Annotated in this window: 86 protein-coding genes, 4 tRNA genes, 1 other RNA gene and 1 pseudogene; 51 read left to right on the plus strand and 41 right to left on the minus strand. The window is 65.4% G+C overall.

The genetic code is table 11. The features are described 5' to 3' along the window. Nucleotides 1-87 precede the first annotated feature (87 nt). Together ARC78_RS04235 and ARC78_RS04240 are read left to right on the plus strand one after the other, a co-directional pair. A complete protein-coding gene (locus tag ARC78_RS04235; RefSeq protein WP_054658701.1) occupies nucleotides 88-645 on the plus strand; it encodes an NADPH-dependent FMN reductase in 558 nt (185 codons plus the stop codon). 249 nt (nucleotides 646-894) lie between these two features. Then, nucleotides 895-2,319, plus strand: a complete 1,425-nt coding sequence (locus ARC78_RS04240; protein ID WP_054658703.1) for a replicative DNA helicase — start codon at nucleotides 895-897, stop codon at nucleotides 2,317-2,319. A 9-nt stretch (nucleotides 2,320-2,328) separates the two neighbouring features. On the opposite strand, the gene ARC78_RS04245 is transcribed toward ARC78_RS04240, so the two are convergent. Further along, the gene (locus ARC78_RS04245) at nucleotides 2,329-3,192 is read right to left on the minus strand and encodes a hypothetical protein (protein ID WP_054658705.1); all 864 of its coding nucleotides are present in this window, start codon (nucleotides 3,190-3,192) and stop codon (nucleotides 2,329-2,331) included. A 151-nt stretch (nucleotides 3,193-3,343) separates the two neighbouring features. Here ARC78_RS04245 and ARC78_RS04250 point away from each other — a divergent pair, with 151 nt between their 5' ends. After that, entirely contained in the window at nucleotides 3,344-4,753 is a 1,410-nt protein-coding gene (locus tag ARC78_RS04250; protein ID WP_057505805.1) for a cryptochrome/photolyase family protein, read from the plus strand. Nucleotides 4,754-4,889: 136 nt separating this feature from the next. Next, a complete protein-coding gene (locus tag ARC78_RS04255) occupies nucleotides 4,890-5,588 on the plus strand; it encodes a YiaD family glycine zipper/OmpA-like lipoprotein (protein WP_054658707.1) in 699 nt (232 codons plus the stop codon). 63 nt (nucleotides 5,589-5,651) lie between these two features. On the opposite strand, the gene ARC78_RS04260 is transcribed toward ARC78_RS04255, so the two are convergent. Continuing rightward, nucleotides 5,652-6,665: a GGDEF domain-containing protein gene (locus tag ARC78_RS04260; protein WP_083468453.1), complete on the minus strand. Its 1,014-nt coding sequence runs from the start codon at nucleotides 6,663-6,665 to the stop codon at nucleotides 5,652-5,654. A gap of 103 nt (nucleotides 6,666-6,768) precedes the next feature. Between ARC78_RS04260 and lexA the strand changes: the two genes are divergently transcribed. The 4 genes from lexA to ARC78_RS04280 are packed head-to-tail and all read left to right on the plus strand — an operon-like array spanning nucleotide 6,769 to nucleotide 12,496. Then, nucleotides 6,769-7,377 (plus strand): transcriptional repressor LexA, encoded by a 609-nt coding sequence (gene lexA, locus ARC78_RS04265; protein WP_199398893.1) that lies wholly within the window; start codon nucleotides 6,769-6,771, stop codon nucleotides 7,375-7,377. Next, nucleotides 7,377-7,997 (plus strand): translesion DNA synthesis-associated protein ImuA, encoded by a 621-nt coding sequence (imuA, locus tag ARC78_RS04270; protein WP_057505806.1) that lies wholly within the window; start codon nucleotides 7,377-7,379, stop codon nucleotides 7,995-7,997. Before lexA ends, imuA begins: the two co-directional genes overlap by 1 nt. A 6-nt stretch (nucleotides 7,998-8,003) precedes the next feature. Next, nucleotides 8,004-9,410, plus strand: coding sequence for a Y-family DNA polymerase (locus ARC78_RS04275; protein WP_057505807.1), 1,407 nt, complete (start codon nucleotides 8,004-8,006; stop codon nucleotides 9,408-9,410). Continuing rightward, on the plus strand, nucleotides 9,407-12,496 hold the full coding sequence (locus ARC78_RS04280) for an error-prone DNA polymerase (RefSeq protein ID WP_054656876.1): 3,090 nt from the start codon (nucleotides 9,407-9,409) through the stop codon (nucleotides 12,494-12,496). Before ARC78_RS04275 ends, ARC78_RS04280 begins: the two co-directional genes overlap by 4 nt. A gap of 215 nt (nucleotides 12,497-12,711) precedes the next feature. On the opposite strand, the gene ARC78_RS04285 is transcribed toward ARC78_RS04280, so the two are convergent. The 4 genes from ARC78_RS04285 to ARC78_RS04300 form a co-directional block, all read right to left on the minus strand. Then, a tRNA-Glu gene (locus ARC78_RS04285) sits at nucleotides 12,712-12,787 on the minus strand. A gap of 52 nt (nucleotides 12,788-12,839) precedes the next feature. Beyond that, nucleotides 12,840-12,915, minus strand: a tRNA-Ala gene (locus ARC78_RS04290). 140 nt (nucleotides 12,916-13,055) lie between these two features. Continuing rightward, nucleotides 13,056-13,131, minus strand: a tRNA-Glu gene (locus ARC78_RS04295). Nucleotides 13,132-13,183: 52 nt separating this feature from the next. Next, nucleotides 13,184-13,259: transfer RNA gene (locus ARC78_RS04300), tRNA-Ala, on the minus strand. Between the two features lie 883 nt (nucleotides 13,260-14,142). Here ARC78_RS04300 and ARC78_RS04305 point away from each other — a divergent pair. Continuing rightward, nucleotides 14,143-14,472, plus strand: a complete 330-nt coding sequence (locus ARC78_RS04305; protein WP_054656878.1) for a hypothetical protein — start codon at nucleotides 14,143-14,145, stop codon at nucleotides 14,470-14,472. Here ARC78_RS04305 and ARC78_RS04310 read toward each other — a convergent pair. After that, complete coding sequence (locus ARC78_RS04310; protein WP_054656924.1) at nucleotides 14,466-14,870, minus strand: hypothetical protein; 405 nt, start codon at nucleotides 14,868-14,870, stop codon at nucleotides 14,466-14,468. The genes ARC78_RS04305 and ARC78_RS04310 overlap by 7 nt on opposite strands. A 191-nt stretch (nucleotides 14,871-15,061) precedes the next feature. On the opposite strand from ARC78_RS04310, the gene moaA reads away from it, so the two are divergent. The 19 genes and pseudogenes from moaA (at nucleotide 15,062) to ARC78_RS04405 (ending at nucleotide 34,709) form a co-directional block, all read left to right on the plus strand. Beyond that, nucleotides 15,062-16,042, plus strand: coding sequence for a GTP 3',8-cyclase MoaA (gene moaA / locus ARC78_RS04315; protein WP_054656880.1), 981 nt, complete (start codon nucleotides 15,062-15,064; stop codon nucleotides 16,040-16,042). Between the two features lie 7 nt (nucleotides 16,043-16,049). Next, complete coding sequence (gene moaCB / locus ARC78_RS04320) at nucleotides 16,050-17,063, plus strand: bifunctional molybdenum cofactor biosynthesis protein MoaC/MoaB (RefSeq protein ID WP_054656882.1); 1,014 nt, start codon at nucleotides 16,050-16,052, stop codon at nucleotides 17,061-17,063. Continuing rightward, a complete protein-coding gene (locus tag ARC78_RS04325; protein WP_054656884.1) occupies nucleotides 17,060-18,316 on the plus strand; it encodes a molybdopterin molybdotransferase MoeA in 1,257 nt (418 codons plus the stop codon). Before moaCB ends, ARC78_RS04325 begins: the two co-directional genes overlap by 4 nt. Further along, nucleotides 18,313-18,573 (plus strand): MoaD/ThiS family protein, encoded by a 261-nt coding sequence (locus tag ARC78_RS04330; protein WP_054656886.1) that lies wholly within the window; start codon nucleotides 18,313-18,315, stop codon nucleotides 18,571-18,573. Before ARC78_RS04325 ends, ARC78_RS04330 begins: the two co-directional genes overlap by 4 nt. Before the next feature lie 3 nt (nucleotides 18,574-18,576). Then, entirely contained in the window at nucleotides 18,577-19,074 is a 498-nt protein-coding gene (locus ARC78_RS04335; RefSeq protein WP_054656889.1) for a molybdenum cofactor biosynthesis protein MoaE, read from the plus strand. Further along, nucleotides 19,058-19,621, plus strand: coding sequence for a molybdenum cofactor guanylyltransferase (gene mobA, locus ARC78_RS04340; RefSeq protein WP_054656891.1), 564 nt, complete (start codon nucleotides 19,058-19,060; stop codon nucleotides 19,619-19,621). Before ARC78_RS04335 ends, mobA begins: the two co-directional genes overlap by 17 nt. After that, the gene (locus ARC78_RS04345; protein WP_054656893.1) at nucleotides 19,618-19,989 is read left to right on the plus strand and encodes a DUF7009 family protein; all 372 of its coding nucleotides are present in this window, start codon (nucleotides 19,618-19,620) and stop codon (nucleotides 19,987-19,989) included. Before mobA ends, ARC78_RS04345 begins: the two co-directional genes overlap by 4 nt. A 152-nt stretch (nucleotides 19,990-20,141) precedes the next feature. Then, on the plus strand, nucleotides 20,142-21,560 hold the full coding sequence (locus tag ARC78_RS04350; RefSeq protein ID WP_054656895.1) for a NarK family nitrate/nitrite MFS transporter: 1,419 nt from the start codon (nucleotides 20,142-20,144) through the stop codon (nucleotides 21,558-21,560). Nucleotides 21,561-21,629: 69 nt separating this feature from the next. Next, on the plus strand, nucleotides 21,630-25,373 hold the full coding sequence (locus ARC78_RS04355) for a nitrate reductase subunit alpha (protein ID WP_057505808.1): 3,744 nt from the start codon (nucleotides 21,630-21,632) through the stop codon (nucleotides 25,371-25,373). Further along, the gene (gene narH, locus ARC78_RS04360) at nucleotides 25,373-26,917 is read left to right on the plus strand and encodes a nitrate reductase subunit beta (protein WP_054656897.1); all 1,545 of its coding nucleotides are present in this window, start codon (nucleotides 25,373-25,375) and stop codon (nucleotides 26,915-26,917) included. The genes ARC78_RS04355 and narH overlap by 1 nt, the downstream gene beginning before the upstream one ends. Further along, entirely contained in the window at nucleotides 26,914-27,594 is a 681-nt protein-coding gene (gene narJ, locus ARC78_RS04365; protein ID WP_057505809.1) for a nitrate reductase molybdenum cofactor assembly chaperone, read from the plus strand. The genes narH and narJ overlap by 4 nt, the downstream gene beginning before the upstream one ends. After that, nucleotides 27,591-28,298: a respiratory nitrate reductase subunit gamma gene (gene narI, locus ARC78_RS04370; protein WP_054656899.1), complete on the plus strand. Its 708-nt coding sequence runs from the start codon at nucleotides 27,591-27,593 to the stop codon at nucleotides 28,296-28,298. The genes narJ and narI overlap by 4 nt, the downstream gene beginning before the upstream one ends. A gap of 3 nt (nucleotides 28,299-28,301) precedes the next feature. Further along, on the plus strand, nucleotides 28,302-29,198 hold the full coding sequence (locus ARC78_RS04375; protein WP_057505810.1) for a peptidylprolyl isomerase: 897 nt from the start codon (nucleotides 28,302-28,304) through the stop codon (nucleotides 29,196-29,198). A 23-nt stretch (nucleotides 29,199-29,221) separates the two neighbouring features. After that, nucleotides 29,222-30,553 carry an MFS transporter gene (locus ARC78_RS04380; RefSeq protein WP_054656901.1) on the plus strand — a complete coding sequence of 444 codons (1,332 nt, stop codon included), beginning with the start codon at nucleotides 29,222-29,224 and terminating at the stop codon, nucleotides 30,551-30,553. 65 nt (nucleotides 30,554-30,618) lie between these two features. Then, on the plus strand, nucleotides 30,619-31,809 hold the full coding sequence (locus ARC78_RS04385; protein ID WP_054656903.1) for an oxygen-independent coproporphyrinogen III oxidase: 1,191 nt from the start codon (nucleotides 30,619-30,621) through the stop codon (nucleotides 31,807-31,809). Between the two features lie 7 nt (nucleotides 31,810-31,816). After that, nucleotides 31,817-32,603 (plus strand): annotated as a pseudogene (locus ARC78_RS04390) (helix-turn-helix domain-containing protein). A gap of 21 nt (nucleotides 32,604-32,624) precedes the next feature. Next, nucleotides 32,625-33,365, plus strand: a complete 741-nt coding sequence (gene modA, locus ARC78_RS04395; protein WP_054656905.1) for a molybdate ABC transporter substrate-binding protein — start codon at nucleotides 32,625-32,627, stop codon at nucleotides 33,363-33,365. After that, nucleotides 33,365-34,051 (plus strand): molybdate ABC transporter permease subunit, encoded by a 687-nt coding sequence (gene modB, locus ARC78_RS04400; protein ID WP_054656907.1) that lies wholly within the window; start codon nucleotides 33,365-33,367, stop codon nucleotides 34,049-34,051. The genes modA and modB overlap by 1 nt, the downstream gene beginning before the upstream one ends. Then, nucleotides 34,041-34,709 carry a sulfate/molybdate ABC transporter ATP-binding protein gene (locus ARC78_RS04405; protein ID WP_054656910.1) on the plus strand — a complete coding sequence of 223 codons (669 nt, stop codon included), beginning with the start codon at nucleotides 34,041-34,043 and terminating at the stop codon, nucleotides 34,707-34,709. Before modB ends, ARC78_RS04405 begins: the two co-directional genes overlap by 11 nt. Nucleotides 34,710-35,289: 580 nt before the next feature. Here ARC78_RS04405 and ssrA read toward each other — a convergent pair. After that, nucleotides 35,290-35,643: a transfer-messenger RNA gene (gene ssrA, locus ARC78_RS16255) on the minus strand. 404 nt (nucleotides 35,644-36,047) lie between these two features. Then, the gene (smpB, locus tag ARC78_RS04415) at nucleotides 36,048-36,551 is read right to left on the minus strand and encodes an SsrA-binding protein SmpB (RefSeq protein WP_054656914.1); all 504 of its coding nucleotides are present in this window, start codon (nucleotides 36,549-36,551) and stop codon (nucleotides 36,048-36,050) included. Nucleotides 36,552-36,601: 50 nt separating this feature from the next. Between smpB and ARC78_RS04420 the strand changes: the two genes are divergently transcribed. Both ARC78_RS04420 and ARC78_RS04425 read left to right on the plus strand, forming a co-directional pair. Further along, nucleotides 36,602-37,030, plus strand: coding sequence for a type II toxin-antitoxin system RatA family toxin (locus ARC78_RS04420; protein WP_054656916.1), 429 nt, complete (start codon nucleotides 36,602-36,604; stop codon nucleotides 37,028-37,030). Between the two features lie 3 nt (nucleotides 37,031-37,033). Beyond that, nucleotides 37,034-37,288, plus strand: coding sequence for an RnfH family protein (locus ARC78_RS04425; protein WP_054656918.1), 255 nt, complete (start codon nucleotides 37,034-37,036; stop codon nucleotides 37,286-37,288). A gap of 17 nt (nucleotides 37,289-37,305) precedes the next feature. Here ARC78_RS04425 and ARC78_RS04430 read toward each other — a convergent pair whose 3' ends face one another. Next, entirely contained in the window at nucleotides 37,306-37,698 is a 393-nt protein-coding gene (locus ARC78_RS04430) for an outer membrane protein assembly factor BamE (protein ID WP_054656920.1), read from the minus strand. 105 nt (nucleotides 37,699-37,803) lie between these two features. Between ARC78_RS04430 and fur the strand changes: the two genes are divergently transcribed. After that, complete coding sequence (fur, locus tag ARC78_RS04435; RefSeq protein WP_054656922.1) at nucleotides 37,804-38,211, plus strand: ferric iron uptake transcriptional regulator; 408 nt, start codon at nucleotides 37,804-37,806, stop codon at nucleotides 38,209-38,211. A 63-nt stretch (nucleotides 38,212-38,274) separates the two neighbouring features. Here the strand turns inward: fur and recN are convergent, their stop codons facing one another. Beyond that, the gene (gene recN, locus ARC78_RS04440; RefSeq protein WP_057505811.1) at nucleotides 38,275-39,939 is read right to left on the minus strand and encodes a DNA repair protein RecN; all 1,665 of its coding nucleotides are present in this window, start codon (nucleotides 39,937-39,939) and stop codon (nucleotides 38,275-38,277) included. Between the two features lie 185 nt (nucleotides 39,940-40,124). Here recN and grpE point away from each other — a divergent pair, with 185 nt between their 5' ends. From grpE to ARC78_RS04465, 5 genes are all read left to right on the plus strand, one after another. Then, nucleotides 40,125-40,646 (plus strand): nucleotide exchange factor GrpE, encoded by a 522-nt coding sequence (grpE, locus tag ARC78_RS04445; protein ID WP_054658282.1) that lies wholly within the window; start codon nucleotides 40,125-40,127, stop codon nucleotides 40,644-40,646. Between the two features lie 139 nt (nucleotides 40,647-40,785). Continuing rightward, entirely contained in the window at nucleotides 40,786-42,702 is a 1,917-nt protein-coding gene (gene dnaK, locus ARC78_RS04450) for a molecular chaperone DnaK (RefSeq protein WP_054658284.1), read from the plus strand. Nucleotides 42,703-42,870: 168 nt separating this feature from the next. Beyond that, entirely contained in the window at nucleotides 42,871-43,998 is a 1,128-nt protein-coding gene (dnaJ, locus tag ARC78_RS04455) for a molecular chaperone DnaJ (protein ID WP_054658286.1), read from the plus strand. A gap of 124 nt (nucleotides 43,999-44,122) precedes the next feature. Further along, the gene (gene pdxY / locus ARC78_RS04460; protein ID WP_057505812.1) at nucleotides 44,123-45,031 is read left to right on the plus strand and encodes a pyridoxal kinase; all 909 of its coding nucleotides are present in this window, start codon (nucleotides 44,123-44,125) and stop codon (nucleotides 45,029-45,031) included. After that, nucleotides 45,028-46,140: a prephenate dehydrogenase gene (locus tag ARC78_RS04465; RefSeq protein ID WP_054658288.1), complete on the plus strand. Its 1,113-nt coding sequence runs from the start codon at nucleotides 45,028-45,030 to the stop codon at nucleotides 46,138-46,140. The genes pdxY and ARC78_RS04465 overlap by 4 nt, the downstream gene beginning before the upstream one ends. A 222-nt stretch (nucleotides 46,141-46,362) precedes the next feature. Here the strand turns inward: ARC78_RS04465 and ARC78_RS04470 are convergent, their stop codons facing one another. The 5 genes from ARC78_RS04470 to ARC78_RS04490 form a co-directional block, all read right to left on the minus strand. Continuing rightward, nucleotides 46,363-46,578 (minus strand): hypothetical protein, encoded by a 216-nt coding sequence (locus tag ARC78_RS04470; RefSeq protein ID WP_054658290.1) that lies wholly within the window; start codon nucleotides 46,576-46,578, stop codon nucleotides 46,363-46,365. A gap of 84 nt (nucleotides 46,579-46,662) precedes the next feature. Beyond that, nucleotides 46,663-48,426 (minus strand): ABC transporter transmembrane domain-containing protein, encoded by a 1,764-nt coding sequence (locus ARC78_RS04475; protein WP_054658293.1) that lies wholly within the window; start codon nucleotides 48,424-48,426, stop codon nucleotides 46,663-46,665. Further along, a complete protein-coding gene (locus ARC78_RS04480; protein WP_054658295.1) occupies nucleotides 48,419-49,015 on the minus strand; it encodes an IMPACT family protein in 597 nt (198 codons plus the stop codon). The genes ARC78_RS04475 and ARC78_RS04480 overlap by 8 nt, the downstream gene beginning before the upstream one ends. A 45-nt stretch (nucleotides 49,016-49,060) precedes the next feature. Next, on the minus strand, nucleotides 49,061-50,002 hold the full coding sequence (locus ARC78_RS16260; RefSeq protein WP_096144900.1) for a hypothetical protein: 942 nt from the start codon (nucleotides 50,000-50,002) through the stop codon (nucleotides 49,061-49,063). After that, on the minus strand, nucleotides 49,999-50,517 hold the full coding sequence (locus ARC78_RS04490) for an RNA polymerase sigma factor (RefSeq protein ID WP_425478333.1): 519 nt from the start codon (nucleotides 50,515-50,517) through the stop codon (nucleotides 49,999-50,001). The genes ARC78_RS16260 and ARC78_RS04490 overlap by 4 nt, the downstream gene beginning before the upstream one ends. Before the next feature lie 204 nt (nucleotides 50,518-50,721). Here ARC78_RS04490 and ARC78_RS04495 point away from each other — a divergent pair, with 204 nt between their 5' ends. Further along, nucleotides 50,722-53,628, plus strand: a complete 2,907-nt coding sequence (locus ARC78_RS04495) for a bifunctional diguanylate cyclase/phosphodiesterase (RefSeq protein ID WP_057505814.1) — start codon at nucleotides 50,722-50,724, stop codon at nucleotides 53,626-53,628. Nucleotides 53,629-53,827: 199 nt separating this feature from the next. On the opposite strand, the gene ARC78_RS04500 is transcribed toward ARC78_RS04495, so the two are convergent. The 8 genes from ARC78_RS04500 to purB all read right to left on the minus strand — a co-directional run bounded on the left by ARC78_RS04500 (nucleotide 53,828) and on the right by purB (nucleotide 64,715). Beyond that, nucleotides 53,828-54,421: an LOG family protein gene (locus tag ARC78_RS04500; protein ID WP_057505815.1), complete on the minus strand. Its 594-nt coding sequence runs from the start codon at nucleotides 54,419-54,421 to the stop codon at nucleotides 53,828-53,830. Between the two features lie 123 nt (nucleotides 54,422-54,544). Next, on the minus strand, nucleotides 54,545-55,969 hold the full coding sequence (lpdA, locus tag ARC78_RS04505; RefSeq protein ID WP_054659053.1) for a dihydrolipoyl dehydrogenase: 1,425 nt from the start codon (nucleotides 55,967-55,969) through the stop codon (nucleotides 54,545-54,547). Nucleotides 55,970-56,095: 126 nt separating this feature from the next. Then, a complete protein-coding gene (gene sucB / locus ARC78_RS04510) occupies nucleotides 56,096-57,295 on the minus strand; it encodes a dihydrolipoyllysine-residue succinyltransferase (protein ID WP_057505816.1) in 1,200 nt (399 codons plus the stop codon). Nucleotides 57,296-57,337: 42 nt separating this feature from the next. After that, a complete protein-coding gene (locus ARC78_RS04515; RefSeq protein ID WP_057505817.1) occupies nucleotides 57,338-60,166 on the minus strand; it encodes a 2-oxoglutarate dehydrogenase E1 component in 2,829 nt (942 codons plus the stop codon). A 176-nt stretch (nucleotides 60,167-60,342) separates the two neighbouring features. Beyond that, nucleotides 60,343-61,251, minus strand: a complete 909-nt coding sequence (locus ARC78_RS04520; protein WP_057505818.1) for a GNAT family N-acetyltransferase — start codon at nucleotides 61,249-61,251, stop codon at nucleotides 60,343-60,345. Continuing rightward, entirely contained in the window at nucleotides 61,248-62,681 is a 1,434-nt protein-coding gene (locus tag ARC78_RS04525; RefSeq protein WP_054660586.1) for a ribosomal protein uL16 3-hydroxylase, read from the minus strand. The genes ARC78_RS04520 and ARC78_RS04525 overlap by 4 nt, the downstream gene beginning before the upstream one ends. 102 nt (nucleotides 62,682-62,783) lie before the next feature. Further along, nucleotides 62,784-63,095 (minus strand): VOC family protein, encoded by a 312-nt coding sequence (locus ARC78_RS04530; protein WP_241772660.1) that lies wholly within the window; start codon nucleotides 63,093-63,095, stop codon nucleotides 62,784-62,786. 237 nt (nucleotides 63,096-63,332) lie between these two features. Next, nucleotides 63,333-64,715 carry an adenylosuccinate lyase gene (purB, locus tag ARC78_RS04535; protein ID WP_057505819.1) on the minus strand — a complete coding sequence of 461 codons (1,383 nt, stop codon included), beginning with the start codon at nucleotides 64,713-64,715 and terminating at the stop codon, nucleotides 63,333-63,335. A gap of 169 nt (nucleotides 64,716-64,884) precedes the next feature. Between purB and ARC78_RS04540 the strand changes: the two genes are divergently transcribed. Continuing rightward, on the plus strand, nucleotides 64,885-66,276 hold the full coding sequence (locus ARC78_RS04540; protein WP_054660141.1) for a class II fumarate hydratase: 1,392 nt from the start codon (nucleotides 64,885-64,887) through the stop codon (nucleotides 66,274-66,276). 87 nt (nucleotides 66,277-66,363) lie between these two features. On the opposite strand, the gene ARC78_RS04545 is transcribed toward ARC78_RS04540, so the two are convergent. The 7 genes from ARC78_RS04545 to ARC78_RS04575 are packed head-to-tail and all read right to left on the minus strand — an operon-like array spanning nucleotide 66,364 to nucleotide 70,822. Beyond that, complete coding sequence (locus tag ARC78_RS04545) at nucleotides 66,364-66,798, minus strand: hypothetical protein (protein WP_054658857.1); 435 nt, start codon at nucleotides 66,796-66,798, stop codon at nucleotides 66,364-66,366. A gap of 57 nt (nucleotides 66,799-66,855) precedes the next feature. Further along, nucleotides 66,856-67,446, minus strand: a complete 591-nt coding sequence (locus tag ARC78_RS04550; protein WP_057505820.1) for a DUF2884 family protein — start codon at nucleotides 67,444-67,446, stop codon at nucleotides 66,856-66,858. Between the two features lie 28 nt (nucleotides 67,447-67,474). Beyond that, nucleotides 67,475-68,302 (minus strand): GIN domain-containing protein, encoded by an 828-nt coding sequence (locus ARC78_RS04555; RefSeq protein WP_057505821.1) that lies wholly within the window; start codon nucleotides 68,300-68,302, stop codon nucleotides 67,475-67,477. 29 nt (nucleotides 68,303-68,331) lie between these two features. Next, the gene (locus ARC78_RS04560) at nucleotides 68,332-69,345 is read right to left on the minus strand and encodes a hypothetical protein (protein ID WP_057505822.1); all 1,014 of its coding nucleotides are present in this window, start codon (nucleotides 69,343-69,345) and stop codon (nucleotides 68,332-68,334) included. Further along, complete coding sequence (locus ARC78_RS04565) at nucleotides 69,342-70,214, minus strand: ABC transporter ATP-binding protein (RefSeq protein WP_054658852.1); 873 nt, start codon at nucleotides 70,212-70,214, stop codon at nucleotides 69,342-69,344. Before ARC78_RS04565 ends, ARC78_RS04560 begins: the two co-directional genes overlap by 4 nt. Continuing rightward, complete coding sequence (locus tag ARC78_RS04570; protein ID WP_054658850.1) at nucleotides 70,211-70,573, minus strand: GntR family transcriptional regulator; 363 nt, start codon at nucleotides 70,571-70,573, stop codon at nucleotides 70,211-70,213. The genes ARC78_RS04565 and ARC78_RS04570 overlap by 4 nt, the downstream gene beginning before the upstream one ends. Nucleotides 70,574-70,576: 3 nt before the next feature. Then, nucleotides 70,577-70,822, minus strand: coding sequence for a hypothetical protein (locus ARC78_RS04575; protein ID WP_054658848.1), 246 nt, complete (start codon nucleotides 70,820-70,822; stop codon nucleotides 70,577-70,579). Nucleotides 70,823-70,979: 157 nt separating this feature from the next. On the opposite strand from ARC78_RS04575, the gene ARC78_RS04580 reads away from it, so the two are divergent. From ARC78_RS04580 to ARC78_RS04600, 5 genes are all read left to right on the plus strand, one after another. Beyond that, the gene (locus ARC78_RS04580; protein WP_054658859.1) at nucleotides 70,980-71,519 is read left to right on the plus strand and encodes a glutathione peroxidase; all 540 of its coding nucleotides are present in this window, start codon (nucleotides 70,980-70,982) and stop codon (nucleotides 71,517-71,519) included. A gap of 85 nt (nucleotides 71,520-71,604) precedes the next feature. Then, nucleotides 71,605-72,564 (plus strand): FKBP-type peptidyl-prolyl cis-trans isomerase N-terminal domain-containing protein, encoded by a 960-nt coding sequence (locus ARC78_RS04585; RefSeq protein WP_054658846.1) that lies wholly within the window; start codon nucleotides 71,605-71,607, stop codon nucleotides 72,562-72,564. A 24-nt stretch (nucleotides 72,565-72,588) separates the two neighbouring features. Beyond that, nucleotides 72,589-73,938 carry a UDP-glucose dehydrogenase family protein gene (locus tag ARC78_RS04590; protein ID WP_054658844.1) on the plus strand — a complete coding sequence of 450 codons (1,350 nt, stop codon included), beginning with the start codon at nucleotides 72,589-72,591 and terminating at the stop codon, nucleotides 73,936-73,938. Next, complete coding sequence (locus ARC78_RS04595) at nucleotides 73,931-74,170, plus strand: SlyX family protein (RefSeq protein WP_054658842.1); 240 nt, start codon at nucleotides 73,931-73,933, stop codon at nucleotides 74,168-74,170. Before ARC78_RS04590 ends, ARC78_RS04595 begins: the two co-directional genes overlap by 8 nt. 9 nt (nucleotides 74,171-74,179) lie before the next feature. Then, a complete protein-coding gene (locus ARC78_RS04600; protein WP_057505823.1) occupies nucleotides 74,180-74,809 on the plus strand; it encodes a DUF2058 domain-containing protein in 630 nt (209 codons plus the stop codon). Between the two features lie 206 nt (nucleotides 74,810-75,015). On the opposite strand, the gene ARC78_RS04605 is transcribed toward ARC78_RS04600, so the two are convergent. The 3 genes from ARC78_RS04605 to ARC78_RS04615 all read right to left on the minus strand — a co-directional run bounded on the left by ARC78_RS04605 (nucleotide 75,016) and on the right by ARC78_RS04615 (nucleotide 78,512). Continuing rightward, the gene (locus tag ARC78_RS04605) at nucleotides 75,016-76,203 is read right to left on the minus strand and encodes an MFS transporter (protein ID WP_054660624.1); all 1,188 of its coding nucleotides are present in this window, start codon (nucleotides 76,201-76,203) and stop codon (nucleotides 75,016-75,018) included. A gap of 131 nt (nucleotides 76,204-76,334) precedes the next feature. After that, nucleotides 76,335-77,789 carry an amidohydrolase family protein gene (locus tag ARC78_RS04610; protein ID WP_057505824.1) on the minus strand — a complete coding sequence of 485 codons (1,455 nt, stop codon included), beginning with the start codon at nucleotides 77,787-77,789 and terminating at the stop codon, nucleotides 76,335-76,337. Nucleotides 77,790-77,837: 48 nt separating this feature from the next. After that, nucleotides 77,838-78,512, minus strand: coding sequence for an ankyrin repeat domain-containing protein (locus ARC78_RS04615; RefSeq protein ID WP_054660237.1), 675 nt, complete (start codon nucleotides 78,510-78,512; stop codon nucleotides 77,838-77,840). A gap of 125 nt (nucleotides 78,513-78,637) precedes the next feature. On the opposite strand from ARC78_RS04615, the gene ARC78_RS04620 reads away from it, so the two are divergent. Continuing rightward, nucleotides 78,638-79,519 carry a LysR substrate-binding domain-containing protein gene (locus tag ARC78_RS04620; protein WP_057505825.1) on the plus strand — a complete coding sequence of 294 codons (882 nt, stop codon included), beginning with the start codon at nucleotides 78,638-78,640 and terminating at the stop codon, nucleotides 79,517-79,519. 80 nt (nucleotides 79,520-79,599) lie between these two features. Here ARC78_RS04620 and metH read toward each other — a convergent pair whose 3' ends face one another. From metH to ARC78_RS04635, 3 genes are read right to left on the minus strand one after another with little or no spacing between them, the layout of a single operon-like run. Beyond that, a complete protein-coding gene (gene metH / locus ARC78_RS04625; protein WP_054658486.1) occupies nucleotides 79,600-82,281 on the minus strand; it encodes a methionine synthase in 2,682 nt (893 codons plus the stop codon). After that, entirely contained in the window at nucleotides 82,278-83,357 is a 1,080-nt protein-coding gene (locus ARC78_RS04630) for a homocysteine S-methyltransferase family protein (RefSeq protein WP_057505826.1), read from the minus strand. The genes metH and ARC78_RS04630 overlap by 4 nt, the downstream gene beginning before the upstream one ends. 25 nt (nucleotides 83,358-83,382) lie before the next feature. Continuing rightward, entirely contained in the window at nucleotides 83,383-84,312 is a 930-nt protein-coding gene (locus ARC78_RS04635) for an ArsR/SmtB family transcription factor (RefSeq protein WP_057505827.1), read from the minus strand. Nucleotides 84,313-84,439: 127 nt separating this feature from the next. On the opposite strand from ARC78_RS04635, the gene ARC78_RS04640 reads away from it, so the two are divergent. Further along, nucleotides 84,440-85,588 (plus strand): acyl-CoA dehydrogenase family protein, encoded by a 1,149-nt coding sequence (locus tag ARC78_RS04640; RefSeq protein ID WP_057505828.1) that lies wholly within the window; start codon nucleotides 84,440-84,442, stop codon nucleotides 85,586-85,588. A gap of 117 nt (nucleotides 85,589-85,705) precedes the next feature. On the opposite strand, the gene ARC78_RS04645 is transcribed toward ARC78_RS04640, so the two are convergent. The 3 genes from ARC78_RS04645 to ARC78_RS04655 are packed head-to-tail and all read right to left on the minus strand — an operon-like array spanning nucleotide 85,706 to nucleotide 90,729. After that, a complete protein-coding gene (locus ARC78_RS04645; protein WP_054658488.1) occupies nucleotides 85,706-88,870 on the minus strand; it encodes a multidrug efflux RND transporter permease subunit in 3,165 nt (1,054 codons plus the stop codon). A gap of 12 nt (nucleotides 88,871-88,882) precedes the next feature. Continuing rightward, on the minus strand, nucleotides 88,883-90,067 hold the full coding sequence (locus ARC78_RS04650) for an efflux RND transporter periplasmic adaptor subunit (protein WP_057505829.1): 1,185 nt from the start codon (nucleotides 90,065-90,067) through the stop codon (nucleotides 88,883-88,885). Further along, nucleotides 90,064-90,729, minus strand: a complete 666-nt coding sequence (locus ARC78_RS04655) for a TetR/AcrR family transcriptional regulator C-terminal domain-containing protein (RefSeq protein ID WP_054658220.1) — start codon at nucleotides 90,727-90,729, stop codon at nucleotides 90,064-90,066. The genes ARC78_RS04650 and ARC78_RS04655 overlap by 4 nt, the downstream gene beginning before the upstream one ends. A gap of 264 nt (nucleotides 90,730-90,993) precedes the next feature. Here ARC78_RS04655 and ARC78_RS04660 point away from each other — a divergent pair, with 264 nt between their 5' ends. The 4 genes from ARC78_RS04660 (at nucleotide 90,994) to ARC78_RS04675 (ending at nucleotide 99,636) form a co-directional block, all read left to right on the plus strand. Further along, nucleotides 90,994-95,973: an NAD-glutamate dehydrogenase gene (locus tag ARC78_RS04660; protein ID WP_057505830.1), complete on the plus strand. Its 4,980-nt coding sequence runs from the start codon at nucleotides 90,994-90,996 to the stop codon at nucleotides 95,971-95,973. Between the two features lie 129 nt (nucleotides 95,974-96,102). After that, nucleotides 96,103-96,873 (plus strand): NAD kinase, encoded by a 771-nt coding sequence (locus ARC78_RS04665; RefSeq protein ID WP_054658218.1) that lies wholly within the window; start codon nucleotides 96,103-96,105, stop codon nucleotides 96,871-96,873. 82 nt (nucleotides 96,874-96,955) lie between these two features. Next, nucleotides 96,956-97,900, plus strand: a complete 945-nt coding sequence (locus ARC78_RS04670; RefSeq protein ID WP_057505831.1) for a 5'-nucleotidase — start codon at nucleotides 96,956-96,958, stop codon at nucleotides 97,898-97,900. Between the two features lie 365 nt (nucleotides 97,901-98,265). Next, a complete protein-coding gene (locus ARC78_RS04675) occupies nucleotides 98,266-99,636 on the plus strand; it encodes an NAD(P)-binding domain-containing protein (RefSeq protein ID WP_057505832.1) in 1,371 nt (456 codons plus the stop codon). An 18-nt stretch (nucleotides 99,637-99,654) separates the two neighbouring features. Here ARC78_RS04675 and ARC78_RS04680 read toward each other — a convergent pair whose 3' ends face one another. Beyond that, nucleotides 99,655-100,209, minus strand: coding sequence for a DUF2939 domain-containing protein (locus ARC78_RS04680; protein WP_054658216.1), 555 nt, complete (start codon nucleotides 100,207-100,209; stop codon nucleotides 99,655-99,657). A 208-nt stretch (nucleotides 100,210-100,417) separates the two neighbouring features. Between ARC78_RS04680 and sbcD the strand changes: the two genes are divergently transcribed. Both sbcD and ARC78_RS04690 read left to right on the plus strand, forming a co-directional pair. Further along, nucleotides 100,418-101,644 (plus strand): exonuclease subunit SbcD, encoded by a 1,227-nt coding sequence (gene sbcD / locus ARC78_RS04685; protein ID WP_057505833.1) that lies wholly within the window; start codon nucleotides 100,418-100,420, stop codon nucleotides 101,642-101,644. Beyond that, nucleotides 101,641-105,057, plus strand: a complete 3,417-nt coding sequence (locus tag ARC78_RS04690) for an AAA family ATPase (RefSeq protein ID WP_057505834.1) — start codon at nucleotides 101,641-101,643, stop codon at nucleotides 105,055-105,057. The genes sbcD and ARC78_RS04690 overlap by 4 nt, the downstream gene beginning before the upstream one ends. Nucleotides 105,058-105,578: the final 521 nt, after the last annotated feature.

A 105,578-nucleotide genomic window follows, 5' to 3' on the forward strand; every position in this document is an offset into this window, starting at 1 on the left:
GCCGGCTTCCTTTGATGGGCACGCTCCTTCATCCACCGCGAAGGCGTGCCCGGCTAGTGTCTATCCACTTTTCATGACGAGGTCGCCATGAGCCCCTACAAGATCGCGGTTTTCGTTGGCAGTCTGCGCAAGGAGTCCATCAACCGGCGTCTGGCCCATGCGTTGGAAAAGCTGGCTGGCGACCGGGCCAGCTTCGATTACATCCAGCTCGATGACATCCCGCTGTACAACCAGGATCACGACAGCCGGTTTCCGGCCCAGGGCACACGGCTGAAGAACCAGGTGCGCTCGGCCGATGCGGTACTGTTCATCACGCCCGAGTACAACCGCTCCATTCCCGGGGTGCTCAAAAACGCCATCGATACCGGTTCCAGGCCACAGGGGGACAATGCGTTCCAAGGCAAGCCGGCGGCGCTGATCGGCGCCTCCTTCGGCAGTGCCGGTACCGCCATGGCGCAGCAGCACCTGCGCAACGTGCTGGTGGCGGTGGGCCTGGCCGCAATGGCGCGGCCGGAGGCCTTCGTGCAGTTCAAGGAGGGGCTGATCGAGGCGGACGGCACCGTTGCCAGCGAAGGCACGCGCAAATTTCTGCAAGGCTTTCTGGATGCCTTCTTCGACTGGATCCAGACCCAGCAGCCCAGGTGACCGCCTGGCGCGGCCCCGGTAGCCCCATTCACGGTCGGTACGTGCCCGGGCGTCGGGTTTTGCGATAATCACGCCCCCGGCATTGCAATGGTGCCGGGGGCTTTTCTGTATGGCCACCCACGTCCGGTACGCCAGCGCCCCTGCGCGGGGTTGGTTTGTGGACAGGTTGTCCACAGAGTTGTCCGTACCCCGGTGGCCGATGCCCACCTAACATGGCCGCACGGCCTTACTGCAGGAAATACGCTTTTCATGTCCGCCCGCACTGGTTTCCGTTCCGACCGTAAAGACCGCGCTGATCGTGCCGATCGCAGCGAGCAGCGCATCGACGCCTTGCGTGTGCCCCCGCATTCGGTGGAAGCCGAGCAGGCTGTGCTCGGTGGCCTGATGCTGGCGCCGGAAGCCTATGATCGGGTCAACGAGGCGCTGACCGACAAGGATTTCTACCGGCGTGACCACCAGCTGATCTACCGGGCGATCTGCGAATTGTCCGAGCGCGATCGTCCGTTCGATGCGGTGACGCTGGGTGAGTGGTTCGAATCGCAGGGCAAGATGGAGCTGATTGGCGATGGCGCCTACCTGATCGAGCTGGCCAGCACTACGCCATCGGCCGCCAACATTTCGGCCTATGCCGAGATCGTGCGCGACAAGGCCGTGCTGCGACAGCTGATCCAGGTCGGCACCGACATCGTCAACGATGGCTTCCAGCCCGAAGGCCGCGACAGTTCCGAACTGCTCTCCAGCGCCGAGAAATCGGTGTTCGCCATCGCCGAACAGGGCGCGCGCGGGCGTACCGATTTCGTTGCGATGCCCGGTGCGCTGAAGGATGCGTTCGAGGAGCTGCGCAACCGCTTCGAGAACGGCGGCAACATTACCGGCCTGCCGACCGGCTATACCGATTTCGATGCGATGACCGCCGGCCTGCAGCCGACCGACCTGATCATCCTTGCCGCGCGCCCGGCCATGGGCAAGACCACGCTGGCGCTGAACATCGCCGAGTATGCCGCGATCAAGTCGAAGAAGGGCGTGGCGGTGTTCTCGATGGAAATGTCCGCCTCGCAGCTGGCGATGCGCCTGATCTCCTCCAACGGCCGCATCAACGCCCAGCGCCTGCGCACCGGCCAGCTCGAGGACGAGGACTGGAGCCGCGTCACCGGCGCGATCCGCATGCTCAAGGAAACCAAGATCTTCATCGATGACACCCCGGGCGTATCGCCGGAGATCCTGCGTTCCAAGTGCCGCCGCCTCAAACGCGAGCACGACCTTGGCCTGATCGTGATCGACTACCTGCAGCTGATGAGCGTGCCGGGCAACAGCGAGAACCGCGCCACGGAAATCTCCGAGATCTCGCGCTCGCTCAAGGGCCTTGCCAAGGAACTGAACGTACCGGTGATCGCGCTGTCGCAGCTCAACCGCTCGCTGGAAACGCGTACCGACAAGCGCCCGGTGATGGCCGATCTGCGCGAATCCGGTGCTATCGAGCAGGACGCGGACATGATCGTTTTCATTTACCGAGACGACTACTACAACAAGGAAAGTTCGCCGGACAAGGGCCTGGCCGAGATCATCATCGGCAAGCATCGTGGTGGTCCTACCGGTTCGTGCAAGCTGAAGTTCTTCGGCGAATACACCCGGTTCGACAACCTCTCGCACGATTCGGTCGGCTCGTTCGAGTAAGCCCTCTGCTCAGGGGCGCCCGTTGCGCTCCTGGGTCAACTTGCCCAGCACCTTCACCGCGAAGCCGCCACCGGGCACCACGGTCGACGCCATCTCCGCGCCCAGCTCGAACAGCATCTCGCGCGACATCACCGTGTCCAGCTTGTCGCGGAACCACTGGCCATCCTCCACCACCTCGCCGGTCAGGCCGTCGATTTCGATCACGCCGATCTTGCCGGCGCCGGTCCACAGGTATTCGAAGGCGAACACCGGGCGGAAGTACAGGTTGGCGCTGACGAATTCCAGCAGGTCGTTGTCGATGCGATGGGCGTCGATGGCTTCGGCGGCCAGCTGCGACTTGATCACCTGCACCACCGAGGCGAAGGGCATCTGCGGGGTGACCCCGCCGGGTAGATCCAGTTGCTGCTGCTCCACCGCGCGATAGCGTTCCACGTAGCCCTGCAGCTTGGCCTGGCGGATCGGCCGCTTCAGCCCGTCCTGGTAGAGCAGGGTGTCTATCTTGCGGTGGCACAGTTCGTTGACGGCCAGCTCCACCCGCGGCTTGTTGCCGTTGGCCAGCACTTCGATGGTCTGCCCGGCGATCTCCAGCTGGCGCGCGTAGGGATTGGCGATCTGCAGCGGATACACCGCCTCGTGCAGGTAATCGATCTCGCGCCGCGCGGCCACATACCAGAAAGGCTCATAGCGCAACTCCGACTTGGACAGGTTCACGGTCTCGGTCTTGGGCCTGTTCAGCGGATTGAGCCGGGCCAGCGTGCCAAAAGCGGACAGCTTGCTCTTCTCGGCTTGTTCCTCGGCCGCGCGCGCTGAGTACACTTCATCGAAAACCAGAATCCGGTAGACCGATGCGGCCGGATTGAGCTGCGTTTCCATCGAGTATTCCTCTCTCTGGCGGCGGTCGGTAAGGGCGTCGGGGCCGCGTGGCCGGGGTGTCCCGGAGATGATGGCACAGCATCCCGGGCGCTCTTTTCACGGCGCGACGACCTATCATGAGCGCCTTCAAATCGACTGGTTCTGACTGAAGATGTCCGTTGCGTTGGTATGGTTCAGGCGTGATCTGCGCCTGCAGGACAATCCGGCATTGCAGGCGGCGCTGGCTGCCGGGCACGACCCGGTGCCGGTGTACGTGCATGCGCCGGCTGAGGAGGAGACGTGGGCGCCCGGCGCGGCTTCCGATGCCTGGCTGCATCGCTCACTCGCCGCGCTGGATGCCGATCTGCGTGCGCGTGGTTCGCATCTGGTCATCCGCCGCGGCCCCAGTGCCGGGGCATTGCAGCAGTTGATCGCCGAAACCGGCGCCCAGGCGGTGTACTGGAACCGCAAGTACGAGCCTGTCACCCAGCCGCGTGATGCGGCGATCAAGCGCGATCTGCGCCAGCAGGGACTGCAGGTGGAAAGCCACAACGGCTATCTGCTGTTCGAACCCTGGGAGCTGACGACCCAGCAGGGCGGCCCCTACAAGGTATTCACGCCGTTCTGGCGCAATGCGCTGAGCCGCTGGCGTCTGGCGGAGCTTTGCGCTGCGCCGGATATGCTGGCCGCGCATGGGATCGATGGATTGCCCCTGGAGGCACTGGGCCTGTCGCCGCGATTGGCTTGGGATGCCGGTTTCTGGGAGCGCTGGCAGCCCGGCGAGGCCGGTGCGCAGCAAACGCTGGAGGTGTTCACCGACGGTGCGCTCAACGGTTACTGCGAACAGCGCGACCTGCCGGACCGTGTCGGTACCTCCCTGATCTCGCCCCACCTGCATTTTGGCGAGATTGCACCGTGGCGCATCGCCCATGTGCTGCAGGGAATTCGTAGTGCCGGGCGCAATGCCGATATCGACGGCTACCTGCGCCAGCTGGGCTGGCGCGAATTTTCCTGGCATCTGCTGCATCACTTCCCGCAGACCTCGGATGCCAACCTCAATCCGCGTTTTGATGGCTTTGCCTGGGCGCCGCCGCAGCAAGCATTGCTGGAGGCCTGGCGGCAAGGACGTACCGGCATCCCCATCATCGATGCCGGCATGCGCGAGCTGTGGGCAACGGGCTACATGCACAACCGGGTGCGGATGCTGGTGGGAAGCTTCCTGTGCAAGCACTTGCGCATCCACTGGCTGCAAGGCGCGCGCTGGTTCTGGGACACGCTGGTGGATGCCGATCTGGCCAACAACAGCATGGGCTGGCAATGGATCGCCGGCACCGGCGCCGATGCGGCGCCGTACTTCCGCGTATTCAATCCGGTCACGCAGGCGCAGAAGTTCGACCCGCAGGCGCGCTACATCACGCGCTGGGTGCCGGAGCTGGCGAAGTTGCCGGTGAAAGCGCGCTTTGCGCCGTGGCTGTCGCCCGGATTGCTGGCGGAAATGGCCCCGTCGTATCCGGCACAGCCGCTGGTGGATCTGGCAGAAGGCCGGGAGGCGGCGCTGGCGGCCTATCACCTCTGCCGTTAGCCGCTTTCGTTCCCGTGGCAGCTTTATGAATGGATGCCATGGGTAGGCGATTTTCATCATGTCCGGATTGCGCAGTGCTGTTTATGCTGCGCGGGCAAATCCCCGCTGGCCCGGCCGGCTCATGAAGGAGACTCAGATGATCCCACTTACCGTTGTTCGCAATCTTTCCATTGGTCTGGTGGCCGCTGCCGTCCTTTCGGCCTGTGCCACCGGTGGTTCGTACGTGCAGAGCGACCAGTACGGCAACCCTTCGCAGCAGCAGAACCGTACCGGCAAGGGCGCGCTGATCGGTACCGCCATCGGCGTAGCCGCCGGCCTGTTGAGCGGTGACAGCGCCACCGAGCGCCGTCAGCGCGCGATGGTGGGCGCCGGTATCGGTGCACTGGGAGGCGCCGCGGTAGGCAACTACCAGGACCGCCAGGAGCGCGCATTGCGTGAGCGCACCGCCAACACCGGTATCGATGTTCAGCGCCAAGGCGACAACATCACCCTGAGCCTGCCCGATGGCATCACCTTCGATTTCAACAAGACCTCGCTCAAACCGCAGTTCTACGGGGCGCTCAACGGCGTGGCCAGCACCCTGCGCGAATACAACCAGACCATGATCGAGGTGGTTGGGCATACCGACAGCATCGGCACCGATGCGGTGAACAACCGCATCTCCAAGGAGCGCGCCGATGCCGTGGCCGCCTATCTCACCGCCCAGGGCGTGCAGCGTGAACGCATCGAGACGCTGGGCGCCGGCAAGGCCTATCCGATTGCCGACAACAGCACCGAAGCCGGTCGCGCGCAGAACCGCCGCGTCGAGATCCGTGTGATCCCGCTGCGTTCGTGATCCATCGGTAGTTGATCCAGGTGAAGGGCCGCGCGAGCGGCCCTTTTCCCGTGAACAGCAGCGCTAGGGAAGATCGTCGGCGATGGCAAAGCTGTTGCGGCCTTCGCTCTTGGCCCGGTACAACGCCGCATCGGCACGCGAGAACCAGTCCTGCCAGTGCTGTTCGCCGCCATACATTGCCGCGCCCAGCGAGATGGTGATGCGTCCGTCAGGCCCGTTCAGCGCCTGGAAGACCGCATTGCGGATGCGTTCGCTGAAGCCGGCCAGCGCTTCGCGCGAGCCGGTTTCGGCCAGTATCACGAACTCCTCGCCACCGAAGCGGAATACCTTGTCGTTGTCGCGAAGCTCGGCGTGCAGGATGGCGGCAAGATCGGACAATGCCGCATCACCTGCAGCATGGCCATGACGGTCATTGACCTCTTTGAAATGGTCGATATCCAGCACCACCAAGGCCTGCCGGAAGCGGTTTTCGCGCGCACCGTTGATCTGTTGTTGCAGGGCTTTTTCCAGCGCGCGGCGATTGGGCAGGCCGGTCAGTGCGTCCAGCGAGGCCAGAAGCTCCAGCCGGGTGTGATCGCCCTGGAGGCGTCGTGAAAAGCGATAGCCGAAGCCGAAGATCAGGATGATGACCACCAGCGCCTGCAGATCCGGAGGCGGGCCGCGCAGCAGCGGGGGCATGGCGATCAGGCCGGCGACCAGCAGCAGGTTGGCGGGTGTTGCAATGCTCTGACGCACGAGGAAGAAATTGGCCATCAAGGCCAGGTACGACCAGGGCAGCGCGCTCCTGCCGAGCAGCCCTGCGGCGAGCAGGCAGCCGGTGATATGCGCGATGCACAGCAACAGACCCGCCGCGCCCATCTTTGGAGCGCGCCTGTAGATCAGAGTGCAGGCGATGACCGCAGGGGTCGCGACGGCTGCGCTGCACAGTGCCCATCCCCATTGGCGGTTGAGCGCCAGCCAGACACTGAAGAACAGCAGCAGCAGGCTGGTGGTCGGGGCAATGGTGCGCAATGGCACCCTGCGCAACTCGTGCGGCAGGTTGGGAGAAGAGGGGGAAGGACCGCTGGCGGGTTCCATGGTTCGCGAACGATAGCAGGCTGTGGGGCGATGTTGGATTTCGCCTGAATTGGACCCTTCAAGCGCTGGCAGGTTCCCTTGTGATGGAGTACAAATGTACTCCATGAGTGACCTTAGTCCCCGCCGTGCCGCGATCCTCGCCTTCATCCATGACCGTGTCGACGGGCAAGGACAGCCACCGACGCTGGCCGAAATCGCGCAGGCCTGCGGTCTGGCCTCGCGCGGGGCGGCCCGCAAGCATGTTTTGGCGCTCTCCGAAGCCGGATTGATCGATGTCACCGCTAGACAGGCCCGCGGTATCCGGCCGGCTGATTTCCGCGCTCGCGCCGACCGGTTGCAGGTTCCCATCCTGGGGCGGGTGGCGGCCGGCCTCCCTATCGGTGCCGATGCCGGACTGGTGGATACGTTGGAGCTGGATGCGCGGCTGTTTGCGGCCCGGCCGGATTATCTGCTGCGCGTGCAGGGCGATTCGATGATCGAAGACGGCATCCTGGATGGCGACCTGGTCGCCGTACGTCGCGCGGATGACGCGTACGACGGACAGACGGTGGTGGCACGGCTGGAGGGCGAGTTGACCATCAAGCGTCTGTCGCGCGGCGGCGCCCACGTGCGCCTGCTGCCACGGAATCCGGCCTATGCGCCGATAGAGATACAGCCGGATCAGGAGTTCGCCATCGAGGGCGTGTTCTGTGGGCTGGTGCGACGCGGCTGATGGGCGCGGTCGTTGCCCTCGACAGCCTGTTGCAGGAACGCCGTGTCTGGCGTGGACGGCCGGCTGCGCTGCCGGCCAGCCGGCAACCTACCGGGCATCCGCTGTTGGACGAAGTCTTGCCGAGCGGTGGCTGGCCGGAGGCGGCACTGAGCGAAATCCTGCTGCCTGCCGAGGGGGTGGGGGAGTTGCGCCTGCTGTGGCCCACGCTGACGCGGTTGACCCGTGCCGGAGAACGGGTGGTGCTGGTGGCGCCGCCGCATATTCCCTATGCGCCGGCCTGGCAGGCGGCGGGAGTGGATCTTCGCCAGGTGCAGGTGGTGCAGGCCGACGGGTTGCGCGACGCATTGTGGGCCAGTGAGCAGTGTCTGCGTTCGGGTAGTTGTGGAGCGGTGCTGTGCTGGCCCCAGTTGACCGAAGACAAGGCGCTGCGGCGCTTGCAGGTGGCGGCCGAATCCGGGCGGACACTGGGGTTTGCGTGCCGGCCGTTGCAGGCGGTGTGCAATCCGTCGCCCGCGGCGTTGCGTATCGCCATCGATGCGCAGCCGGCGCAGCTGCGGGTGCTCAAGTGCCGGGGGGGGATGCCTCCGTCCCGGCCGCTGCCGTTTGCACGGATGCAGTGAGGCACCATGCGCTGGGCCTGCATTCTGCTGCCACATCTGGCCATGGACGGCGTGCTGCGTGGTTGCGCCGAACCGGCGCTGCCGCGCGTGCTGGTCAGTGGTCCGGCCCAGCGGCGGGTGCTGCATTCGGTGAGCCCGGCCGCCGCAGCGCTGGGATTGAAGGCGGGTCAGTCGCTGGTGACCGCACAGGCATTGGTTGCCGGTTTCCAGGTGCAGCCCCATGCACCGCAGATGCAGACGCATTGGCAGGAATTTCTGGCGGCATGGGCCTACCGTTTCAGTTCGCAGGTAAGTCTGCAATACGCGCAGGCATTGATCATCGAGGTCGAGCACAGCCTGGGTCTGTTTGGTCCGTGGCCACAATTCGAGGCGCGCTTGCGACGTGAGCTGGACGCGCTGGGTTTCCGCCATCGCATCGCCCTGGCCCCCAATCCGGTGGCGGCGCGGGCGCTGGCCAATGCCGGCGACGGCCTGGTTGTGGATGAGGCCGGACTGGCCGCGCTGCTGGGCCAGTTGCCGGTGGCGCGGACAGGTTTCGGGGCTGCGGCCGCTGCGGCGTTGGCGCGCATGGGCGTGCGCAAGGTCCGGCAGTTGCAGGCGCTGCCGCGTGCCAGCATAAACCGCCGGTTTGCTCCGGAAGTACTGCAGCATCTGGATGCATTGCTCGGTGAGCGTGCTTTCGTATTGCAGCCTTATCAGCCGCCGGAGGTGTTCGAACTGCGCATCGAACTGGGCTATGAAGTGGAATCCTCGCAGGCGTTGCTGTTCCCGTTGCGGCGGCTGACCTCCGACCTGGCTGCGTTTCTGGCCGGGCGCGATGGCAGCGTTCAACGGTTTTCACTGTTGCTGGAGCATGAAGACCGGCCCTTGACCTGCATCGATATCGGCCTGCTTTCAGCCGAACGCGATGCCGGGTTGCTGTTCGATATCGCGCGCAGCCGCTTGGAGCAGGCGGAAATTCCCGCCCCGGTGCGCCAGTTCGGGCTGCGTGCTGACCAGCTGCCTGTATTTGTGCCGGAATATCGGGAGCTGTTTGATGCCCGGCCCCAGCAGAGCATGCCGTGGGAGCAGCTGCGCGAACGTCTGCGCGCACGCCTGGGCGACCAGGCGGTGCACGGGCTGCGTGTGCATGCCGACCATCGCCCGGAACAGGCGTGGCGGAGCGACATGGCAGGCCTGGCGGGTGATGTCCCGGCCCTGTTGCGCCCCGGTTGGCTGCTGCGCGAACCCCGGCCGTGGCCAGGGGCGGCGCCGGAGCTGCTGTCCGGGCCGGAGCGGATTGAAAGTGGCTGGTGGGAGGCGGATATACGGCGGGACTACTACCGGGTCGCTACTCGCTTCGGCCAGCAGGCCTGGGCCTGGCGCGACGTGGGCGGCGAAGGCGGGTTCATGCTGCATGGCTGGTTTGCATGAGTGAGGGATATGCCGAGCTGCATTGCCTGTCGGCCTTCAGTTTCCAGCGCGGCGCCTCGACTGCGGATGAGCTGTTTGCCCGCGCCAGGCACCACGCCTACAGCGCGCTGGCGATCACCGACGAATGCTCGCTGGCCGGCATCGTGCGCGCACTGCGGGCATCGGAAGCCAGTGGCGTGCCGTTGATTGTCGGCAGTGAAATACAGCTGGAGGCTGGCCCTCGGCTGGTGTTGCTGGTGGAGGATGACAACGGCTACCGCAGCCTGTGCTGGCTGATCACCCAGGCCCGGCGACGTGCCGACAAGGGCCAATACCGGCTGCTGGCCGAGGATCTCGAGCAGGTGGATCGCAGCGGTCTGCTGGCGCTGTGGCTGCCGCCGGCGGTGCCGGAGCCGGCGCACGGGTGTCGCCTGCGGGAATGGTTTGCCGATCGTTGCTGGATCGCGGTCGAGCTGCATCACGGGGCGGATGATCCAGGGCGCCTTCAGTTATTGCAGCGCTTGGGCGCGGAGCTGGGGATGCCGCTGGTGGCGTCCGGTGATGTGCACATGCACGCGCGGGGGCGGCGTGCCCTGCAGGACGTGATGACGGCTATCCGCCACCGCGTCACCGTGGCCGACGCCGGTCATCTGCTGTTTCCCAACGGCGAGCGGCATCTGCGGCCGCTGTCCGCCCTGCGGTCGATCTATCCGTCCGCGCTGCTGCGCGAAACGCTGCGGATAGCAGCGCGTTGTACCGGTTTCGACCTGAGAAAAGCCGTGGACTACCTGTATCCCAGTGAGTTGGTGCCTGCCGGCCATACGCCGCAAAGCTGGCTGGCTGAGCTGGTGAGGCAGGGCGCCTGCAGACGTTGGTCGCAAGGGACGAGCCCCCAGGCGCAGGCACTCATCGACAAGGAGCTGGCGTTGATTGCCCGCAAGCGTTATGCCTCCTATTTCCTCACTGTGCATGACCTGGTGGCCCACGCCCGCAGCCTCGGCATCCTCTGCCAGGGGCGCGGTTCGGCGGCCAACTCGGTGGTGTGCTTCGTATTGGGAATCACCGAGCTGGATCCTTCGCACAGCCACCTGCTGTTCGAGCGTTTCATTTCAGAAGATCGCGACGAACCGCCGGATATCGACGTCGATTTCGAGCACGAGCGGCGGGAGGAAGTCATCCAGTATGTGTTTGCACGTTACGGACGCGAGCGGGCCGCGTTGGCTGCGGTAGCCACCCAGTACGGCGGACGCGGGGCGATCCGCGATGTGGCGCGGGTGCTGGGGATGCCCGGTGACGCGATCAGCCGGCTGACCAGCTGTATCGGCCAGTGGTCGGACCGCCTGCCCGACGGGGAGCGATTGCGCGAGCACGGGTTCGACCCGGACAGCCCGCTGCTGCATCGCATCCTGGTGCTGGCTGGCGAACTGATCGACTTTCCGCACTACCTGTCGCAGCACCCCGGCGGGTTCGTCATTTCCGAGCGGCCATTGCACAGCATGGTGCCGGTGGAGAACGCCGCGATGGCCGCACGCACGGTGATCCAGTGGGACAAGGATGACCTGGAGTTCCTCGGCCTGATGAAGGTCGACGTGCTGGCGCTGGGCATGCTTACCGCAGTGCGGCGCTGCTTCGATCTGATACGGCACCATCGCGGGCGTCAGCTCACCCTGGCCACGATTCCGAAGGAGGACGCGGACACCTACGCCATGATCAGCCGTGCCGATACCGTGGGTGTATTCCAGATCGAATCACGCGCACAGATGGCGATGCTGCCGCGATTGCGGCCACAGACGTTCTACGACCTAGTGATTGAAGTGGCGATCGTGCGCCCGGGGCCGATCCAGGGGGACATGGTGCATCCCTATCTGCGGCGTCGAACCGGTGAGGAGCAGGTCAGCTATCCCTCACCGGCGTTGGAGCAGGTGCTGGAGCGCACCTTGGGAGTGCCGCTGTTCCAGGAGCAGGTGATGCAGATCGCGATGGTCGCGGCCGGTTACAACGCCAGCGAGGCCGATGCGCTGCGGCGCTCGATGGCGGCATGGAAACGCCATGGCGGCCTGGAGCATCATCGCGAGCGTCTGACTGCGGGGATGTTGGCGCGCGGCTATCCCTTGGAATTTGCAGAACGTATCTTCGAGCAGATCAAAGGCTTCGGCAGCTACGGTTTTCCGGAAAGCCATGCCGCCAGCTTCGCGCTGATCGCCTATGCCAGCAGCTGGCTCAAATGCCACTACCCGGCCGAGTTCGCCTGCGCCTTGCTCAACAGCCAGCCGATGGGCTTCTACAGCCCGGACCAGCTGCTGCAGGATGTGCGTCGACATGGCGTCGCAACGCGGCCGCTGGACGTGCGCTACAGCGGCTGGGACTGCTCCCTGGAACCCGAGCGCGATGGCCGGCGCCTGGCTATCCGTCTGGGGTTCTGCCTGGCGCGCGGCTTCAATCAGGCAGATGCGCTGCGTATCGAGCAGGCGAGGGCACAGCGGGCGTTCGCCGATGTCGCCGACCTGTGCCAGCGAGCGGCGCTGGATGGTCGCACCCGCGCGCTGCTGGCGGATTCCGGCGCTTTGCGCGGAATGGCGGGGCATCGCCACCGCGCGCGCTGGGTGGTCGCCGGCGTGGAAGCGATGCGGCCGTTGTTCCAGGGCCTGGCCGAGACCGACGAGGCGGCGGTGGCCTTGCCGATGCCAAGCGCGGGGGAGGATCTGGTGGCCGACTATGCACTGCTGGGCACCACCCTGTCCGCCCATCCCCTGTCACGCCTGCGGGCGCAGTTGCGGGCCCGGCGCTGCCGCAGCTCCAACGATCTGGCAACGATGCCGGCTGCAGGCCGCGTGGTGGTTGCCGGGCTGGTGCGTGGTCGCCAGCGCCCGCAGACCGCCAGTGGCGTTACCTTCCTGACGCTGGAGGATGAGTTTGGCCAGATCAACGTTGTGGTCTGGCGGCAGCTTGCCGAGCGCCAGCGCCAGGTCTTCCTTGAATCCCGCCTGATACAGGTCAGCGGACGCCTCGAAGTCGAAAACGACGTACGGCATCTTGTCGCCCGCCGCCTGGAGGATCTGACGCCGCTGCTGGGGGGGCTGGATGTGCAAAGCCGGGATTTTCATTGAATGACGCCGGCTCGGTGACTCGCCTGGGGAGCCCGGACGCCCCGGTTTCGAGCAGCGCAACAACCTGGAGGGCAATCCTCGCGCATTGCGAAGGGATTGCCTCAAAGAAACCCGCATGGGAGTGGCTTGTCTGGCGGAAGGACTCGCCGGATCGCGGTTGTAGTGGATCATTTCAGGCAAGAAAAAAGCCCCGATTTCTCGGGGCTTTTTAGAAATGGCGTCCCCACGGGGATTCGAACCCCGGTCGCCACCGTGAAAGGGTGATGTCCTAGGCCTCTAGACGATGGGGACGCGTATTCTGAAAATCTCAAGTTGTAAGTCCGAACGGCCTAAAGTCCGGATTTGGTGGAGCCAAGCGGGATCGAACCGCTGACCTCCTGCATGCCATGCAGGCGCTCTCCCAGCTGAGCTATGGCCCCACGTTGTTTTGCGAGCTCGCCATTATAGCGGGCTTTTGCTGGAATGGAAGAGGTGGGCTTCCTCTTTGGGACCGCTTGGGAGTGCGGTTCCTCCAACAAAAAAGACCCGGTTTCTTGGGTCTTCAGTTTTACTTGATGAATGGCGTCCCCACGGGGATTCGAACCCCGGTCGCCACCGTGAAAGGGTGATGTCCTAGGCCTCTAGACGATGGGGACGCGTAAACTTCATCAAATTTTTCGACAATCCAGACGGCCTAATGTCCGGATGTGGTGGAGCCAAGCGGGATCGAACCGCTGACCTCCTGCATGCCATGCAGGCGCTCTCCCAGCTGAGCTATGGCCCCGACGTTGCCGAGGAGGAAATAGTAACGGGGCTTTGTTTTTCCCGCAAGCAATTTGTTAAAAAATTTCACGACTGTTTATGCGGATGCGGGCTGCGTGCTCTGTCCCCCACACAGCAGGCATTTGCCTGACATCCGCCTACGGATGTTTCCGGCATCCACAGTTGGTCTGCCCGGGTAGCGTCGATGCTGTCGCTGGCCCTACGGAGGGGAGATGCCTATCTGGATGATGTCTTCGATTCTGGCGTTGCAGCTCGCCGGTGGGCAATCCGCATTGCACGTCTTCAAGTGCATGGATGCAGGAATCACGGCCTATCAATCTACACCGTGCACAAGCCGCCAAGTGACCTCCTGGGAGGTGGTTTCCGAACGCGTAGATCCCGAGATCGAGCGGAAGCTGGAGCAACTGCGCGTGGAGCTGCGCAGCCGGAATAGCGTAGCCGTCGCCCGTGGCGGGAGCCGATCACGCTTGCGCCGGCAGAGCGTCCCATCCCCCAGTGCCTGTGAGCGCGCCAGGTCGGGGAGAGAGGCCGCCTTCAAGAAGGCCGGCCACAAGCGGAGTTTTCACCTGTCAAGCCGCTGGGACAACGCAGTCCATGATGCATGTCGATGAGCGGATCTGCACTCTGGCAGAGCATGCGGTTCTTGAAGTTGGAACTCGCTGGCAGGTGCAGTGAAAAATGCGGCGGCCCCCGACCGGGTGGCAGCCAAGGATGCACGGTGTATCACTTCAGCAATCCCTGTATGGGTGTTTGACATGCTGCTCGACACCGCAGGTGCGTTGGCTCCCCAGATGGGGGGCGCAGATCGGGCTGCCTCGATTTGACCCGGTTGCCTAACCGGCGCAAGCTCAAGCCCTGCGTTGCACAACCCAGGACCGGAGATCATGACTGCTGTCACTTCGATGAGTGCCCCGGGCGACAAGCTGCCCTCTTCGCGCCTTTGGCGGGTGTTCTGGCTGCAGGGCGTGCTTCCCAGCAACCTTTTATGGGCAGGAGCGATGTGGGCTCTGGCGCAGGGCAAGTTGCCGCTGCTGCTGGGGCTGTTCGTGGTACTGCTGCTGTACACCGGCTGGATCATCCCGGCGGTATGGCGCGCTTCGGCCAATGCTCGAACGCCCGGGTATGGATTGGCCGCGCGTGGCTTGACCGTTGCATGGGGATTGAACACGGTGCTGGTGGTGTTCTTTCTGACCCTGCAACTGTTGGCTCAATAAAATTGAATGGGATCACCCTCCCGGTCGAAGGCCGCGAAACGGCTGATTTGTCCGTTGTTGATGGCATTGACCATAAGCCGTAGCGGTTGAGCGGCTTCATCACTGGAAGGAGGGATCCCGGCGCGACCTTCCATGGCGGCGACAAACACCAGATCCCAGGTCAGGCCTGTGTTGCCGGACTCGCTGGCCAGTGCGCGGAATGAGGCGATTTCCTGCGGTGCCTTGTCCACGCATAGCACTGGCGTCAGGGTGCCACCTTCTCCCTGGGCATGGCGCTCATGCTGGTCGCGGGTAGGGGATTCGGGAAGTTCGGTGCGGACAAATACGAACAGCAGGCGCTGGGGTTGCGCCTGTTCGCCGGCGGCACGCAGCAGATCATCGAAATTGCTCAGCATCATGATGGAGTTCACGGGAAGCAGGTCCGGGAACAGGCATGCTGCCATAACCATCACGCAACCGGCGGGGATGAAGACTTGATTTAAGTCATGTCACTGCAGCATCTCGCCACGTAGGCTGGCGCCGGGCCGCTGCTTAAAGGGCTGGTACCCCGGGCGAGCATGGAAATCTCGAGTCAGGAGGTGATACAGCCATGAATCAACTTGCTGACGGCTTCGGTCGCCGCTTTCCCTATCTGCGGCTGTCGCTCACCGAGGCCTGCAATTTCCGTTGCCGCTATTGTCTGCCTGAGGGCTATCAGGCAGACGGTCGACCGAAATTCCTGACAGTCGACGAAATCGCCCGGCTGGTGCGCGCATTTGCGATCCTGGGCATGCACAAGATCCGCCTGACCGGTGGCGAGCCCAGCCTGCGCAAGGATCTGGAGCAGATCATCGCCACCGTGGCGCAGGTGCCGGGCATCCGCAAGGTCGCCATCACCACCAATGGCACCTTGTTGCCACGACATCTGCCGGGGTGGAGCCGCGCCGGTCTCAACGCATTGAACGTGAGCATGGACAGCCTGCAGCGCGAGCGCTTCCGTGCCATCACCGGGCACGACCGGTTACCGCAAATCATGGAAGGCATCGCCCTGGCACAGGCCTTGGGCATTCCATCGATCAAGCTCAACGCGGTACTGCTGCGTGGCGTCAATGACGATGAGCTTCCGCAATGGATGGAGTTCCTGCGCGAGCGTCCGCTGAGCATCCGCTTCATCGAATTGATGCGCACCGGTGACAACGCCGATTATTTCGAGCGCTATCACCTGCGTGCCGAGGTGTTGGTCGAGCAACTGCTGGCCGCCGGATGGAGTGAGCGTGCGCGCGCCGCCGATGCCGGCCCGGCCCGTGAGTTCGCCCATCCCGACTACTGCGGCCGTGTGGGCATCATCGCGCCGTATTCGCGCGATTTCTGTCGAGGCTGCAACCGTTTGCGCGTGACCGCGCGCGGCGACTTGCGGCTATGCCTGTTTGGCGACTTCGGGGTGCCGTTGCGACCGCTGCTGCAATCAGATGATGACAGTGATGCGCTGTTGGCGCGCATCACCACCCAGTTGGGCTTGAAGGCGGCCGGGCACGGACTGCATCAGGGCCTGACCGGCTTGACCCCGCACCTGGCCTCGATTGGAGGATGAAAGAACGATGAGCGTTGGAATGAGTGCGGCTTTCCATATGGCCGATGTCCGTGACAAACGCGTGACCCGGCGTCGTGCGGTGGCGGTGGGTGAGCTGATTGCCGGACCCGCGGCGTATCCGATGATCGTCGAGCGTCGGCTGCCCAAAGGCGATGCCCTGGTCATGGCGGAGATCGCCGGGCTGCAGGGGGCCAAGTCGGCCTCGACACTGATGCCGTTGTGCCATCCACTGCCGCTGGAACTGGTACGCGTGTACTGCGCGCCGGTGCCCGAACGGCAGGCGATCCGGGTGTGGTGCGAATGCGCCAGTGAAGCGCGTACGGGCGTGGAGATGGAGGCACTGGCCGGTGTCAATGCCGCCCTACTCACGCTGTATGACCTGAGCAAGCCGGTTGAGCCGGCGCTGGAAATCAGTGGTATCCGCCTGCTGTTCAAGGAAGGTGGCAAGAGTGGGGTGTGGATGCATCCACAGGGCATGGCGACCGACGAGCTGGCACGCTTCCAGCCGCGTTCGCCCAAAGGACTGCACGGCACGCGCTGCGCGGTGATCACCCTCAGTGACCGTGCGAGCGATGGCCGCTATATCGACGAGTCCGGCCCAGGCCTGGTGCAGCGGCTGCAGACACTCGGTGGCGATGTGGAAACGGTGGAAGTGCTGCCGGACGGTATCGAGCCACTGGCGGGGCGCCTGCAGGCGCTGGCAGCTGACGGGGTGCGGCTGTGCATCTGCACCGGCGGCACCGGACTGGGGCCGCGTGATCTCACCCCCGAAGCCTTGCAGTCGCTGGGGGGACGTCGTGTCGAAGGGCTGGCCGAGATGGTGCGCAGCCTCAGCGCGCAGCATACCCAGCACGCCTGGTTGAGTCGCGCTGAAGTGGTTCAGCTGGGCACGATGCTGGTGATCGCATTGCCGGGAAGCCCACGTGCGGCAAAGCAGTGTCTGGATATCCTGGCACCGCTGCTGGGCCATGCGCTGGCCATGATCGGCGGTGGCAGCCATGACGAAGGCGGGCATGCATGATCAGTTATGCCGAGGCGCTGCACCATCTGATGGCGGCGGCCCAGCCGTTGCCGGCTGAAACACTGCCGCTGGAACGGGCGGAAGGACGTACGCTGGCAGTGGCCGCGACTAGCATGCAAGCATTGCCGCCGTTCAACAACTCGGCGATGGATGGATTCGCGCTGCGCGCCGCCGGTGCGGTGGTTGCCGCCGGCAGCACTTTCGAGGTGCAGGGCTGGCAAGCTGCCGGCGATGCCGCAGCCCGAGGCGGGGCCGGCGCCTGGGAAGTCATGACCGGTGCGCGGATGCCCGAAGGTCTGGACAGCGTCGTGCCGGTGGAGCAGGTCGAGGTCCTGGAGGCCGATGCCGGGCGACCGCTGCGTATCCGCCTGCGGGAGGCGCTCAAGCCCGGGCAGCATGTACGCCTTCGCGGGCAGGACGTGGAGCTCGGCGAGGTGGTGCTTGCCGCAGGCACGTTGCTCGACATCAATGCCTTGACCCTGTTGCAGGCGATCGGCACGGTCAGCGTGCCGGTCCGCCAGCAGCCGCGCGTGGCAGTCATCGCCACCGGCAAGGAGCTGGTCAGCGACGCCGGACAGGCGCTGGAATCGGGACAGATCCGCGACAGCAATCGGCCATATCTGGTCCGCCGCCTGAAAGCGGCGGGGGCCGACGTGGTGTGGCAGGGCGGGGTGGCCGATGAGATGGCGGATTTCACCCGGGCGCTGGAGGACGCACTGCGCGCAGGGGCGCGGCTGCTGGTCAGTACCGGTGCGGTGTCGCAAGGGCGCTACGACTTCCTTCCCGATGCCTTGCGTGCACGTGGCGCGCAGATCATTTTCCACAAAGTCGCGATCCGCCCGGGCAAGCCATTGCTGTTCGCGCGGCTGCCGGACGGCGCATTGTATTTCGGCCTGCCCGGCAATCCGGTCTCGGCGGCGGTGGGCCAGCGCTTTTTTGTCGAGCCGGTCTTGCGCCGACTGTTGGGACTGGAGGATGAACCGGTTTTGCAGCTGCCGCTGCAGGCCGACGTGCCCAAGCCACCGGGGCTGCGCGCGCATGTCCGCGCACGGGTGGAAGTGGACGCGGCAGGACGCTTGAGTGTCCGCGTGCTGGGTGGGCAGGAATCGTTCCGTTTGAAGACCACGCTGCAGGCCAATGCCTGGGCGGTACTGGAGGAAGAGGGCGGTCTCGCCGTTGCCGGCACGCCGGTTCGTGTACAGGGCTGGGGTCACTGCGAACCGGTGCAACTGGTTGCACAGGAGATGTCATGAAACAGATGCAGGTTCAGCTGTTCGGCGCGTTTTCGGATCTGGATCCGCAGCGCGAGATCGAGGTGGTCACGCATGGCGAGCACATCGCGGATCTGCGCCAGGCATTGCGTGAATTGATCGTGCAGCGCTGGCCACAGTTCCGCGCGGGGCTTATCGACTACTCCGTTTTTGCCGACGAGCAGCGGGTGTTGCGTGACGATGATCCGCTGCCGGACGATGGCCGTGTTGCCATCCTGCCTCCCGTCAGCGGAGGCTGAACCATGCGCACAGGCAGCCTCTGGAAAATTGTTGAACGGGCGAACGGCAGGGTTGATCCAGCCGAAGCCATCGACTTCGTTTCCGATCCCGCATTCGGCGGCATCGATGTGTTTATCGGCAAAGTGCGTGATCTCAACCAGGGACGTGGTGTGCAGGGCATCACCTATGACCTGTTCGAGCCGCTGGTCATGAACGAGTTCCAGCGCCTTGTCGCCGAGGTCGAGGCGGACTTCGGTCCGCGCATCAAGCTATATGTGGCACATGCCAAAGGCCGGTTGGCGGTGGGCGATGTCGCCGTGGTGGTGGCTGCCGGAACACCCCATCGCGATGAGGCGTTCCGGGCGTGCCGGCAGCTGATCGAGGCGGTGAAGCACCGTTCGCCGATCTGGAAACAGGAGCACTATCTGGACGGTGACAGCCAGTGGAGTGAGGGCTGCGCGTTGTGTGAGCCGGTCGTGGGGCCGGCGGACGAGAGACACGTTCATGAACACCCGCACTGAGTCTTCACTGCTGGCCGGCATCGTGCTGGCCGGAGGTCTGTCCAGCCGGATGGGACAGGACAAGGCGCGGCTGCTGTGGCGCGGGCGGCCTTTACTGACGCACATGTGCGGGCTGCTTGAGCAGTCCGGTGCACGACCGGTCAGGGTGAGCGGTGACTATCCGGATTTCGACGCGGTACCCGACAAGCTGCCAGGTTGCGGCCCACTGGGCGGCTTGTACAGCGTGTTGCCGATACTTGATGATGGTCCCGCGTGGGTGGTCCCGGTAGATATGCCGCGCTTGAACAAGGCATTGCTTGGGCGCCTGCGGGATGCCGGACCGGCGCCGTGCGTGATCTTCCAAGGGCAACCGCTGCCGATGCGGTTGAACATCGACGATGCATGCCGCAAGGTAGTGGCGTCCATGGTCCAGCAACGCGAAGGGCCGCGTTCCCTGCACGCCCTGCAAGCGCGCCTTGGCGTACTTGAGCTGCCCTTGTCGGACGATGTCGCTCCATGGCTGGTGAACTGCAATACCCCCGCACAATGGGAGGAGGTTGCATCATGAAAGTGCAGATTCACCGCCAATCGATACGATTGCGTATTGATGAGGCGGAATTGGCCAGACTCCTGGCCGGCCAGAGGGTGGAAAACCACACTCGTCTGGCTGCTGAGCGCTGCTGGTCGCAGACCCTGCGCCTAGTTCCTTCCGGTGAAGTCCTCATCACGGGTGATACGGCGATACTGCAGATCAGCCTTCCGCGCGATGCCGTGTTGGCGTTGCAGGCGCGGTTGCCGTGCCGTGACGGCCTGAGCTTTGACGTTGCTGCGGGCGGAGAACCGCTGCAGTTGCGGCTTGACGTGGATATACGCGACAGCCTGCGACAGCGCGGTCCTTCGCGCCGGTCCGCGGCGGCCACATCCTCCATGGTTTGACATATATCAGGAAACCGGCGCGCAGGCGCCGTTGATTGATCCAGATCAATCGCGCCACCAGCGCGGCCCGGGCTTAATGGCGCCGGTGGCGCGATTGAGCACAGTAAAAGCACAGCAAGCCAGCGCCGTTTCATACCGCATTGGAGCCATGCATGACTGTCAGTGACGATGTCAAAACAGGCAAGAAGGCGAGCACAGGCCGGGTCATCACCGATTGGCGGCCCGAAGATCCCGACTACTGGGAACGCACAGGCAGGCGCGTCGCCACACGCAACCTCATCATTTCCATTCCCGCGTTGCTGCTGGCATTCGCCGTATGGGTGCTGTTCTCCTCGGTGACCATCAGCCTGCCGCGCATCGGCTTCAACCTCAGCACCGATCAGCTGTTCTGGCTGGTGGCGCTGCCCAGTCTCTCCGGGGCCACGCTGCGCATTTTCTACTCGTTCGTTATTCCGATCTTCGGCGGGCGCCGGTGGACCGCATTGTCCACCGCTTCGCTGCTCATCCCGACGTTGTGGCTGGGCTTTGCGGTGCAGGATCTGTCCACGCCCTACTGGGTGTTCGTGCTGATCGCGATGTTCTGCGGCTTTGGCGGTGCGAACTTCTCCTCCTCGATGTCCAACATCTCCTTCTTCTATCCCAAGCAGCGCCAGGGCTCGGCACTTGGGCTGAATGCGGGGCTGGGAAATGTCGGCGTCTCCGTATCACAGGCGGTCATCCCGCTGGTGATCACGGCAGGCGTGTTCGGCGCACTGGGCGGGGCGCCACAGCCGACCATGGATGGTGGCGAGCCGCTGTTCCTGCAGAACGCCGGCTTCATCTGGGTGCCGGGCATTGTCCTGTTCGCGTTGGCCGCGTGGTTCGGCATGAACGACCTGACCAGCGCCCGCTCCTCGTTCTCCGAGCAGGCCGTCATCTTCCGCCGCAAGCACAACTGGCTGATGTGCTGGCTGTACATCGGCACCTTCGGTTCCTACATCGGCTTTTCGGCCGGGTTCCCGATGCTGGTCAAAAGCCAGTTCCCGGAAGTCAACCCGATGACCTATGCCTTCATCGGCCCGTTGCTGGGTGCGCTGATGCGCTCGGTGGGCGGCAGCATGGCTGATCGCTGGGGCGGCGCACGCCTGACGTTCTGGGTGTTCGCGCTGATGATCGCCGCGGTGTTCGGCGTGCTGCACTTCCTGCCCAGCAACGGCCAGGGCGGCAATTTCTACGGTTTCCTGCTCTCGTTCATGGCCTTGTTCGTACTCAGCGGCATCGGCAACGGGACCACGTTCCGGATGATTCCGGTGATCTTCCGCACCCTGCATGAGCGCTTGTCGGCCAGTGAGGGGGCCGAAGGCAAGAAGGCCTCTGCCCACCAGGCCAGCATCGAATCGGCCGCGGTGGTCGGCTTCTCCGGCGCGATCGGTGCCTATGGTGGCTTCTTCATCCCCAAGAGCTACGGCACTTCGATCAGTTTGACCGGCAGCCCGGACATGGCGCTGTACGGATTCATCGTGTTCTACACCACGTGCCTGGCGGTGACGTGGTGGTGGTACTACCGGCGCGGCGCCGAGACGCCCTGCTGAGACAGCCACACAGCGTAGCCAGAAGACACACCCAGTCATGATGCAGAAGTTTGCGAACGGAGATTGACCATGAGCTACTTCCTTGATCGCTTGCAGTTCTTCAAGCGGGACCCACAACCCTTTGCCGATGGCCACGGGTTCAGCAAGAGCGAGAACCGCGACTGGGAGAACAGTTACCGCGCCCGCTGGCAGTACGACAAGATCGTGCGCTCCACCCACGGCGTGAACTGCACCGGCTCGTGCAGCTGGAAGATCTACGTCAAGAACGGCCTGGTCACCTGGGAAACCCAGCAGACCGACTATCCACGGACCCGCCCGGACCTGCCCAACCACGAGCCGCGTGGTTGTCCGCGTGGCGCCAGCTATTCCTGGTATCTGTACAGCGCCAACCGCCTCAAGTACCCGCTGATCCGCGGCACCTTGCTGCGCATGTGGCGGCAGGCACGCAAGACCCTGTCGCCGGTCGAGGCCTGGGCCAGCATCGTGCAGGACCCGGCCAAGTCGCGCGAGTACAAGCGCCGTCGTGGCATGGGCGGTTTCGTGCGGCTGAACTGGGACGAGGCCAACGAGATCATCGCCGCCTCCAACCTCTACACGACCAAGGAATACGGCCCGGACCGTATCGTTGGCTTCTCGCCGATTCCGGCCATGTCGATGGTGTCCTATGCCGCCGGTGCGCGCTATCTGTCGCTGCTCGGGGGCGCCTGCCTGTCGTTCTACGACTGGTATTGCGACCTGCCGCCGGCTTCGCCGCAGGTGTGGGGCGAGCAGACCGACGTGCCGGAATCGGCCGACTGGTACAACAGCCGCTACATCATCGCCTGGGGCTCGAACGTGCCGCAGACGCGCACGCCCGATGCGCATTTTTTCACCGAGGCGCGTTACAACGGTACCAAGACGGTGGCGATCTGCCCGGACTATTCCGAGCTGGCCAAGCTCACCGACCATTGGCTGCATCCCAAGCAGGGCACCGACGCTGCGCTGGCATTCGCTTTCGGCCACGTGATCCTGCGCGAATTCCACGTCGATACGCCCTCGCAGTACTTCCAGGACTACTGCCGCCAGTACTCGGACATGCCGATGCTGGTGCGCATCGAGCGCCGTGCCGATGGCCGACTCGTACCGGGCCACTTCCTGCGCGCCAGCGAACTGGGCGGGCTGGGCGAGAGCAACAACCCCGAATGGAAGACGCTGGCGTTCGATGAGAACAGCGGCGACATCACCGTGCCCAATGGTTCGGTCGGTTTCCGTTGGGGTGAGAAGGGCAAGTGGAACATCGAGCAGAAGGCCAGCGATGGCCATGAGACCCGCCTGCGGCTGAGTCTGGCCGATATCCATGACGGCATCGAGGCGGTGAGCTTCCCGTACTTTGGCGGCATCGAGAGCGACGGCTGGACCGCCGCGCCGGCCGAGGACGTGCTGGAGCGCAATATCCCGCTGCGCCGCCTGCCGCTGGCCGACGGCAGTGAGGCGCTGGTAGCCACCGTGTATGACCTGCTGCTGGCGCAGTACGGCGTGGATCGGGGTTTCGGCGGCGGCAATGTCGCCAGGAGTTTCGATGACAACGTGCCGGGTACGCCGGCCTGGCAGGAGCGCATCACCGGCGTGTCGCGCGCCGAGGTGATCGAGATCGCCCGCGAATTCGCCCGCACCGCCGACAAAACCCATGGCCGCAGCATGATCATCGTCGGCGCCGGCATGAACCACTGGTTCCACAACGACATGAACTATCGCGGCCTGATCAATATGCTGGTCATGTGCGGCTGCGTGGGCCAGACCGGCGGTGGCTGGGCCCATTACGTGGGCCAGGAAAAGCTGCGTCCGCAGACCGGCTGGCAGCCGCTGGCCTTCGGCCTGGACTGGAGCCGCCCGCCGCGGCAGATGAACGGCACCTCGTTCTTCTACTTCAATACCGGGCAGTGGCGTTACGAAAAGCTGCAGGTCAACGAACTGCTGTCGCCGCTGGCCGATCCTGCCAAGTACAGCGGCAGCCTGGCCGACCTCAACCTGCGTGCGGTGCGCATGGGCTGGCTGCCGAGCGCGCCGCAGCTGGACCGCAATCCGCTGCAGCTGGTGCGCGAGGCCGAACAGGCCGGCATCTCGCCGGCCGACTATGCGCTGTCCAAGTTCAAGGACGGTTCGCTGGACTTCGCCTTCGCCGATCCGGATGCCGCGCAGAACCACCCGCGCATGATGTTCATCTGGCGCTCCAACCTGCTCGGCTCCTCCGGCAAGGGCCACGAGTACATGCTGCGGCATCTGCTCGGCACCCGCCACGGCCTGCAGGGCAAGGACCTGGGCGAGATGGGCGCGGTCAAGCCCGAGGACGTGAAATGGCATGACGAGGCACCGGAAGGCAAGCTCGACCTGCTGGTGACGCTGGATTTCCGCATGTGCACCACCGCGCTGTACTCGGACATCGTGCTGCCGACTGCCACCTGGTACGAGAAGGACGACCTCAACACCTCGGACATGCATCCCTTCATCCACCCGCTGTCCAAGGCGGTGGACCCGGCCTGGGAATCGCGCAGCGACTGGGAAATCTTCAAGGGTGTCGCACGCACGCTCAGCGACATGGCGCCGGGCGTGCTCGGTGTCGAGAAGGACCTGGTGCTGGTGCCGACCCTGCACGACACGCCCAACGAACTGGGCATGCCGTTCGGCGTCGCCGACTGGAAGAAGGGCCAGTGCGAGGCCATTCCCGGCAAGACCATGCCGAGCATGGCGGTGGTCGAGCGCGACTATCCCAACCTCTACCGCAAGTTCACCTCGCTGGGCCCGCTGCTGGACAAGCTCGGCAACGGCGGCAAGGGAATGAGCTGGGATACCAAGCACGAGGTGGAATTCCTCGGCAAGCTCAACCACACCGTGCTGGACGAAGGCATCAGCCATGGCCGGCCGGCGATTGATACCGCCATCGACGCTTGCGAAGTGATCCTGCACCTGGCGCCGGAAACCAATGGCCATGTCGCGGTCAAGGCCTGGGAGTCGCTGGGCACCTTCACCGGCCGCGAGCACACGCATCTTGCGGTGGGCAAGGAACACGAGGCGATCCGCTTCCGTGACATCCAGGCGCAGCCGCGCAAGATCATTTCCTCGCCGATCTGGTCCGGCCTTGAAGACGACAACGTCAGCTACAACGCCGGCTACACCAATGTGCACGAGCTGATTCCCTGGCGCACGGTGACCGGCCGCCAGCAGTTCTACCAGGACCACGAGTGGATGATCGATTTCGGTGAGGCCTTCATGGGCTATCGACCGCCGGTCAACACCAAGACGGTGGCGCCGCTGCTGGGCAAGCGCTCCAACGGCAACAAGGAGATCGTGCTGAACTGGATCACTCCCCATCAGAAGTGGGGCATCCACAGCACCTACAGCGACAACCTGATCATGCAGACGCTGTCGCGTGGCGGCCCCATCGTCTGGTTGAGCGAGGACGACGCGCGCAATGCCGGCATCGAGGACAACGACTGGATCGAGTTGTTCAACGTCAACGGGGCGATCGCCGCGCGTGCGGTGGTCAGCCAGCGCGTGATGCCGGGCATGGCGATGATGTACCACGCCCAGGAACGCATCATCAATGTGCCCGGTTCGGAAATTTCCGGTACCCGCGGCGGTATCCACAACTCGGTGACACGCATCGTGCTCAAGCCCACCCACATGATCGGCGGCTACGCGCAGCTTGCCTGGGGTTTCAACTACTACGGTACCTGCGGCACAAACCGCGACGAGTTCGTGATTGTGCGCAAGATGGACAGGATCGACTGGCTGGACGGCGAAGAGACCGCAGTTTCCGCCCGGGAGGTGGTGTGATGAAAGTTCGTGCCCAGATTGCGATGGTGTTGAACCTGGACAAGTGCATTGGCTGTCATACCTGTTCGATCACCTGCAAGAACGTGTGGACCTCGCGCGAGGGCGTCGAGTACGCCTGGTTCAACAACGTCGAGACCAAGCCGGGTATCGGCTATCCCAAGGAATGGGAAAACCAGGAGAAGTGGAACGGCGGCTGGGTGCGCACCCGCGCCGGCAAGCTGGTGCCACGCGCCGGCGGTCGCTGGCGCATGCTGGCCAAGATCTTCGCCAATCCGGATCTCCCGCAGATCGACGACTACTACGAGCCGTTCGATTTCGACTACCAGCATCTGCACGATGCACCGGATCTGAAACACCAGCCGACCGCGCGGCCGCGTTCGCTGCTCACAGGCGAGCGGATGCAGAAGATCGAGTGGGGGCCGAACTGGGAGGAGATCCTGGGCACTGAATTCAGCAAGCGTTCGCGCGACTACAACTTCGACCAGGTGCAGAAGGAGATCTACGGCGCCTTCGAAAAGACCTTCATGATGTATCTGCCGCGCCTGTGCGAGCACTGCCTCAATCCGGCCTGCGTTTCTGCCTGTCCGTCTGGCGCGATCTACAAGCGTGAGGAGGATGGCATCGTCCTGATCGACCAGGACAAGTGCCGGGGCTGGCGCATGTGCGTGTCGGCCTGTCCGTACAAGAAGATCTACTACAACTGGAAGAGCGGCAAGTCCGAGAAATGCATCTTCTGCTACCCGCGGATCGAGATGGGCGAGCCCACGGTGTGTTCGGAAACCTGTGTGGGGCGTATCCGCTACCTCGGCGTGATGCTCTATGACGCCGACCGCATTGCCGAGGCGGCCTCGGTTGCAGCCGAGAAGGACCTGTACCAGGCGCACCTGGATATCTTCCTGGACCCGGAAGATCCGAAGGTGATCGAAGCGGCACGGGCCGAGGGTATTCCGGACAGCTGGCTGGAAGCGGCCAAGGCCTCGCCGGTGTACAAACTGGCCATCGACTGGAAGCTGGCGCTGCCACTGCACCCGGAGTACCGCACCTTGCCGATGGTCTGGTACGTGCCGCCGCTGTCGCCGATCCAGTCGGCGGCCGAGCGCGGCCGCGTCGGTATGAGTGGCGAGTTGCCGGACATCGCCTCGCTCCGCATCCCGGTGCGGTATCTGGCCAACATGCTCTCGGCCGGCGACGAGATGCCGGTGGTGCGTGCGCTCGAACGCCTGATGGCGATGCGCGCCTGGCGCCGGGCCAAGAACGTGGACGGTGTCGAGGACCACAAGGTGCTCGACCAGGTGGGGTTGACGGCGGCGCAGGCCGAGGACATGTATCGCTACCTGGCCATCGCCAATTACGAAGACCGTTTCGTCATTCCCAGCGCCCACCGCGAGTACGCCAATGATGCCTTCGGTGAGCGCGGCGGCTGCGGTTTCACCTTCGGCAACGGTTGCAATGGCGACAGCCCGGCGGATCTGTTCAGCCAGCGCAAGAGCACCACGTACGCGGTGCACCCCAACCGTCAACATCGTCATGAGGTGTCCAAATGAGCCTGCTGAAGTTGATCGGAGTGTTGCTGGACTATCCACGTGACGAGCTTTGGCAGCACGGCGAGGAGCTGCTCGAAGCCTGCGACGATCCGGCGCTGTCGCCGGCCCGACGCAGGCAGTTGCAGGGCTTCGTCCGTGACCTGCTGGCCACCGATCCGCTGGATGCGCAGGATCGCTGGTTGGCCACCTTCGACCGTGGCCGCTCGATGAGCCTGTTGATTTTCGAGCATATCCATGGCGAGTCGCGCGACCGGGGCCAGGCCATGGTGGATCTGATCGACGCCTATCGGCGCAATGGCTTTGAGCTCGATGCCAGGGAATTACCGGACTACCTGCCCTTGCTGCTGGAGTATCTGTCGCACCGGCCGCAGGCCGAGGCCAAGGACTGGCTGCACCACATCGGCCATATCGCCGGCATGCTGGCCGCGCGGGCCGCGGAACGTAAGCTGCCGCATGCGGTGTTGCTGGAGATCCTGGTGGAAATGGGCGAGGGCAAGGTTGACCTCGCGCTGTTGCGCCAGCGTGCCAGCGAGGAAGTGCGCGATGACACCGTCGAAGCCATGGACCGCCTGTGGGAGGAGGAGGCCGTGCGCTTTGGCACCGATGCCCCCTCGCAGGATTGCGATCCTCCCCACCGTTCACCCGCCCGCGCCGTGCACCGGGAGATACAGCCATGAACTACTACCTGAACCAGTTCGCCTTCCAGTTCTATCCTTATATCGCCGTGGCGGTGCTGCTTATCGGCAGCTGGGCACGCTATGACAAAGCGATGTACAGCTGGCGCACCGGCTCCAGCCAGCTGTTGTCCGACCGCGGCATGCGGATCGGCAGCAACTGCTTCCATATCGGCATCCTGGCGATTCTGGGTGGCCACCTGGTCGGACTGCTGACACCGCATGGGGTGTATGAGCACTTCATCACCTCCTCGCAAAAGCAGTTGCTGGCGATGGTGGTCGGTGGCCTCTTCGGTGCGCTGTGCTTCATCGGCATCGTGATCCTGCTGGTGCGCCGCCTGACCAATGCACGCGTGCGTGCCACCGGCAACTTCGGGGACGTGCTGGTGCTGGTGCTGCTGTTCGCGCAGCTGTGCCTGGGCATGTACAGCATCCGCATCTCGGCCGGGCACATGGATGGGAGCGTGATGGTCATGCTGGCCGAGTGGGCGCAGCACATCGTGACGTTCCGTGCCGGCGCTGCCGACTACGTCGAAGGCGTGCACTGGGTCTACAAGCTGCACATCTTCCTTGGCCTGACGCTGTTCCTGATCGCACCGTTCACCCGTCTGGTGCATGTCTGGAGCATCCCGATCAGCTATCTGTGGCGGCCGTACCAGGTGGTGCGCCGCCGCCAGGCCACGCTGCGCTACGGCCCGAGGGAGTGAGCCATGGGCAGCCTGCCAAGAATCCTGCCGATCACCGTGATCGACTCGGCCCAGCCGGTGCCGGTCGAAGCCGATCATCACCACGACGACGCGGCGCAGCAGGGGCCACGCTCGCTTGGGCAGCCGGCACCGTGCAGTCTGTTTGTCGATGACACACCCATCAGCGAGGCCGAGATAGCCCGCGAGATGCAGTTCCACCGCGCGATGCGGCCGGAACAGGCGCGTGCCGATGCCGCCCGTGCCCTGGTGGTGCGCGAACTGCTGCGTCGTGAGGCCCAGCGGCTGGGCCTGCACCAAGAGCAGGGCGACGGCGTCCATACGGATGAGGAACTGCAGATCCAGCGCCTGCTCGAGCAGCAGGTGGAGGACCGTGTGCCGAGCGAGAACGATTGTCGTCGCTATTTCGAGCAGAACCCCGAGCGCTTTCGTTCGCCCGACCGTATCCGCGTACGCCACATCCTGCTGGCTGCGCCCGCGGACGATATCGCCGGCCGCTTCAAGGCCCGCACCCAGGCCGAGCAGCTGATCGCGCAGCTGGCTGAGCAGCTGCATCTGTTCGCCGATCTGGCACAGCGTTATTCGCAATGTCCCTCGAGCAGAGAAGGTGGCGAGCTGGGATGGCTGCAGCGCGGCCAGACCACGCCGGAGTTCGATCGGCAGGTCTTCCGGCTGCGCCAGGGGTTGGCGGGCTTTCCGGTGGAATCCCGCTGGGGTTACCACGTGGTCAGTGTGGATGCGCTTGAAGCTGGGCAGTCGCAGCGCTTCGAGCAGGTCCACACACAGATCCGCGACTACCTGGAGCTACAGGTGCGCCAGCGCAACGTGCAGCAGTTCCTGTTGGAGCTGCGAGAGCGCTATCCCGTCCGCGGTCTTCAAGAAATTGAAGCCTTGGCCGAATGAACTGACGTTCTGGAGGAGTGGCGATGAGCCAAAGTCTGCAAGCAGTCACCCATGGGCAGCAACAACGCGCGTTGTGGTTGAGTACGTTCGCTTTCACCGTCTGTTTTGCGGTGTGGATGATCTTCTCGATCATCGGTATCCAGATCAGCGCGCAACTGGGATTGAACGACACCCAGTTCGGTCTGCTGATCGCCACCCCGGTGTTGACGGGCTCGTTGAGCCGGGTGTTCCTGGGCATCTGGGCCGACCAGTTCGGTGGCCGCAAGGTGCTGGTGCTGGTGATGCTGTGCGGCGCCGTCGCCACCTGGATGCTCACGTATGCGCACACCTACCCGCAGTTCCTGTTCGCCGCGTTGTGTGTGGGTATCGCCGGTGGCAGCTTCTCGGTGGGGGTGGCCTATGTGTCCAAGTGGTTCCCGGTCAGCAAGCAGGGAACCGCGCTGGGCATTTTCGGTGCGGGCAACATCGGTTCGGCAGTCACCAAGCTGCTGGCGCCGATGGTGATGGTGGCCGCCGGTTGGACCATGGTGGCCAAGATCTGGGCGGTCGGTCTGGCCGTTGCCGCCGTGCTGTTCTACCTCTTCAGCAAGGAGGACCCGCAGCTGGAACAGCGTCGCCGTGATGGCGTCAAGCCGATGCCGTTCTCCGAGCAGATGGCGCCGTTGAAGAACCTGCAGGTGTGGCGCTTCTCGCTGTACTACTTTTTCGTGTTCGGCGGCTTCGTGGCACTGGCGCTGTGGCTGCCGCATTATCTGGTGGGCGCCTACGGCATGGACGTGGCGACGGCTGGCATGCTGGCGGCCTGCTATTCGATTCCGGCCAGTCTGTTCCGCGTGGTCGGTGGCTGGCTGTCCGATCGCATCGGCGCCCGCCGGGTGATGTACTGGACCTTCAGCGTCTCGGTCATCTGCACCTTCCTGCTGGCCTATCCAGACACCGAATACGTGGTGAAGGGCATCAACGGTGAGCTTCGCTTCCACCTGGCCATCGGCGTGACCCTGTTCACCGTGCTGGTGTTCGTACTGGGGTTCTTCATGTCGCTGGGCAAAGCGGCGGTATACAAGCACATCCCGGTGTACTACCCCCACCACGTAGGTGCGGTAGGGGGTGTGGTAGGCATGATCGGTGGTCTGGGGGGGTTCATCCTGCCTATCGCGTTCGGCGCCTTGAATGATGCCGTGGGTATCTGGAGCAGCTGCTTCATGCTGCTGTTCGTGGTGGTGGCCGCAGCGCTGGCGTGGATGCATTTCGCGATCCGTCGCATGGAACGCCGACACTTCCCGCAGCTGGATGGCGAAACCGATCTGCCGGAAGCCATTGACGCCGGTGCCGCCGAAAAGCTGCGGCGCGTTTGATCTATATCAGGGAGCAGGGGCGCGGCGTGCGCGAGGATGCAGACATACCAGTGGAGACCGCCGGGATGGACGACACCTCGTTGCACGCCGCATTGCTGGAGCAGCCGCAGCATGTCCTGTTTCCTGCATCCGGGCAGCTCAGTCACGGGTTCGGCGAGGCAGGGTGGCGTGCGGCGATGCTGGCCAGCAACGAACACCTGATACCGCGCGACCTTACCTTGGGCTTCTGTGCCCCGCAGGGGGGCAGGGAGGATCCGGACGGGTTGCTTGAGGCGCTGCTGAACAGTCTTCGCCTGCATGCCAGCGTGGTGGCCGGTGATCGTGAAGTGGGCGCGATGGTGCTGCAGCTGGGCATGGCCGAGCATCTGCCGCCGCCGCTGCTTGGACGTCTCCTTGATGCCGTGCCACATCATCTTTCCACCATCGCCCGGCCACAGGTGGAGGTCAGGCTGGACGCGGCCAGCGGGATTGCGCCGGGCGCACTGCGTGAGGTGGGCTGCACGCGGCTGACCGTGATCGACCATGCCGGCGCCGATGGCCCGGCGGTGCTGGCGCAAGGCCTGCATGCCGGGTTCACCGCATGCTATTACCAGTTGCGCATACCGGCACGGGATGACCTCTCCTTCCTGCAACGCCTCCAGGCCGTGCTGGCGTCGGCACCCGATCGCCTGCTGCTGCCTGCGCCGTGTGTGCTGCCAAGCCAACCGGCAGCGGCGCACTGGCTGCAGGCCTGGCGAATGGTCCGTGCCGCGGGCTATCGCCCCATCGGCGGAGACCACTACCAGCGTCCTGACCTCACCCTGCCGGTACGCAATGGCGATGGCCAGCGCTACTGTGACTTGCTGGGCGTGCCGCGGCGCAAGCGCCACGACCTCCTCGGAATCGGGCCAGGCGCGAGCAGCCAGATTGGCAATGTCATGTGTGAGATCGAGTCGCAGCCGCAGCGGTGGCGTCAATGTCTGGCGGCGGGCCAGCCGGGTGTGGCAGCCGGGCTGATCCTGTCCGGGCAGGAATGTCTGGTTGACGAGGTGGTACAAAGTCTTGCGTGTGACCATGCACTGGACATGCGTGCATTCGAATGGCGCAACACCGTGCCATTCGAGGAGTTTTTCAAGGATGCGATGGCGCGGGTTCCCTCCTTCATCCAGTGCGGTTGGCTGCAGCGCGAAGGTCACGTGTTGCGGATCCAGCATGAAGGTGAGCTGTTGTGGCGTACGATTGCGGCGTGCTTCCGGCCTTCGACTGCTTCTGCATGATTTCGGAATGAATTCCTCCAGCCCAGCATCACGCGGTCCACCGGGAGCCGCCATCACCAATCCTGCCGCCGCCAACGACGGTGACGCCTTGAAATTCTGCAGCACCTGCGCGTTTTCCGATGCCTGCACTTCGCAGGGCTATGAAGGGCTATGACAAGGGCGCGCTCGCCGAGCTGCACGTGCTGGTCGATCATGTCGGACCCTATCACGCCGGACAGTACATCTTCCGCGCCGGCGAGCCGTTTGAGGCCATCGCCGCCGTGCGCGCCGGCGTGGTCAAAACCTTCATCGATGACAGCCTGGGAAACGAGCAGGTACTGGGATTCAGTCTGCCGGGAGAGGTGATCGGCCTCAATGCGATCCATGGTGAGCGCTATCCCTGCAACGCGGTGGCGCTGGACACCGTGTCGCTGTGCCGGATCTCGTTTCCCCGCCTCAGCCTGCTGGCAACACGGATGCCGACACTGCAGGCCAAGCTGTTCAGCCTGCTCAGTGCGGAGATCGGCAAGGCCGCCGTGCTGGCGGCCAATTACCGCACCGAGGAGCGTATGGCCGCATTCTTGCTGGATATCTCCGCCCGCTACAGCCGGCGCGGATTTTCAGCCAATCGCTTCAATCTGACCATGACCCGCTCGGAGATCGCCAATTACCTGCGCATGGCGCCGGAAACCGCCAGCCGGGTGCTGCGACGCCTGAGCGATGACAAGGTCATCCTGGTCAACCAGCGGGAAATCATCCTGCTGCAGCCGGAACGGCTGGCGCAGATGGCGGCCCAGGACGATGCGAACGCGTGATGCCCGAACCAGGACCTGTCCATGAACACGTTGTTGTCATTGGTACTGATGTTTGCCGCGATTCCGGCCGCCGCCGTCGAACTGACCGTGTCGGCCGCGTCAAGCTTGACCGAAAGCTTCCGTGAAATAGCCGCAGCCTATGAAGCGGTGAATCCAGACATCCGTGTGGATCTGAATTTCGCCGCCTCCGGTGTGCTGCTGCAGCAGATCGCGCGCGGGGCACCGGTGGATGTATTCGCCTCGGCCGATCAAGCCACGATGGCGCTGGCCGCACAACGTGGTCTGGTGGTGCCTGCGACGCGGCAGATATTCGCCGTGAACAGCCTGTGGGTGGTGGTGCCGCCGCAGGCTCGGGGAAAGCCGGCATCACTGGTGGCATTGGCCGAACCGGGAGTCAGGCGGATAACCATCGGCAATCCGGACAGCGTACCGGCCGGGCGCTACGCGCGCGAGGTGCTGCAGCAGGCGGGTCTGTGGCAAGCGCTGCAGCCGCGGATGATCAACACCCAGAATGTACGCCAGTCGCTGGACTACGTGGCACGGGGCGAGGTGGATGCCGGTTTCGTCTATGCCACCGACGCGCAGGCGATGCCTGGTCGCGTACATCGCGCGTTCCAGGTGCCGGTTCCGGGCGGCATCAGCTATCCGCTGGCAATGGTGAGAACGACGCGATCTCCCGCGCATGCACGTGCCTTCATGGCTTTCGTGCGTTCAGCGCAAGGGCAGGCCATTCTGCGCAGACATGGTTTCGGCAGTCCCTGATGGTCGACCTGGATTGGAGTGCCTTGTGGTTGTCGCTGAAGGTCGCCGGTTGGGCCACGCTGCTCAATCTCGTGTTCGGTGTCGCCTTGGGCGCGCTGCTGGCGCGGCGGCGCTTTCCAGGACGTGAGTTGCTGGACACGGTTCTCACTTTGCCGATGGTGCTGCCGCCCACCGTGCTCGGTTACTACCTGCTGGTACTGATCGGCAGCCATGGTCCGCTGGGAGCATGGCTGCTGGACAGCTTCGGTATCAATCTGCTTTTCACTTGGCAGGCGGCGGTGGTTGCCGCTGCAGTGGCATCGTTTCCGCTGGTGTTCAAGCCGGCCCGGGCGGCGTTCGAGAACGTCGACACCCAGCTGGAGCAGGCTGCGCGCACGCTGGGAATTTCCGAGATGGCGCTGTTCTTCCGGGTGACGCTGCCCTTGGCATGGCGCGGAATTCTGGCCGGTCTGTTGCTGGCGTTCGCGCGTGCGATGGGCGAATTCGGCGCCACCATCATGGTGGCTGGCAGTATTCCCGGGCGCACCCAGACCCTGTCCATCGCCATCTACGAGGCAGTGCAGGCAGGCAACGATGGACGTGCCAATCTGCTGGTGATGGTGTCCTCGGTGGTTTGCATCAGCGTGCTTCTGCTCGCCTCGCGGCTGGTGGGGCGACAGCCAGGAGGCACACGTGATGTGGCTTGAGCTGGAGATCGCCTGCCACCTGCAAGCCGCCGGCCAGCATTTCCATCTGCAGGCGGAGCTGCGTTGCAGCCAGCCCCGCGTGGTGTTGTTTGGTCCTTCAGGCGCGGGCAAGAGCCTCACACTGAAAGCCGTGGCTGGCCTGTTGCGGCCGGACAGCGGCCTGATCCGGCTGCATGGCCATACGTTGTTTAATGCCCGTGCGGGTGTCCACCTGTCACCACAACGGCGTCGGATCGGTTATGTGTTTCAGGACTACGCATTGTTTCCGCATCTGAGCGTGCGCCAGAACGTGGGCTTCGGTCTACAGCGCGGTTGGCGCAACCCGGCGCGCGGGAGCCGTATCGCGGCGGTGGAGCAGTGGTTGCAGGCGTTCCGCATCGAGCACATCGGCGATCTGCTGCCTGCACAGATCTCCGGTGGGCAGCGCCAGCGCACTGCACTGGCGCGCGCACTGGTGACGCAACCGCAGGCGCTGTTGCTGGATGAACCGTTCGCGGCGCTGGATCACCACTTGCGCGCGCACTTGCGTCAGGAGCTGGAGACGGTCCTGGACCAGACCGGCATTCCGCTGCTGCTGATCAGCCATGACCCGGAGGACATGGACATGTTCGGCCAACAGGTGACGCATCTGGTCGAGGGCCGGATAAAGAGTGGTTGATGGCTGTCCGCAGCGTGGCTGTGCCAATGATCGGCCCAGCGCTCGGGTGGAAGACCCTGGCGCGCCGCGCCGGCAGCGGCACGTCCATCAGAGGGAGCCAGCAGGAGCGCTGCTTGCCAGTTGCGACTTTGTGCGCGCGCTTTCCAGAGCGCGTGCTGCTTGGCGGGGCCTTGGCCTGAGGCGGTGGGCTGACGTTTACGCGCCGCCCGTCAACGCAGTGCCCGTTGCAATCTTGCCTTTGCTGACAAGTACATGGCCGGGGAAGGGGGGCGTCCAAGGGAACGGGTCTTTCCTCTCTGTGTATCCCAACCTTGTAGCGCCCCGCCTTGCGACTCCAGAGGGGAGGAAATGGCCGCCGTCTTTGAAAGCAGCGGGCGTCGCGGACCTGCTTTTGCCGATCGCAACATCGCTAAGGAGCATTGAGGGCCATGCTTCATGCGCAGTTACCGCGCCCTGGATTGCCCAGTGTTGCCCCGCGTGGTTATGGGCGCTGTCGGACTGTCGCAGGCACAAAAAAGGCCGGAACCTTTGATTTCTCTAGGGTTTCCAGCCTTTGTTGTACCGTCCCAAGACGGCTATATGGTGGAGGTGGGCGGAATTGAACCGCCGTCCGAAGGCACTCCATCCCCGGTACTACATGCTTAGCTTACCGTTGGGTCTCGTCCTGTGGCAGCACGGTATGCGAAGCGCACCCCAAGACCAGCCTGTTTTGGTTAAGCCGTGACTGACAGGCAGCCGTCACAGCCGGTTCCGTGATAATGACCCTACATCCACGAGCACGGGCACAAGTGGGTTCGGGGCTTACGCCTTAAGCGGCGAGAGCGTAGTTGTCGTCGTTGGCAACTAGAGTTTTGCAGCTGGATTTACGAGGAAAGCTACCCCCTCGGCATGCACCAAGCGACTTCATAACCCCCGTCGAAACCAGTGCACCCCCGATTTCTTCGAGCCTTACAAGTCTTCAGCGATCCGTCCGCTATTGCGGGGCGGGCCGATGCTCGACGTGGGTGATGGTACGGCAAAGCGTCTGAATCGTCACGCGCTGCGCGCCGGTGCGCGGCTGGTCGGTTCATCTGACGCCCATCCTTTCGCCGTGTTTCTGGTGCAAATGCTGAATAGGCGGGGCACACGCGCCGCCCTCAAATGAAATGCGTCGGGTGCAGGTGCGATCAGCGAACCGTGGCTGTATAGACAGGCCGATGCAGACGCTCCGGGATCAGGTGGAGCGGCTGGCGCGTCGCTAACTGTTGTGTCGAATGCCGGACTGGAAACCAATCCAAGCGGGGCCAGCATCGCCGGGGCGTTCCGCGCGCCGGAGCGGCCAAGCGCGCAGGGGTTTGCTCAGGCGCTACGGTTGTGCGCACGCATGGCGCGCTGCTTCTCGCGGGCCCAGTCACGGTCCTTGGCGGCATCGCGCTTGTCGTGATCCTGTTTGCCCTTGGCCAGCGCGATCTCGAGCTTGATCTTGTTCTTGCGCCAGTACATCGCGGTGGGCACCAGGGTATAGCCCTCACGCTCGACGCGGCCGATCAGCTTGTCGATCTCACGGCGGTGCAGCAGCAGTTTGCGCTGACGGCGGTCTTCAGCCACGACGTGGGTGGAGGCCTGGATCAGCGGGGTGATCTGCGCGCCGATCAGGTAGATCTCGCCATCTTTCACATATGCATAGGCGTCGGTCATATTGCCGCGACCGGCGCGGATGGCCTTGACCTCCCAGCCTTGCAGCACCAGTCCAGCCTCGACACGCTCCTCAAGGTGGTATTCGTGACGGGCACGCTTGTTGAGCGAGATGGTTTTGTCGACCGTCGCGCTCTTTGCTTTATCCTTGCCGGGTTTCTTGCTCATTTACATATTGTCTCCGATTCGGGGGCGTTCCGGACATTCTTTGTAATCCCATGCCTACCATCCGCCGCAGCGCTTTGGTCGAACACTCCGCAGGATGCATGTTCGACTTGGTCAATGACGTCTCCGCCTATCCGCGCCGCTTCCGCTGGTGCGACAAGGCCGAGATCCTGGAGCAGGGCGGTGATCGCGTTGTTGCCCGGCTCGATCTGGGGCTGGGCTCGTTCCGGACCTGGTTCATGACCGAGAACACGTTGCAGCGTCCGCACAGTATCGATATGCAGTTGCGTGATGGCCCGTTCAAGCGCCTGCACGGACGCTGGGAATTCCACTCGCTGGCGGAAGATGCCTGCAAGGTGACGTTGACGCTGGAGTTCGAGCCAACCTCGCGCTTGTTGGGTCCGGCGTTGGCGCTGGGTTTTCAGGGGCTGGCCGATCGCATGGTCAATGACTTCGTGCGCGTGGCCGATCAGGAGGCCTGAGGCATGCGCGTGGAAGTAGTGCTGGCCTGGCCGGATCGTTATCTCCGCCGCGAGCTGCAGTTGCCGGAAGGTTGCGTCGTGGCAGATGCGCTTGCAGAAGCGGCGCTGGTCGCAGACGGCGAAGTGGTGGCCTGCGCGGTTCATGGCGTCGTCGCGCGTCCAGAGCAGGTGCTTCGGGACGGGGATCGCATTGAGATGCTGCGGCCGCTGGTGGCCGATCCCAAGGAAAATCGCCGCCGGCGTGCGCGCGGCGGCTGACGTTCAGCAGGCGGCGATCAGCGGCCGCCCTTCTTCTTGTCCTTGGCCAGATTGCGACCGAACTGGCGCACGCTGTTCTTGGCCAGCTCCGCATCCTGGGTGGCGAAGTAGTCGCCTTCCCAGCGCGTCACTGCATCGTTCTCGAAGAAAACAGTGAAATTCTTCACTTCGGTCTTGCCCAGGCGGTTCACACGTTGGCTGGCGGTGTAGTCCCAGCGCTGGGCGTGGAACGGGTCAGCAATGGAAGGTGTGCCCAGCAGCGCGTTGACCTGCTGCTTGCTCTGGCCGACCTGCAATTGCGCCACGGACTGCTCGCGGATCAGGTTGCCCTGATAGATGGGCTGCTTGTAGATGATGCCGCAGCCAGTAGTGGACAGGGCGACAACGGCGATCAACAGGAGGTTGCGCATTGGGTAGGGCGGTTTTAGGAAATCAGGCCGATGATACACTCCCCGGCACCCTGCGCGATCTGACAGGAGACAACTGGCGTTAAACCGCCAATGAACAGGATGGCTATGGAATCCAACGAGCTGCGCAAAGTCGGTTTGAAAGTGACGCATCCCCGCATGCGCATTCTCGCTTTGCTCGAGCAGAACACCCCGCATCACCACCTTACGGCCGAAGACATCTATCGCCAGCTGCTTGATTGCGGCGATGAGATAGGTCTGGCCACGGTCTACCGTGTGCTGACTCAGTTCGAGGCGGCCGGTCTGGTGCTCAAGCACAATTTCGAAGGCGGTCAGGCAGTCTACGAGCTGGATCGCGGCGCCCACCATGACCATATGGTGGACATGGATACCGGCAAGATTATCGAATTTGAAAGTGCCGAGATCGAGGAGCTGCAGCGGAAGATCGCCGCCGAGCACGGGTTCGAGCTCGAAGAGCACTCGCTGGTGCTGTACGTTCGCAAGAAGCGGCGTTGAGCCCGGCTGCGGCGGAGCATCATCTGATCTTAAAAAAACCGGCGCATGCGCCGGTTTTATTTCTCACACTTCTGCCAGCAACTTGCGGGCCGCGGCGCGGGCCTCCTTGCTGACCTCGGCGCCGCCGAGCATGCGCGCCAGCTCTTCCTCGCGGCCCTTGCCGTCGAGCAGCTCCACCGCGCTCTGGGTCATGCCTTCCACCGGCGCCTTGCTGACCCGATAGTGGGCGTGACCCTTGGAGGCGACCTGTGGCAGGTGGGTCACGCACAGCACCTGGCGGCGTTCGCCCAGCGCCCGCAGCTTGCTGCCGACGATGTCGGCGATGGCGCCGCCGATGCCCGAGTCCACCTCGTCGAACACCATCGTGGGCACCGCGTCCAGGCCCAGTGCGGCCACCTCGATGGCCAGTGAAATACGCGACAGCTCGCCGCCGGAGGCGACCTTGCGCAGCGCCCGCGCCGGCTGGCCGGCATTGGCAGCCACCAGGAATTCGACCCGCTCGGCGCCATTGGGGTCCGGGCGGAGCTGCGCCTGCGGTTCCAGCTCGATCCGGAACTGGCCACCGCCCATACCCAGTTCGCCAATCAGTTCAGTGGTGGTCTGCGACAGCGCCGCGGCTGCCCGGGTGCGGCCCAGGGTCAGAGCGGCGGCCTGCGCCTGCCAGTGCGCGCAGGCCTTGTCGATCTCGTCGGCCAGCCTGGCCAGACGCTCGTCGGCGCCGCGCAGCTGCTCCAGCTCGGCCTCGATACGGTCGCGGGTGCCTGCCAGCTCCTCCATCGGCACGCGGTGCTTGCGCGCCAGATCATGCAGACGCCCGAGGCGACGTTCGATGTCTTCAAATGCCTCCGGATCGCTGTCCAGGTCGTCCTGCACCCGGTCCAGCTGTACCAGGACCTCGTGCAGCTGGATGGCGGCGGCATCGAGCATGCTGTCGATCTCGCCCAGTCGCTGATCGTGCTGGCTGACCCGCGCCAGTTCGCCGCGAATCTGCTGCAGCTGGGCGAGCAGGGAGGGGCTGTCGTCGCCGTTGAGCAGGCCGCTGGCATGCTGGCAGGCCTCGATCAGGGCGGTGGAATGGGCCTGGCGGCGGTGGCTGGCGATCAGGGTGGCGATGGAAGCCGGCTCCAGCTCCTCGCGCTGCAGTTCGCCCAGCTGGTGTTCGAGAAAGCCGATGCGATCGGAGACATCACCCTGTTGCGACAGGGCCTCGCGCTCGTCCAGCAACGCCTGCCAACGTGATGCAGCCAGGCGAACGGCGGCGCGCTCGGTCTCGTTGCGGGCGTAGGCATCCAGCAGTACCAGCTGGCTGTGGCGGGCCAGCAGGGCCTGCTGCTCGTGCTGGCCGTGGATTTCGACCAGAAAGGCGGCCAGTTCGGCCAGTTGCGATACCGGTACCGGGCGGCCATTGATGAAGGCGCGCGAGCCGCCATCGGCACGAATGACCCGGCGCAGCTGGCACTGTTCCTCGTCATCGAGTTCGTTGTCGCGCAGCCATTGCCGGGCGGGGGTGTCATCGCTGAGGCTGAATTCGGCTGACAGCTCGGCCCGGCTGGCGCCGTGGCGCACCACGCCGGAGTCGGCGCGCTGGCCGGAAAGGAAGCCCAGCGCATCGACCATCAGCGACTTGCCGGCGCCGGTTTCACCGGAAACCACGGTCATGCCGGGGCCGAACTCCAGTTCGGTGGCGCGTACTACTGCAAAATCCTTGATGGAAAGATGTCTGAGCATGGTCGGCAGGTCTTGGGGCCGCGCAAAACTAGCATGCGCGAAGGTCCGGGCAAATGTCCGGGGGTGGATTTTCCTGGCAGGGTAGGTGGTTGGCGTCTCACCGCGTGATTCTTGACCTTGAAACCGCCGCCGCCGCCCACATACGGGGCAGGGTAGGCGGCTGAACTTCCGCCAGGGAACCGGAAATGAACCAAGAGCACCCAGAACTCGACCCCATTACCCCCGCTGACAGCGAAGCGGCCACCGATCCCCAGCAGGAGCAGATCCAGGCGCTGCGCGCCGAGCTGGAGCAGGTGAAGGCTGACGCGCTGCGTGAGCGCGCCGACCTGGAGAACCAGCGCCGGCGTGTGGCCCGCGATGTCGAGCAGGCGCGCAAGTTTGCCAACGAGAAGCTGCTGGGCGAACTGCTGCCGGTGTTTGACAGCCTGGATGCGGGCCTTGCCGCCGCGGGCAGCGAGCCCAACCCGCTGCGCGAAGGGCTGGAACTGACCTACAAGCAGCTGCTCAAGGTGGCGGCCGACAATGGTCTGGCGCTGCTGGATCCGGCCGGGGAAACCTTCAATCCGGAGCACCACCAGGCCATCAGCCAAGTGGATGCGCCGGCTGGCGTGAACCCTGGCGCGGTCGTGACCGTGTTCCAGAAGGGCTACCTGCTCAACGAGCGCCTGCTGCGTCCGGCGCTGGTGGTGGTGGCCCGGGTCGACTGACCCGCAGGCTGGCCGCCGGTTAAACGGCGCCGGTCATCCGCAAACCGTGTTCCAGGGGTGGCTTGAATGTCACCACGCCATCCCCCACATCCCATTCATCCCCGGCGGCTGCCGGCAAACGAATCCTCAGGAGTCCCCCATGGGCAAGATCATTGGTATCGACCTCGGCACCACCAACTCGTGCGTGGCGATCATGGACGGCGGCAAGGCCCGCGTCATCGAAAACTCGGAAGGCGATCGCACCACGCCTTCCATCGTCGCCTATACCAAGGACGGCGAAGTGCTGGTGGGCGCCTCGGCAAAGCGCCAGGCCGTCACCAACCCGAAGAACACCTTCTATGCGGTGAAGCGCCTGATCGGCCGCAAGTTCACCGACGGTGAAGTGCAGAAAGACATCGCCCACGTTCCCTACGGCATCCTGGCCCATGACAACGGCGATGCCTGGGTGCAGACCAGCGACGGCAAGAAGATGGCGCCGCAGGAAATCTCCGCGCGCGTGCTGGAAAAGATGAAGAAGACCGCCGAGGACTTCCTCGGTGAAAAGGTCACCGAAGCGGTCATCACCGTGCCGGCCTACTTCAACGACAGCCAGCGCCAGGCGACCAAGGACGCCGGCCGCATCGCCGGTCTGGACGTCAAGCGCATCATCAACGAGCCGACCGCCGCGGCCCTGGCCTATGGCCTGGACAAGGGCGACAACAAGGATCGCAAGATCGTTGTCTACGATCTGGGCGGCGGCACTTTCGACGTGTCGATCATCGAGATCGCCAACGTCGACGGCGAGAAGCAGTTCGAAGTGCTGGCCACCAACGGTGACACCTTCCTGGGCGGCGAAGATTTCGACAACCGCGTTATCGAGTACCTGGTGGAAGAGTTCCAGAAGGACCAGGGCATCGACCTGCGCAAGGATCCGCTGGCCCTGCAGCGCCTGAAGGATGCTGCCGAGCGCGCAAAGATCGAGCTGTCGTCCGCGCAGCAGACCGAAGTCAACCTGCCGTACGTCACCGCCGATGCCTCTGGCCCGAAGCACCTGAACATCAAGCTGACCCGTGCAAAGCTCGAGGCGCTGGTGGAAGACCTGGTCAAGAAGTCGATCGAGCCGTGCCGTGTCGCGCTCAATGACGCCGGCCTGCGTTCGAGCGACATCAACGAAGTGATCCTGGTCGGTGGCCAGACCCGCATGCCGAAGGTGCAGCAGGCGGTGAGCGAGTTCTTCGGCAAGGAACCGCGCAAGGACGTAAACCCGGACGAAGCCGTGGCACTGGGTGCCGCGATCCAGGGTGGCGTGCTGGGCGGCGACGTCAAGGACGTGCTGCTGCTGGACGTGACCCCGCTGTCGCTGGGTATCGAGACCATGGGTGGCGTGTTCACCAAGATCATCGAGAAGAACACCACGATCCCGACCAAGGCTTCGCAGATCTTCTCGACCGCCGAGGACAACCAGTCGGCCGTGACCGTGCACGTGCTGCAGGGTGAGCGTGAGCAGGCCCGCTACAACAAGTCGCTGGCCAAGTTCGACCTGTCCGGCATCGAGCCGGCCCCGCGTGGCATGCCGCAGGTGGAAGTGTCCTTCGACATCGACGCCAACGGCATCCTGCACGTGTCGGCCAAGGACAAGAAGACCAACAAGGAGCAGAAGGTCGAGATCAAGGCCGGCTCGGGTTTGTCCGAGGAAGAGATCGCACGCATGGTCGCCGATGCGGAAGCCAACCGTGAGGAAGACAAGAAGTTCCAGGAGCTGGTGCAGACCCGCAACCAGGCCGATGGTCTGATCCACGCGACCCGCAGTGCCATCACCGAGCACGGCAGCAAGGTCGGCGGCGATGTCATCGGCAAGGTCGAGGCGGCACTGGCCGATCTGGAAACGGCGATGAAGGGCGACGACAAGGCGCAGATCGAAGCCAAGTCCAAGTCGCTGGAAGAAGCCGGCCAGGCGCTGTTTGCTGCCGCTTCGGCGGGCGAGCAGGGCGGCACGGCCGATGCCGGTGCCGGTCAGTCCAGCGATGACGTGGTCGATGCCGAGTTTACCGAGGTCAAGGACGACAAGAAGTCCTGATCCGGCGGTGGAACGGGGTGGTGGCGCAGGCCATCGCCCCCTTCCCCTCCTGCAACAACTGGTCCTGACAGAAGGGTAAGCCGGCGTCGGGGCGGCCAACAGAGGAGCGGAAGCGGTTTTCGCTCCTTTGTTTTGACGAATCCCGAGTGACGGAACTCTATTCCTGAAATGAGCAAGCGCGATTACTACGAAGTGCTGGGTGTTTCCCGCACTGCCAATGACGAAGAACTGAAGAAGGCCTATCGCCGTTGCGCGATGAAGCATCACCCCGACCGCAATCCGGGGGACTCCGCGGCCGAAGCGGCGTTCAAGGAGTGCAAGGAGGCGTACGAGGTCCTATCTGATGGCAACAAGCGGCGCATGTACGACGCCCACGGTCATGCCGCGTTCGAGCATGGCATGGGCGGTGGGGGCGGCCACGGCGGCCCCGACATGAACGACATCTTCGGCGACATCTTCGGCAATATTTTCGGGGGCGGTGGCGGTCCGCGCCAGCCGCGTCGCGGGGCCGACATCGGCTATGTGATGGAGCTGGACCTGGAGGAGGCGGTGGCCGGCGTCGAACGCCGCATCGAGATCCCCACCTTGGCCGAGTGCGACGACTGCGATGGCAGCGGCTCGGAAGACCGCAAGGTCGAGACCTGCAACGTCTGCGGCGGACGCGGCCAGGTGCGGGTGCAGCGTGGCATCTTCGCCATGCAGCAGGCGTGCCACAACTGCGGCGGCCGTGGCCAGATCATCGCCAAGCCCTGCAAGACCTGCCACGGCAACGGTCGGGTCGAGGAAGACAAGGTGCTCTCGGTCAAGGTGCCCGCGGGCGTGGACAGCGGTGATCGCATCCGCCTCCAGGGCGAGGGCGAGGCCGGTCCGCCGGGCACGCCGCCGGGCGATCTGTATGTGGAAATCCGCGTGCGCGAGCATGCAATCTTCACACGCGATGGCGACGACCTGCATTGCGAAGTGCCGGTGCGTATCTCGCAGGCGGCGCTGGGCGACACGATCCGGGTGGCCACGCTCGGGGGTGAGGCGGAGATCCGCATTCCGGCCGAGACCCAGACCGGCAAGCTGTTCCGCCTGCGCGGCAAGGGCGTCAAGTCGGTGCGCAGTCGTACCGAAGGGGACCTGTACTGCCGCATCGTCGTGGAAACTCCGGTCAACCTGACGGCCGAACAGCGCAAGCTGCTGGAACAGTTCGAGGCCAGCTTCAGTGGCGAGGACGCGCGCAAGCATTCGCCCAAGTCGGCCACGTTCATTGATGGCGTCAAGGGGTTCTGGGACCGCATGACCTCCACCTGACCGGTTCGTTTTCAGCAATGACAAAGCCGCAGCTTGCTGCGGCTTTGTTGTTTCCGTGCGCGGCGTTGGTTGCGCACGCAATCTACGCCGTCGCCTCGGGGGTGTGCGGACGTAGAATGTAACGATGAACGAAGTCGACCACAGCCATCTCGTGCACGGTCGTCGGCAACGCCCGGATGGGCCGACGCCGGTGGACGTGATTTCGGTCCAATCTCAACTGGTCTACGGCCACGCCGGCAACAGTGCGGCAGTGCCGCCGTTGCGTGCGCTGGGTCTGCGCGTGGCGGAAATTCCCACGACGCTGCTGAGCAATGCGCCGTTCTATTCGACGCTGCGCGGGCGCGTGCTCCCCGCGGACTGGTTTGCCGATCTGCTGCTGGGGGCGAGCGAACGTGGTCTGCCGCAGCGTGCCGGTGCGCTGGTGTCCGGCTATTTCGGCAGTGTGGAAAACGGTGTCGCATTCGCCGACTGGCTGGATACAGTGCTTCCGCAGTCGTCCCAGTTGCGTTACTGCCTGGATCCGGTGATCGGTGACACCCACACTGGGCCTTATGTGGAGCCCGGATTGGAGAAGGTTTTTGCCGAACGGCTGTTGCCACATGCCTGGCTGGTGACTCCCAACGCGTTCGAACTGGGACGTCTGACCGGCATGCCCGCATTGGCGCAGGACGATGCCATCGCCGCTTCGCGCAAGTTGCTGGAACGGGGGCCGGAATGGGTGATCGCCCATTCGGTCTCGGGGAATCCCGGCGACCTGGTGACGCTGGCGATCGGGCGCGATGAAGTCTGGCGTTGGACCTCGCCGCATCTGCCGGTGGATGTGGCTGGTACCGGTGACGTGCTGATGTCGCTGATCGTCGCCTTTCTGCTCAAAGGACACGCCTTTGAAGATGCGGTGGGCCGCGCCATTGCCGGTGTGCATGCCGCGCTGGAAGCGACGTTGGCGCAGGGCGTGGAGGAATTCGATGTGCTTGCCGCAGCGCCCGCGGCGCTGGGTACGCCGCACCGGTTCCGCGCCGAGCGCCTGGCATGAGTGGTCCTGTCATCGGCATCGTCGGCAGCGGCGGCGCCTATGGCCGTTGGCTGCGCGGATTCTTCCAGTCGCGGATGGGGCTGACGGTCATCGGCCATGATCCGGTGGATGCGGACTCGCAGACCCCCGAACAGCTGCTGGAGCGGGCCGACGTGCTGCTGTTTTCCGCGCCCATCCGCCATACGCCGGATCTGATACGCGACTACGTCCACCGCTCGGGCGGGCGCGAGCAGGGCCGTTTGTGGCTGGATGTCACCTCGATCAAGGCCGGGCCGGTAGCGGCGATGCTGGAGTCCAGAGCATCGGTCGCCGGACTGCATCCGATGACCGCGCCGCCCAAATCGCCGACCCTCAAGGGCCGGGTGATGGTGGTCTGTGAAGCCCGCCTGGATCCCCGCTGGCAGGGTTGGCTCAAGGAGCTGTACGCCGGGTTGGAGGCCGAATGCGTGCGTGCCACCCCCGAGCATCATGACCGGGTGATGGCGCTGGTGCAGGCGATGGTGCACGCCACCCATCTGGCGCAGGCCAGTGTGCTGCGCGAGTACGCGCCGCTGCTGGGTGATCTGCAGGCGCTGATGCCTTACCGTTCTACCGCCTTCGAACTGGATGCGGCGGTCATTTCGCGCATCCTGTCGCTGAATCCGGCGATCTACGAAGACATCCAGTTCGGCAATCCGCATACCGCCGAGATGCTGGATCGTCTGCTCGGCCAGCTGCAGCAGTTGCGCGGACTGATCGGACAGAGCAGCGATTCGGCCCGCGCCGTGTTCCGTCAGCAGTTCCTGCTCGACAACCGGGCGGCGGTGGGCGAGGACACCCTGCGCGACGGCAATTACAGCTTCGAGCGGCTGGGCTATCTGCTGGCCGATCTCACCGAACAACGAGCGATGAGCGTACATCTGCCGCAGGACCGCGCCGGTTCACTGCGTGAACTGCTGCATGTTTTCGAGCAGCATGGGGTCAGCTTGGCCTCGATCCACTCCTCGCGTACGCCATCAGGGGAAGTGCATTTCCGTATCGGTTTCGAGCACAGCTATGCGCCGGAGGTGTTGGCCGCGGCCGCGGAGCAGATCGATCACAGCGGTATCGGACGCGTGCTGGGACGCTGACCTACCCGGGGACTGTCGCAGCAGCTGCGACTTAATCCACAGGGGGTGTGGATGAAATGTACACAAACGTGTGGATAAGCGTCGGCGCGCCTTGTGGCACAAGGCTGTCAAGACACTTGTTCAATAATTGACCAGCATCGGGCTGGTTTGGCAAAGCCCATTCAGGCCCGCATAGTCCACGCGTTTTGCCGCTGCATCCGCTGTCCCATGGAGGTCCTGTTTTCAGGCACGGTATGGCTGGTTCAGTGACAACCTGACCGCACCATCGGCGGTTCCCAGGTGGCTGCCCTGGCGGATCAGTGGACGCCCGTCGGCCAATTCATAACGTGGTGCGGGTGTGGAGTTGCCACTGGCCACGCCTGGTGTTTCGTCCCTGAATTCGATGACGATCCAGCTCTGGCCATCGGCACTTGTCGCAGGGAATTGTCGGAACGCCATCGCTCAGCTCCTGGTGGCAGGGACCCGGATCGGCCGCGTTGATCATGCCGGCAGCGGCGTTACCCGGCTGTCGGCATGATGTTCTCAATCTATGAACTGCAGTCGCGCCAGTTCGGCATACAACCCGTCCTGGGCCAGCAGCTCGGCATGCGAGCCCTGGGCGATGATGCGACCGTGGTCCATCACCACGATGCGGTCGGCCTTCAGCACCGTGGCCAGACGATGCGCGATCACCAGCGTGGTGCGGCCGCTCATCAGTCGTTCCAGCGCCTGCTGCACCGCGCGCTCGCTCTGCGCGTCCAGCGCGCTGGTAGCCTCGTCCAGCAGCAGCACCGGCGCGTCCTTGAGCAACGCGCGAGCGATGGCGATGCGCTGTTGCTGGCCGCCGGACAGGCGCGCGCCACGCTCGCCCAGATCGCTGGCGTAACCTTCGGGCAGCTGGCTGAGGAACTCGTCGGCTTCGGCCGAGCGTGCGGCGATCCGTATCGCTTCATCACTGGCCTCGAGCCGGCCATAGCGGATGTTGTCGGCGGCGCTGGCGGCGAACAGGGCCGGCTGCTGCGGCACCAGCGCGATGTTCTGGCGCAGTTGGGCCGGATCGAGCCGGCGCAGATCGATGCCATCAAGCTGCACGCTGCCGGCGTCCGGATCATGGAAACGCAGCAGCAGTGACAGCACCGTGCTCTTGCCCGCGCCGGAGGGGCCGACTAGGGCAACGGTCTCGCCGGGCGCCACCGTCAGACTGAAGTCGTCCAGTGCCGGCTGGTCCGGACGCTGCGGGTAGTGGAAGGACACGTGCTCGAAGCGGATTTCCCCGCGCAACGGTACCGGCAGCGGCTGGGCTTGCGCCGGCGCGGTGATGCTTGGCGTTTCAGCCAGCAGCTCGGCGATGCGGCCCATGCCGCCGGAAGCGCGTTGCAGTTCGTTCCACACTTCGGCCAGTGCGCCCACCGAGCCGCCGCCGATCAGCGCATACAGCACGAATTGTCCCAGCGTGCCGGCGCTCATGTTGCCGTCCACGACATCATGCGCGCCGGACCACAGCACCGCGACGATGGCACCGAACACCAGCACGATGGCGATGGCAGTCACGACGGATTGGGTGCGGATACGGCGCCGTGCGGTGGCCACCGAGACCTTCAATGCGTCTTCAAAGCGGCCGCGTTCGTAGGGCTCACGGGCATGGGCCTGCACGGTGCGGACCGCGCCCAGGGTCTCGGCGGCCAGTGCATTGGCGTCGGCGATGCGGTCCTGGCTGGCGCGTGAGATCTTCTGCAGCTGGCGCGCGCCCAGCACGATCGGCAGCACCGCCAGGGGAATGCCAATCAACGCATACGCGGCCAGACGCGGGCTGGTGACAAACAGCATCACCATGCTGCCAACCACGGTGACGCCGCTGCGCAAGGCCACCGACATGGTCGAGCCGATCACGCTGCGCAGCAGTTCGCAGTCGGCGGTCAGCCGGGATACCAGCTCGCCGCTGCGGTTGCGGTCGTGAAAGCCGGCATCCAGGCCGATCAGGTGGGCGTACAGGCGTCCACGCAGGTCGGCGACGACCTTCTCGCCAAGCAGCGACACAAAGAAGAAGCGGGCGGCCGTGGCCAGCGCCAATACCACCGCCACCACGAACAGCAGCGAGAACGCGCGGTTGATCTGGCCGCCGCCGGAGAAACCGTGGTCGATCATCTGTTTGACCGCCATCGGCAGGCTCAACGTTGCCGTTGAGGACACCGCCAATGCGACCAGCCACGCCCCGAACAGAGCGCCATGGCGACGCACGAACGGCCACAGCGCCTTGAGGCTGCCCAGCTTCTGCAGCTTGGGTGAGGGATGCATTGGTTCAGTCATGGGGGGAAAGCTCGCTCATGCGCAGGCGGTTGCGGGTGGCATCACGCAGGCGCAGCGCCAACGCGTCGATCTGGTCGGCAGGCAGGCGCACGTGCAGGCGCAGACCCTCGGTCAGGAATTGTTCTTCAAGCTTCTCGGCACCGGCATTGCCCAGCAGGGTGTGGACGATGCCCATGTCCTCGAAGCCGCACTGCAAGATGCGTTCGGTCATCGCCACCAGCGGGCTGCGCTGGGCCAGCCGCAGGCACTCGGCGGCGGTACCGCCGTAGGCGCGCACCAGACCGCCGGCGCCCAGCTTGATGCCGCCATACCAGCGCGTGACCACCACCGCGATGCGGTCGTAGCCTTGGCCATCAATAGCTGCCAGGATCGGCCTGCCCGCGGTGCCGGCCGGTTCGCCGTCATCGCTGGAGCGGTATTCATTGCCGTGGCGGTAGGCCCAGCAGTTGTGGGTAGCATCGGCGAACGAGACCGCACCGATGAACGCCAGTGCTTCGGCGGCAGTGCCGATAGGGGCGGCCTGCGCGAGGAAGCGGCTGTGTTTTATCTCCAGCTCGTGGCTGGCGGGGGCGGCAAGGGTGTCGAGCATCACCGCCATTCTAGAGGCTGACAACCGACGCGTGTGTCTGCGCGGTCAGTCCGTGAGCAGGGAGCGCAGGTCACGCGGAATACGCGCCTCGGGATACTCCTGCATGAAACGCCGCAGGCTCAGACGTGCGCCGGACAGATCGCCGGAGTCGCGGCGTTCGCGGATGCGCTTGAGCCACTGCCGGCGCGGGAGCGTGGCATCGCTGTCGAGGTCGCTCTGCCATTGCTGCAGTCTTTCGGCCGCGAGATTTTCGGCACTCTGCGGCGTGCTGCCGGAACTGCGGACCGCCTCCAGCGGTTCGGGCCGAGGCGCGGCCGTGCGGGCAACCCGCGGCGCCTGGAGCGCGGTGCGCCGATCGGCCTGCGCGCCGGCGTATTCGTCGTTTTGCGGAGCCATCGCCGGTGCTGGTACGGGTGGTGCTGGCGGGGAAGGGGACGTGACCATCGGCGTGGCTTCAACGGCGGGCGCCGTTACCAATGCCGCGTCGCTTGCAGATGCCGCGCGCGGTGCCGGTCTTTCACTGGTCCGTGCCCTGGCTGGCAGGGGCGTTGTGGCGGTTTTTGCGTCCGGGGCCTTCTCGTCCGTTGTGGCAGCCGGTGCCCCGATGGAGGCGGGTGCCGTTGTGCCCGCACCATCATCGGCAGCCTGGGCCTGTGGTGGTGCTGACGCCGGGTAATTGGCCGGGGCGGTGCGGACGGCACTGGGAACCGGTGCTGCGGGGGGTGTCGGCCGCAACTGCCAGGCAAGGCCCACCACCAGTGCCAGCGAGGCGGCGATTGCCAGCGAGGAGGTCACGCTGCGGCGACGGCCCCAGCCTTGGCTGCGGGCCGAGCGCGGTGATGCGGCGGGCGCGCCGGACAGCGGTTGTCGCGCCGTTGCCAGGATCCGGGCGTCGAGCTCGGCGCCGGGCTGCTCGCTGGAGCGCGGTTGCCCCAGCAGCCGGGCGAGTTCGCGTTCTTCCGGGGTCAGCCTGTCGGAGATCTTCATTCGTTCAACCTCGCGCGCAGCTTGTCCATCGCGTAACGCAGTCGCGATTTGACGGTTTCCCGGCCCACGCCGGTGATCTGCCCGATTTCTTCCAGACTCAGCTCCTGCTCAAGGCGCAGGATGACCACTTCCTGCTGCTCGGTCGGCAGTTCCGCCAGCGCCTGTTGCAACTGCTGGCGCCGGATGTGCTCATCGGCCAGCAGTTCCGGGGTGCGTACATCGGCCAGTCGCGCTGTGCGCTCGTCTGCATCGGCCGGTGCCGCAGGGCGGTGCTTGGCGGCCCGCCAGTGATCATTGAGCCGGTTGTGGGCGATGCGGAACAGCCAGGTGGCGAAGGCGGCCTCCGGCTGCCAGCTGCCGCGGGCGTTGATGACCTTGTGCCAGATATCCTGGAAAAGTTCCTCGGCCAGCGAGCGGTCACGCAGTTGGCCCAGCAAGTAGTGGAACAGGCGGGTCCGATGGCGGGCATACAGCTCGGCGAACGCGTCGCCATCGCCACGCGCATAGGCCAGCATCAGCGTTTCGTCGGAAACAGGTTGGACGGCGGTATCCACTTTCCCAGCCTAATGATTCCTCGGGTGGATGCCTAGCCGGCCGGCGAGTCGGCTCCTGCGGATTCAGATAAAGAACTTTTGCCCGGCCCTGTATATCCGCGTGGGTGACGGTATGCTGCGGATCAGGGGAGCCCATCCAGTTTGGGAGCCAAAGAGACCGGATGTATGCTCTACAGCCCGCTTGATATCCTTGCCGCCCACCCGCGTGCGGACAGTGATTCCCCCACGGCCCGCGTGGTCGCGACCCTGCAGGGACTGCTCCCCGCCGGAAGTACGGTGGCGCTGGCGTGGGAGGACGCGGTGCTCGCTGCCGGCGGCTGTACCAGTCCGCCGGATCGCGATGCGCTGCAGTCGGCGGTGCGACAGCAGCTGGAGGGGGCCGCGATGACGGGTGATCTTCCCCTGCGTGTTTCGACCTCGTGGACGCATGCCGACAGCGGCACCCGGATTGCGCTGATCGCCGAGCTCACTGAAACCGTGGCGCACGAGCAGCGCGAAGCGTGGCTGGGTACGGCGCGGGCGCTGGTGACCACGGTACTGATGACCTTGCGCCAGCAGCTGCGGATCCAGGAGTTGGAGCGCTCAAAACGCTTGCAGAAGGCATTGTTCGAGATCGCCGATCTGGCCGGTTCGGATCTGGATTTCGATGAAATGCTGGCGCATTTCCATCAGATTCTCGGCTCGCTGATGTACGCGGAAAACTGCTACATCGTCGAATGCGACGAGCAGCAGAGCAGTCTGCGCTTTCTGTATTTCGTGGACACCCAGGACGATTTCATCCCCGAGCCCGAACGCAGCTATCGCCACGAGGAAATGCCGGCCAGCCTGACCTTCGCCGTGCTGCGGCATGGCCAGGTGATGAGTGGCCCATCGCGTGAGCTGCTGAGAAATATCGATTCACGGTGTGACAAGGCCGAGGGGCTGGAAAGTGCCGACTGGCTGGGGGTGCCGATGTGGCGCAACGGGCGGGTGTGCGGCGCCATCGTGGTGCAGAGCTACCAGCTCGAGGTCCGCTACTCGGACGAGGATCGCGCGGTACTGAATTTCGTTGCCAAGCACATCCTGACCGCCATGGACCGGCGGCAGGCGCATGTGCGGCTGGAGCAGCACGTACAGCGGCGCACGCTGGAGCTGGAGCGGGCAAACCGCAGTCTGCAGGCGGAAATCAACGAGCGCCGTCGCGCTGAAATGGTGCAGACGGCGCTGTTCCGGATTTCCGAGCTGGCCATGAGCTGCAACAGCCAGGCCGATTTCCATGCACAGCTGCACGCGGTGATCTGCACGTTGCTCGATGCCCGGAACTTCTACATCGCCCTGGTGAACGCCACCGGCGATGGGGTGGACTTCGTCTACTCCGTGGATGAGAAAAGACCCCGGGAAACCTCACGCCCGTTCAGTGGCGGCCTGACCGAATACACCATCCGCCGGGGACAGCCGTTGTTGGCCATGCGCGAGGATATTGATCGGTTGATCGCCAACGGTGAACTTTGCGAGTTTGGTACGCCTTCCTATTGCTGGCTGGGGGTACCACTGCTGAACGATGACGAGATCATGGGAGTGATCGCGGTTCAGAGCTATTCGCCTGACGTGGTTTTCAACGCGCAGGACCAGCGGCTTCTCGCGTTTGTGGCCGGCAATATCGGCAACAGCTTGACCCGTCAGCGTGATCGCGGCCGCCTGCTCGATGCCCATTCGGAACTGGAGCGCCGGGTCGTGGAGCGCACCTACGAGCTGGGGGAGGTCAACCAGAAGCTGCTCGGGCAGATCAGTGAACGTCTGCGCGCGGAGGAGCGGCTCACCCACCTTGCCTTGCACGACGTGCTGACCGGTCTTCCCAATCGCATGCATCTGCAGCAGACGCTTGAGCAGACCATTGCCCATGCGCGCCTGGGCGCTGGCCCGCCTTTCGCGTTGTTGTTCCTGGACCTGGACCGCTTCAAATGGGTCAATGACAGTATCGGCCACGCCGCAGGTGATCAGATGCTGGTGGAGGTCGCGCGACGGCTGGTGCGGATGATCCGCACCGATGATGTCGTCGCCCGCCTGGGAGGCGATGAGTTCGCGCTGGTGGTGCGTTGTGACGGTGGTGCTGTGGCGGCCATGGATCTGGGGCGGCGTCTGCTGAAAGTGCTCGAGGCGCCGATGTGGGTGGAGGGGCGCGAGCTGTTTCCTTCCGGTAGCGTGGGTATCGCGTTGTGGCACCCGCGCTACACCTCCGGCGCGGATCTGCTGCGGGATGCCGATGCGGCGATGTACCGGGCCAAGGTGAAAGGCCAGGACCGCTGTGTGGTGTTCGATGCCGCCATGCATCAGGAAGCGATGCGCAGCCTGGAGCTGGAGTCCGATCTGCGGCGTGCGATCAACAATCGTGATTTCGTGCCCTTCTACCAGCCCATCGTGTCACTGGAGGATGGTCGCCTGATCGGTCACGAAGCCTTGCTGCGATGGCCGCACGAACAGCGCGGCCTGCTGTTGCCCGGGCAGTTTCTCGCGCTGGGCGAGGAGAGCGGGCTGATCGAGCAGGTCGACTGGCTGATCTATGAACAGGTGGTCAAGGATCTGGCCCGCACCGCGCGTGGCTACGTGTCGGTCAATGTCTCGCCCCGGCATTTCCGTGTGGCGGATTTCGCGCCGCGCCTGCTGGCAGTGATCGAAGAAGCAGGTGCCGATGCCGATCGATTGCGCATTGAAATCACCGAAACGGCCTTGCTGGATGATGCACCGCGTACGCTGCAGACCCTGCACCAGTTGCGGGAGCGGGGCGTGGTGGTGCAGCTGGACGATTTCGGAACCGGGTATTCGGCGCTGTCCTATCTGCATCGTTTTCCGATCAGCGCGTTGAAGATCGATCGCAGTTTTGTCGCCGGACTGCACGCACAGAGCGGCAAGAGCACGCTGGCACTGGTGGACGGAGTGTTGTCGTTGGCCCGGACCCTGGGTATCGAAACCATCGGCGAGGGCGTGGAAACCGAGCAGCAACGCCAGACCCTGCAGCAGCTGGGCTGCAACTACGGGCAGGGATATCTGCTGGGGTATCCCGCTCCGCGCCAGGCCACTTTGCAGCAGCTTTGATATACAAAAAAAACAAGCCCGCCGATGCGGGCTTGTTCTGGACGGGCGCTCACTGTGCTTGAACGGCAGGCCTGAAGAGGATCGATCTGGGTGATCCCCGGCGCGGTAGCATCAACGCAACGGATTGCGTTTTCTCCCGGCCGCGCCACGTCCGGAGGCGGGCGCTTTCCAGCCACTCGCGTTGCGCCGTGCCAGTGACTTACCGCAACGCGGCGCGCAGCTTCTCGTCGAACCACTTGCTGGCCTGCGCCGGCGAGTAGGCGCGCATCCATTCGAGCATCCGCGCCGGATCTTCGCCGTGCCACAGATCATCACGCTGTTCCGGATGCAGGAAGCGTTCGCTGACCATGGTGTCGATCATGCCGATCAGCTGTGCGTAGAAGCCGTCGATATCGAGGAAGGCACAGGGCTTCTTGCCAATGCCGAGCTGGCGCCAGGTCAGCATCTCGAAGATCTCCTCGGCGGTGCCGAAGCCGCCGGGCAGGGCGACGAAGGCATCGGACAGGTCGAACATGCGCGACTTGCGCTCGTGCATCGAGCCGACAATCTCCAGCGTGGTCACGCCTTTGTGCGCCACTTCCATGTCCACCAGATGCTGCGGAATCACGCCGGTGACTTCGCCGCCGGCGGCCAGCACGCCGTCGGCCACCGCGCCCATCAGTCCGGTCCTGCCGCCGCCGTACACCAGCCGCAGGCCTTCTTTGGCAATGCGCGTGCCCAGTTCGGTGGCGCGTTGCATGTAGATGGGCTTGGCGCCGGGATTGGAGCCGCAGTAGACGCAGATGGACTTCATGGTTGTTCCTGATGGATGGGGAGAGGTGTTCGGATTCCGTCTATGAACAGGGGCGGGATCAGAGGATTTCAAAAGCAAGAAGGCCCCGCCGGGGCGGAGCCTTCTGCACACAGGCCGTGGAGCTTAGTTGGCCTTGTGGATCGAACGCTTGCCAACGGCCATGGCCGCGTCGTGGACCACTTCCGACAGCGACGGGTGGGCATGGCAGATGCGGGCCAGATCGTCGGCCGAACCGCTGAACTCCATCGCCAGCACGCCTTCGTGCACCAGCTCGGAGACGTTCACGCCGACCATGTGCATGCCGAGGATGCGGTCCGTTTCGGCATGGGCCAGCACTTTGACGAAGCCAGCCGGCTCGGACATCGCCACTGCGCGGCCGTTGGCGGCGAACGGGAAGCTGCCGGCCTTGTACGGAATGCCTTCGGCCTTGAGCTGCTGCTCGGTCTTGCCGACCCAGGCCAGTTCCGGCTCGGTGTAGATGACCCACGGGATGGTGTCGAAGTTGACGTGGCCGGGCAGGCCGGCGATCAGTTCGGCCACCGCGATGCCTTCCTCGAAGCCCTTGTGGGCCAGCATCGGGCCGCGCACGCAGTCGCCGACCGCCCACACGCCGTCGACGCCGGTGTGGCAATGGTCGTCGACCACGATCTGGCCGCGCTCGTTGACCTGCACGCCGGTACCGTCGGCCAGCAGGCCCTTGGTGGCGGCACGACGGCCCACGGCGACCAGCAGCTTGTCGACCGTGATGGTCTTCTCGCCGCTGGCGTCGCTGTAGGTGACCAGCACTTCCTTGCCCTTGACCTCGGTCTTGGAGACCTTGGCGTTGAGCTGGATGTCCAGGCCCTGCTTCTTGAATTCCTTGGCGGCGACCTTGGCGGCTTCGCTGTCGGCAGCGGCCAGGAACTCCGGCATGGCTTCCAGGATCGTCACTTCCGCACCCAGGCGCTTCCACACGCTGCCCAGTTCCAGGCCGATCACACCGGCGCCGATCACGGCCAGGCGCTTGGGCACTTCGGTGAAGTCCAGCGCGCCGACGTTGTCGACGATGGTGTCACCGTTGAACTTGGCGAACGGCAGCTCGATCGAATCCGAACCGGCGGCGATGATGACGTTGGTGCCCTTCAGCTCGACGGTGCTGCCGTCGTGCTGCTTGACGGTGACCACGTTGCCGGCCTGCAGCTGGCCGAAGCCGTAGTAGGCGGCAACCTTGTTGGCCTTGAACAGCTGGGCGATGCCGCCGGTGAACTGCTTGACGATCTTGTCCTTGCGGCCAACCATCGCGCCGACGTCGATCTTGGCGTCGTTGAAGCTGATGCCATGGTCGCCAAAGATGTGGCCCATGTTCCAGAACTGGCGCGAGGAATCCAGCAGCGCCTTGGACGGGATGCAGCCCACGCGCAGGCAGGTGCCACCGAGGGCCGGCTTGCCGTCCTTGCCCAGCGCTGCGTCGATGCAGGCGGTCTTCAGACCGAGCTGGGCGGCGCGGATGGCGGCGTGATAGCCGGCAGGACCGGCACCGATGACGACGACGTCGAATTGTTCAGCCATTGATAATTCCTTGTTGCTTTCCGTCGGCCCGGAGGCGGGCCGCTGGCGCCTGGCGCCGGGAAGAGGACGGTGATGCGAGCCTGCAAAGCCAAGCCCCTCGCCATTGCGGGCGAGGGGCCGGAGGGATTACAGACCGAACAGCATGCGGCCCGGGTTTTCCAGCTGGTTCTTGATGTCCACCAGGAACTGCACCGAGTCCTTGCCATCGATGATGCGGTGGTCATAGGACATGGCCAGGTACATCATCGGGGCGATCACGACCTGGCCGTTCTCGGCGATTGGACGATCCTTGATCGTGTGCATGCCGAGGATGGCGCTCTGCGGCGGGTTGACGATCGGGGTCGACATCAGCGAGCCGAAGGTGCCGCCATTGGTGACGGTGAAGGTGCCGCCCTGCAGTTCTTCCAGCGACAGCTTGCCGTCGCGTGCCTTCTTGGCGTAGTCGGCGATGGCCTTTTCGATGTCGGCGAAGGACATGCGCTCGACGTTGCGCAGCACCGGGGTCACCAGACCCTTGTCGGTGGACACGGCGATCGAGATGTCCGAGTAGCCGTGATAGATGATGTCGTCACCATCGATCGAGGCATTGACCAGCGGGAAGCGCTGCAGCGCGTTGGCGGCGGCCTTCACAAAGAAGCTCATGAAGCCCAGCTTGATGCCGTGGGCCTTCACGAACTCTTCCTGCAGTTCCTTGCGCGCGGCGGAAACCTTGGCCAGGTTGACTTCGTTGAAGGTGGTCAGCATCGCGGTCGAGTTCTTCGACTGCATCAGACGCTCGGCGATGCGCTTGCGCATGCGGGTCATCGGCACGCGTTCTTCCGGACGGGCGCCGCCGGCCTTGCCGATGCCACCGTTGCGAGCGAAGTTGACGATGTCTTCCTTGGTCACGGCGCCGTGGCGGCCGGTGCCGGACACGTCAGCCGGGTTCACGCCTTCGGTGATGGCCGAGAAGCGGGCGCCCGGGGGCAGGGTGTCGGCGGCGGACTTGGCAGCAGGAGCCGGCGCGGCAGCAGCGGCCGGTGCGGAGGCGGCCGGAGCGGCAGCCTTCGGCGCTTCGGCAGCGGCGGCCGGTGCGGCAGCGGCAACCGCGCCTTCCTCGATGATGGCCAGGATCTGGTTGGAGGTGACGGTGTCGCCTTCCTTGAACTTGATTTCCTTCAGCACGCCATCAACCGGTGCCGGCACTTCCAGCACGACCTTGTCGGTTTCCAGGTCGAGCAGGTTCTCGTCACGCTTGACGGCCTCGCCCAGCTTCTTGTGCCAGGTGGCGATGGTGGCGTCGGAGACGGATTCGGGCAGTACCGGTACTTTGACTTCGGTGGCCATTGGGCGGATTTCCTGGTTGCAGATTCTTGAGAGAAAGGTGGCTTATTCGGCGTAGTTGTCGTCGATCTTGTTGACCAGCGCGTCGGCGAGCAACTGCTGCAGTTCGCGCAGGTGATCGGACATGTGGCCAACAGCAGGCGACGGAGAACGCGGGCGACCGGCATAGTGCAGTGCCTGGCCGTCGGCCACGCATGCCTGCAGGTGGTGCCTGATCTGGTACCACGCACCCTGGTTCATCGGCTCTTCCTGGCACCACACCACGTCGGTGGCCTTGTCGAACTTCTTCAGTTCGGCAGCCAGCGCCGGGCGCGGGAACGGATAGAGCTGTTCGATACGCACGATGGCCACATCGTCCTGGCCACGCTTGGTCTGGTCTTCCAGCAGGTCGTAGTAGACCTTGCCCGAGCACAGCACCACGCGCTTGACCTTCTTGGCGTCGGCGGCGGCGTCACCGATCAGGTGCTGGAACTCGCCGTTGGCCAGTTCGTCCAGGGTCGACACGGCCAGCTTGTGGCGCAGCAGCGACTTGGGCGACATCACCACCAGCGGCTTGCGGGTGTCCATGCGCATCTGGCGACGCAGCATGTGGAATGCCTGGGCCGGGGTCGACGGTACGCAGACCAGCATGTTCTCCAGCGCGCACAGCTGCAGGAAGCGCTCCAGACGCGCGGAGCTGTGTTCCGGACCCTGTCCTTCATAACCGTGCGGCAGCAGCAGCGTCAGGCCGGAGATCCGGCCCCACTTGGCCTCGCCCGAGGCGATGAACTGGTCGATCACCACCTGGGCACCGTTGGCGAAGTCGCCGAACTGGCCCTCCCAGATGCACAGGGTGTTGGGATCGGTGGTGGAGAAGCCGTACTCGTAGGCCATCACCGCTTCTTCGCTGAGCAGCGAATCGATAATGGTGGCCTTTTCCGGCGACTCGACCAGCTGACGCAACGGCAGGTAGTAGCTGTCGGTCTTCTGGTCATGCAGGATCGCATGGCGGTGGGTGAACGTACCGCGGCCGACGTCCTGGCCGACCAGGCGCAGGCCGTGGCCTTCGTCCAGCAGGGTGGCGTAGGCCAGGTTTTCGGCAAAGCCCCAGTCACCCGGGATCTCGCCGGCGGCCATCTTGCGGCGGTCGTCATAGACCTTGGCCACGCGCGAATGCACTTCCACACCCTCAGGAATGGTGTTGATCATCGCGGCCAGCTGGGCCAGCTTGCCCATCTCGACCTTGGTGCTGACCTGGTCGGACAGCTTGCCCGCCAGATACTTGCCCCAATCCACGAACAACTTGCTGGTGGCCGGGGTCTTGCCCACATCGGCCAGTTCGGTGGTCACTTCACCGGCATCGAGCTTGTTGCGATAGCTGTCGACCAGCTCCTTGCCGGCACCGGCCGGGATCACGCCGGCGGCTTCGAGCTGTTCGGCATACAGCTCGCGGGTGGTCTTGTGCTTGCGGATCACCTGGTACATCAGCGGCTGGGTGATCGCCGGCTCATCGGCTTCGTTATGACCCCAACGGCGGTAGCAGATCAGATCGATCACGACGTCCTTGTTGAACTGCTGACGGAAGTCGTACGCCAGCTTGGCGGCAAACACCACCGCTTCCGGATCGTCGCCGTTCACGTGCAGGACCGGTGCGCCGATCATCTTGGCGATATCGGTGCAGTACAGGGTCGAGCGCGAATCGTCGCGGTTGGAGGTGGTGAAGCCCACCTGGTTGTTGACCACGATGTGCATCGTGCCGCCAACGGTGAAACCGCGGGCCTGCGACATCTGGAACAGTTCCATCACCACGCCCTGGCCGGCAAAGGCGGCGTCACCGTGGATCAGGATCGGCATCACCTGCTTGCGCGCGGCATCGCCGCGACGCTCCTGGCGCGAACGCACCGAGCCGGCAACCACCGGGTCGACGATTTCCAGGTGCGACGGGTTGAACGCCAGTGCCAGGTGCACCGGGCCGCCATCGGTGGCGACGTCGGCGGAGAAACCCATGTGGTACTTCACGTCACCGGCGACAGCACGCTCGTCGTGCTCGAACTTGCCTTCGAACTCGTCGAACAGCTTGCGCGGGTTCTTGCCGAGCGTGTTGACCAGCACGTTGAGGCGGCCGCGGTGGGCCATGCCGATGATCACGTCCTTGACGCCATCCTTGCCGGCGCTGCGGATCACGGTGTCCATCATCGGGATCAGCGAATCGCCGCCTTCCAGCGAGAAGCGCTTCTGGCCGACGTACTTGGTGTGCAGGTAACGCTCAAGGCCTTCGGCCGCGGTCAGGCGCTCCAGGGTGCGGCGCCGGGTGTCGGTATCGAGGTTGTAGTTGCCGCCGGCGTTCTCGAGGCGCTGGTAGAGCCACTGGCGCTGCTCGACCTCGGCGATGTGCATGAATTCCGCACCGATCGAGCCGGTATAGGTCGCCTTCAGGCGTGCAACCAGATCGCGCAGCTTCATCCGCGGCTGGCCAGCGACGCCCCCGGTGCTGAACTCGTCGTTGAGGTCCGCGTCGGTCAGGTGGTGGAACGGCAGGCTCAGGTCCGGCGGATTGACCGGCGGGGTCAGGCCCAGCGGATCCAGGCGGGCACCCAGGTGGCCGCGCGAACGGTAAGCGGTGATCAGACGGCCGACGTTGCGCTCACGCTCGTCGCCTGCACCGGCAGCGCCTGCGTTGGACGCGTTTTTTGCGGCTTCGGTGATGAGGGCGATGGCGGCCGAGTGCGGGACATCACCTGCTTCGCGGCCCTTGAAGCCATCGAAGTAGGACTTCCACTTGGGGTCCACACTGTCCGGAGAAACGAGGTACTGCTCGTACAGATCCTCGATATAGGAGGCGTTGCCGCCGGCGAGTTGCGATGACTGCGCAAACTGCTTCAGGAGATTGTCCACGATGGAGTGTCGGATTCGCTTGTGGGGTATGACTCAGGGAAACCGGCGCGTCACATGAACAGGCGCGCACGGGCGTGATCTAACCGCTGAATTATACCCCTGCCGGGACAGGAAGGGGCATTCACACTGTCCCGTGGATTAATGCCAGGCCGCCATTTGTCTTGCCGTGTCTGGCGTCAGACACCGAGGACACGCAGTGCGCTGCAGACGCGCGAACGCTCCCAGATACGCTGGAACAGCTCGTCCTGCTGCCGGGCGCGCGCATCGTTGGCCAGGGACAGCTCGCCCTCCAGGCGCTCGCCCATTGGACGAAAGTAGCAGTCGCCATTGTCATTGCCGATACCGGCCGACGCGACGGCGCAATCGACCGGATCGACCGGCTCCCGCAGCTCGAAAACGCTGGGCAGGCGCTGGATCAACGCCGTCAGTGGCGCAGGCAAGGTGGCCAGGTCTCCTTCGGCGAGCAGCAGCTGTACCTGCTTGTCGTGGCGGGCCGTGGCAAAGCGGCGCAGCGCCGCCAGCAGCTGGGGTTGCCCGAGCAGGACCGAGTCGTCACCGCGGATCTGGAGCCGCAACCGCCGGCGCGCGCGATGGATCACGCTGCTGGCGGCGGCCGTCGCTCCGGCCAGATCGGCCACGCGCATGGCGCCATCGAGCCGGCGGCGCATGGTCTGGTGGGTGATGCCGGCCTCTTCGAAGGTATCGCCTTCGGGCAGGAAACCGTTGCGGGCGTAGAAGTCGCGCGCGGTCAGCTGGGCGTGCAGGCTCACCTCGCCCCAGCCGCGGCGGCGGGCCTCGGCGACCAGGGCTTCGAGCAGGGCGTCGCCGACGCCGTTGCCGCGGGCGCCGGCCACGACCGCCATGCGTCCGATCCGGCGCTCGGGCGTCAGCCGGCCGGTACCGATGGGCTGGCCATCGGCATCGCGCGCCAGCACGTGATGGCTGAGCGGGTCCAGCGCATCGACCTCCAGCTCCACCGGTACCTGCTGTTCAATCACGAACACGGCATGCCGCACGCCATGCAGCGCGGCCTGCTGGGTGGCGTAGTCGGCGGTTTCGATATGGAAACTGGGGGCGGGGATCATGCTGCGGGGGTATCCGTGTCGTCGTTGTCGCAGATCACCACGACCTCGACCCCGTCTTCGCTGACATTGACGGTCTGGATGTCGGCCTGGGCCGGCTCGCCTTCGGCGGCCTGGGTGTACTCGAACACCTCGATCTCGACTTCCGGCGCGTCGTGGTCGTCGTCGGCGTCATTGTCGCTGTCGTCCAGTTCTTCGGCAGCGGCCTGCAAACGGGCGAGCGTCTCCACATCCAGCAGCTGGAAGTAGCCGCCGGCCAGCAGCTCCAGCATGGCGCTGCGGCCCTTGGCCGAGAGCTTGCGGTAGGCGGTGGCGTCGATGTGTTCGGCGGCGGCCAAGGTCTGCGCGTCCTTCACCGACAGCGGAAATTCGCGGCCGGAGCAGTACAGCGTGCCGCCCCGGGTGGCACGGCGCCAGGCCAGACGGGCCCACGGGTGGCGCTCCAGCTCGCCGCCACGGGCCAGTTCGGCTTCCACCTCTTCCAGCGGGCGCGGTGCCTGTGAGGGCAGGATGTCGCCGGCCGAGCGGTAGGTGGTGATGAAGCGGCCGAACCAGTCGCCGAGGCGGTCCGGATCGTTCATCCGCAGCGCGTTGAGCGCGGTGACCACCCGCTTCATCGCCGCCGCATCGATCTCGTTGGGGTCTTCGGGCAGCTTCAGGTCCGGATCCTGGAAGCGGATGGATTCATCGGCATTGGCCACCAGGTCATCCAGCCAGTCGCTGATCAGCTCGGCCGATGACGGTGCGCGCATGCCGAAGGAGTAGGTCAGGCAAGGGTCTTCGGCCACGCCGTTGTGCGGCACATTCGGCGGCAGGTAGAGCATGTCACCGGGCGCCAGCACCCAGTCGTGGCTGGCCTTGAACTTCTTGAGCAGCTTCAGCTCCACGTCCGGACGGAAATCCAGCGGCGGGCGCTTGCCCTTGGTCGATTCGCTGGCGTCGATCTGCCAGCGGCGGTGGCCGTAGCCCTGCAGCAGGAACACGTCGTACTGGTCGACATGGGCGCCGACCGAGCCGCCGGTGGCGGCGAAGCTGATCATCACGTCATCCATGCGCCAGCGCGGCAGGAAATCGAAGTGGGCCAGCAGCGCGCGCACGTCCGGGTCCCACTTGTCCACGTCCTGCACCAGCAGGGTCCAGTCGTGGTCGGGCATGCCCGGGAACTCATCTTCCTGGAACGGGCCGGTACGCACGGTCCAGCCGTCGGTGGCGCGGTCGTGGTTGATCAGCCGTGCCAGCGCGCCGTCCTCGCAGGCCAGACCGGCCAGATCGTCCGGCGAGACCGGGCTCTGGAAATCCGGGAAGGCACCGCGGATCAGCAGCGGACGCTTCTGCCAGTAGTCGCGCAGGAAGGTGGCCGGGGCCATGCCCAGCGGCTGGCCCGGCTTGGCCTGGACTTCGATCGGATAGGTCTTGTTCTTGCGTGCAGCCATGGGAAATCCTTGCAGCGTGGAAGCGGAGTTGCGGGCGCCAGATGCGCGCAGGCCGCTATTGTCCCCTTGTTGGCGCCAAACCGCACGACTGCCGGCGCGAAGTCAGGCCGGCGCGCGGGCGATCCCGTCATGGCCGTCACCGGTGAATGGCAGCGGGCACCGGCGATGATCGGAGGGATCGGCCGTGGTCACGAGGCGGCCCCAGGCGGTTTCGCGTATCCCGGTTTCCGGGCGCATTCCGGCCGCTTCGGCTCGGGCCAGTGCCGGCTCCAACAGTGGTACCACCACATCCAGGTGCAGAGGCGTCCAGTGACACCCGCAGTGGCGGGGCTGGCCGGCGGCCGCATCGCCGCCCGCCCGAGGGGCCAGCCGCCACAGCGGGGCCTCGGCGCCGAGCAGTTCGACTCCGGGCATCGCCGATGCGTCGGCCGGGGCGCCGCCCGATCGCCGCGCAGTAGCAGACCGGGACGGCGGCCAGGTCGGGCACATCCAGGTTGATCCGCAGTTCCCTTGAGACCTGGACTGCCAGCATAGGCGTGCACCATCGCCCCGGGGCCGCGCGGTTTCACGATGCGGGGCTGCGGGCAGGCGCCAGATGGCAGAAGAGCCGGCAGTGCCGGCTCCTCTGGGGTTCGCTCAGGTGATCAGGACTCAGATCGCCTTGGCCAGCTGTGCGGCCAGGCCGGCATAGCCGCCCGGGGTCAGCTCGCGCAGGCGCTGCTTGGCCTCGGCCGGCAGCTCCAGCGAGTCAATGAACGCGCGCATGGAATCGGCGGTGATGCCGTGGCCGCGGGTCAGGGCCTTGAGCTGCTCGTAGGGATTGGACAGGCCGTGACGGCGCATCACCGTCTGCACGGCTTCGGCCAGCACTTCCCAGGCCGCATCCAGATCGGCATCCAGACGCTCCGGGTTCACGGTCAGCTTGCCCAGGCCCTTGGCCAGTGAGTCCAGCGCGATCTGGCTGTGGCCGAAGGCGGTGCCGACCGCACGCAACACAGTGGAGTCGGTCAGGTCGCGCTGCCAGCGGCTGATCGGCAGCTTGGCGGAAAAGTGCTCGAACAGCGCGTTGGCGATGCCGAAATTGCCCTCGGCGTTCTCGAAGTCGATCGGGTTGACCTTGTGCGGCATGGTCGAGGAGCCGACTTCGCCTTCCTTGAGCTTCTGCTTGAAATAACCCAGCGAGATGTAGCCCCAGATGTCGCGGGCCAGGTCGATCAGGATGGTGTTGGCGCGACGGGCGGCGTCGCCGATCTCGGCCACGTTGTCGTGCGGCTCGATCTGGGTGGTGTAGGGGTTGAACACCAGCCCCAGCGAGGTGACGAACGCTTCGGCGAAGGCCGGCCAGTCGACATCCGGGTAGGACACGACATGGGCGTTGTAGTTGCCGACGGCGCCATTGATCTTGCCGGTCAGCTCGACCGCACCGATCTGCTTGATCTGCCGTTCCAGGCGGGCGACGACATTGGCCATTTCCTTGCCCAGGGTGGTCGGCGAGGCGGTCTGGCCGTGGGTGCGCGAGAGCATCGGCTGTTCGGCCTGGGCATGGGCCAGCTGGCGCAGCGTGGCGGCGATGCCGCTGTAGGCCGGCACGATCACCTTGTCGCGGGCTTCAGCCAGCATCAGGCCGTAGGACAGGTTGTTGATGTCCTCGCTGGTGCAGGCGAAGTGCACGAACTCCAGTGCCGGCGCCAGCTCGGCGTCGTCCTTGAGCTGTTCCTTGATGAAGTACTCCACGGCCTTGACGTCGTGGTTGGTGGTGCGCTCGATTTCCTTGACGCGGGCGGCATTCTCAACCGAGAAACCCTCGGCCAGTGCACGCAGCCTGGCCTTGCCGGCGGCGCTGAAATCGGCCAGTTCGCTGATGCCCGGTTCGGCACCCAGCGCCAGCAGCCACTCGATCTCGACCTTGACGCGGGCCTTGATCAGGCCGTATTCGGAGAAGATCGGACGCAGCGCGTCGACCTTGCCGGCATAACGGCCGTCAAGCGGGGACAGGGCGAGCAGGGTGGCTTCTTGGCGGGACGTATCCGTCATGGCGGCAGGCGTTGGGCAGTGGCGGGGGCGCATATTCTACGCCGACGACGGCGGCAGGCTGTGCCACGGGCGGCGCCGCAAACGAATTCCTCGCAGGTGATGGGCTAGATTGCCGCTGCAAGGCGGGACCGGAGTTGCCGCCGGAATGTCGATCTGTTGGAGGAATCCTATGAAGATGCGTGTCGAGCACGACAGCATGGGCGAGCTGCAGGTGCCGGCGGAGGCGCTGTGGGGGGCGCAGACCCAGCGTGCGGTGGAGAATTTCCCGGTGTCCGGGCAACGCATGCCGCGGGCCTTCATCCGGGCACTGGGGCTGATCAAAGGCGCGGCGGCCGAGGTCAACGCCGGCTTGGGGCTGCTGCCCAAGGGCGTGGCCAAGGCAATCCAGTCGGCGGCGGCCGAGGTGGCTGCCGGCATGCATGACGCGCACTTCCCGATCGACGTGTACCAGACCGGCTCGGGCACCTCCTCGAACATGAATGCCAACGAGGTCATCGCCACCTTGGCCAACGCCAGCGGCAGGGCCGGCAAGACGGTGGTGCACCCCAATGACCACGTCAATCTGGGGCAGAGTTCCAATGATGTGATTCCCACCGCGATCCGTGTCTCGGCGCAGCTGGCCACGGTCGAAGACCTGTTGCCGGCGCTCAAGCACCTGCGCCGCATCATCGACAGGCGTGCCCGCGGACTGGGCAAGGTGGTCAAGACCGGGCGCACGCATCTGATGGATGCGATGCCGCTGACCTTTGCCCAGGAGTTCGGCGCGTGGTCCGCGCAGCTGGCCTCGGCTGAAGGACGCATCGAGGACGCCCTGAAGCGGCTGCGCCGGCTGCCGCTGGGCGGCACCGCGATCGGCACCGGCATCAATGCCGATCCGCGCTTCGGCGGCAAGGTGGCCAAGGCGCTGTCGACCGCGACGAAGAAGAAGTTCGACAGTGCCGCCAACAAGTTCGAAGGACTGGCCGCGCAGGACGACGCGGTGGAGCTGTCCGGCCAGTTCAATGCGTTGGCGGTGGCGCTGATCAAGATCGCCAATGACCTGCGCTGGATGAACGCCGGGCCGCTGGCCGGGCTGGGCGAGGTGGAGTTGCCGGCGCTGCAGCCGGGCAGTTCGATCATGCCGGGCAAGGTCAATCCGGTGATTCCCGAAGCCACCGTGATGGCCGCGGCGCAGGTGATCGGCCACCACACTGCCATCACCATTGCCGGGCAGAGCGGCAACTTCCAGTTGAACGTGACCCTGCCGCTGATCGCAGCCAACCTGCTGGATTCGATCCAGCTGCTGTCCAGCGTGATGAACCTGCTGGCCGACAAGGTGATCGCCGGGCTGGTGGTCAAGCAGGAGCGGGTGCGTGAGGCGCTGGCCCGCAACCCGATCCTGGTGACCGCGTTGAACCCGATCATCGGCTACGAGAAGGCCGCGGCGATCGCAAAACGGGCCTACAAGGAGCAGCGCCCGGTGCTGGAGGTGGCAGTGGAGGACAGCGGCCTGTCCGAGACCGAGCTCAAGCGGCTGCTGGACCCGGCGGCGCTGACCCTGGGCGGCATCCACGGCGGCTGAGGCGGGCAGCTCAGGCCGGGCAACCGGCCGGGCATGAAAAAGGCGGGCATCTGCCCGCCTTGGCGCTGGAGCCGGAAGGGCGCGTGGTCAGCGCAGCGCGCGCGGGTTGGCCAGCGCCTCGCTGTACTGCTTGAACTCGGGTATATGTTCGGCCAGATCGGCCGGGAACGGTTCCTGCCCCGGCGGGATCACGATCGGCAGGGTGCGCTCGCCCGGCTTGCTGGCCGGCGTGGCGTCCACCAGTGTGTTCTGGCGCAGGATCTGCAGTTTGACGAAACCGGTCTGCAGGATCTGCTGTTGTTCGGGCATCAGCGGGATGGCGATGTCATCCACGCGCAAGCCGCCATCGGGCTGGATGTCGAGATTGGGATAGGGGGCGCGACGCAACGCGATACGGTCATCGGTCACTTCCATCTTCGGTTTGCTGCGCTCGACGCGGTGCGCAGCGTATTCGGCGCGGTCGCCACAAGCGGAGAGCAGGGAAACCATGGCCGCCAGGGCCAACAACAGCAGCTTGTTCATGAGAGGGCAAGGCGTGGGGCAGGGGGCGGCAGTTTACCGCCCCGCTGCCAATGCGGCTTACGGAGCTGAGAACTCACCGTTACTGCGGCAATCGTCGATATCGCTCTGGTCCATCTTCGCGTACGGGGCGAACTGGGGTACGGCGGCGGCCAGCTTCTGCTGGGTGGCCATCAGTGCGGGCAACTGGTCGCAGATCAGCTGCGCCTGCTGTTTCAGCTTGTCGGCTTCGGCATTGATCCGGGCTTCGACCTGTCCACTATTGCCGCTGAAAATGCCCTTGATCGCTTCCCCGGCGGCATTGACGCCGAGGTTGGCGCCGGCTATGCCGACATCGATACCGGCTTCGGCCACTTTGACCATCTGCGCGCGGTACTGCATCACCAGTGCCTGCTGCCCGGCATCGAGCGGTACGGCAGTACCGTTGATCAGCAGCTCGCCGCTGGGCGAGATCTCGACCTTGGCGCCGCCGTCCTTGGAAATGCTGATGTTGCCTTCGGCCAGCTTCTTGCGGGCTTCATCGGTAGCAGCGCGGACCTTCTGGCCAAGCGCTGTATCGGTGCCCGGAGCACCGGTCTGGGGGCGTTCACCGCAGGCGGCCAGCGGCAGGGCCAGAACCAGGGCGAACAGGGGGGCGACAGGAATTTTCATGAGGTGCTTTCCGTTGCGGTTGGGAATGTCAGCGTTTTTTTGGCAGATCGACCGTGCCAGAAACGCCACTGTGACGGATCGAACCGCTGCCCACGCGTTGCACGCGCAGGCTGGCGGCGTTGTGGACGTCAGCATCGCCCGAGCCGATCGCGCCCAGGCTGACGCCGCCGCGGGTGTCACGTACCTCGATATCGCCCGAGCCAAGGCTTTCGATGGTCACCGCGCCCTGTACGCCGCGCAGCTCCAGGTCGCCCGAGCCGATGCTTCCGACCCGTGCATCGCCGCGGACGCCGTGGATCCGGGCGTCACCCGAGCCCAGTGACAGCAGGTACAGGGCGCCGACGTTGTCGAACTGGATATCACCGGAGCCGACCGCCGCGGTGGCCAGGCCCTTGATGTCGCGGGCGCTGACATCGCCGGAGCCGACATCGGCGCTCATCGAGCGCGCGCCGGCCAACGTGGCGTCACCCGAGCCGACCTTGAGCTGTACCAGGATGTTGTCCGGCACGGTGCCGGTCAGGTCCAGATAGGCGTAGGTGCTGCCGCTGAAGTTGATATTCAGGCCCTGGCTTTCGCGCTTGAGGGTGACCACCAGCTTGTCGCCCACCCTGCGCTGGGTCAGCGACAGCTGACCCAGCAGATCCTGGGTCGAGGCGCAGGCGCGACCGCTCAGCGCGGCGCTGGCGCCGGGGCTGGCCTGCAGCTTCAAGTCGTGGCTGTTGACTTCAAATACCACGGCTTTGGCGCCGGCCAGCTCCAGCTCCAAGGCCTGTGGCTGGCTGAACTTGCAGTGCTCCCCGGCAATGGCGCTGGCGGGCAGCAGGGCCAGGGCGAACAGGAGGGGTTTGATGTTCATCTCGGTTCCTTGCGATGGCGGAAGGCGGTTCAGATGTCGTCGCGGCGCTGGCGCAGCCAGATCGCCAGAACGATGAAGGCGATGCCGACAACGGCGCCAATCCACAGCTGCGGGCTGACCAGCGTCGTGAACTGGTCGGCTGGAGTAAGGCCATGTAGCACCGATTGCAGCGATTGCCCGCCGTTGAGGTCAGCCTTGTAGGCCATCTCGATACCCGGTACGGTGCCCAGCAGCAGGCGGCCGACCACATGGGCCCAGAACCAGCCGGCATTCATGTCAAACAGCTTCATCAGGCCGAACCAGCTGACCACCACGCCGGCGAACACCGGCAACATCACCGCCCACAGGAACGGCTTGCTCTTGGCCCAGGACGAACAGAGCAGCAGCCAGCCAGCGGTAGGCAGCGCCCAAAGTGCATAGACCGGGATCCAGGCGAACATGCCACCGATGAGGGTCAGCGGGCTGGCTGGCCCCCAGATCAGGGTCATCGGGCTGCCGCCATGGGCCAGCGCCACCAAGCTGATCATCAGCAGGAAGCCCAGCATGGTGAGGATGCCAGCGATCACCGCCAACACCGGTGCCACGACCAGCGCGCTGAACAGCTTGGAGAGTACGGTCTGTGTATCGGACAGTGGCATCGACTTCCAGAAAAGCACACTGCGATCGCGGCGGTCGTCGTACAGCGCGCCCAGACAGTAGAAGAACACCACGAAGCCGAGCACGATAAACGGCCACGCCGAGCTGAGCACCAGGGTGAAGTTCATGCCTTCGGCCCACTTGGTCATGTCGGCGGGCGACATCTGTGTGGTCAGCAGCTTCAGGTCCAGACCATTGACGTTCACGCCATTGATATGGAGATCGCCATTGTCCGCGGCGCGGTTGGCCGCCCACAGTCCGGCGACGATCGCCATCAGCGACAGCAGCAGGGACACACCGCCGGCAATCAGCGGCGCCCACAGGAAGCCGCCGCGGTTTTCCCAGTATTCGCGCTTGAGCAGCCACTTGAACTTGCCCAGCGGGGTGATGTGGTGAACGGCGTTCATGCGTAGGTTCCCTTCATGATGGCCACGAACAGGTCGGCCAGGCCCGGGTTGCGGGTTTCGCCCAGGGCGGTGACACGGCTGCGCTCGACGTTGTCATACAGCAGCACGGTTTTGCCGAACGGCAGGGCGCGCTCGTCGATCGGGCCCAGTGCGCGGGCGGCCTCCAGCGTGTCGGCCGAGGCCAGCAGCTCGGTGTAGCGCCCGGCCATCGATTCCATGTCGGCGGCGAGCACGATCCTGCCATCGCGGATGAACAGCACGTCGGTGAGGATGTGTTCGATCTCCTCCACCTGGTGGGTGGTGATGATGATCGTCTTCTGCTCGTCGAAATAATCTTCCAGCAGGCGCTGGTAGAACTCCTTGCGGTACAGGATGTCCAGACCCAGGGTCGGTTCGTCCAGCACCAGCACCTTGGCGTCGATGGCCATCACCAGCGCCAGGTGCAACTGCACCACCATGCCTTTGGACAGCTCGCGCACCCGCTGCCTGGGCTGCAGTTTGGTGTTGGCCAGAAAGCGCTCGCAGCGGGCGCGGTCAAAGCGCGGATGCACGCCGGCGACGAAGTCGATGGCTTCCCTGACCCGGATCCAGCGCGGCAGCACGGCCACGTCGGCGATGAAGCAGACATCGTTCATCAGCGCGTTGCGCTGGGTGCGCGGGTCCATGCCCAGCACGCGCAGTTCGCCTTCGAACGGGGTCAGCCCGAGCAGGGCCTTCAGCGCCGTGGTCTTGCCGGCGCCGTTGGGGCCGATCAGGCCGACGATGCGGCCCGGTTCGATGGAGAAGCTAGCGTTGTCCAGTGCCGGCTTCTTCTTGTAGGCCTTGCGCAGGCCGGTGGCGGAAACGACCGGTTCAGTAACGGCATTCATAGCGTGGTCCCCGATGGCAGCAGATCTTCCAAGGTCAGCCCCAGACGCTGGATACGCTCCAGGACCGCGGGCCATTCGTCTTTGAGAAAACGTTCGCGCTCGTTGCCACGCAGCTTCAGCGCGGCTTCCTCGGTCATGAACATGCCCAGGCCACGGCGCTTCTCGACCAGGTTCTCGTCGGCCAACTCCTGGTAGGCACGCGATACCGTGATCGGGTTGAGCTGGTATTCGGCCGCCACCTGGCGTACCGAGGGCAGGGCATCGCCCGGCTTGAGCAGCCCGTCCAGCATCATCGCGATCACGCGATCCTTCAACTGGCGGTAGATGGGAGCACCATCGCTCCACTGGATATCAGTCATGAGTCAGCTCCGCGGGTTCAGCGACTGTGCGAAGGAGAAGTAGGGCAGTGACAGGCTGGTTCGCATCCGCCTGACCGGCCGCTTCGCTTTGGGAAGGTCATTCGCATCCTGCTCATCACCGGCCGCCTCGGCTGCATAATCCCGGACGTTGGTACGGCCGGTTTCAGGCGCCGCCGAGCAGCCGAGCAACAACAGGGTGCCCGTGGCCATCACTGCCTGGAGTACGTGCCTGCTGCGTTTGATGCTCATCTCGGCTCCCTGTGTAGGGTGGCTGGTGTTGTATGCAACTATAACACCGACACGGCGCCGCGCAACTGTTCTGTCACTAAAATTACGGCCGATACGTATCCATCAGTGCCGATTGCCCAGGAGAAGGATTTTGAAAATTCGCAAAAAGCTGATTTCAATGGTTTTTATGGCGTCGCTTGGCGGTGCGGCGAGTGCCGTTGCCGGGCCGCTGCTGGACCGCGACTACCGCCTGTTGGCGGGAAACAGCGAGGTGAACCTGAATCGGACCTATGGCGGCAAGGTGCTGTTGATCGTCAACACCGCCTCCAAATGCGGCTTCACTCCGCAGTACGAAGGACTGGAGGCGCTGCAGCAGGAGCTGTCGGGGCAGGGATTTGCGGTGCTGGGTTTCCCCTCCAACGACTTCAAGGGTCAGGAACCGGGCACCGAGGCGCAGATCCAGGAGTTCTGCACGCTGACCTATGGCGTGAAATTCCCGATGTTCCAGAAGGTGCATGTGGTCGGCCCGGAAGCTACGCCGCTGTACCGGGACCTGACCCGCGCCACCGGCGTGGCGCCGGGCTGGAATTTCCACAAGTATCTGGTGTCGCGCGACGGGCGGGTGGTCGCCCAGTTCCCGAGCAAGGTGCGCCCGGATGATCCGGCGCTGCGTGCGGCGATCGAACGCGAGCTGGCGGCACCCGTGCCGCGGCGTTGAGGCGCCTCGACATATCCAGCGTGCGTGCGACAATGTCGCCCCTTGCGCCGACCGCGGCGTTTGTTCACTTCCAGGAAAGCAGCGAATGAAGATGGGAAAGCGCGGCGCCGTGGCGTCGCTTCTGATTCTGGCGATGGCGGCACCGGGTGTCGTGATGTCGCAACAACCTGCCGCCCCGGCGGCTACCAAGGAGAAGTCTGTTTTGACCTCGGATCGTGAAAAAGTCGGTTACGCCATCGGCATCGACGTTGCCAGCTCGTTTGAGCCCATCGCTTCGGAAGTCGACATTGCGGCACTGCGTCGTGGCATCGAGAACGCATTTGCCGGCGGCCAGCCGCTGCTCTCGCAGGAAGAGGCCCAGCAGACCGACCAGGCGCTGCGCACCGTGATGATGGCCCGTTCCGGCCAGCAGGTGCCGGGTATGGCGCCGGGCAGCCAGCCGCCGTCGGTGGACAAGGAAAAAGTCGGCCTGATGCTGGGCAGCTATGCGGTGGGCCCGTCGCTGGCGCCGATCCAGAAGGAAATCGACCTGGACTCGGTGTTCCAGGCCATCACCACCGTGTTCAGCAAGGGCACGCCGCTGATGGACCGCCAGCAGGCGCAGGCCATGCTGCAGGCTTTCAGCACTGCCAAGCAGGCCGCTTCGGCCGGCAAGAACCGTGAAGAAGGCAATGCCTTCCTCGCCAAGAACAAGACCCAGCCGGGCGTGGTGACCACCGCCTCGGGCCTGCAGTACCAGGTGATCCGCCCGGGCAGCGGCGAGCGTCCGGTCCCGACCAGCCGCGTGCGCGTGAACTACGAAGGCAAGCTGCTGGACGGCACCGTGTTCGACAGCAGCTACCAGCGTGGCGAGCCGGTGGATTTCGGCCTGAACCAGGTCATCAAGGGCTGGACCGAAGGCGTGTCGCTGATGCCGGTCGGTGCCAAGTACCGTTTCTGGATCCCGTCGGAGCTGGCTTACGGCAGCGCCGGTACCCCGGGTGGCCCGATCGGTCCTGACGCGGCGTTGACGTTTGACGTGGAACTGCTGGGTATTCTGCAGTAACACAGCCACGGAGTTCCCGCTGCCATGCGCGTCGCGATGTTCGGTACAGGCTATGTCGGTCTCGTCACCGGAGCCTGTCTGGCCGAGGTCGGTCATGACGTGGTCTGTGTCGATATCGACCAGGCCAAGATCGATGGTCTGAACCGTGGCGTCATCCCGATCTACGAACCGGGATTGGCGCCACTGGTGCAGGCCAACCACGCCGCCGGGCGGCTGGCCTTCACCACCGAAGCGGCCGGCGCCATCGCCCATGCTCAGGTGATCTTCATTGCAGTCGGCACCCCGCCCGATGAGGACGGCAGTGCCGACCTGCAATATGTGCTGGCCGTGGCCCGCACGATCGGTCGCCACCTGGACCATCCGGCAGTGGTGGTCAACAAGTCGACGGTGCCGGTCGGTACCGCCGACAAGGTCCGCGCGGTGATCGCCGAGGAGTTTTCCGCCCGCGGCGCCCGGGTCGCCTTTGATGTGGTCTCCAACCCGGAGTTCCTCAAGGAAGGCGATGCGGTGGCCGACTGCCTGCGGCCGGACCGGATCATCATCGGTGCGGACGATGCGCGCGCGGTGACCGTCCTGCGCCGTCTGTATGCCCCGTTCAACCGCAAGCGCGACCGTGTGGTGGAGATGGATGTGCGTTCGGCCGAGCTGACCAAGTACGCGGCCAACGCGATGCTGGCGACCAAGATCAGCTTCATGAATGAGATCGCCAATATCGCCGAGCGCGTGGGGGCGGATATCGAACAGGTCCGCCAGGGCATCGGTTCGGACCCGCGCATCGGCTGGCACTTCATCTATCCCGGCGCCGGTTACGGCGGCTCCTGCTTTCCCAAGGATGTGCAGGCGCTGGCGCGCACCGCCGCCCAGCACGGGCATACGCCCCGGCTGCTGGAGGCGGTGGAAGCGGTCAACGAGGCGCAGAAGGGCCACCTGTTCACCCTGATCCAGCGCCATTACGACCGGGGCGAGGATGAAGGCGTGCGGGGCAAGACGTTTGCGGTATGGGGCCTGGCGTTCAAGCCCAATACCGATGACATGCGCGCCGCCCCCAGCCGGCGGCTGCTGGCGCAGTTGTGGGAGGCCGGCGCGCGGGTGCGAGCCTATGATCCCGAGGCGATGGGCGAAGCCCGTCGTGTTTTCGGTGAGCGCAAGGATCTGATGTTGTGCGAGTCCGCGTTCGAGGCACTGGAAGGTGCCGACGCGCTGATCGTGGTCACCGAGTGGAAGCAGTTCCGCAGCCCCGATTTTGTCCGTCTGCGCGAGGCGCTCGGGGATGCGGTGGTGTTCGATGGGCGCAATCTGTACGACCCGCAGGAAATAGAGGCCGCAGGCCTCGCTTATTACGGCATTGGCCGAGGACGTTCCCTGCATGCATGAGTTTTCCCCGAACGAGCGCGAACAAGCGCTCGAAGCCCGTCTGGTTGAGCTGGAAATGCGGGTCTCCTTCCAGGAGCAGGCACTGGCCGAAATGAGCGAAGCCCTGGCCGATGCCCGCATGCAGGGCTCGCGCAACGCCGACCTGCTGCGGCACCTGCTGGACGATCTGGGCAAGGTGCGTACCGCGCTCTATGCCGATGCCGCCGACGAACCACCGCCCCCGCATTACTGACGGTTACCTATGAGCGACACACTCCGCGACCAGCTCCTCGGGCTGGGCTTCAAATCTGCGCCCAAGCCGGAGCGCAAACCCGATCAACGCCGCGATGGCCGTCCGCACGGCAAGTCGGGCGGTCGTCCGTCTGCCGCTGCCGGCGCTCCCAAAGCAGGGCAGGGCAAGCCCGGCCAGGGCCGGCCGCAGGGCGCGCGCAAGCCGCGCTCGCAGGAAGACATCGATCTGGCCAAGGCCTACGCCATCCGTGCCCAGCGCGAGAAGGACGAGCGCATCGAGGCCGAGCGCCGGAAGCAGGAAGAAGCCCGCCTGCGCCGCGAAGCCCGCGCCAGGCTCGACGAGCTGATCAAGGACAAGGGACTGAACGATCCTGAGGCCGATATCGCCCGGCACTTCGAGTACGGCGGCAAGATCAAGCGCATCTATGTCAATGCCGACCAGCTCAAGGCGCTCAATGCCGGCGAGCTGGGGGTGTTGCAGCAGAACGGTCGCTACCTGCTGGTCACCGCGGCGGTCCTGGCCGAGGCCGAGCAGGTGTTCGCGCCCTCGGTGGCGCTGAAGATCGACCCGAACGCGCCGGCCGAAGCCGATCCGTATGCCGATCCGATGTACCAGGTGCCGGACGACCTGGTCTGGTAAAGCGGTTCCGGCCGCCTCGGTGTGACAGAAAAGACAGGCCGCTGGCCTGTCTTTTTCCATGTGCGGCGTCGGCTACGGTTTGGGGCGCGGCTCGCCTCGAGGCTGACGATCCGCACCGGCAACAGGCGCAGTGGCCCTGCAAGCGACTCGCCTCCGCGGCGGACGGCGCTTCCTGCGTGGGGAATGGCTGCCTGCACAGGTATCTGCTAGCCCGCGGCCCGCCGGGCCTGTCGGGAGGGCGGCAGCCAGTACAGCGCGATCAGCGCGCCGGCCAGGGCGAAGCCGCCACCGACGAGGAAGGCGACCTTGCCATCGCCGAAGCGCCACAGCTGGCCGGCGATCAGCGCGCCCAGCACGCCGCCCAGTCCCGAGGAGAAGCCGTAGAACAGGCCCTGGCCGTGGCCGTTGAGCTGGCCGGGGAAGTAGCGCGCCAGCAGTTGCATGGCCGAGGCAAAGAACGCGGCAAAGCCCAGGCAATGGGTGGCCTGGGCGACGAGCATCACCGGGATGTTCTCCGGCCACAGCGCGGTGGCCCACCAGCGCAGGGCGGCGCTGGCCATGGAAATGATCAGCAGCCAGCTGGCGTCCCAGCGGCGGAAGAAGCGCGAGATCAGGAAGAACACAGCCACCTCGAACACCACGCCTACCGTCCACATCAGCCCCAGCAACGAGGTGCTGTAGCCGTGCTGGTCCATGTAGAGCGAGAAGAACGTGTAGTAGGGGCCGAACGAGAGCTGTTCGAGGAACGCGGCGACGAAGAACGCCAGTACCGGCTTCTGCCGGACGATGGCCCAGAAACCGCCCTCGGTGTGGGTGCCGCCGGGGATGTCGCGGGCGTAGCGGTTGAGGAAGGCCGAGCCGATCATCAGCGCGAACAGCGGCAGCATCAGCCACGGCAGCTTGCCGGCGCCATGGTGTTCGATCAGCCAGCCGAAGCTGGTGACCACGGCGATGAAGCCGAACGAGCCCCACACGCGGATCAGGCCGTAGCGGTGGCTGTCACTGCCCAGATGGGTGATGGTGATCGATTCGAACTGCGGCATCACCGCGTTGTAGAAGAAGCAGAACGCGATCATCACCGCGTACATCGACCACTGCGGCGCGGGAAACAGGAAGGCGGCGAAGCTGAGCAGGGTCAGCACGCAGCCGATCCGCAGCCAGCGGATCGGCCGTGGCGAGGCCGCCGCCAGCGAGGTCCAAGTGCTGGGCGCGACCACCCGGGTGGCATACCACAGGCTCATCATCACGCTGATGGCGGTGACACTCATCCCGCGCGACTGCAGGTACAGGCTCCAGTACGGGGTGAACGCGCCGAGGGCGGCGTAATAGAAGAAATAGAAGCTCGACAGCCGTGCGGTGGGCACGGATGGGCGTGGCAGGGAAGCGGCGGTCATCACAAGGCGCCAGCGGCGCGGGTGGGGGCGGGGGCGCGGCTGAGCCGCGCCGGCTATTGTGCCTTGTGCCCGTCTCCGCGGGCAGCAGCGCGGTCACCTTTTGGCGGGTGACCGCTCAGCAGGCATCCGTCTCAACGCGTTTGGCCGGCATCCCAGGCAGCCACTTTGGCCTTGGCCTCGGTCAGCAGCGCGTCCAGCGCGGCGCGGTCGAGCACCTGGCCGCGCAGGATCACCGTGTCGATGGCGCGGGTGGCCTCGATGTCCTGCAGCGGGTTGCGCTCCAGCAGCACCAGGTCGGCGGCCTTGCCTGCTTCCACCGCGCCGTAGCGGTGCAGCGTGCCGAACCATTGCGGGCCGGCGCGGGTGGCCGCGACCAGCGCCTGCTGCGGAGTCAGGCCTTCGCGCACGTACAGCTTCAGCTCGTTGTGCAGGCCGATGCCCGGGTAGTTGTAGGAGTTGAGGAAGCCCGCGTCGGTGCCGGCCATGATGTTCACCCCGGCCTGCTGCAGCATCGGTAGCACCTTGGCGACCTCCGCATAGCCCTCGTGGCGGGCCTGGATCTGCGCCGGCGTGGCCTTGGCCGCGCGCTCCACGCGCCATTCGTAGGTCTTGCGCAGGCCCGGGCCGATGTAGGCCAGGTAGGCGTCGTTGTCGTGCGGCTCGCTGTCGAGGAAGTCGAGGATGCGGCCACCGTCCAGCGTCGGCGTGACCGCGACACCCAGCGCGGCGAAGCGACGGTAGGCGGCCATGGCGGTATCGCGGTCGAAACCGGCCGACAGGCGGCGGTTGGCCTCGGCACGGTCGATGCGGCCGGCGGCGAAATCCGCGGCGATGGCCGCCTCCTCCTTCACGCCGGCCTTGAACGCATAGTCCAGGTGTTCGATCGAGCTGATGCCGGCATCCACGGCCTGGCCCACGGTCAGCGCCATCGGGATGTGCCCGGAAGTGCGCAGACCGCGCTTTTTGGCTTCGCTCAGCGCGTACAGGAACAGCTCCGGGGACAGCGTGCTGTCGGTGATCTTGACGAAGTCCACCTGGTCGCGCTGCTCGCGGTCCAAGGCGGCGTCCACGCCGGCCTCATCGCCGGCTTCGAGTGTGCCTTTCCAGACCGGCTTGAGTCCCTCGATCTTGGCACCGGAAGTGAACAGCTGCGGCCCGAACAGCTGCCCGTTGGCGATCTGCCCGCGCCAGGACAGCACCTGTTCGGCCAGATCGCCGGAGGCGTCGCGCACGGTGGTGATGCCATGGGCCACGTACAGCGGCAGCAGCGCCTTGTTCTCCTCGATCAGCGCCGGGCCGCCGCCGAAATGCACGTGCATGTCCCACAGGCCGGGGATCAGGTAGCGGTTCTTCGCATCGATGGTCGTGGCGGCGCGCCACTGGCCGGCCAGCGTCTTGTCATCGCCGACGGCGACGATGTCGTCACCGCGGATCACCACCGTCTGGCCGGGGCGGGTGCTGCCGTGTTCGACGTCGACCACGGTGGCGTGGCGGATCAGCACGTCGGCGGTGGAACGTGCCGCCAGTGCGGCGGGCGCGACCGCCAGCAGCAGGCCTGACAGGGCGAGGGAAAGCGTGGTTTTCATCAGCGGTGTCCAGTGGCGTGCGGCGGGCCGCACAGCGGAGTAAAGGGGTCAGTGCGCGCCGGCGGCGACCAGCAGGCGCACGATAGCGGCCTGCTGGCGCTGGCGGGCGCGTTGCAGGGGGGAGATGCCATAGCTGTCGGGAAGGTTCACGTCGGCACCGGCATCGATCAGCATGCGCACGATCTGCTGATGGGCGACGCCGCCATCGCCGAGAATGATCGCCTCCAGCAGCGCGGTCCAGCCAAGCCGGTTGACGTGGTCCACGTCGATGCCGGCCTCGATCAGCGTGCGCACGGTTTCCACATGGCCACGCTCGGCAGCCGGAATCAGCGCGGTACCGCCGTAGCGGTTGGTGCTGCGCAGATCGGCGCCGTGGGCCAGCGTCATCTTCAGGATCTCCACCTGCCCGCTGGCGCCGGCATACAGGTAGGTGGTGTCCTGGATCGAATCCCTGGCATTGACGTCGGCACCGGCTTCCATCAGCAGCCGTGCCGTTCCTATCTGGCGCTGGTGGACGGCGGCCAGCAGCGGGGTGCGGTCTTTTTTGTCGCGGGCGTGAATGTCGGCGCCCTGCGCCAGCAGGCCGCGTACCGTCTCGACGTTGCCGGCTTCGGCCGCCTGGAACAGCTGGCGCGACAGCCCCCTGTCGTCAGCGCCGGCCGCGCACGACGCCAGCATGGCGCTGGCCAGCAACTGGGCGGTGATCCAATGTCGTGCGGACATCGCCGTCTCCTGTCTCTGCGATGTGGCGTGCCGTGGAGCGGGCACCGGGGTGGGGCGCGACGGTTTGCACCGGTTGCGGGTCGATGCTACAAGCCCTTTCACCCATCCAGAAATGAAATGTAACGATGGCTACCAGTGCGAAATCGAATAGATCCCTGTTCGATCTGGATCTGCTGCGGGCACTGGTGACCGTGGCCGACTGCGGTGGTTTCACCGCTGCGGCTGCGCGCCTGCACTCGACCCAGTCCACCATCAGCCAGAAGGTGCGGCGGCTGGAGGAACTGGCCGGGCACCGGTTGTTGGACCGCGGCGTGCGCGATGCGCGACCGACCGATATCGGCGAAACCGTGCTGGGCTATGCGCGGCGGATGCTGGCATTGAACGAGGAGCTGTCCGATGCGCTTTCCGGCGAGGGCGCCACGGCCACGATCCGGCTGGGTGTGCCGGAGGATTTCGCCGGTGGCCGTACCACCCGGCTGCTGGCCGTCTTCAGCCGTGAGCATCCGCAGGTGAAGCTGGAAGTCAGCAGCGGCCTGAGCCGGGCGCTGGGCGACAGCTATGACCGCGGCGAACTCGACCTGGTGCTGCTCAAGCAGCGCCGTGGCAGCCGTGACGGCGTGGCCTGCTGGCCGGAGCCGATGTGCTGGGTCGATGCGGCTTCGGCACCGGCGTTCGCGCAGAACCCGGTGCCGCTGGTGGCGTTTCCGCCGCGCGGGCTGTACCGCGAGGACATGATCGACGCCATCGAGGCGCTCGGGCGCCGCTGGCGGATCAGCTTCACCAGCTCCAGCCTGGGGGGACTGCAGGCGGCGGTCGCTGACGGGCTGGGCATCAGCCTGTTGCCCGCACGCGCGGTAACCGCCGGCCACACGGTGCTGGGACTGGCCAGCGGGCTGCCGCTGATCGACAGCATCGAGCGGGTGCTGCTGCACCGTCCCTCCGCCGGGCCAGAGGTCAAGGCACTGGCGGCGCGGCTGATCCGGATGCTGGGCCAGGAGCAGGACTAGGGGCGGCCTGCGGAGCCGCCGCGCCGCCGGTCATCCAATGGAGGCGCCCTGCGCCCTGCAGGGACGCAGGACGCCAAGCCTCATTCGGGGTCGTAGTCCAGGTTGGAGGCCAACCACCTTTCCACCTGCGCCCGCTCCACGCCCTTGCGCCTGGCGTAATCGTTGACCTGCTCCTTGGATACACGGCCCACCACGAAATACTGGCTCTGCGGGTGGCTGAAGTAGTAGCCCGATACCGCGGCGGTCGGCAGCATGGCGAAGCTTTCAGTCAGCGACATGCCGATCCCTTCGGCGCCGAGCATCGCGAACAGGGTCTGCTTCTCGCTGTGCTCCGGGCAGGCCGGATAGCCAGGAGCCGGGCGGATGCCGCGGTACTTCTCGGCGATCAGGGCCTCGTTGTCGAGCTGCTCGTGGCGGTCATAGCCCCAGAATTCGGTACGTACACGCTGGTGCAGGCGCTCGGCCAGCGCTTCGGCCAGACGGTCAGCCAGGGCCTTGAGCAGGATCGCGTTGTAGTCGTCGTGATCGGCCTCGAAGCGGGCCACGTGCGGCTCGATACCGATGCCGGCGGTGACCGCGAAGGCGCCGATCCAGTCCTGCCGGCCACTGGTTTCCGGGGCGATAAAGTCGGCAAGGCAGAAATCCGGGCGCTCGGCCGGCTTGTCCACCTGCTGGCGCAGGAAGTGCAGGGTGGTGGGTTGTTCGGCGTTGTGGACGATCACATCGTCGCCGCGGCTGTTGGCCGGCCACAGGCCGAACACCGCGCGGGCGGTCAGCCACTTCTCACTGATGATCCGCTCCAGCATGGCGCGGGCATCGCGGTACAGGTCGCTGGCCTGCGGGCCGACGACCTCGTCGGTGAGGATGGCCGGGAACTTGCCGGCCAGCTCCCAGGCCTGGAAGAACGGCGTCCAGTCGATGACCGGCAGCAGGTCCTCCAGCGGGTAGTCGTCGAACACGTGGATACCGGGCTGCGCCGGCACCGCTGGTTCGTACTGTTGCCAGTCGCACTGGAAACGCTGGCCGCGGGCGTGCTCCAGCGACACCAGCCGCTTGGCGTCGCCGCGGTTGCGGTGGCGCTGGCGGATATCGGCGTAGTCGGCGTCATTGGCGGCGACGAAACTGTCGCGCAGTTCGCGCGAGATCAGCGACTGGGCCACGCCGACCGCGCGCGAGGCGTCCTTCACCCACACCGTCGGCGCGTTGTAGAACGGATCGATCTTCAGCGCGGTGTGCGCGCGCGAGGTGGTGGCGCCACCAATCAGCAGCGGCAGCTCGAAGCCCTGGCGCTGCATTTCCCGGGCGACGTGGCTCATCTCCTCCAGTGACGGGGTGATCAGCCCGGACAGGCCGATGATGTCGGCCTGATGCTCACGGGCGGCATCGAGAATCTTCTGCGCCGGCACCATCACGCCCAGGTCCACGACCTCGAAGTTGTTGCAGGCAAGCACTACGCCGACGATGTTCTTGCCGATATCGTGCACGTCACCCTTGACCGTGGCCATGATGATCTTGCCATTGGACTTTGCGGTATCGCCGGTGCGCGCCTTCTCCGCCTCGATATACGGCAGCAGGTAGGCCACGGCCTTTTTCATCACACGGGCGGATTTGACCACCTGCGGCAGGAACATCTTGCCGGCGCCGAACAGGTCCCCGACCACGTTCATGCCATCCATCAGCGGGCCTTCGATCACATCCAGCGGGCGGGTGGATTGCTGGCGGGCGTCTTCGGTATCTTCCTCCACCCAGGCGTCCAGGCCATGCACCAGGGCATGGGCCAGGCGCTCGCGCACCGGCGTGTCACGCCAGGCCAGGTCCTCCACCTTCTTCTCGCCCTTCCTGCCTTTGTAGCGCTCGGCGATTTCCAGCAGCCGTTCGGTACCGTCGCTGCTCCGGTTGAGGATCACATCCTCCACGCGCTCGCGCAGTTCCGGGTCCAGATCGTCGTAGATCGGCATCGCACCGGCGTTGACGATGCCCATGTCCATGCCGGCCCTGATGGCGTGGTACAGGAACACCGAGTGGATCGCCTGGCGCACGGTCTCGTTGCCACGGAAGGAGAACGATACGTTCGACACGCCGCCGGAGACATGGCAGTGCGGCAGGGTCCGCTTGATGATGCGGGTGGCTTCGATGAAGTCGACCGCGTAGTTGTCGTGCTCCTCGATGCCGGTGGCCACGGCAAAGATGTTCGGATCGAAGATGATGTCTTCGGGCGGGAAGCCCACGTCTTCGGTGAGGATGCGGTAGGCGCGCGTGCAGATTTCCACCTTGCGCGCGCAGGTGTCGGCCTGGCCGACTTCGTCGAACGCCATCACCACCGCGGCGGCGCCGTAGCGGCGCACCAGCCGGGCGTGTTCGATGAACGCCGCTTCGCCTTCCTTCAGCGAGATCGAATTGACCACGCTCTTGCCCTGCAGGCATTTGAGCCCGGCCTCGATCACGCTCCACTTGGAGGAGTCGACCATCACCGGAATGCGGGCGATGTCCGGCTCGGACATGATCAGGTTGAGATAGCGGGTCATCGCTTTCTCGGAGTCGATCAGACCCTCGTCCATGTTCACGTCGAGGATCTGCGCGCCGCTGGCGACCTGCTGGCGGGCAACCTCGACCGCTTCCTCGTAACGCTCTTCCTTGATCAGCTTGCGGAACTGGGCGCTGCCGGTGACGTTGGTACGCTCACCGACGTTGATGAACAGCAGGTCCGGGGTGATGACCAGCGGTTCCAGTCCCGACAGCCGGGTATACGGCGGATGGCTCATGCCGCCTGCTCCTGCCGCGACGGCAGCGCACGCGGGGGGAGCCCGGCCACTGCAGCGGCGATGGCGCGGATATGCTCCGGCGAGGTGCCGCAGCAGCCGCCCACCAGGTTCAGCAGCCCGGACTGGGCGAACTCCTTGAGCGTGGTGGCCATTTCTTCCGGGGTCTCGTCGTATTCGCCAAAGGCGTTGGGCAGGCCCGCGTTGGGGTGCGCGCTGACATAGCCGGTGGCGATCTGCGCCAGGGTTTCCACATGCGGGCGCATGTCGGTGGCGCCGAGCGCGCAGTTGAAGCCGATCGACAGCGGCTGGCCGTGCGCGACCGAGGCATAGAACGCCTCGGCCGTCTGCCCGGACAGGGTGCGTCCGGAGGCATCGGTGATGGTGCCGGAGATCATGACCGGCAGGCGGCCGCCGCGCGCCTCGAACACTTCCTCGATCGCGAACAGCGCGGCCTTGGCGTTGAGCGTGTCGAAGATGGTTTCCACCATCAGCGTGTCGGCGCCACCGTCGATCAGGCCTTCGATGGCCTCGCGGTAGGTACCGCGCAACTCGTCGAAGCTGGTGTTGCGGAAACCCGGGTCGTTGACATTGGGGCTGATCGAGGCGGTGCGGCTGGTCGGGCCGAGCACACCGATCACAAAGCGCGGCTTGTCCGGCGTGGTCGCCTCGATGGCATCGCAGCACTGGCGCGCGACCTGCGCGCCGGCCTTGTTCAACTCGTAGACCAGGTGCTCCAGGTGATAGTCGGCCTGGCTGACGGCGGTGGCGTTGAAGGTGTTGGTTTCCAGCAGGTCCGCGCCGGCTTCCAGGTAGGCGGTGTGGATGCCGGCGATCACTTCAGGCCGGGTCAGCAGCAGCAGGTCGTTGTTGCCTTTCAGGTCGTGTTCGCAGCCCGGGCCATGCGCGTGCTGGCTGTCGAAGCCCCCCGCGAAGCGCTCACCGCGGTAGTCGCCTTCTTCCAGACGGTGGCGCTGGATCATCGTGCCCATGGCACCGTCGATGATCAGGATGCGCTGCTCAAGTGCCTGCAGCAGTTTGGCGACACGCTCGGGATGGAGCCAGGGGAGGGAACGCATGGCGTGGGGACTCGCTGTGACGTGATCAGGGTTTGTGGGCGATCAGGGAGATGACTTCGAAATGCGGCGGGCGCTTCTCGCGGGTCACGGTTTCCAGGCTGGAGACTTCCAGTCCGGCCTTTTCGACGAACTTGCGCAGTTCCTTGTCGGTGAAGCCGAGATTGACGTGGCCGTAGGCCTCCACCGCCGCCTTGTGCTCGTGCCGGGCCAGGCTGCACAGCATCAGCCGGCCGCCAGGACGCACGACCCGGGCGCATTCGGCCACGGCCTTGGCCGGCTGGCTGGCGTAGGTCAGCGCGTGCATCAGCACCACCAGATCAAAGCTGCCGTCCTCGAAAGGCAGTTTGTGCATGTCGCCTTCGAGCACTTCGACGTTGGCCAGCTTGCGCAGGCGCTCGCTGGCGGCGGCGACCACGCGGGCGCTGGTGTCGATGCAGACATAACGCTGCGCGTGCGGCGCCAGCAGTTCGGCCAGCACGCCGTCGCCGGAGGCGATATCGAGCACGTCACCGGTTTCCAGCAGCGGCAGCGCGCTGCGCGCCAGCGCTTCCCAGGTGCGGCCAGGCGAGTAATGGCGCTCCATGTCGCCGGCCACACTGTCGGCCCAGTTCTGGTCGGCGGCGCGCATGGCCAGCACCGCAGGCACCCGTTCCGCATCCTGGCGCAGCAACGGATCATCGCTGCCGGTGCTCAGGGCATGCCACAATGCGCGCTGCGCCGGATCCAGCGCGGCCTCGTCGAAGCGGTAATAGGCCGAGACCCCGGCGCGGCGGTCGCGCACCAGCCCGGCTTCCTTCAGGCGCGCCAGATGGGTCGAGACCCGCGGCTGCGCCAGTGTGGTGATGGCCGACAGCTCGGCCACGGTCAGTTCTTCCTGTTCCAGCAGCGTCAGCAGACGCACGCGCGTCGCATCGGCGAACACTTTCAGACGGGTCGACCAGTCTTCTAGATCCATAAATATCTACCTATCGCGATATAGAGATATTTTCTCCTCTCCGCGGGGGCAGGGTCAAGGCGAGGCATAGGCCGCAACCGGGCGCGATGGTTACAATTGCAACCTCGTGAGCCCTGGGAGGGGTGTAGTGGACTTCAGTTTTTCCGACGAACAATTGATGCTGCAGGATGTCGCGCGCCGCATCGCCAAAGAGAAGATCGCCCCCAGTGCCGAGCATTTCGATGCCACCGGCGAGTACCCGCTGGAGAACATCCGCCTGCTCGGCGAGAACGGCCTGATGGGCATCGAGGTGCCGGTCGAGTACGGCGGCTCGGGCATGGACCCGATCTCCAGCGTGCTGGCCATCGTGGAGGTGTCGGCCGCCGATGCCGCCCACGCCACCATCATGTCGGTCAACAACTCGCTGTTCTGCAATGCGGTGCTGGCCTACGGCACCGAGGCGCAGAAGCAGCTGTACGTGCGTGCCATTGCCGAAGGCCGTGAGATCGGCGCCTTCGCGTTGACCGAATCGCAGTCCGGCTCCGATGCCACGGCGATGCGCTGCCGAGCCGTGAAGCAGGCCGACGGCTCGTTCGTGATCAACGGCCAGAAGAGCTGGATCACCTCCGGCCCGGTGGCGCGCTACATCGTGCTGTTTGCGATGACCGATCCGGAACAGGGCGCCCGTGGCATCACCGCGTTCATGATCGACACCACCAAGCCGGGCTTCGGTCGCGGCAAGACCGAGCCGAAGCTGGGCGTGCGCGCCTCGGCAACCTGCGAGATCGAGTTCCAGGACTACGTGGCCACTGCCGACGAGGTGATCGGCCAGGAAGGCCAGGGGTTCAAGATCGCGATGAGCCTGCTGGACGGGGGTCGTATCGGCATCGCCTCGCAGGCCGTGGGCATCGCCCGTGCCGCCTACGAGGCCTCGCTGGCCTATGTGCAGGAGCGCAAATCCTTCGGTGCGCCGATCGGCACCTTCCAGATGGTCCAGGCCAAGATCGCCGACATGAAGTGCAAGCTGGATGCGGCGATGTTGCTGACGCTGCGCGCGGCGTGGGTCAAGTTGCAAGGCAAACGCTTCTCCACCGAGGCGGCGGTCGCCAAGCTGACCGCGTCGGAGGCGGCGATGTGGATCGCCCACCAGGCGGTGCAGATCCACGGCGGCATGGGGTATTCCAAGGAAATGCCGCTGGAACGCTACTTCCGCGATGCCAAGATCACCGAGATCTACGAAGGCACCTCGGAAATCCAGCGGATGGTCATCGCCCGCAACGAGACCGGCCTGCGCTGAGTCCTGCGGCCTGCAGCGGAACAGAAAAAGCCCCGGCAATGCCGGGGCTTTTCATTGGTGGCTATGTCCGGGGGCACCGGTGGATGGCGCGATCGGGCGCCATCCACGGCCCCGGGCTTACCGGTCTTCCTTGGCGGCACGCGCCTGGTGCTGGTCCAGATACGCCTTGGACTTCTCATCGAGCTTGTCGCCCAGGACGCGGCGTACCGTCACGAAGAACAGTGGAATCAGCAGTACGCCGATGGCGGTGGCGAACAGCATGCCGCCGATTACGCCGGTACCCAGCGAGTGGCGCGCATTGGCGCCGGCACCGGTGGAGATGGCCATCGGCAGCACGCCCAGGATGAAGGCGAACGAGGTCATCAGGATCGGGCGGAAGCGCAGGTGCGCCGCTTCGATGGTGGCCTCGCGCAGGGTCTTGCCCAGCGCCCGCTGCTCGACCGCGAACTCCACGATCAGGATCGCGTTCTTCGCCGCCAGACCGATCACCGTGACCATGCCGATCTTGAAGTACAGATCATTGGGCAGGCCGCGCATCAGCGAGAACACCACCGCGCCGAGGATGCCGATCGGCACCACCAGCAGCACCGAAACCGGGATCGACCAGCTCTCGTAGAGTGCGGCCAGGCACAGGAACACCACCACGATCGACAGCACCATCAGCAGCGTCGCGGCGTTGCCGGCCAGGATTTCCTGGTAGGACATGCCGCTCCAGTCAAAGCCGAAGCCTGCCGGGAGGTCGTCGCGCACCAGGTTCTCCATCGTGGTCATGGCCTGGCCGGAGCTGGTTCCCGGGGCCGGCGAGCCGACGATATTGACCGCCGAATAGCCGTTGTAGCGGTTCAGCGCCGGCGGGGCGTAGATCCACTCGGACTTGACCACCGCACTGAGCGGGATCATCGCCGGCTGGCCGGTGGCGTCCTTGCTCAGCGAGCTCGGTACGAAGTAGCTGTTCAGTGATTCCGGACCGGTGCGGTAGGCCGCATCGGCCTGCATGTTGACCCGCTTGATGCGGCCGCCATAGAAGAAGTCGTTGACATACACCGGTGCCAGCATCATCTGGATGGCGGTGTAGACGTCGTTGACCGACACGCCCATGGTCTGGGCCTTGATGCGGTCCACCTTCAACTGCAGCTGCGGCGAGTTTTCCAGGGTGTTGGGGCGCACGCCCACCAGCGACTGGTTCTGCGAGGCGGCACCCAGCAGGGTGTTGCGTGCCTCCATCAGCGCATCCTGGCCGGCACCGGCACGGTCCTGCAGCCACATGTCGAAACCGCCGAACTGGCCCAGACCCTGCACGGTCGGCAGGTTGACGAAGAAGATCTGCGCATCCTTGATGCCGTAGGCCTTCCGGTTCATGGCCTGGATGAACTCCGGCGCGGTCTCTTTGCGCTCGCTCCAGTCCTTGAGGCGGATGAACGCCATGCCGACGTTCTCGCCCTGGCCCAGGAAGCTGAAGCCGGTGATCTGCATCATGCCTTCGAAGGCGTCTTCGTTCTGCATGGTGCCCAGCAGCTGTTCGAACACGGCGCTGGTGCGGGTCTTGGTCGCACCCGGCGGCAGCTGCACGATGGCCAGCGCGTAGCCCTGGTCTTCCTCGGGCAGGAAGCTGCCCGGCAGGCGGGTGAACAGGAAGCCACACAGCACCACCAGCAGGCCGAACACCATCATCCAGCGCGGCGCGCGCTTGATCACGCCGCCGACCATGCCGACGTAGCGGTGCTCCAGCTTGCCGTAGTACTTGTTGAACGTGCGGTAGATCCAGTTCGGCTTGTCGTTGTGGGTCGGCAGCAGGAACGCCGCACACAAGGCCGGGGTGAAGCTCAGGGCGAGCAGGGCGGAGAAGCCCATCGAGATGGCGATGGTGAGCGCGAACTGCTTGTAGATCTCGCCCGACGCGCCGGGCTGCATCGCGCTGGGGATGAACACGGCAGCCAGCACCACGGTGATCGCGACCACCGCACCGGTGATCTGGCTCATGGCCTTCTGCGTGGCCGCCTTGGGCGCCAGTCCCTCCTCGGTCATGATGCGTTCGACGTTTTCCACCACCACGATCGCATCATCGACCACGATGCCGATCGCCAGCACCATCGCAAACAGGGTCAGCTGGTTGATGGTGAAGCCCACCATCAGCATGCCCATGAAGGTGCCAAGCAGGGCCACCGGAATGACCAGGGTCGGGATGATCGTCGCGCGGAAGTTCTGCAGGAAGATCAGCATCACCAGGAACACCAGCACGATGGCTTCGATCAGGGTGTGGACCACTTCCTTGATCGAGATCTTGACGAAGGTGGTGCTGTCGAACGGGGTGAACCAGCTCACGCCCGGCGGGAAGCTGGGCGCCAGCTCGTCCATCTTGGCGGTCACCGCTTCAGATACGTCCAGCGCATTGGCGCCGGGCAGCAGCTGGATGGCGAAGGCCGCGACGGGCTTGCCGTTGTACTTGGTATCAAAGCCGTAGTTGGACGCACCAAAGGCCACCCGGGCGACGTCCTTGAGCTTGACCACGCTGCCGTCGACATTGGCCCGCAGGATGGTGTTCTCGAACTCTTCGGGCGAGGTGTAGCGGCCTTCGGCGGCTACCGTGGCGGTGAACGCCTGGCCGTTGGGAGCCGGGTCGCCGCCCACCGAGCCGGCTGCGAACTGCAGGTTCTGGGTACCGATGGCGTTGTAGACGTCGGTGGCGGAGAGGTTGTAGCCCTGCAGCTTCTCCGGGTTGAGCCAGATGCGCATGGCGTACTCGGAGCCGAACTGCTGGGTGCTGCCGACGCCCGGGACGCGGGAGATCTGCTCCAGCACGCGGGCACCGACGATGTCGTTGAGCGCGTCGCGATCGACGCTGCCGTCATCGGAGCGCACGCCGATGGCCATCAGGAAGCCGGCGTTGGCCTTGGCGACGACCACGCCCTGCTTGGTCACTTCCGAGGGCAGGCGCGGGGTGGCCAGCGCCACCTTGTTCTGCACCTGCACCTGGGCGATGTCGGCGTCGGTGCCGCTGTCGAAGGTCAGGGTGATGGTCACCCGGCCGGACGAGGAGGACGACGAGTTGAAGTAGACCAGGTTGTCGATACCGGTCAGCTGCTGCTCGATGACCTGGGTGACCGATTTTTCGGCCGTGGAGGCGCTGGCGCCAGGGTAGGTGGCAGAAACGGTGACCTGGGGCGGCGCCACGCTGGGGTAGGACTCGATACCCAGATTCAGGATCGAGATCACACCGCCCAGCGAGATCAGAATGGCCACCACCCAGGCGAATACCGGGTGATCGATGAAAAATTTAGGCATGGCGGTGTCCCGTTAGTTCTTCTTTTCCGTCGCCGGTGCCGGCGCGCCGGCGGCCGGTGCGGCAGCAGCCTGGGCTTGCCACGGGGTCGCCTTGGCCGGGCTCCCCACCTTGACCTTCTGGATGCCCGACACGATGACCTGGTCGTCAGCCGCCAGTCCCGAAGAGATCAGCCAGTTGCCGCCCTGCTGGCTGTCCAGCACGACCGCCTTGCGCTCGACCTTGCCATCCTTGCCCACCACCAGCACGAAGCCGCCCTGGGTGTCGCGTTGCACGGCTTGCTGCGGGATCAGGAAGGCGTTGTTGCGCTCACCGAGGTTGGCCTTGAAGCTGACGAACGAGCCTGGCAGCAGGGTGTGGTCGGGGTTGGGCAGCTGCGCGCGCAGCGACACCGCGCCGGTGGCCGGATCGACCGTCGGCGAGGAGAAGTCCAGCGTGCCTTCGTGGGCATACGGGCTGCCGTCGGGCAGGTTGACCTGCACCGTGGTCTTGCCGTCGCCAGCCAGTGCCAGCGCGCCCTTGTCCTGGGCCGCGCGAAGCAGGCTCAGCTCATCGGCGGACATCGAGAAATTCACATACAACGGATCGATCTGGTCGACGGTGGTCAGCAAGGTGGCTTCCCCTTGGCCGACCAGCGCACCTTCGGTCACCTGCTGTTTGCCGGCCAGGCCGGCGATGGGCGCAGTGACGCGGGCGTAGCCGAGATTGATGCGAGCGCTCTGGACAGCGGCTTCAGCCTGCTGCACCGCCGCGGCGCCGCTGCGCTCGGCGGCTTCGGCATTGTCCAGATCCGACTTGGAGACGAACTTCTGCGGGGCCAGTGAGCGGGCCCGGTTGGCGGTGGCGCGGGCATTGGCGTAGTTGGCACGGGCCGAGGCCAGTGCGCCTTCGGCCGAGGCCAGCGCGGCCTGCAACGGGGCCGGGTCGATCAGGAACAGGACCTGGCCTTCCTTGACGTTGCTGCCTTCCTCATAGACGCGCTTCTGCAGCACGCCGGCCACCCGGGCGCGGACGTCGGCCGAGCGGAAGGGCGACAGCCGGCCGACCAGCTCGCGCTGCAGCGGCAGGGTTTTCGGCTCGGCGGCGATGACGCCCACTTCGGGCGGTGGTGGAGCAGTCTGGGCCTGTTCTTTCTTGCAGGCCGCCAAAGAAAGCGCGGCGACGAAGGAGAGCGCAAGGGCGCGAAACGGGGCGGTCATCGGGAGGAGCTCCGGGTGTTGTTTTTATTGGGAGGAACGGCCGCTTCGGCTGGCGCGGCGAACGCGCGGAGGAAGCTGTCGATCGCGAATTCAGCCCACTGGCGCCGTTGTCGGGCATGTTCGCGGTGGGGTACATGGAAGCGCTGTCGTTCGAACTCTTGGCCGCAGATCATGCTTATTAACAGTTCGGCCATGAAATGCGGGTCGTCATGGATCAGGCGGCCATCGGCAATCTCGGTTCGCATCCATTCAGCTACGTGATCGCGCAGGGCTTCGGCACTGCCCTGGTACATGAACCGCGCTTCTTCGCGGAATTCATGGGCGCTGGCGCCGATCACCTGCGAGGTCTGGCGGTTGCGTGGCTGGTTGCGGTGTTCCAGATAACCGAGGGCGAAATCCAGCAGGATTTGCCGCAGCGGCGTCTCACGGCAGGCCGAGAGCGCGGATGTCGCGGTGGAGACATGCAGCTGCATCGCCTTGCGCAACAGGTCGCGCTTGCAGCCATAGCGGCTGTAGAGGGTCTGCTTGGAGCAGCCGGCCTGGGCGGCCACCGCGTCCATGCTCAGCCGCATGCCCTGGATGGCCAGCAGCTCGCGCACGGCGTCGAACACGCGCTGGTCGCGGGCGTCGTTGGTGCGGGTGTTGGCGTCGGAGGTCTGCACAGGGTCTGGACTATACCGTCCAGTACAGAATTAATACAGGTTTTCCGCCGTTTAGAAACCGGAGGGGACGAGGCGGAGATGCTATGGGCAAGCGACCGTTTCCGACATCGGGAAAACGTGCGGGCAAGGGCCGCGCGATGAGCGGCAAACCATTGCGGGGCGTGTGTTACGCGACTTTTTCTATGCCGCCATGCAGCAAGGCTCTTTTGGTTGCCGGAGATACAATCGCCGATTCTCCAACGAGCACCACCCAAAAGCTCCGTTATGAAATCGCAAAACAGCGCTGCCAAGTCCACCCAACCGAAACGCAAGCCGGTAGCCAAAGAGACTGTCCTGCAGGCCGGCCTGTCACTAGAACCCGTTTTTTCAGCGTTGCGGAAGCGATACCCCGTTGCCGCGCAGAGCCAGGCGGTGGCGTTCGCGTCGGCGTTCTACAAGCGGATGGAGGCGGACGAGTTTTGTCTGCACTCGGCCGAGGAGTGGGCGGTGCTTGCCGCCGACATGTTCGAGTTCGTGCGCGTGCGCAAGCCGGGCAAGGCCAACGTGCGGGCGTTCAATCCGACACTGAAGGCCGATGGCTGGGAATCGCCTCATACGGTGCTGCAGATCGTCAACGACGACATGCCGTTCCTGGTCGATACCGTGTCGCTGGCACTGGCCGAGCAGGGCATCGGCGTGCATGTGCTGGGGCATCCGGTGATCGTGCTGGCCCGTGACAAGGCCGGAAAACTCTCCGGAGTGGGCGAGGGCGCGGCGGAGTCGGTGATGCTGCTGGAAATCGACCGGCAGCCCGCCGCCGGGCTGGAGGCGGTAGCCAAGCGCATCAGTGCGGTGCTCGAGGACGTGCGCGCGATCGTCAAAGACTGGAAGCCGATGCGTGACCAGGCGCTGGCACTGGCCGGGGATCTGGGCAAGCGCGCCTTGCCGGTCAGCAAGGCCTCGCGCCTTGAGGCGCAGGAGTTCCTGCGCTGGGCCGCCGACAACCACTTCACCTTCTTCGGCTACCGCGAGTACAAGGTCGAAAAGCAGGGCCGCGAAGAGGTGCTGGTCGCGCAGAAGGGTACCGGTCTGGGCCTGATGCGCGGCTCGGACGGGTCGGTCGCACGGCCGGTCAAGGGCCTGGCGGCACAGGGCCTGAACACCACCAGTGGCCTGACCGATGCATTGATCCTGACCAAGACCAACGCCCGTTCGCGGATCCACCGCGGCGGCTATATGGACTACATCGGCGTCCTGGAGTTCGATGCCAAGGGCAGGATCATCGGCGAGCAGCGCTTCCTGGGTCTGTTCACTTCCAGCGCCTACAGCCGGCGTCCGTGGGAAATCCCGCTGGTGCGCCTGCGCTATGAGAACGTGATGCAGCGTGCGGGGCTGAGTGCCTCCAGCCACAGCGGCAAGGCGCTGCGCCACATCATCGAATCGCTGCCGCGCGAAGAGCTGTTCCAGTGCAGCGAAGACGAACTTTTCAACGTGGCGATGGGCGTGCTGGGTCTTCAGGAGCGCGTGCGCAGTCGCATGTTCCTGCGCCGCGACAAGTTCAGCCGTTTCATCTCCGCGCTGGTGTTCCTGCCGCGTGAACGGTTCAATACGGATGTGCGTCTGCGTATCGAGGCCATGTTGCGCGAAGCGCTGCAGGGCGAGTACGTCGACTCCCACGTGGTGCTGGGGGATTCTCCGCTGGCACAGGTACATCTCATCGTCCGGCCCAAGGCCGGTGGAAGTCTGGAGCCGGATACCGGCGATTTGGAGAAGCGTTTGGCTAATGTATTGCGCAACTGGCAGGACGATCTGCGTGAAGCACTGATCGCCCGTCACGGGGAAACCGAGGGGCTGCGCATCGCCTCGCGTATCGGCAAGGCACTGCCGGCGGGGTATATCGAAGATTCCAGTGCTGAAATCGCGGCGGCCGACGTGGCCCAGCTCGACGCACTGACCGGTCCTGACGATCTGCGCCTGAACCTGCACGCGCTGCGCCGTGATGGCGTGGACGGTCTGCGACTGAAGCTCTACCGCCAGCTCAAGGACATTCCGTTGTCCGACGTGCTGCCGATGATGGAAAACATGGGCCTGCGGGTCATGGCCGAGCGGCCGTACCGGCTGATGGTCGACAACGCGCCGGTCTACGTGCAGGACTTCGAGGTCGAATCACTGCTGGCCGGTATCGACGTGGCGGCGGCCAATCCCACCTTCTGCGAGGCGTTCGCGAAGGTATGGCATGGCGAGGCCGAGAACGACGGTTTCAACCGGCTGGTGCTGGGCGCCGGTCTGGACTGGCGCCAGGTGTCGATGCTGCGCGGCTATTGCAAGTACCTGCTGCAGATCGGCGTGCCGTTCTCGCAGGCCTATGTGGAAGGCACCTTCAACCGCTATCCGCTGCTGGCACGGCTGATCGTGGAGCTGTTCGAAGCCCGCTTCGAGCCGGCCCCGTCCACCGACAAGGCGGTGCTGGACGCACAGCTGGCCCAGCTCAAGGCGCTGACCGGTGACGACGCCGCCACCCTCAAGCTGCTCGAGGGCGTGGTCAAGGCACGCAAGGGCAAGCGCGATGCGCGCATGGCGGTTGTCCATGACGCGCTGATCAAACTGCTCGATGGCGTCTCCAGCCTGGATGAGGACCGCATCCTGCGCAGCTTCATCGGCGTGATCGAAGCCACGCTGCGCACCAGCTACTTCATGCCGCGCAAGGACGGCGTGCGCGCCGACGGTGGCCCGGCCGACTACATCAGCTTCAAGTTCGACGCCGCCAAGGTGCCGGACCTGCCCAAGCCGCGCCCGTACCGCGAGATCTTCGTCTGCGGCCCGCGCGTGGAAGGCACCCATCTGCGCTTCGGCCCGGTGGCCCGTGGCGGCCTGCGCTGGTCGGATCGTCGCGAAGACTTCCGCACCGAAGTGCTGGGTCTGGTCAAGGCACAGATGGTGAAGAACACCGTGATCGTGCCGGTCGGCTCCAAGGGCGGCTTCTTCGCCAAGCAGCTGCCGGACCCGGCGGTCGATCGTGACGCCTGGTTCGCCGAAGGCGTGGCCTGCTACAAGCGCTTCATCAACGGCCTGCTGGATATCACCGACAACATCGTCGACGACAAGGTCGTGCCGCCGGTGGGTGTGGTGCGGCACGACCAGGACGATCCGTACCTGGTGGTGGCGGCCGACAAGGGCACCGCGACGTTCTCCGACACCGCCAACGGCATCGCCCGTGCGCACGGGTTCTGGCTGGACGACGCCTTCGCTTCGGGTGGTTCGGTCGGTTACGACCACAAGGGCATGGGCATCACCGCGCGCGGTGCGTGGGAGTCGGTCAAGCGCCACTTCCGTGCGCTGGGCCGCGACTGCCAGAAGCAGGATTTCACCGTGGTCGGCATCGGCGACATGTCCGGCGACGTGTTCGGCAACGGCATGCTGCTGTCCGAGCACATCCGCCTGGTCTGTGCGTTCGACCACCGCCACATCTTCCTGGACCCGAACCCGGTGGCGGCGACGTCCTTCAAGGAACGCGCGCGCATGTTCAAGGTGCCGCGTTCGAGCTGGGCGGACTATGACAGCAAGCTGATCAGCAAGGGCGGTGGCATCTACCCGCGTTCGCTCAAGTCGATCGAGATCACTCCGGAAGTGCGCGAGGCGCTGGGCATCGACGCCGGTATCAAGGCGATGACCCCGACCGAGCTGATCAGCGCCGCGCTGCGGGCGCCGGTGGATCTGGTGTGGAATGGCGGCATCGGCACCTACGTCAAATCCGCGACCGAGACCCATGCCGATGTCGGCGACCGCGCCAACAACGGGCTGCGCGTCAACGGCGGCGAGCTGCGCTGCAAGATCGTGGGCGAGGGCGGCAACCTGGGCATGACCCAGCTCGGCCGCATCGATGCCGCGCAGGCCGGCGTACTGCTCAACACCGACTTCATCGACAACTCGGCCGGTGTCGACACCTCCGACCACGAAGTCAACATCAAGATCCTGCTCAACGACGTGGTGCGCGCCGGGAAGCTCAGCGTCGACCAGCGCAACAAGCTGCTGGCGTCGATGACCGGCGAGGTGGCCGAGCTGGTGCTGATGGACAACTACCGTCAGAACCAGGCGCTGAGCGTGATGGAGCGCATGAGCACCACCCGTCTGGGCTCCAAGCAGCACTTCATCCGCACGCTGGAGAAACAGGGCCTGCTCGATCGACAGATCGAGTTCCTGCCCTCCGATGCGGAGCTGTCGGCACGCAAGCTGCGCGGCCAGGGCCTGACCCGTCCGGAGCTGGCGATCCTGCTGTCGTATTCGAAGATGGTCGCGTTCCAGCAGCTGCTGGACTCGGACATCCCCGAAGATCCGTACCTGTCCAAGGAGCTGCTGCGCTATTTCCCGCAGCCGCTGCAGAAGAAGTACGCCGACGCGATGGAGCGTCACCGCCTGAAGCGCGAAATCATCGCCACGGCGGTGACCAACCAGACCATAAACCGCATGGGCGCGACGTTCCTGATGCGGATGCAGGAGGACACCGGCCGCAGCATCGCCGAGGTCGCCAAGGCCTACACCATCAGCCGAGAGACGCTCGATGCCCGCGCGTTGTGGGCGCAGATCGACGCGCTCGACGGCACGCTACCTGAAGCGGTGCAGGTCGATGCGCTGGAAGTGATCTGGAAGCTGCAGCGCTCGTTCGTGCGCTGGCTGCTGTCGCGTCCGGGCGCCATGCCGGGTATCACCGCGGCGGTGGAGCGCTACCAGGCCGCGTTCAACGATATCCGCGTCGCCTCGGGCGTGTTGCCCGACTCGCAGCGCCCGGCGTATGAGGCCAGCGTCCAGGAATGGAAGCGGAAGGGGCTGCCGGCGGCACTGGCGCAGCAGCTGTCGGAACTGCAGTTCCTGGAGCCGGCGTTCGACATCATCGAACTGGCACGCACCCGCAAGCTCAAGCCGGTGGAGGTGTCCAAGGTGCACTTCCGTCTGGGTGAAGCCCTGCAGATGCCGTGGCTGTTCGAGCAGATCGACGCGTTGGAGGTCAACGGCCGCTGGCATGCGGTGGCCCGGGGCGTGCTGCGCGACGAACTGGCCGCACACCAGTGCAGCCTGGCCGGCCAGGTGCTGTCCATGCGCGGCACCGGTGCCGAGGCCAAGGTTGCCGCGTGGCTCAAGCGCGATGACAGCGGCCTGCGCTTCACGCTGGGTATGCTGGCCGAACTGGCCGAGCAGAAGACGCTGGACTACCCGACCGTGTCGGTGGCGGTGCAGCGTCTGGGCCAGTTGGCCGCGCACGGCGCCTGAGACCGGACGGGTGCCCCGGCCTCCCGGGACACCCGTTTGCCGCGATAAAGGAAACGACAGCCCCGCCCTTGCCGGGGCTGTCGTCTTTCCGGCCGCAAGGTATGCTCGGCACCTGCGTTGGAGCCGACGATGACTGTTTCCCCCCGTATCGCTTTTCTCGCCAGCAACACCGCGCAGGCCCAGACGGCACGTGCCGCGCTGGTCGCGCGCTATGGTGATTTCGATCCCGATGATGCCGACGTGCTGTGTCCGTTGGGCGGCGACGGGTTCATGCTGCAGACCCTGCACCGCCACGGTGGCATGGGCAAACCGGTGTTCGGCATGAAGCTGGGAACGGTCGGTTTCCTGATGAACCAGCACCGCGATGACGAGCTGATGGACCGGCTGGCGATGGCCGAGCCGGCGCACCTGCGCCCGCTGGAGATGATCGCGCAGACCGAATCGGGCACCACCACCGGCTCGCTGGCCTACAACGATGTGTCGATGCTGCGGCAGACTCGGCAGGCGGCGCATATCGGTATCGACCTCAACGGCCAGGAACGGGTGGCCGAGCTGATCTGCGATGGCGTGCTGGTCTCCACCCCGGCTGGCAGCACCGCCTACAACTACTCGGCGCACGGGCCGATCCTGCCGCTGGGCTCCAACACCATCGCCCTGACGCCGCTGGCACCATATCGTCCGCGCCGCTGGCGGGGCGCGATCCTCAAGGCCGATACCGAGGTGCGCTTCCGCGTGCTCGATCCGTACAAGCGGCCGGTCAGCGTCACCGCCGATTCGCATGAGACCCGCGACGTGGTGGAAGTGACCATCCGCGAGTCGCGCGAGCGCCAGGTGACCTTGCTGTTCGACCCGGAACACAACCTGGAAGAACGCATCCTCAGCGAGCAGTTCATGTTTTGACGGCACGCCCGTCATGGCCGCGCTGGCCACGCACCGGGACGTCCCGGCCAGATGGTTCAATTGATTCGGAAAAAAGCAGCATATGGGCGACAACTCACCAAGACTTCTCACCGTGGCCGTGACCTCGCGGGCGCTGTTCGATCTGGAGGAGGGGCATGCGCTGTTCGAGCGCGACGGGCTGGAAGCCTATGCGGCCTACCAGCGCGAACACGAGGACGATGTGCTCAAGCCCGGCGTGGCGTTTCCGGTGGTACGCAAGCTGCTGTCCTTGAATGCCGGCGTACCGGGCGAGACGCCGCGGGTGGAAGTGATCCTGCTTTCGCGCAACTCCGCCGACACGGGCCTGCGCATCTTCAATTCGATCCAGCACTACGGGCTGGATATCGTGCGCGCCACCTTCACCGCCGGCGAGCCGACCTGGCCCTACGCCAAACCGTTCGGTACCGACCTGTTCCTGTCGGCCAATCCCGAGTCGGTACGGCGGGCGCTGGTGCATGGCATCGCCGCCGCCACCATCCTGCCCAAGGCGCCGGGCGAGACCCTGGCCGCCGCCCACGAACCGCTGGATACCGGCCGTTGTCCTGCGCAGCTGCGTATCGCCTTCGACGGGGATGCGGTGATCTTCGGCGATGAGAGCGAGCGCATCTCGCGCGAGCAGGGCGTGGAGGCATTCGGCCGGCACGAGCAGGAGCGCGCACACGAGCCGCTCAGTGGTGGCCCGTTCCGCAATTTCCTGGCCGCCCTGCACGCGCTGCAGGCGGCCTTCCCGGCAGGCGAGAATGCGCCGATCCGCACCGCGCTGGTCACCGCGCGTTCGGCACCGGCCCATGAGCGGGTGATCCGCACCCTGCGCGAATGGGGCGTGCGTCTGGATGAGGCCCTGTTCCTCGGGGGCCGGCACAAGGGCCCGTTCCTGGAAGCCTTCGGCGCCGACATTTTTTTCGACGATTCGCAGCACAACATCGACAGTGCCAGGCAGCATGTCGCTGCCGGTCATGTGCCGCACGGTGTAGCCAACGCAGGCTGATTTCCCGGGGTTTTTGACGGTTTTCCGCCGTCCCGCATTTGCGGGGCGGCGTGATGTCCATGTTAGGATGGGGCGGCTTTTGCGAGTATCCCCTTGCGGCGTCGCGCCGCGCATCGATCTGCAGTACCGCGGCAGATTCCACTCGCATCGCACCCACCTGGTATCCAACGGGGCGGGGCTTGTTCCCGATCGGCGACGTTTGCGTTCCGCCATTCCCGTTGCGACGTGACTGCCAATGGCAGTTGCCGGGTATTCGCGCGCCACGCGGGTCTGGACAGCTGTCTCCTGCGTGGCGCTTCATATGCGCCCTTGCGCAGTACTGCATCGCCTTGTCGATGCGGCCGCTACACAGGAGAAAAAACCGAATGACCATGCGTATCGCCATTCTTGGCGCCGGCCCCAGTGGTCTGGCCCAACTTCGTGCGTTCGAATCAGCCCGCAGGGCCGGCGCGGAGGTGCCCGAGATCGTCTGTTATGAAAAACAGTCCGACCTTGGCGGAATGTGGAACTACACGTGGCGCACCGGCTTGGACGCCTATGGAGAACCGGTGCACGGCAGCATGTACCGCTACCTGTGGTCCAACGGACCGAAGGAAGCGCTGGAGTTCGCCGACTACAGTTTCGAGGAGCACTTCGGCCGGCCCATCGCCTCCTATCCGCCGCGTGCGGTGCTGCGCGACTACATCATGGGGCGCATCGAGAAGAGCGGCGTGCGCGACCAGATCCGCTTCAACATGGCCGTGCAGTGGGTGGATTACAACCAGGACACCGGCCTGTTCACCGTCACCGTGCGTGACCTGAAGAAGGACGAGCTGGTCACCGAACAGTTCGACCGGGTGATCGTGGCCACGGGCCATTTCTCCACGCCCAATGCGCCGTTCTTCGAAGGTCTGGAACGCTTTCCGGGCCGGGTACTGCATGCCCATGACTTCCGTGATGCCTGCGAGTTCAGCGGCAAGGACCTGCTGCTGGTCGGCAGCAGCTACTCGGCGGAAGACATTGGCACGCAGTGCTACAAGTACGGCGCCAGGTCGGTCACCTTCAGCTACCGCAGCGCGCCGATGGGCTATGACTGGCCCGAGACCTTCGAGGAACGGCCGCTGTTGCTGCGGCTGGAAGACGATATCGCGCACTTTGCCGACGGCAGCTCGCGCAAGGTCGATGCGATCGTGCTGTGCACCGGCTACCAGCATCACTTTCCGTTCCTGCCGGACGAATTGACCCTGCGCACGCGCAACCGCCTGTATCCGGGCGACCTGTACAAGGGCGTGTTCTGGATCGACAACCCCAAGCTGGTCTACCTGGGCATGCAGGACCAGTACTACACCTTCAACATGTTCGACGCGCAGGCCTGGTATGTGCGCGACGAGATCCTCGGCCGGGTGACCTTGCCTGATGCGGCGGCGATGCGTGCCGACAGCGAAGCCTGGCTGGCGCGCGAGGAAGCCACCACCTCGGTGGAGGAGGACATCGATTTCCAGACCGCCTACGTGCGGGACCTGCTCGATGCCACCGACTACCCGGACTTCAATGTCGAAGCGGTCGCCGCGCTGTTCAAGGAGTGGAAGCACGACAAGCAGGCCGACATCCTCGGCTATCGAAACCGCAGCTACCGCTCGGTGTTGACCGGCACGCTGGCGCCACCGCACCACACCCCGTGGATGGAGGCGATGGACGATTCGCTGGAAGCCTTCCTGGCCGACCGTGAAGTGCCGCAGGTGCGCCGGATCGCCTGAACCCCACAGGCGCCGGGATCAGCCCGGCGCCTGGTCCAGCGGCAGGAGGATGTTGCTCAGTCGCCACTGCAGCCCGTCGCGCGACAGCACGAACACGATGGCGCGTCCGTCGCGGGTCTGCGTGGTGGCGGTGAAACGCGAGAACGATTCGTAGCGGTGATGCGCGCCCTGCAACGGTCTGGCCGGGGTAGGCGGCGCCCAGGTGTCGCCACCGGCCGTGTCGCCGGTCGCCCGTTTCCACACGTCCTGGCCCTGGAGCAGGGCGCCGATACCGGCCGGTGTGACCAGCGTATCGACCCCGGCGCCGGCCAGATCGCCGGCCACGCCCAGTGCCACCGCGCCCAGCAGGCTCGATTGCAGCTCCGGTCCGCCGCGGCGGACCACATAGTCGCTCAGCTGCGCTTTCAGGTTGGCCCGCAGTGCCGGGAAATCCACGTAGCGCGAGAGCTGTGCGGTATCCCGCTTCTCGATCGCCTCGCTGATGCCGTGGATCGCCAGGTAGGGGCCGGCGGCGACATAACCGCCGATGGCCACGAGCAGGACCAGGAGTATCGCCAGCAGCACCTTGTTCATCGCCCAGCCTCCTTATCGGTTGCCGCAAGCGTGCCGCAAAACCGCACCGGATGCGTGAAGCGCACCGTCGGGCGGGGTGGCCCGGTCGCAGCGGCTGCGACGCCGCCGTGCTGGCATGGCCGCAGCATCGCCGGCGGTGCACACTTGCCGCTCTTCGCCACACCGGATGCGCTCCGCGCCATCCGCTTCCTTCCGGGAACCGCCCCACATGCGCCTGCTGCACACCTCCGATCTCCACCTGGGCCAGAACTTCCTCGGCCAGTCGCGCGAAGCCGAACATGCGGCGTTTCTGGACTGGCTGATCGGGCAGGTGCGTGAGCACCAGGTCGATGCGGTGCTGGTGGCCGGCGACGTGTTCGATACCGGCACCCCGCCCAGCTACGCGCGCGAGCAGTACAACCAGTTCATCGTCGCCTTGCGCGATACCGGCGCGCGGCTGGTGGTGCTGGGCGGCAACCACGATTCGCCGGCGATGCTGTCCGAGTCGCGCGGGTTGCTGGCGCGGCTGGACACGTTGGTGGTGCCCACGTTGCTGGCCGAGCCGGGCGAGCATGTCCATCGCATTCCCGGTCGCGCTGGCGCGCCGGGCATGATCCTGTGCGCGGTGCCCTTCATCCGCGCCCGCGATGTGGCGCGCAGCGAGGCCGGGCAGAGCGCCGATGACAAGCGCGGCGCGATGATGGAGGGCATCGCGGCGCACTACGCGCGCATCCATGCCGCTGCCGTGGCGATGCGCGAGGCCGAAGCCGCGCCGCTGCCGATCGTCGCCACCGGCCACCTCACCACGGTCGGGGCCAGCACCAGCGATTCGGTGCGCGAGATCTATGTCGGCTCGCTCAACGCCTTTCCCACCAGCGCGTTTCCGCCGGCCGCGTATATCGCGCTGGGCCATATCCACCAGCCGCAGAAGGTCGGCGGGCTGGAGCACATCCGCTACAGCGGCTCGCCGATTCCGCTGAGTTTCGACGAGGTCGGGCAGGTCAAGCAGGTGCTGCTGGTGGAGTTGGACGGCGAGCAGCTGCAGTCGGTGACGCCATTGCCGGTGCCGCGTTTCCGGGTGCTGGCACGAGTAGCCGGCACCCTGGCCGGCCTGCCGCAGCAACTGGCGGATGTGGCGGCACAGGTTCCCGCCGGGCAGCGGGGCTGGGTCGAGGTCACCGTGGAGATCGACGACTACCTGCCCGATCTGCAAAGCCGTATCGCCGCACTGGTCGAAGCGTTGCCGCTGGAGGTGCTGCGTATCCGCCGCAAGCGCAGCAGCATCACCGCGGTGATCGAGGCGGACGCCGGCCAGCATCTGGATGAACTGCAGCCGCGCGAGGTGTTCGCGCAGCGGCTGGCGCAGGAGCAGGAGCTTCCGGAGGAACGGGTGGTCGAGCTGCATGCCTGTTTCGAGCAGGTGCTGGCCGATATCGAAGGCGGGGAGCCGGCATGAAAATCCTCTCGCTGCGGCTGAAGAACCTCAATTCGCTCAAGGGCGAAACCCATATCGATTTCACCGCGCCGGCCTTTGCCGATGGCCTGTTCGCCATCACCGGGCCGACCGGTGCCGGCAAGACCACGCTGCTGGACGCGATCTGCCTGGCGCTGTTCCATCGCACCCCGCGCATGGCCACCCTCTCGGCCGCGCACAATCCGCTGATGACCGAGCACACCGCCGACTGCCTGGCCGAGGTGGAGTTCGAGAGCCGTGGCCAGCGCTACCGCGCGTTCTGGGCGCAGCGGCGTGCGCGCGACAAGGTTGATGGCCGCCTGCAGGCGCCGCAGGTGGAGCTGGCGCTGGCCGACGGCCGCATCATCACCACCTCGATCAAGGAGAAGCTGGAGGAGACCGAGGCCCGCACCGGGCTGGATTTCGACCGCTTCACCCGCTCGGTGCTGCTGGCGCAGGGCCAGTTCGCCGACTTCCTCAACAGCTCCGACAAGGACCGCGCCGAGCTGCTGGAACAGCTCACCGGCACCGATATCTACAGCGACATTTCCCAGCGCGTGTACCAGCAGACCGAGCAGCGCAAGCGCGAGGTGGAGCAGTTGCAGGCCCGTGCCGGCGGCGTGCAGCTGCTGCCGGAACCCGAGCGCGCGGCGCTGCAGGAACAGGCAGAGCAGCTGGCCGCGCAGTTGCCGCCGCTGCTGGCCGCGCAGCAGCACAGCCGCGAGGCACTGGCCTGGCGGCAGGAGCTGGACCGGGTGCAGGCGCAGTTGCGTATGGCCGACGCGGACACGGGCGCCGCGCAGCAGGCGCTGGAGGAGGCCGCGCCGGCGCGCGAGCGCCTGTTGCGCGCACAGCCGGCCGAAGGCGCATGGCCGGCGTACAGCCACTGGCAGCAGGCGCAACGGGCGCGGGCCGAGGCCAGCGAGGGTCGCGAACGTGCGCAGCAGCGGCACGCCGGACACCGCGAACTGGAGCGCAATGGTCTGTGGCAATGCCTGCAGCTGGCGCGGCACAGCGTGCAGGCCAGCAACGAGGCGTTGCACCGCGACCAGCAGCGGTTTGACCAGCTGCAGGCGATCCAGACCGGTGTTGCCGCCCATGCGCAGCTCGGCGAACAGCTGCCGGGCTGGCGCGCCGGATTCATCCAGTTGCAGAAGGCCAGCCAGCGGCAGACTCAGGCCCAGCAGGCGCTGGGCGACGCCGCCGGCAAACACGCCCAGGCGCAGGCGCAGCTGCAGGCCGGCGAGGCCGAGCGGGCAGGGCTGGCGAGCGCACTGGAACAGGCCATCGCCCAGCGGGACACACAGGCCGGACAGTTCAACGCCGCCAGCACCGGCACCAGTCTGGACGCGCTGCGCGCCTCGCGCGACCAGCTGCGTGAGCGCTATGGCAGCCTGCGTGATCTTTCGCCGCTGGCGGAAAAACGGCAGATGCTGCGTGCGCAGATCCGCGACGAACAGGCACAGCTGCAGCAGCTGCAGGCCGCCCTGGTCGATGACGAGCAGCAGCTGTCAGCGGCGCAGACCGCGCTGGTAGCAGCCAAGGCCAGCTGGGACGATCGCCAGCGCATCGCCACACTGGAACGGCAGATCATGGATCTGGCCGGACATCGCGCCGCACTGGAAGACGGGCAGGCCTGCCCGCTGTGTGGCGCCACCGAACACCCGGCCATCGAGCAGTACCGGCAGCTGGACCCCAGTGCCGCGCAGGCCGCCGCCAGCGCCGCCGAACAGCAGTACCGGCAGGCCTATGAACACCAGCAGCGCTGTGAGCTGCAGCGTGCGACACGGCAAGCGGAACTGAGCCGGGCTGGACAACAGCTGCAGGCGTTGGACGGGCAGTACCTCGCGCTCGGCAACGCGTGGGCGGCGCATTGTGCGCAGCTGCAGCTGGCGCTCGGCGAAGGCGATGAACAGACCGCCCTGCAGGCCGAGCTGGACGCAACCCGTGCCGCAGGCACGCAGCTCAGCGAGCAGGTCGCCCGGCTCGAAAAGTTGCAGACCGCGCTGCAGGCCGCGCAGCAGCACTGCAATGAACAGCAACTGGCGCTGGATCGGCACGACACCCGGCTGCTGGGCCTGCGCGAGGCGCTGGCGTTGGCTGCCGGCCGCGAGCAGGAGTCGCGCGAGCACCACGCGGCGGCGGTCGGCGAGAGCGAGCGTCTGCGCGAGCGGTTGTCGGCCGATCTGCCCGGAGGCGAGCTGCCTGCCGATAGCGGCGCATGGCTGCAGCAGCGCGAACAGGAGTGGACGCAATGGCGTCAGCGCGAGGCGGAACTGCAGCAGTTGCAGCAGCTGCTGGTGCAACGCCGCAGCGATGCCGGACAGGCCGACGCGCAGGGCCGTCACTGGCAGCAGCGCTGGGACGACAGCGGTCATGCCGCCGCGCCGGGGCCGGCGCTGGCGGCGGTGGCCGAACCCGCTGCCGCGCTGCGCCAGGCCATCGCCGCACTGGAACAGGTGCAGCAACAGCTGCAGCGTGCCGCCGCCGAAGCGCACGCGGCCGAGGTGCTGCTGGAGAGCCGAACGCAGGATCTGCGTCAGGCCGAAACCCGGCTCGATGCGGCGCTGCGCGAACACGGCTTCGCCAACGTCGAAGCACTGCTGGCCGCCCGTCTGCCGCCCGAGCAGCGCGCATCGCTGCAGGCGCAGCAGGAGGCGCTGGCGCAGGCACTGGCCGATGCCCGCAGCCGTGCGGCGCAGTTGCGCGAGCGCGAGCAGGAGCTGCAGGCCAGCCCGCGCAGCGATGCCGATGTCGAACAGCTGCAGCGGCAGGCACAGGAAAGCGAGGCGGCGGTGGCGCAGGCACGTGACCAGACCACGCAGCTGCGCACCCGGCTGGAGCTGGATCAGGCCCAGCGCCGCGGCCTGCAGGCGCTGCAGGCGCAGATCGCCGAGGCTGGCGCGCGGCTGGAGCAATGGCAGCACCTCAATGGCCTGATCGGCTCGGCGCAGGGCGACAAGTTCCGCACCTTCGCCCAGGGCCTGACCCTGGACCAGCTGGTGCGGCTGGCCAACCAGCACCTGCAGCGGCTCGACGGCGGCCGCTACCTGCTGGCCCGCGCCGGCACCGGCCTGGCCCTGAGCGTGCTCGACACCTGGCAGGCCGACGCCCGCCGCGACACCCGCACCCTGTCCGGTGGCGAGAGCTTCCTGGTCAGCCTGGCGCTGGCGCTGGGGCTGTCGGATCTGGTCAGTCACAAGACCCGCATCGACTCCTTCTTCCTTGACGAAGGCTTTGGCAGCCTCGACCCGGATTCGCTGGATGTCGCCCTGGACGCACTGGACAGCCTCAACGCCCAAGGCAAGCTGATCGGCGTCATCAGCCACGTCGATGCCGTCAAGGAACGCATCCCGGTGCAGATCCAGGTACGCAAGACCCGCGGACTGGGGCACAGCACGGTGCTGAGCCCGTGAGGGTGGGGCGTCGCGCAGGTAGATAGCGGCCTGATGGCAGGCAGATCTTGGGTAGATAGCGGGCAGATCGCCCCGCCTTCCGGGCTCGTAGCCCGGCGCTCCGAGCAAAAAGCTCGACGTGCCGAGCAAATAGTCCCGAACGCCGAGCAAAAAGCTCGGGACTCCGGGCAAATTGCTCCATCAACCGAGCAAAAAGCCCGGCATTACGAGCTCAGGTACCCGGCGGCCCGAGCAAACAGCTCCGCACGCCGAGCAAAAAGCTCGGGGACTCCGGGCAGATTGCTCCGTCGTCCGGGCAAAAAGCTCCGTCTTCCGAGCTCGGGTACCCGGCGCGCCGAGCAGATTGCTTCGCTGTTCTGGCAAAGAGCTCGACGTTCCGAGCAGCCGGGTAGCCCGGGTCAGGCCATCGGCCGCACCCGGGGAAACACCGCAATGCAGGTATCCAAGAAATCCCGGGTGCGCGTTGCTTACCCGGGCTACTTGCTGATCAGAGACGCCTATCGGCCTATTCTGTTGAAAAA

It is taken from the genome of Stenotrophomonas pictorum JCM 9942, assembly GCF_001431585.1.
Taxonomy (GTDB): Bacteria; Pseudomonadota; Gammaproteobacteria; order Xanthomonadales; family Xanthomonadaceae; genus Stenotrophomonas; species Stenotrophomonas pictorum.

What these genes read in the sequence shown, in the direction of transcription:
- ARC78_RS04585 (WP_054658846.1), top strand. Translation starts at nt 71,605, where the DNA reads ATGAAGATGGGAAAGCGCGGCGCCGTGGCGTCGCTTCTGATTCTGGCG.
- ARC78_RS04490 (WP_425478333.1), bottom strand. Translation starts at nt 50,517, where the DNA reads ATGCTGGCCTATGCGCGTGGCGATGGCGACGCGTTCGCCGAGCTGTAT.
- narI (WP_054656899.1), top strand. Translation starts at nt 27,591, where the DNA reads ATGAACTACTACCTGAACCAGTTCGCCTTCCAGTTCTATCCTTATATC.
- ARC78_RS04675 (WP_057505832.1), top strand. Translation starts at nt 98,266, where the DNA reads ATGACCATGCGTATCGCCATTCTTGGCGCCGGCCCCAGTGGTCTGGCC.
- ARC78_RS04465 (WP_054658288.1), top strand. Translation starts at nt 45,028, where the DNA reads ATGAGTGGTCCTGTCATCGGCATCGTCGGCAGCGGCGGCGCCTATGGC.
- recN (WP_057505811.1), bottom strand. Translation starts at nt 39,939, where the DNA reads ATGCTCAGACATCTTTCCATCAAGGATTTTGCAGTAGTACGCGCCACC.
- ARC78_RS04680 (WP_054658216.1), bottom strand. Translation starts at nt 100,209, where the DNA reads ATGAACAAGGTGCTGCTGGCGATACTCCTGGTCCTGCTCGTGGCCATC.
- ARC78_RS04310 (WP_054656924.1), bottom strand. Translation starts at nt 14,870, where the DNA reads ATGATGCTGAGCAATTTCGATGATCTGCTGCGTGCCGCCGGCGAACAG.
- ARC78_RS04240 (WP_054658703.1), top strand. Translation starts at nt 895, where the DNA reads ATGTCCGCCCGCACTGGTTTCCGTTCCGACCGTAAAGACCGCGCTGAT.
- ARC78_RS04425 (WP_054656918.1), top strand. Translation starts at nt 37,034, where the DNA reads ATGCGCGTGGAAGTAGTGCTGGCCTGGCCGGATCGTTATCTCCGCCGC.
- ARC78_RS04375 (WP_057505810.1), top strand. Translation starts at nt 28,302, where the DNA reads ATGGGCAGCCTGCCAAGAATCCTGCCGATCACCGTGATCGACTCGGCC.
- ARC78_RS04645 (WP_054658488.1), bottom strand. Translation starts at nt 88,870, where the DNA reads ATGCCTAAATTTTTCATCGATCACCCGGTATTCGCCTGGGTGGTGGCC.
- ARC78_RS04610 (WP_057505824.1), bottom strand. Translation starts at nt 77,789, where the DNA reads ATGAAAACCACGCTTTCCCTCGCCCTGTCAGGCCTGCTGCTGGCGGTC.
- mobA (WP_054656891.1), top strand. Translation starts at nt 19,058, where the DNA reads ATGAACACCCGCACTGAGTCTTCACTGCTGGCCGGCATCGTGCTGGCC.
- sbcD (WP_057505833.1), top strand. Translation starts at nt 100,418, where the DNA reads ATGCGCCTGCTGCACACCTCCGATCTCCACCTGGGCCAGAACTTCCTC.
- ARC78_RS04630 (WP_057505826.1), bottom strand. Translation starts at nt 83,357, where the DNA reads ATGCGTTCCCTCCCCTGGCTCCATCCCGAGCGTGTCGCCAAACTGCTG.
- lexA (WP_199398893.1), top strand. Translation starts at nt 6,769, where the DNA reads ATGAGTGACCTTAGTCCCCGCCGTGCCGCGATCCTCGCCTTCATCCAT.
- modB (WP_054656907.1), top strand. Translation starts at nt 33,365, where the DNA reads ATGGTCGACCTGGATTGGAGTGCCTTGTGGTTGTCGCTGAAGGTCGCC.
- ARC78_RS04305 (WP_054656878.1), top strand. Translation starts at nt 14,143, where the DNA reads ATGACTGCTGTCACTTCGATGAGTGCCCCGGGCGACAAGCTGCCCTCT.
- ARC78_RS04355 (WP_057505808.1), top strand. Translation starts at nt 21,630, where the DNA reads ATGAGCTACTTCCTTGATCGCTTGCAGTTCTTCAAGCGGGACCCACAA.
- ARC78_RS04325 (WP_054656884.1), top strand. Translation starts at nt 17,060, where the DNA reads ATGATCAGTTATGCCGAGGCGCTGCACCATCTGATGGCGGCGGCCCAG.
- moaCB (WP_054656882.1), top strand. Translation starts at nt 16,050, where the DNA reads ATGAGCGTTGGAATGAGTGCGGCTTTCCATATGGCCGATGTCCGTGAC.
- ARC78_RS04345 (WP_054656893.1), top strand. Translation starts at nt 19,618, where the DNA reads ATGAAAGTGCAGATTCACCGCCAATCGATACGATTGCGTATTGATGAG.
- pdxY (WP_057505812.1), top strand. Translation starts at nt 44,123, where the DNA reads ATGAACGAAGTCGACCACAGCCATCTCGTGCACGGTCGTCGGCAACGC.
- ARC78_RS04430 (WP_054656920.1), bottom strand. Translation starts at nt 37,698, where the DNA reads ATGCGCAACCTCCTGTTGATCGCCGTTGTCGCCCTGTCCACTACTGGC.
- ARC78_RS04570 (WP_054658850.1), bottom strand. Translation starts at nt 70,573, where the DNA reads ATGACTGATATCCAGTGGAGCGATGGTGCTCCCATCTACCGCCAGTTG.
- modA (WP_054656905.1), top strand. Translation starts at nt 32,625, where the DNA reads ATGAACACGTTGTTGTCATTGGTACTGATGTTTGCCGCGATTCCGGCC.
- ARC78_RS04635 (WP_057505827.1), bottom strand. Translation starts at nt 84,312, where the DNA reads ATGGATCTAGAAGACTGGTCGACCCGTCTGAAAGTGTTCGCCGATGCG.
- ARC78_RS04380 (WP_054656901.1), top strand. Translation starts at nt 29,222, where the DNA reads ATGAGCCAAAGTCTGCAAGCAGTCACCCATGGGCAGCAACAACGCGCG.
- ARC78_RS04600 (WP_057505823.1), top strand. Translation starts at nt 74,180, where the DNA reads ATGAGCGACACACTCCGCGACCAGCTCCTCGGGCTGGGCTTCAAATCT.
- ARC78_RS04690 (WP_057505834.1), top strand. Translation starts at nt 101,641, where the DNA reads ATGAAAATCCTCTCGCTGCGGCTGAAGAACCTCAATTCGCTCAAGGGC.
- ARC78_RS04580 (WP_054658859.1), top strand. Translation starts at nt 70,980, where the DNA reads ATGGTTTTTATGGCGTCGCTTGGCGGTGCGGCGAGTGCCGTTGCCGGG.
- metH (WP_054658486.1), bottom strand. Translation starts at nt 82,281, where the DNA reads ATGAGCCATCCGCCGTATACCCGGCTGTCGGGACTGGAACCGCTGGTC.
- ARC78_RS04650 (WP_057505829.1), bottom strand. Translation starts at nt 90,067, where the DNA reads ATGACCGCCCCGTTTCGCGCCCTTGCGCTCTCCTTCGTCGCCGCGCTT.
- ARC78_RS04335 (WP_054656889.1), top strand. Translation starts at nt 18,577, where the DNA reads ATGCGCACAGGCAGCCTCTGGAAAATTGTTGAACGGGCGAACGGCAGG.
- ARC78_RS04565 (WP_054658852.1), bottom strand. Translation starts at nt 70,214, where the DNA reads ATGAATGCCGTTACTGAACCGGTCGTTTCCGCCACCGGCCTGCGCAAG.
- moaA (WP_054656880.1), top strand. Translation starts at nt 15,062, where the DNA reads ATGAATCAACTTGCTGACGGCTTCGGTCGCCGCTTTCCCTATCTGCGG.
- ARC78_RS04550 (WP_057505820.1), bottom strand. Translation starts at nt 67,446, where the DNA reads ATGAAAATTCCTGTCGCCCCCCTGTTCGCCCTGGTTCTGGCCCTGCCG.
- ARC78_RS04540 (WP_054660141.1), top strand. Translation starts at nt 64,885, where the DNA reads ATGAAGATGCGTGTCGAGCACGACAGCATGGGCGAGCTGCAGGTGCCG.
- ARC78_RS04605 (WP_054660624.1), bottom strand. Translation starts at nt 76,203, where the DNA reads ATGACCGCCGCTTCCCTGCCACGCCCATCCGTGCCCACCGCACGGCTG.
- ARC78_RS04660 (WP_057505830.1), top strand. Translation starts at nt 90,994, where the DNA reads ATGAAATCGCAAAACAGCGCTGCCAAGTCCACCCAACCGAAACGCAAG.
- grpE (WP_054658282.1), top strand. Translation starts at nt 40,125, where the DNA reads ATGAACCAAGAGCACCCAGAACTCGACCCCATTACCCCCGCTGACAGC.
- dnaJ (WP_054658286.1), top strand. Translation starts at nt 42,871, where the DNA reads ATGAGCAAGCGCGATTACTACGAAGTGCTGGGTGTTTCCCGCACTGCC.
- smpB (WP_054656914.1), bottom strand. Translation starts at nt 36,551, where the DNA reads ATGAGCAAGAAACCCGGCAAGGATAAAGCAAAGAGCGCGACGGTCGAC.
- ARC78_RS04520 (WP_057505818.1), bottom strand. Translation starts at nt 61,251, where the DNA reads ATGATCCCCGCCCCCAGTTTCCATATCGAAACCGCCGACTACGCCACC.
- sucB (WP_057505816.1), bottom strand. Translation starts at nt 57,295, where the DNA reads ATGGCCACCGAAGTCAAAGTACCGGTACTGCCCGAATCCGTCTCCGAC.
- ARC78_RS04385 (WP_054656903.1), top strand. Translation starts at nt 30,619, where the DNA reads ATGGACGACACCTCGTTGCACGCCGCATTGCTGGAGCAGCCGCAGCAT.
- ARC78_RS04350 (WP_054656895.1), top strand. Translation starts at nt 20,142, where the DNA reads ATGACTGTCAGTGACGATGTCAAAACAGGCAAGAAGGCGAGCACAGGC.
- ARC78_RS04525 (WP_054660586.1), bottom strand. Translation starts at nt 62,681, where the DNA reads ATGGCTGCACGCAAGAACAAGACCTATCCGATCGAAGTCCAGGCCAAG.
- ARC78_RS04620 (WP_057505825.1), top strand. Translation starts at nt 78,638, where the DNA reads ATGGCTACCAGTGCGAAATCGAATAGATCCCTGTTCGATCTGGATCTG.
- ARC78_RS04560 (WP_057505822.1), bottom strand. Translation starts at nt 69,345, where the DNA reads ATGAACGCCGTTCACCACATCACCCCGCTGGGCAAGTTCAAGTGGCTG.
- ARC78_RS04260 (WP_083468453.1), bottom strand. Translation starts at nt 6,665, where the DNA reads ATGGAACCCGCCAGCGGTCCTTCCCCCTCTTCTCCCAACCTGCCGCAC.
- ARC78_RS04250 (WP_057505805.1), top strand. Translation starts at nt 3,344, where the DNA reads ATGTCCGTTGCGTTGGTATGGTTCAGGCGTGATCTGCGCCTGCAGGAC.
- narH (WP_054656897.1), top strand. Translation starts at nt 25,373, where the DNA reads ATGAAAGTTCGTGCCCAGATTGCGATGGTGTTGAACCTGGACAAGTGC.
- fur (WP_054656922.1), top strand. Translation starts at nt 37,804, where the DNA reads ATGGAATCCAACGAGCTGCGCAAAGTCGGTTTGAAAGTGACGCATCCC.
- ARC78_RS04670 (WP_057505831.1), top strand. Translation starts at nt 96,956, where the DNA reads ATGGGCGACAACTCACCAAGACTTCTCACCGTGGCCGTGACCTCGCGG.
- dnaK (WP_054658284.1), top strand. Translation starts at nt 40,786, where the DNA reads ATGGGCAAGATCATTGGTATCGACCTCGGCACCACCAACTCGTGCGTG.
- ARC78_RS04530 (WP_241772660.1), bottom strand. Translation starts at nt 63,095, where the DNA reads ATGCCCGGAGTCGAACTGCTCGGCGCCGAGGCCCCGCTGTGGCGGCTG.
- ARC78_RS04255 (WP_054658707.1), top strand. Translation starts at nt 4,890, where the DNA reads ATGATCCCACTTACCGTTGTTCGCAATCTTTCCATTGGTCTGGTGGCC.
- ARC78_RS04665 (WP_054658218.1), top strand. Translation starts at nt 96,103, where the DNA reads ATGACTGTTTCCCCCCGTATCGCTTTTCTCGCCAGCAACACCGCGCAG.
- ARC78_RS16260 (WP_096144900.1), bottom strand. Translation starts at nt 50,002, where the DNA reads ATGAAGATCTCCGACAGGCTGACCCCGGAAGAACGCGAACTCGCCCGG.
- ARC78_RS04495 (WP_057505814.1), top strand. Translation starts at nt 50,722, where the DNA reads ATGCTCTACAGCCCGCTTGATATCCTTGCCGCCCACCCGCGTGCGGAC.
- ARC78_RS04420 (WP_054656916.1), top strand. Translation starts at nt 36,602, where the DNA reads ATGCCTACCATCCGCCGCAGCGCTTTGGTCGAACACTCCGCAGGATGC.
- ARC78_RS04235 (WP_054658701.1), top strand. Translation starts at nt 88, where the DNA reads ATGAGCCCCTACAAGATCGCGGTTTTCGTTGGCAGTCTGCGCAAGGAG.
- ARC78_RS04615 (WP_054660237.1), bottom strand. Translation starts at nt 78,512, where the DNA reads ATGTCCGCACGACATTGGATCACCGCCCAGTTGCTGGCCAGCGCCATG.
- narJ (WP_057505809.1), top strand. Translation starts at nt 26,914, where the DNA reads ATGAGCCTGCTGAAGTTGATCGGAGTGTTGCTGGACTATCCACGTGAC.
- ARC78_RS04475 (WP_054658293.1), bottom strand. Translation starts at nt 48,426, where the DNA reads ATGACTGAACCAATGCATCCCTCACCCAAGCTGCAGAAGCTGGGCAGC.
- ARC78_RS04330 (WP_054656886.1), top strand. Translation starts at nt 18,313, where the DNA reads ATGAAACAGATGCAGGTTCAGCTGTTCGGCGCGTTTTCGGATCTGGAT.
- ARC78_RS04590 (WP_054658844.1), top strand. Translation starts at nt 72,589, where the DNA reads ATGCGCGTCGCGATGTTCGGTACAGGCTATGTCGGTCTCGTCACCGGA.
- lpdA (WP_054659053.1), bottom strand. Translation starts at nt 55,969, where the DNA reads ATGGCTGAACAATTCGACGTCGTCGTCATCGGTGCCGGTCCTGCCGGC.
- imuA (WP_057505806.1), top strand. Translation starts at nt 7,377, where the DNA reads ATGGGCGCGGTCGTTGCCCTCGACAGCCTGTTGCAGGAACGCCGTGTC.
- ARC78_RS04405 (WP_054656910.1), top strand. Translation starts at nt 34,041, where the DNA reads ATGTGGCTTGAGCTGGAGATCGCCTGCCACCTGCAAGCCGCCGGCCAG.
- ARC78_RS04480 (WP_054658295.1), bottom strand. Translation starts at nt 49,015, where the DNA reads ATGCTCGACACCCTTGCCGCCCCCGCCAGCCACGAGCTGGAGATAAAA.
- ARC78_RS04245 (WP_054658705.1), bottom strand. Translation starts at nt 3,192, where the DNA reads ATGGAAACGCAGCTCAATCCGGCCGCATCGGTCTACCGGATTCTGGTT.
- ARC78_RS04470 (WP_054658290.1), bottom strand. Translation starts at nt 46,578, where the DNA reads ATGGCGTTCCGACAATTCCCTGCGACAAGTGCCGATGGCCAGAGCTGG.
- ARC78_RS04275 (WP_057505807.1), top strand. Translation starts at nt 8,004, where the DNA reads ATGCGCTGGGCCTGCATTCTGCTGCCACATCTGGCCATGGACGGCGTG.
- ARC78_RS04500 (WP_057505815.1), bottom strand. Translation starts at nt 54,421, where the DNA reads ATGAAGTCCATCTGCGTCTACTGCGGCTCCAATCCCGGCGCCAAGCCC.
- ARC78_RS04545 (WP_054658857.1), bottom strand. Translation starts at nt 66,798, where the DNA reads ATGAACAAGCTGCTGTTGTTGGCCCTGGCGGCCATGGTTTCCCTGCTC.
- purB (WP_057505819.1), bottom strand. Translation starts at nt 64,715, where the DNA reads ATGACGGATACGTCCCGCCAAGAAGCCACCCTGCTCGCCCTGTCCCCG.
- ARC78_RS04575 (WP_054658848.1), bottom strand. Translation starts at nt 70,822, where the DNA reads ATGAGCATCAAACGCAGCAGGCACGTACTCCAGGCAGTGATGGCCACG.
- ARC78_RS04555 (WP_057505821.1), bottom strand. Translation starts at nt 68,302, where the DNA reads ATGAACATCAAACCCCTCCTGTTCGCCCTGGCCCTGCTGCCCGCCAGC.
- ARC78_RS04280 (WP_054656876.1), top strand. Translation starts at nt 9,407, where the DNA reads ATGAGTGAGGGATATGCCGAGCTGCATTGCCTGTCGGCCTTCAGTTTC.
- ARC78_RS04595 (WP_054658842.1), top strand. Translation starts at nt 73,931, where the DNA reads ATGCATGAGTTTTCCCCGAACGAGCGCGAACAAGCGCTCGAAGCCCGT.